The organism is Bacteroides hominis (assembly GCF_033042785.2).
In the GTDB taxonomy this organism is placed as follows: domain Bacteria; phylum Bacteroidota; class Bacteroidia; order Bacteroidales; family Bacteroidaceae; genus Bacteroides; species Bacteroides hominis.
The window spans coordinates 2,705,984-2,821,326 of sequence record NZ_CP178829.1 but is presented as its reverse complement, the minus strand read 5'-3'; the positions used below and the strand labels follow the sequence as shown (position 1 = coordinate 2,821,326).

At 42.8% G+C, this 115,343-nt stretch carries 103 protein-coding genes and 1 pseudogene (1 of these 104 cut by a window edge); 30 read left to right on the top strand and 74 right to left on the bottom strand.

What is annotated here, in order from left to right; translation table 11 throughout:
* Positions 1-1,338: the 5' portion of a sulfatase family protein gene (locus R3O62_RS11845; RefSeq protein WP_032540016.1), read on the bottom strand. It extends 231 nt beyond the left edge of the window; the window shows 1,338 of its 1,569 coding nt (coding positions 1-1,338); its start codon is at positions 1,336-1,338; its stop codon lies beyond the left edge, outside the window.
* 43 nt (positions 1,339-1,381) lie between these two features.
* The gene (gene mutY / locus R3O62_RS11840; RefSeq protein ID WP_032540017.1) at positions 1,382-2,428 is read right to left on the bottom strand and encodes an A/G-specific adenine glycosylase; all 1,047 of its coding nucleotides are present in this window, start codon (positions 2,426-2,428) and stop codon (positions 1,382-1,384) included.
* A 204-nt stretch (positions 2,429-2,632) separates the two neighbouring features.
* On the opposite strand from mutY, the gene R3O62_RS11835 reads away from it, so the two are divergent.
* Both R3O62_RS11835 and R3O62_RS11830 read left to right on the top strand, forming a co-directional pair.
* On the top strand, positions 2,633-2,908 hold the full coding sequence (locus tag R3O62_RS11835; RefSeq protein WP_005776335.1) for an HU family DNA-binding protein: 276 nt from the start codon (positions 2,633-2,635) through the stop codon (positions 2,906-2,908).
* Positions 2,909-3,187: 279 nt separating this feature from the next.
* Positions 3,188-4,762, top strand: a complete 1,575-nt coding sequence (locus R3O62_RS11830) for an Rne/Rng family ribonuclease (protein WP_032531836.1) — start codon at positions 3,188-3,190, stop codon at positions 4,760-4,762.
* A gap of 47 nt (positions 4,763-4,809) precedes the next feature.
* Here R3O62_RS11830 and R3O62_RS11825 read toward each other — a convergent pair whose 3' ends face one another.
* From R3O62_RS11825 to upfY, 23 genes are all read right to left on the bottom strand, one after another.
* The gene (locus tag R3O62_RS11825; RefSeq protein WP_317472646.1) at positions 4,810-5,145 is read right to left on the bottom strand and encodes a HipA domain-containing protein; all 336 of its coding nucleotides are present in this window, start codon (positions 5,143-5,145) and stop codon (positions 4,810-4,812) included.
* Between the two features lies 1 nt (position 5,146).
* Positions 5,147-5,473: a HipA N-terminal domain-containing protein gene (locus tag R3O62_RS11820; protein ID WP_317472647.1), complete on the bottom strand. Its 327-nt coding sequence runs from the start codon at positions 5,471-5,473 to the stop codon at positions 5,147-5,149.
* Positions 5,470-5,685 (bottom strand): helix-turn-helix transcriptional regulator, encoded by a 216-nt coding sequence (locus R3O62_RS11815; RefSeq protein WP_032536343.1) that lies wholly within the window; start codon positions 5,683-5,685, stop codon positions 5,470-5,472. The genes R3O62_RS11820 and R3O62_RS11815 overlap by 4 nt, the downstream gene beginning before the upstream one ends.
* A gap of 184 nt (positions 5,686-5,869) precedes the next feature.
* Positions 5,870-6,457 carry an N-acetylmuramidase family protein gene (locus R3O62_RS11810; RefSeq protein ID WP_032536344.1) on the bottom strand — a complete coding sequence of 196 codons (588 nt, stop codon included), beginning with the start codon at positions 6,455-6,457 and terminating at the stop codon, positions 5,870-5,872.
* Between the two features lie 2 nt (positions 6,458-6,459).
* The gene (locus R3O62_RS11805; protein WP_317472648.1) at positions 6,460-7,410 is read right to left on the bottom strand and encodes a glycosyltransferase family 4 protein; all 951 of its coding nucleotides are present in this window, start codon (positions 7,408-7,410) and stop codon (positions 6,460-6,462) included.
* A gap of 115 nt (positions 7,411-7,525) precedes the next feature.
* A complete protein-coding gene (locus tag R3O62_RS11800) occupies positions 7,526-8,422 on the bottom strand; it encodes an NAD-dependent epimerase/dehydratase family protein (RefSeq protein ID WP_032575302.1) in 897 nt (298 codons plus the stop codon).
* A gap of 11 nt (positions 8,423-8,433) precedes the next feature.
* On the bottom strand, positions 8,434-9,252 hold the full coding sequence (locus R3O62_RS11795; protein ID WP_317472649.1) for a glycosyltransferase family 2 protein: 819 nt from the start codon (positions 9,250-9,252) through the stop codon (positions 8,434-8,436).
* Positions 9,240-10,019 carry a glycosyltransferase family 2 protein gene (locus tag R3O62_RS11790; protein ID WP_317472650.1) on the bottom strand — a complete coding sequence of 260 codons (780 nt, stop codon included), beginning with the start codon at positions 10,017-10,019 and terminating at the stop codon, positions 9,240-9,242. The genes R3O62_RS11795 and R3O62_RS11790 overlap by 13 nt, the downstream gene beginning before the upstream one ends.
* 7 nt (positions 10,020-10,026) lie before the next feature.
* A complete protein-coding gene (locus R3O62_RS11785; protein ID WP_250704231.1) occupies positions 10,027-11,163 on the bottom strand; it encodes an O-antigen polymerase in 1,137 nt (378 codons plus the stop codon).
* Positions 11,163-11,960 carry a glycosyltransferase family 2 protein gene (locus R3O62_RS11780; protein ID WP_250704230.1) on the bottom strand — a complete coding sequence of 266 codons (798 nt, stop codon included), beginning with the start codon at positions 11,958-11,960 and terminating at the stop codon, positions 11,163-11,165. The genes R3O62_RS11785 and R3O62_RS11780 overlap by 1 nt, the downstream gene beginning before the upstream one ends.
* Positions 11,961-11,962: 2 nt before the next feature.
* The gene (locus tag R3O62_RS11775; RefSeq protein WP_250704229.1) at positions 11,963-13,102 is read right to left on the bottom strand and encodes a glycosyltransferase family 4 protein; all 1,140 of its coding nucleotides are present in this window, start codon (positions 13,100-13,102) and stop codon (positions 11,963-11,965) included.
* A gap of 5 nt (positions 13,103-13,107) precedes the next feature.
* Positions 13,108-14,238, bottom strand: a complete 1,131-nt coding sequence (locus tag R3O62_RS11770; RefSeq protein WP_250704228.1) for a glycosyltransferase family 4 protein — start codon at positions 14,236-14,238, stop codon at positions 13,108-13,110.
* A complete protein-coding gene (locus R3O62_RS11765; RefSeq protein WP_317472653.1) occupies positions 14,235-15,173 on the bottom strand; it encodes a nucleotide-diphospho-sugar transferase in 939 nt (312 codons plus the stop codon). Before R3O62_RS11765 ends, R3O62_RS11770 begins: the two co-directional genes overlap by 4 nt.
* Complete coding sequence (locus tag R3O62_RS11760) at positions 15,170-16,096, bottom strand: glycosyltransferase family 8 protein (protein WP_250704226.1); 927 nt, start codon at positions 16,094-16,096, stop codon at positions 15,170-15,172. The genes R3O62_RS11765 and R3O62_RS11760 overlap by 4 nt, the downstream gene beginning before the upstream one ends.
* A 5-nt stretch (positions 16,097-16,101) precedes the next feature.
* The gene (locus R3O62_RS11755) at positions 16,102-16,632 is read right to left on the bottom strand and encodes an acyltransferase (RefSeq protein WP_413958291.1); all 531 of its coding nucleotides are present in this window, start codon (positions 16,630-16,632) and stop codon (positions 16,102-16,104) included.
* Between the two features lie 49 nt (positions 16,633-16,681).
* Positions 16,682-18,109 carry a lipopolysaccharide biosynthesis protein gene (locus R3O62_RS11750; protein WP_250704224.1) on the bottom strand — a complete coding sequence of 476 codons (1,428 nt, stop codon included), beginning with the start codon at positions 18,107-18,109 and terminating at the stop codon, positions 16,682-16,684.
* Entirely contained in the window at positions 18,102-19,043 is a 942-nt protein-coding gene (locus tag R3O62_RS11745; protein WP_250704223.1) for a UDP-glucuronic acid decarboxylase family protein, read from the bottom strand. The genes R3O62_RS11750 and R3O62_RS11745 overlap by 8 nt, the downstream gene beginning before the upstream one ends.
* Positions 19,044-19,052: 9 nt before the next feature.
* Positions 19,053-20,369 (bottom strand): UDP-glucose dehydrogenase family protein, encoded by a 1,317-nt coding sequence (locus R3O62_RS11740; RefSeq protein WP_010992562.1) that lies wholly within the window; start codon positions 20,367-20,369, stop codon positions 19,053-19,055.
* A gap of 19 nt (positions 20,370-20,388) precedes the next feature.
* Positions 20,389-20,778 carry a hypothetical protein gene (locus R3O62_RS11735; protein WP_008659260.1) on the bottom strand — a complete coding sequence of 130 codons (390 nt, stop codon included), beginning with the start codon at positions 20,776-20,778 and terminating at the stop codon, positions 20,389-20,391.
* Between the two features lie 20 nt (positions 20,779-20,798).
* Positions 20,799-21,374: a dTDP-4-dehydrorhamnose 3,5-epimerase gene (rfbC, locus tag R3O62_RS11730; RefSeq protein WP_250704222.1), complete on the bottom strand. Its 576-nt coding sequence runs from the start codon at positions 21,372-21,374 to the stop codon at positions 20,799-20,801.
* The gene (rfbA, locus tag R3O62_RS11725) at positions 21,374-22,264 is read right to left on the bottom strand and encodes a glucose-1-phosphate thymidylyltransferase RfbA (protein WP_250704221.1); all 891 of its coding nucleotides are present in this window, start codon (positions 22,262-22,264) and stop codon (positions 21,374-21,376) included. The genes rfbC and rfbA overlap by 1 nt, the downstream gene beginning before the upstream one ends.
* A 34-nt stretch (positions 22,265-22,298) precedes the next feature.
* Complete coding sequence (locus R3O62_RS11720; protein ID WP_317472658.1) at positions 22,299-22,781, bottom strand: UpxZ family transcription anti-terminator antagonist; 483 nt, start codon at positions 22,779-22,781, stop codon at positions 22,299-22,301.
* A gap of 11 nt (positions 22,782-22,792) precedes the next feature.
* Positions 22,793-23,353, bottom strand: coding sequence for a capsular polysaccharide transcription antiterminator UpfY (gene upfY, locus R3O62_RS11715; protein ID WP_317472745.1), 561 nt, complete (start codon positions 23,351-23,353; stop codon positions 22,793-22,795).
* Positions 23,354-24,438: 1,085 nt separating this feature from the next.
* Between upfY and R3O62_RS11710 the strand changes: the two genes are divergently transcribed.
* Together R3O62_RS11710 and R3O62_RS11705 are read left to right on the top strand one after the other, a co-directional pair.
* Positions 24,439-24,786, top strand: a complete 348-nt coding sequence (locus tag R3O62_RS11710; RefSeq protein ID WP_317472659.1) for an SH3 beta-barrel fold-containing protein — start codon at positions 24,439-24,441, stop codon at positions 24,784-24,786.
* 150 nt (positions 24,787-24,936) lie between these two features.
* Positions 24,937-25,809, top strand: a complete 873-nt coding sequence (locus tag R3O62_RS11705; protein WP_317472661.1) for a DUF4373 domain-containing protein — start codon at positions 24,937-24,939, stop codon at positions 25,807-25,809.
* Positions 25,810-26,275: 466 nt separating this feature from the next.
* Here the strand turns inward: R3O62_RS11705 and R3O62_RS11700 are convergent, their stop codons facing one another.
* On the bottom strand, positions 26,276-27,082 hold the full coding sequence (locus R3O62_RS11700; protein ID WP_010992548.1) for a tyrosine-type recombinase/integrase: 807 nt from the start codon (positions 27,080-27,082) through the stop codon (positions 26,276-26,278).
* Between the two features lie 58 nt (positions 27,083-27,140).
* On the opposite strand from R3O62_RS11700, the gene R3O62_RS11695 reads away from it, so the two are divergent.
* Positions 27,141-28,022, top strand: a complete 882-nt coding sequence (locus tag R3O62_RS11695; RefSeq protein ID WP_413958290.1) for a restriction endonuclease subunit S — start codon at positions 27,141-27,143, stop codon at positions 28,020-28,022.
* Between the two features lie 1,006 nt (positions 28,023-29,028).
* On the opposite strand, the gene R3O62_RS11690 is transcribed toward R3O62_RS11695, so the two are convergent.
* From R3O62_RS11690 to hsdR, 5 genes are read right to left on the bottom strand one after another with little or no spacing between them, the layout of a single operon-like run.
* Positions 29,029-30,159 (bottom strand): restriction endonuclease subunit S, encoded by a 1,131-nt coding sequence (locus R3O62_RS11690; protein WP_413958289.1) that lies wholly within the window; start codon positions 30,157-30,159, stop codon positions 29,029-29,031.
* 26 nt (positions 30,160-30,185) lie between these two features.
* Positions 30,186-30,632, bottom strand: coding sequence for a Fic family protein (locus R3O62_RS11685; RefSeq protein WP_010992489.1), 447 nt, complete (start codon positions 30,630-30,632; stop codon positions 30,186-30,188).
* Positions 30,625-31,641: a hypothetical protein gene (locus tag R3O62_RS11680; protein ID WP_010992488.1), complete on the bottom strand. Its 1,017-nt coding sequence runs from the start codon at positions 31,639-31,641 to the stop codon at positions 30,625-30,627. The genes R3O62_RS11685 and R3O62_RS11680 overlap by 8 nt, the downstream gene beginning before the upstream one ends.
* A gap of 15 nt (positions 31,642-31,656) precedes the next feature.
* Positions 31,657-33,177, bottom strand: coding sequence for an HsdM family class I SAM-dependent methyltransferase (locus R3O62_RS11675; protein ID WP_010992487.1), 1,521 nt, complete (start codon positions 33,175-33,177; stop codon positions 31,657-31,659).
* A gap of 2 nt (positions 33,178-33,179) precedes the next feature.
* Positions 33,180-35,495, bottom strand: a complete 2,316-nt coding sequence (gene hsdR, locus R3O62_RS11670) for an EcoAI/FtnUII family type I restriction enzme subunit R (RefSeq protein ID WP_032529889.1) — start codon at positions 35,493-35,495, stop codon at positions 33,180-33,182.
* Positions 35,496-35,996: 501 nt separating this feature from the next.
* Here hsdR and R3O62_RS11665 point away from each other — a divergent pair.
* Positions 35,997-36,330: pseudogene (locus tag R3O62_RS11665) on the top strand (AAA family ATPase); the annotation flags it as partial.
* A gap of 517 nt (positions 36,331-36,847) precedes the next feature.
* Here the strand turns inward: R3O62_RS11665 and R3O62_RS11660 are convergent.
* Positions 36,848-37,837, bottom strand: coding sequence for a lysylphosphatidylglycerol synthase transmembrane domain-containing protein (locus R3O62_RS11660; protein WP_317472665.1), 990 nt, complete (start codon positions 37,835-37,837; stop codon positions 36,848-36,850).
* 131 nt (positions 37,838-37,968) lie between these two features.
* On the opposite strand from R3O62_RS11660, the gene aspT reads away from it, so the two are divergent.
* Entirely contained in the window at positions 37,969-39,666 is a 1,698-nt protein-coding gene (gene aspT, locus R3O62_RS11655; protein ID WP_005776290.1) for an aspartate-alanine antiporter, read from the top strand.
* Positions 39,667-39,707: 41 nt separating this feature from the next.
* Entirely contained in the window at positions 39,708-41,351 is a 1,644-nt protein-coding gene (aspD, locus tag R3O62_RS11650; protein ID WP_005809417.1) for an aspartate 4-decarboxylase, read from the top strand.
* On the opposite strand, the gene R3O62_RS11645 is transcribed toward aspD, so the two are convergent.
* From R3O62_RS11645 to R3O62_RS11600, 10 genes are all read right to left on the bottom strand, one after another.
* Complete coding sequence (locus R3O62_RS11645) at positions 41,340-42,632, bottom strand: sensor histidine kinase (protein WP_032529886.1); 1,293 nt, start codon at positions 42,630-42,632, stop codon at positions 41,340-41,342. The genes aspD and R3O62_RS11645 overlap by 12 nt on opposite strands.
* Before the next feature lie 43 nt (positions 42,633-42,675).
* The gene (locus R3O62_RS11640; protein WP_005776286.1) at positions 42,676-44,025 is read right to left on the bottom strand and encodes a sigma-54-dependent transcriptional regulator; all 1,350 of its coding nucleotides are present in this window, start codon (positions 44,023-44,025) and stop codon (positions 42,676-42,678) included.
* Positions 44,026-44,077: 52 nt separating this feature from the next.
* A complete protein-coding gene (locus R3O62_RS11635) occupies positions 44,078-45,550 on the bottom strand; it encodes a TolC family protein (protein ID WP_005809422.1) in 1,473 nt (490 codons plus the stop codon).
* 280 nt (positions 45,551-45,830) lie between these two features.
* Entirely contained in the window at positions 45,831-48,443 is a 2,613-nt protein-coding gene (locus R3O62_RS11630) for an ATP-binding protein (protein ID WP_317472666.1), read from the bottom strand.
* A 96-nt stretch (positions 48,444-48,539) separates the two neighbouring features.
* The gene (locus R3O62_RS11625; RefSeq protein WP_269110164.1) at positions 48,540-49,784 is read right to left on the bottom strand and encodes an FtsX-like permease family protein; all 1,245 of its coding nucleotides are present in this window, start codon (positions 49,782-49,784) and stop codon (positions 48,540-48,542) included.
* A gap of 14 nt (positions 49,785-49,798) precedes the next feature.
* Positions 49,799-51,097 carry an ABC transporter permease gene (locus tag R3O62_RS11620; RefSeq protein ID WP_269110163.1) on the bottom strand — a complete coding sequence of 433 codons (1,299 nt, stop codon included), beginning with the start codon at positions 51,095-51,097 and terminating at the stop codon, positions 49,799-49,801.
* Between the two features lie 10 nt (positions 51,098-51,107).
* Complete coding sequence (locus R3O62_RS11615) at positions 51,108-51,752, bottom strand: GIN domain-containing protein (RefSeq protein ID WP_032536877.1); 645 nt, start codon at positions 51,750-51,752, stop codon at positions 51,108-51,110.
* A 39-nt stretch (positions 51,753-51,791) separates the two neighbouring features.
* Complete coding sequence (locus tag R3O62_RS11610; protein WP_005776280.1) at positions 51,792-52,457, bottom strand: ABC transporter ATP-binding protein; 666 nt, start codon at positions 52,455-52,457, stop codon at positions 51,792-51,794.
* A 186-nt stretch (positions 52,458-52,643) separates the two neighbouring features.
* Complete coding sequence (locus R3O62_RS11605; RefSeq protein WP_005776276.1) at positions 52,644-53,309, bottom strand: ABC transporter ATP-binding protein; 666 nt, start codon at positions 53,307-53,309, stop codon at positions 52,644-52,646.
* Between the two features lie 162 nt (positions 53,310-53,471).
* Positions 53,472-54,737 (bottom strand): cupin domain-containing carboxymuconolactone decarboxylase family protein, encoded by a 1,266-nt coding sequence (locus R3O62_RS11600; RefSeq protein ID WP_005819154.1) that lies wholly within the window; start codon positions 54,735-54,737, stop codon positions 53,472-53,474.
* A 180-nt stretch (positions 54,738-54,917) separates the two neighbouring features.
* Between R3O62_RS11600 and R3O62_RS11595 the strand changes: the two genes are divergently transcribed.
* Both R3O62_RS11595 and R3O62_RS11590 read left to right on the top strand, forming a co-directional pair.
* Complete coding sequence (locus R3O62_RS11595; RefSeq protein WP_005809437.1) at positions 54,918-55,817, top strand: helix-turn-helix domain-containing protein; 900 nt, start codon at positions 54,918-54,920, stop codon at positions 55,815-55,817.
* Positions 55,814-56,725: a helix-turn-helix domain-containing protein gene (locus R3O62_RS11590; RefSeq protein ID WP_005809439.1), complete on the top strand. Its 912-nt coding sequence runs from the start codon at positions 55,814-55,816 to the stop codon at positions 56,723-56,725. The genes R3O62_RS11595 and R3O62_RS11590 overlap by 4 nt, the downstream gene beginning before the upstream one ends.
* 167 nt (positions 56,726-56,892) lie before the next feature.
* Here the strand turns inward: R3O62_RS11590 and R3O62_RS11585 are convergent, their stop codons facing one another.
* The 10 genes from R3O62_RS11585 to R3O62_RS11540 all read right to left on the bottom strand — a co-directional run bounded on the left by R3O62_RS11585 (position 56,893) and on the right by R3O62_RS11540 (position 69,880).
* Complete coding sequence (locus tag R3O62_RS11585) at positions 56,893-58,164, bottom strand: ABC transporter permease (protein ID WP_182423882.1); 1,272 nt, start codon at positions 58,162-58,164, stop codon at positions 56,893-56,895.
* 5 nt (positions 58,165-58,169) lie between these two features.
* Positions 58,170-59,477, bottom strand: a complete 1,308-nt coding sequence (locus R3O62_RS11580) for an ABC transporter permease (protein WP_005809443.1) — start codon at positions 59,475-59,477, stop codon at positions 58,170-58,172.
* A 22-nt stretch (positions 59,478-59,499) separates the two neighbouring features.
* Positions 59,500-60,789, bottom strand: coding sequence for an ABC transporter permease (locus tag R3O62_RS11575; RefSeq protein WP_317472667.1), 1,290 nt, complete (start codon positions 60,787-60,789; stop codon positions 59,500-59,502).
* 3 nt (positions 60,790-60,792) lie between these two features.
* Positions 60,793-62,100 carry an ABC transporter permease gene (locus tag R3O62_RS11570; RefSeq protein WP_005809446.1) on the bottom strand — a complete coding sequence of 436 codons (1,308 nt, stop codon included), beginning with the start codon at positions 62,098-62,100 and terminating at the stop codon, positions 60,793-60,795.
* Between the two features lie 18 nt (positions 62,101-62,118).
* Positions 62,119-63,426 (bottom strand): ABC transporter permease, encoded by a 1,308-nt coding sequence (locus R3O62_RS11565; RefSeq protein ID WP_005809448.1) that lies wholly within the window; start codon positions 63,424-63,426, stop codon positions 62,119-62,121.
* A gap of 6 nt (positions 63,427-63,432) precedes the next feature.
* Positions 63,433-64,737: an ABC transporter permease gene (locus R3O62_RS11560; protein WP_022012343.1), complete on the bottom strand. Its 1,305-nt coding sequence runs from the start codon at positions 64,735-64,737 to the stop codon at positions 63,433-63,435.
* A 21-nt stretch (positions 64,738-64,758) separates the two neighbouring features.
* Positions 64,759-66,027: an ABC transporter permease gene (locus R3O62_RS11555; protein WP_005776265.1), complete on the bottom strand. Its 1,269-nt coding sequence runs from the start codon at positions 66,025-66,027 to the stop codon at positions 64,759-64,761.
* Positions 66,028-66,048: 21 nt separating this feature from the next.
* Positions 66,049-67,314, bottom strand: a complete 1,266-nt coding sequence (locus tag R3O62_RS11550) for an ABC transporter permease (RefSeq protein ID WP_005819143.1) — start codon at positions 67,312-67,314, stop codon at positions 66,049-66,051.
* 120 nt (positions 67,315-67,434) lie between these two features.
* Positions 67,435-68,682, bottom strand: a complete 1,248-nt coding sequence (locus tag R3O62_RS11545) for an efflux RND transporter periplasmic adaptor subunit (protein ID WP_005776262.1) — start codon at positions 68,680-68,682, stop codon at positions 67,435-67,437.
* Positions 68,683-68,980: 298 nt separating this feature from the next.
* Positions 68,981-69,880 (bottom strand): glucosaminidase domain-containing protein, encoded by a 900-nt coding sequence (locus R3O62_RS11540; protein ID WP_005776261.1) that lies wholly within the window; start codon positions 69,878-69,880, stop codon positions 68,981-68,983.
* A 116-nt stretch (positions 69,881-69,996) separates the two neighbouring features.
* On the opposite strand from R3O62_RS11540, the gene cdd reads away from it, so the two are divergent.
* The 6 genes from cdd to nudC all read left to right on the top strand — a co-directional run bounded on the left by cdd (position 69,997) and on the right by nudC (position 76,122).
* Complete coding sequence (gene cdd, locus R3O62_RS11535) at positions 69,997-70,479, top strand: cytidine deaminase (protein ID WP_005809459.1); 483 nt, start codon at positions 69,997-69,999, stop codon at positions 70,477-70,479.
* 2 nt (positions 70,480-70,481) lie between these two features.
* Entirely contained in the window at positions 70,482-71,321 is an 840-nt protein-coding gene (locus R3O62_RS11530; RefSeq protein WP_005776259.1) for an AraC family transcriptional regulator, read from the top strand.
* A gap of 87 nt (positions 71,322-71,408) precedes the next feature.
* A complete protein-coding gene (locus R3O62_RS11525; RefSeq protein WP_005809464.1) occupies positions 71,409-72,011 on the top strand; it encodes a DUF417 family protein in 603 nt (200 codons plus the stop codon).
* A gap of 59 nt (positions 72,012-72,070) precedes the next feature.
* Positions 72,071-73,447, top strand: a complete 1,377-nt coding sequence (locus R3O62_RS11520; protein ID WP_005776257.1) for an FAD-dependent oxidoreductase — start codon at positions 72,071-72,073, stop codon at positions 73,445-73,447.
* Positions 73,448-73,721: 274 nt separating this feature from the next.
* Positions 73,722-75,311 (top strand): ABC-F family ATP-binding cassette domain-containing protein, encoded by a 1,590-nt coding sequence (locus tag R3O62_RS11515; protein WP_227560103.1) that lies wholly within the window; start codon positions 73,722-73,724, stop codon positions 75,309-75,311.
* Between the two features lie 31 nt (positions 75,312-75,342).
* Positions 75,343-76,122 carry an NAD(+) diphosphatase gene (gene nudC, locus R3O62_RS11510; protein ID WP_122330306.1) on the top strand — a complete coding sequence of 260 codons (780 nt, stop codon included), beginning with the start codon at positions 75,343-75,345 and terminating at the stop codon, positions 76,120-76,122.
* A 127-nt stretch (positions 76,123-76,249) separates the two neighbouring features.
* On the opposite strand, the gene R3O62_RS11505 is transcribed toward nudC, so the two are convergent.
* A complete protein-coding gene (locus R3O62_RS11505) occupies positions 76,250-77,146 on the bottom strand; it encodes a histidine decarboxylase, pyruvoyl type (protein WP_317472671.1) in 897 nt (298 codons plus the stop codon).
* Between the two features lie 508 nt (positions 77,147-77,654).
* On the opposite strand from R3O62_RS11505, the gene R3O62_RS11500 reads away from it, so the two are divergent.
* The 4 genes from R3O62_RS11500 to R3O62_RS11485 all read left to right on the top strand — a co-directional run bounded on the left by R3O62_RS11500 (position 77,655) and on the right by R3O62_RS11485 (position 83,021).
* Positions 77,655-78,596, top strand: a complete 942-nt coding sequence (locus tag R3O62_RS11500) for a tyrosine-type recombinase/integrase (protein ID WP_032536886.1) — start codon at positions 77,655-77,657, stop codon at positions 78,594-78,596.
* Positions 78,597-79,032: 436 nt separating this feature from the next.
* A complete protein-coding gene (locus tag R3O62_RS11495) occupies positions 79,033-81,432 on the top strand; it encodes a hypothetical protein (RefSeq protein WP_193683895.1) in 2,400 nt (799 codons plus the stop codon).
* Positions 81,433-81,454: 22 nt separating this feature from the next.
* On the top strand, positions 81,455-82,354 hold the full coding sequence (locus tag R3O62_RS11490; RefSeq protein ID WP_188521173.1) for a BT1926 family outer membrane beta-barrel protein: 900 nt from the start codon (positions 81,455-81,457) through the stop codon (positions 82,352-82,354).
* 88 nt (positions 82,355-82,442) lie between these two features.
* The gene (locus tag R3O62_RS11485; protein ID WP_032536892.1) at positions 82,443-83,021 is read left to right on the top strand and encodes a DUF4369 domain-containing protein; all 579 of its coding nucleotides are present in this window, start codon (positions 82,443-82,445) and stop codon (positions 83,019-83,021) included.
* Positions 83,022-83,351: 330 nt separating this feature from the next.
* On the opposite strand, the gene R3O62_RS11480 is transcribed toward R3O62_RS11485, so the two are convergent.
* The 3 genes from R3O62_RS11480 to R3O62_RS11470 form a co-directional block, all read right to left on the bottom strand.
* The gene (locus tag R3O62_RS11480; protein ID WP_317472675.1) at positions 83,352-85,097 is read right to left on the bottom strand and encodes a phospho-sugar mutase; all 1,746 of its coding nucleotides are present in this window, start codon (positions 85,095-85,097) and stop codon (positions 83,352-83,354) included.
* A 106-nt stretch (positions 85,098-85,203) separates the two neighbouring features.
* Entirely contained in the window at positions 85,204-86,841 is a 1,638-nt protein-coding gene (locus R3O62_RS11475; RefSeq protein WP_032530190.1) for a C69 family dipeptidase, read from the bottom strand.
* 70 nt (positions 86,842-86,911) lie between these two features.
* Positions 86,912-88,564 (bottom strand): M23 family metallopeptidase, encoded by a 1,653-nt coding sequence (locus R3O62_RS11470; RefSeq protein ID WP_032530189.1) that lies wholly within the window; start codon positions 88,562-88,564, stop codon positions 86,912-86,914.
* A 751-nt stretch (positions 88,565-89,315) separates the two neighbouring features.
* On the opposite strand from R3O62_RS11470, the gene ald reads away from it, so the two are divergent.
* Positions 89,316-90,425, top strand: coding sequence for an alanine dehydrogenase (gene ald, locus R3O62_RS11465; RefSeq protein ID WP_317472676.1), 1,110 nt, complete (start codon positions 89,316-89,318; stop codon positions 90,423-90,425).
* A gap of 96 nt (positions 90,426-90,521) precedes the next feature.
* Here ald and R3O62_RS11460 read toward each other — a convergent pair whose 3' ends face one another.
* The 7 genes from R3O62_RS11460 to R3O62_RS11430 all read right to left on the bottom strand — a co-directional run bounded on the left by R3O62_RS11460 (position 90,522) and on the right by R3O62_RS11430 (position 95,924).
* Positions 90,522-91,466 (bottom strand): NAD(P)H-dependent flavin oxidoreductase, encoded by a 945-nt coding sequence (locus tag R3O62_RS11460; RefSeq protein WP_032530194.1) that lies wholly within the window; start codon positions 91,464-91,466, stop codon positions 90,522-90,524.
* 58 nt (positions 91,467-91,524) lie between these two features.
* A complete protein-coding gene (locus R3O62_RS11455; RefSeq protein WP_005776237.1) occupies positions 91,525-92,229 on the bottom strand; it encodes a DUF4858 domain-containing protein in 705 nt (234 codons plus the stop codon).
* A gap of 151 nt (positions 92,230-92,380) precedes the next feature.
* On the bottom strand, positions 92,381-92,893 hold the full coding sequence (locus tag R3O62_RS11450; protein WP_005819122.1) for a DUF4943 family protein: 513 nt from the start codon (positions 92,891-92,893) through the stop codon (positions 92,381-92,383).
* A gap of 36 nt (positions 92,894-92,929) precedes the next feature.
* Positions 92,930-93,970 (bottom strand): outer membrane beta-barrel protein, encoded by a 1,041-nt coding sequence (locus R3O62_RS11445; RefSeq protein WP_220391211.1) that lies wholly within the window; start codon positions 93,968-93,970, stop codon positions 92,930-92,932.
* On the bottom strand, positions 93,954-94,505 hold the full coding sequence (locus R3O62_RS11440) for an RNA polymerase sigma factor (protein WP_005809497.1): 552 nt from the start codon (positions 94,503-94,505) through the stop codon (positions 93,954-93,956). The genes R3O62_RS11445 and R3O62_RS11440 overlap by 17 nt, the downstream gene beginning before the upstream one ends.
* A 194-nt stretch (positions 94,506-94,699) precedes the next feature.
* Positions 94,700-95,539 (bottom strand): carboxylating nicotinate-nucleotide diphosphorylase, encoded by an 840-nt coding sequence (gene nadC, locus R3O62_RS11435; protein ID WP_005809499.1) that lies wholly within the window; start codon positions 95,537-95,539, stop codon positions 94,700-94,702.
* On the bottom strand, positions 95,532-95,924 hold the full coding sequence (locus R3O62_RS11430; RefSeq protein ID WP_005776230.1) for a DUF4783 domain-containing protein: 393 nt from the start codon (positions 95,922-95,924) through the stop codon (positions 95,532-95,534). Before R3O62_RS11430 ends, nadC begins: the two co-directional genes overlap by 8 nt.
* Positions 95,925-96,020: 96 nt before the next feature.
* Here R3O62_RS11430 and rlmH point away from each other — a divergent pair, with 96 nt between their 5' ends.
* The gene (gene rlmH, locus R3O62_RS11425) at positions 96,021-96,494 is read left to right on the top strand and encodes a 23S rRNA (pseudouridine(1915)-N(3))-methyltransferase RlmH (RefSeq protein ID WP_005776229.1); all 474 of its coding nucleotides are present in this window, start codon (positions 96,021-96,023) and stop codon (positions 96,492-96,494) included.
* Positions 96,495-96,503: 9 nt separating this feature from the next.
* Here rlmH and queF read toward each other — a convergent pair whose 3' ends face one another.
* The 4 genes from queF to R3O62_RS11405 all read right to left on the bottom strand — a co-directional run bounded on the left by queF (position 96,504) and on the right by R3O62_RS11405 (position 99,138).
* A complete protein-coding gene (queF, locus tag R3O62_RS11420) occupies positions 96,504-96,959 on the bottom strand; it encodes a preQ(1) synthase (protein WP_317472677.1) in 456 nt (151 codons plus the stop codon).
* Positions 96,960-96,973: 14 nt separating this feature from the next.
* Entirely contained in the window at positions 96,974-97,633 is a 660-nt protein-coding gene (gene queC, locus R3O62_RS11415) for a 7-cyano-7-deazaguanine synthase QueC (protein WP_317472746.1), read from the bottom strand.
* A 40-nt stretch (positions 97,634-97,673) separates the two neighbouring features.
* Positions 97,674-98,354 (bottom strand): queuosine precursor transporter, encoded by a 681-nt coding sequence (locus tag R3O62_RS11410; RefSeq protein WP_005776226.1) that lies wholly within the window; start codon positions 98,352-98,354, stop codon positions 97,674-97,676.
* A gap of 280 nt (positions 98,355-98,634) precedes the next feature.
* The gene (locus R3O62_RS11405) at positions 98,635-99,138 is read right to left on the bottom strand and encodes an RNA polymerase sigma factor (RefSeq protein ID WP_005809512.1); all 504 of its coding nucleotides are present in this window, start codon (positions 99,136-99,138) and stop codon (positions 98,635-98,637) included.
* Between the two features lie 163 nt (positions 99,139-99,301).
* Here R3O62_RS11405 and R3O62_RS11400 point away from each other — a divergent pair, with 163 nt between their 5' ends.
* Complete coding sequence (locus R3O62_RS11400; RefSeq protein ID WP_317472678.1) at positions 99,302-100,591, top strand: DcaP family trimeric outer membrane transporter; 1,290 nt, start codon at positions 99,302-99,304, stop codon at positions 100,589-100,591.
* Between the two features lie 88 nt (positions 100,592-100,679).
* Here the strand turns inward: R3O62_RS11400 and R3O62_RS11395 are convergent, their stop codons facing one another.
* Positions 100,680-101,831, bottom strand: coding sequence for a 6-bladed beta-propeller (locus tag R3O62_RS11395; RefSeq protein WP_032539824.1), 1,152 nt, complete (start codon positions 101,829-101,831; stop codon positions 100,680-100,682).
* A 125-nt stretch (positions 101,832-101,956) separates the two neighbouring features.
* A complete protein-coding gene (locus R3O62_RS11390; RefSeq protein WP_022011298.1) occupies positions 101,957-103,462 on the bottom strand; it encodes an OmpP1/FadL family transporter in 1,506 nt (501 codons plus the stop codon).
* Between the two features lie 222 nt (positions 103,463-103,684).
* On the opposite strand from R3O62_RS11390, the gene R3O62_RS11385 reads away from it, so the two are divergent.
* Positions 103,685-104,695, top strand: a complete 1,011-nt coding sequence (locus R3O62_RS11385) for a 2-hydroxyacid dehydrogenase (RefSeq protein WP_005776126.1) — start codon at positions 103,685-103,687, stop codon at positions 104,693-104,695.
* A gap of 167 nt (positions 104,696-104,862) precedes the next feature.
* Here the strand turns inward: R3O62_RS11385 and R3O62_RS11380 are convergent, their stop codons facing one another.
* Together R3O62_RS11380 and R3O62_RS11375 are read right to left on the bottom strand one after the other, a co-directional pair.
* Complete coding sequence (locus R3O62_RS11380; RefSeq protein ID WP_005809524.1) at positions 104,863-105,405, bottom strand: protease inhibitor I42 family protein; 543 nt, start codon at positions 105,403-105,405, stop codon at positions 104,863-104,865.
* A 240-nt stretch (positions 105,406-105,645) separates the two neighbouring features.
* Positions 105,646-107,457 (bottom strand): helix-turn-helix domain-containing protein, encoded by a 1,812-nt coding sequence (locus R3O62_RS11375; protein WP_250705171.1) that lies wholly within the window; start codon positions 107,455-107,457, stop codon positions 105,646-105,648.
* A 250-nt stretch (positions 107,458-107,707) separates the two neighbouring features.
* Between R3O62_RS11375 and R3O62_RS11370 the strand changes: the two genes are divergently transcribed.
* From R3O62_RS11370 to R3O62_RS11350, 5 genes are all read left to right on the top strand, one after another.
* Positions 107,708-108,412 carry a pirin family protein gene (locus R3O62_RS11370; RefSeq protein ID WP_032530180.1) on the top strand — a complete coding sequence of 235 codons (705 nt, stop codon included), beginning with the start codon at positions 107,708-107,710 and terminating at the stop codon, positions 108,410-108,412.
* A 17-nt stretch (positions 108,413-108,429) separates the two neighbouring features.
* On the top strand, positions 108,430-109,137 hold the full coding sequence (gene pdxH, locus R3O62_RS11365) for a pyridoxamine 5'-phosphate oxidase (RefSeq protein WP_122143564.1): 708 nt from the start codon (positions 108,430-108,432) through the stop codon (positions 109,135-109,137).
* A gap of 71 nt (positions 109,138-109,208) precedes the next feature.
* On the top strand, positions 109,209-109,934 hold the full coding sequence (locus R3O62_RS11360; RefSeq protein ID WP_005776118.1) for an MBL fold metallo-hydrolase: 726 nt from the start codon (positions 109,209-109,211) through the stop codon (positions 109,932-109,934).
* A gap of 19 nt (positions 109,935-109,953) precedes the next feature.
* A complete protein-coding gene (locus tag R3O62_RS11355) occupies positions 109,954-111,033 on the top strand; it encodes a DUF4468 domain-containing protein (RefSeq protein WP_005776117.1) in 1,080 nt (359 codons plus the stop codon).
* Positions 111,034-111,176: 143 nt separating this feature from the next.
* Positions 111,177-111,557 carry a VOC family protein gene (locus tag R3O62_RS11350; RefSeq protein ID WP_005776116.1) on the top strand — a complete coding sequence of 127 codons (381 nt, stop codon included), beginning with the start codon at positions 111,177-111,179 and terminating at the stop codon, positions 111,555-111,557.
* Positions 111,558-111,642: 85 nt separating this feature from the next.
* Here R3O62_RS11350 and R3O62_RS11345 read toward each other — a convergent pair whose 3' ends face one another.
* Positions 111,643-111,831, bottom strand: a complete 189-nt coding sequence (locus R3O62_RS11345) for a hypothetical protein (RefSeq protein ID WP_005776115.1) — start codon at positions 111,829-111,831, stop codon at positions 111,643-111,645.
* A 97-nt stretch (positions 111,832-111,928) separates the two neighbouring features.
* Between R3O62_RS11345 and R3O62_RS11340 the strand changes: the two genes are divergently transcribed.
* The gene (locus R3O62_RS11340) at positions 111,929-112,663 is read left to right on the top strand and encodes a class I SAM-dependent methyltransferase (RefSeq protein WP_032535974.1); all 735 of its coding nucleotides are present in this window, start codon (positions 111,929-111,931) and stop codon (positions 112,661-112,663) included.
* Positions 112,664-112,707: 44 nt separating this feature from the next.
* Here the strand turns inward: R3O62_RS11340 and R3O62_RS11335 are convergent, their stop codons facing one another.
* Positions 112,708-114,573, bottom strand: coding sequence for an SLC13 family permease (locus tag R3O62_RS11335; RefSeq protein ID WP_269110152.1), 1,866 nt, complete (start codon positions 114,571-114,573; stop codon positions 112,708-112,710).
* Between the two features lie 60 nt (positions 114,574-114,633).
* Complete coding sequence (locus tag R3O62_RS11330; RefSeq protein WP_223127558.1) at positions 114,634-115,230, bottom strand: TlpA family protein disulfide reductase; 597 nt, start codon at positions 115,228-115,230, stop codon at positions 114,634-114,636.
* Between the last annotated feature and the right edge of the window lie 113 nt (positions 115,231-115,343).

The following is a 115,343-nucleotide window of genomic DNA, read 5'->3' as shown; positions in this document are numbered from 1 at the left end:
GTTAGAAGCCTGTTCAATCACCCAGGGACGGTCAGTAGAATCTGTTCCGATCCAGTTGCCCAAGCGGTTGAAGCTATCTGGAGCAGCCCCTTTAGGCAGACGCGCATTTACGAGAGAAGCCAGAGAAGCCAACCAGTCGATTTGTGAAACCAATACATCCGACACCTGCGGCTGTCCGATTTGTTTAGGCCAGCGAACAATTGCCGGTATCCGGGTTCCTCCTTCGAAAGCGCTATATTTATTACCACGAAGCGGGCCGGCAGGACTATGACCGTTTAGCAGCTCTTCGGCACGATCCTGATACCCATCGTCTACAACAGGACCATTGTCACTGGAAAGAATAATCAACGTATTCTCAGAAAGACCGAGTTTGTCAAGTGTTTCCAGGATTTGTCCGACACTCCAGTCAAACTGAACAATGGCGTCCCCCCGGAGTCCCATAGGATTCTTACCACGGAAACGTTCGTGAGGGAAACGGGGAACATGTACATCATTGGTAGCAAAATACATAAAGAAAGGCTCATCTTTATGATCACGAATAAAATCGATAGCATGGCTGGTGATGGAGTCAGCTATGTTTTCATCTTTCCACAGAGCTTTACCTCCCCCTTTCATATAGCCAATACGGCCAATACCATTGACGATAGCCATATCATGACCATGACTGTGCTTCTGGTTATACAACAATTCGGGATGATCTTTTCCCAGAGGTTCACCTTCGAAAGGTTTCCGGTAACTAACCTCGATAGGAGCACTCGGATCGTAATTCGCAACCTTTCCGTTCTCAATAAAGACACAAGGTACACGGTCGGCAGTAGCAGCCATGATATAAGAATAATCAAATCCCAGATCGCCCAATGCAGCCGGAAGAGGGGCATTCCAATCCTGTTCGCCGGCTTTGTCTCCCAATCCCAGATGCCATTTTCCAATGGCAGCGGTAGCATATCCGGCATTCTTAAACATATCCGCCATGGTATAATCTTCCGGACGAATAATCATTCCGGCATTTCCCGCGGCAACATCAGTACCGGGACGACGCCAGGCATATTCGCCTGTGAGCATAGAGTAACGTGAGGGAGTACTGGTAGCGGCTGTAGCATGTGCATTGGTGAAGCGGATACCTTCGGAAGCCAAGCGGTTCACATTGGGGGTCTGTACATTTTTGGCACCATAGCATTCAAGGTCGCCATAGCCCAAATCGTCGGCATAAATAAACACAACATTGGGCAATTGCCGTTCGTTTACCTTTTGTTTACTCTTGCCTCCTTTTTGTCCGTTTGCAGCCATTATACAGGCTACCGGAGAAAGACAGGCCAATAATAAATAGGATCGTCTCATAATTTTAGATATTTAATTAGTTTAACACAGTGATAATTTTCAATTAGTTAATGTATTTCTCGATAAAGGCATGTACCAACCTCGACACCGCATACTGCTCCAATTCATCGGCTTTTATTTTCTGATAAGAAGTAAAAGACTGACTGTTCTCCGGAAGATCAACCATATAGAAATTGGCATAAATCACCCGGTGTGAAAGTACATGTTTCACATCCCTGCAAACCAAACGGACTATAGGGGTCTCTCCCTCCGCAAACATGGCTCTGAATTCAGACAGCGCCGGAAATTCCTCTTCCGAGACAGCTTCGGGAGTTTCAATCAGAGGAAACTCAAACAGATTTTTCCAGATGTCATTGCCCGTTCTTTTATTAATCAAAGTATACGCACCCATACGTACATATATATAATTGAAGTAGCGATTGGTCGTTTTCGTTTTGTGCTGTTTTACCGGAAGTTGTGCCACCATTCCCCCGGCTAATGCCGAGCAGCCGCTTGCCAACGGACAAAACATGCAGTTAGGAGACTGAGGCGAACATTGGATAGCTCCAAAATCCATGATAGCCTGATTGTAAAGAGCAGGATTCTTTTTATCCAGCAGTTCATCGGCTACGGCAGCAAAAAGCTTTTTCCCTTCAGTAGAATCTATCGGAGTATCGATGCCCAGATAGCGGGAAAGTACCCGGTACACATTCCCATCGACTACCGCATAAGGCATGTTATAGGCAAAAGAACAGATGGCAGCGGCAGTATAGTCACCTACCCCCTTCAAAGCCCTCACTTCCGGATAGGTTTTAGGAAACACCCCGTTCATACTTTTAGCGGCTGCATGCAAATTGCGTGCACGGGAGTAATAGCCCAGCCCCTGCCAATACTTCATCACTTCGTCTTCATCCGCTTGGGCCAATGTGGCAACATCCGGAAACCGTTTCATAAACCGCATGAAGTAGTCATACCCCTGCACGACACGGGTCTGTTGCAGAATGATCTCCGAAATCCATATCACATAAGGATCCGCGGACTCCCTCCATGGAAGTTCCCTTTTATATTCCTGATACCACTTTTCTATTGTATTGCTGAAGTTAGGATTCATATATTTAGCCAGATTCTACTTTTTGTTAACTTTATCCTTGCACAAAAGTAGTTCTTTTCATCTAATTACGAACTAAGAAAGCTTAATGAAGCGACTTTTTTAGAAAATTGTTCGGGATATATTTTTTTGGGAGACTAAAAAGCTATATATTTGCAGTCCAAAAAATTAGAAAGAACATAGTAATAATATTTTTTTTAAGGAAAAATGACTAAAGCAGATATTGTAAACGAAATTGCAAAGAACACTGGTGTTGACAAAGTAACAGTACTTACAACAGTTGAGGCATTTATGGATGCAGTGAAAGATTCTTTGTCTAAGGACGAGAATGTTTACCTCCGTGGATTTGGTAGCTTCGTCGTAAAGAAAAGAGCTCAAAAAACCGCTCGTAATATTTCTAAGAATACGACTATCATCATTCCGGAACACAACATTCCGGCGTTCAAACCAGCTAAGACATTCACCCTTTCGGTAAAGAAATAATAAACAAGAGTATTAACCCATAAAATTTTGAAGCTATGCCAAGCGGAAAGAAGAAAAAAAGACATAAAATGTCTACGCACAAGCGTAAAAAAAGACTAAGAAAGAACAGACATAAAAGCAAAAAGTAATTTTTAGTCTGAATCTGGACAGAAATAAAGAACAAACTTGTGAAGCAAATGTCTTTCGAGTTTGTTCTTTGTTTAAATGCCCGACTGAATGAACAAACGCATAAAGTTATTCGTTCATTTTTTTATAAAATTAAATAATTAGGAAACAGACGTGACAAGCGAATTAGTAGTAGACGTACAGCCCAAAGAAGTCTCCATCGCCTTACTTGAGGACAAGAGTTTGGTGGAACTTCAAAGCGAAGGAAGAAATATCTCCTTTTCGGTGGGCAATATGTATTTGGGCCGCGTCAAGAAATTGATGCCCGGACTGAATGCTTGCTTCGTGGATGTCGGTTACGAGAAAGATGCTTTCCTTCATTATTTAGACCTGGGTCCTCAATTTAACTCACTCGAAAAGTACGTAAAGCAGACTTTAAGCGACAAAAAAAAGCTTAATCCCATTTCGAAAGCAACCCTGCTTCCCGACCTGGACAAGGATGGCACAGTAGCCAATACATTAAAGGTAGGACAAGAAGTAGTGGTGCAAATTGTAAAAGAGCCTATCTCAACCAAGGGACCGCGCCTGACTTCCGAAATCTCGTTTGCAGGAAGATATCTGGTGCTGATTCCTTTCAACGACAAGGTCTCTGTCTCTCAAAAAATTAAATCGAGCGAAGAACGTGCACGCCTGAAACAACTGCTGATGAGCATCAAGCCGAAAAACTTCGGAGTGATTGTACGCACAGTGGCAGAAGGCAAACGTGTTGCCGAACTCGATGGAGAGCTTAAAGTATTGCTGAAGCACTGGGAAGAAAGTATCACCAAAGTACAAAAGGCCACAAAGTTTCCGACACTTATCTACGAGGAAACAAGCCGTGCCGTAGCTTTGCTGCGTGATCTCTTCAATCCTTCTTTCGAGAACATCCATGTGAACAACGAAGCGGTGTTCAACGAAATCAAGGATTATGTGACGCTGATTGCTCCCGAACGGGCAGGCATCGTCAAGTTGTATAAAGGTCAACTTCCCATTTATGACAATTTCGGTATCACCAAACAGATTAAATCGTCTTTTGGTAAAACAGTATCCTACAAGAGTGGTGCCTACTTGATTATTGAGCACACTGAGGCGCTTCACGTAGTAGACGTGAACAGCGGAAACCGCACCAAGAATGCCAACGGGCAGGAAGGTAACGCACTCGAAGTAAACCTGGGGGCTGCCGACGAACTGGCACGCCAACTGAGGCTAAGGGATATGGGTGGTATCATTGTGGTAGATTTCATTGACATGAATGAAGCCGAAAACCGTCAGAAGCTTTACGAACGTATGTGTGCCAACATGCAAAAAGACAGGGCGCGTCACAACATTCTGCCCTTAAGCAAATTCGGACTGATGCAAATTACGCGTCAACGGGTTCGCCCGGCCATGGACGTGAACACTACAGAAACCTGTCCGACTTGCTTTGGTAAAGGCACCATCAAATCGTCCATCCTCTTTACGGACACACTGGAGAGTAAAATTGATTATCTGGTCAATAAACTGAAGATAAAGAAATTCTCGCTACACATCCACCCGTATGTGGCTGCTTATTTGAATCAGGGACTTATGTCGCTGAAACGCAAATGGCAGATGAAATACGGATTTGGTATTAAAATTATTCCGAGTCAGAAACTCGCTTTTCTTGAATACGTATTCTACGATTCACATGGAGAAGAGATCGATATGAAGGAAGAATTTGAGATTAAATAAAAAGAAAGGCGGCTTGAGAAAAAGTCGCCTTTCTTTTTATTGAGCTATCACTTAATCCTTTTCCAATTTTCATGTATAAGCTCCTTATACCTTTCTTTGGTTGTTTCTTGTATAAAAGAAACATCTATAAACTCTTCCCATTTAGACTGAAGGTGATCAAACTTATTAAAAACATTTTCAATAATCTTATCTTCCAAGCCGGTCGAGTTCATTGCAACAACAAAGTCCGACTTCTTTATTTTCTTCTTCTTCCCATTAAGAGTTAATGCCAATTCCTCAGAATCGGCAGGAAGGACTAACTTCGTTGACAGTAAGTCATAAGCGGGTGCCAGAACATAACTAATAGGTTTCGTACCATATAAAGAAAAGTTCTTCAAATGCATATCAGAATTCCCCGTAATCCAAGAGAAGAGTACTATCTCCTATGCAATCCTTACAACAAGCCAGCAGCAAAGCCATTCTATCCCGACTACTTATCTTCCAACTTTGTTCCGCAATATCAAGCAACCATCCTTCAGGAATTAATCCATCAAAAAAAGGAAACAGCACAGAGCTTGTATAAGGGACATGAGTTATCGGAAGCGTCAGACTAACAGGTCGTCGGTTCCCCTTTGAAATATATTCGTCTGTATAAGTGAAAGAAAAGCCATTTTCATCTTCAATCAAAATGCCGGCTAACTGATTGCTAACATAAATTTCAGCCTTTTTCATAACTCTTCTTTTCTAATTGACACTACTCCTACCTGACTACCAAATAAGCTAAGTACCTGATTTACTTTATCCAGCCGGAGAGATTCTTTTCCCTGCTCCAGCTCCCGTACAAAACGCAACCCGACACCTGCCTTCTCTGATAAATCCACTTGCGTAAGCCCTGTTTCCCTACGCATCCGCTTCACATACTCTGCTATTGTTTGATTTCCCATATTATACCCGTTTGGGTACAAATATAATAAAAGACTCCCACTTTTATACCATATCGGGTATAAAAGTGGGAGCAAAGCAGGAATCTATACCCGTTAGGGTATATTTTCACTCATTCTATCTGATTACATCTATGACTTTCCTGATATTTTCATTAGAACCTGCTTTCTCCTATCTATTACATTTCTATTCCTTCGTAAACTTCCGATAAGCCTCTTCCAGTTTTTTATCGTACTGATCTTGGGCATATCCGGGGCCATTATACCTCCTGGCAAACCCGGCCCAGTCTTTCTGCTCCAGACAGGACTGTAGCTTAGCAAATTTCACAAACCTCGCAAAAGCTTCCAGTTGCTTATCTTTTCCGACACACATATCTTTCACCATTTCCTCCACACTGCCATACCCGCACATCGCATAGTTAAAGCCCATCACTTGGAACATTCCCCATGAAGTGGAAGCGTCAGCAGCTTCTTTATGTATTTCCCGGGCCTTTTCCAGACGTTCATACTCTCTTATCCCGCCATAATAATGCCCCTTCTCCCATTTAGGATAAAGAATATTTTCATTGCCCGCAATATGCCTCTCCGGATTAAGTCCCCGCTTCTTGAGTTCACGCCAAAAGATGTGACCTTCGAATAAGATCACCGGTCGTCCCGGAGCCACAAAGCCCCCACGCCCACCGGTCTCAACTGCCTGTATGGCTTTTACCACTGCCACTTCAACGCCAAGCAGATCCGCCACACGCTGAAAATCATTCTCTATTAAGTTTCCCATGATTAATTAGATTTATGCAAATAAAAAAATCTCTTCATAAACAGGAGGTACAGCAGGCTCAACACCAATATGCTCCCTGATAAATACCCATATCTATATTCCCGCAATGCCAAATACCCTGCCACAACTACAGCTTGTACCAACATATAGGTCAGTGACACTACCACGTGTGGTATCTTCAGTTCATTAGCCATTATCTGATACAAATGTTTCCGGTGAGGCAAACCAATATTTTCATGCAACATCAATCGATGGACAATAGTCAGCACACTATCTACTCCATATACTGCCAGAAGCACAATCCAACTAAAATCTTCCGTATCGATTATCAGCTTACCGATTAAAAACAGAATAATAAAAGCAATACTGACCGACCCCACATCACCGGCAAAGCATTTTGCCCTCTTACGGAAATTAAAGAAATTAAAAACCAGCACCGCACACAGCATGGTATAAATCAAACCCGGTTCAACGAACGAAACAACCCAATGATTGATAAACGCCAAAGATCCAAGTACAACCAGCGAATATCCCCCCGTGATGCCATTAATTCCATCCATAAAATTATAGGCATTGATAATCCCTGTACATGCGATCAAAGCCACAACTACAGTCCACCAAGGAAGAGTAAACAACTCCCACTGATAGAACATCAAGCCCATCGCCGTAAAATGAAAAACAAGACGAAGTCCTTGTGATATGGAGCGGATATCATCTACAAAGCTGATCACCGTCACCAGAGTGAGAGCCAACATAAACCAAGGGTACTCAAACTGATTTGTCAGAAAATAAGCCAATGCACCCAAGTAGAAGATAATTCCTCCACCCCGCAGTGTAATCCGGGTATGCGAACTCCGTTCATTCGGTTTGTCGATAATATTATATTTATCGGCAATATGAAAATAAAAAAGTTCTGCCAGAAATAGCAGAACTAAGATTATCAGATAGTACATAAACTATTCGTTCTTTTTAATGAAATAAAACAAGAATTGAAGTCCTAAAAAGGCGAAAAAAATCCCTATTAGAATTCCTATAATCCAAAGAAAAATTTCCATTTAGAGCACCTCCTTATTCTATCCGAAAATTTTTCAGAACATTCATAGGCTTCCATCCAAGCTCCCGCATTGCCTTTTCATTACTAAAAGTCAAAGAGTGCGTGATCTTACGAAGTTTTAAACTGTTTATTGGAGCCTTTTCCCCGAAACAATCACCAAAAACGGCCATACTCTTAGCAAACCAATAAGGAATAGACAAAGGTAACTTCTTATTCAATTGTTTGCATATCACCATCTCCAGTTCACGAAAACTCGGCTGGTAACTGTCACAAACATTATATATCCCTCCCTTTTCAATCAATAGAGGAACAAGATTAGCTATATCCTGAACCATCAAAACGCTCTTTTGAGCTTTTCCTCCGGCAATACTCAAATACTTACCACTCTTAATCCCATGGATCATTGCTCCCAGATTTCCCGGAGGATTAGGACCGGCAATTAAAGAAGGACGAAGTATACTTAATTTCACATTATGCATGGCACACCATTCTTCCAGATATTTCTCCGCCTTGATCTTACTCAGAGCATAAGGAGTTGTTCCATTCAAAGGATATTCTTCCGTGATATTCTCACCCGAATCACAACCATAAACAGCAACAGTACTAATAAAAATGAATGACTTCGGAATGCCACTTTGTTCCAAAGCAGTACACAAATTCTTAGTCCCTTGAAGGTTCACATCAAAAAAAAGTCGTTTCTCTGCCTCCGTCTTAGGCAGAGAGTGTGCTTTTCCTGCAACATGCAATATAACATCATATTTTCCGGCCAACTTAGGAATCTCTGCTGCTAAATTCACTATATAATCATCCTGAGAAGTTAGTCCTATAGTTTCTACTGAATACTTTTTCTTCAATAATGGAAGTACATTATACCCCAAGAAGCCAGAAGCACCTGTAAAAAGAAGATTCATTCTATCTATCATTACTTTCTAATATATTGTTGCTTCACTGTTATATTTATTATACTTCTTTCTTTATCAAAGAACCAGCCCCATTTATTTAAATAATAAATGGCAGCTTTTACATGTATCCACAATAAACGTAAACTTTTATGAGATCCTTTCTCAAAATGATGAGTTATAGTTATTTGGGGATAATACATCGTTTTGTATTTCCGATAAATACGCCTATTCAAATCTGTATCTTCTCCATACATAAAAATACCTTCATCAAACACGCCAATTTCTTCTATCACAGACTTCCGAAGAAACATAAAACAGCCTGATAAATAAGGAATATTCATTTCTCTATCATAATCCGCAAACTTCATTTCAAAATTATAGTCAATTCTGTTTTTGATGCTTTTAATAGGAAGAAACATACGAACTATCCAATCTTTTGGCGTAGGAAGAAGCTTACATAAATATTGCAATTCCCCATTAGGATAAATAATCTTAGGCATTACATTTCCCACATCCGGCTTACCCTCCATGTAATCATATAATTTCTCCAAAGTCCCTTCCTCAAATGATATATCCGGGTTTAGTATTAAATGATATTTTCCCATTTTCTCAAGATCTCTCAATATAACATTGTGTCCGGCTCCAAAACCATTATTCGAATTCATAAAAATATACTCTACCCGAGGATCATGGGAAATATCTTTTAAATAATTTGTGGGAGAGTTATCAATAATATATAACCGTACTTCTATCTTTGTATTCAAAAAGCTATTGATAGCTTTCAACAAAATAGAAGCAGGATTCTTATATGTAACAATAGTAGCAGTTATTTCATACATCTCATTCCAAGTTTTAACAGGTGTTTTGCAATAGAAAAAAGAATAAAGAGAGGCAGACAAGGGAAAAGCCACCAACGAAGCTTACAAGCATGGAAGTACAATTTCATTTCTCCTTTCCTCATAGCCCACTGATTACCACTTAGTCCCCCTTTGGATAGTTGCGGTCTCCCCAAGGATGTCAGTGGTAAATCAATATAATATATATTCATTTTATTTGCTATCCTAAGACAGAGGTCATGATCCTCAGTATATCTCATAGTTTCATTAAATCTCTCTCCAATACATTGGCAAACAACCAAACAAGAAGTGTTAAAATAGTTACGAATTAAGAAATGTCTAAATTTCAAAATTCTACAGTTTGGCATAAAACCGTTTTTTTCTGACAAACCCTTTTCAGTGTATTTATGAGCAATACAGAAAATATCCTTGCAATCATGTTTCAATTCTTTCAAAACTTCTAATTTGGAAGGATGCCACACATCATCAGCATCCAAAAAAGCAATAAAATCCCCGGTTGCTTTGTCCCATCCTAAATTTCGAGCAACAGATACCCCACTATTCTTTGGTAAAGAATATATTTTCACGATATTATTCCCCTGATAATTTTCAATTAAGACATCTAACGTGTTATCTTTACTACAATCATTTACAATAATAATTTCCCATGGCAAAATAGTTTGCTTCAAACAAGAATCAACTGCTCTTATCACTGTGTTACTCCCATTATATACGGGAATAACTACAGAAAATTTCAAAATATCCGACATTGATAAATTAACGTTCTATACGTTTTAATGAAAAGTTAGTTCCTAAATAATAGTGAAGAAATAGTTGAAATAGAAAAACAAGATTAATATTGAAATCTACAAAAACAGACAAAATGAGATTATGTGTAAGAACAACGGTCATAAACATCCATTTAGCATTACTCTCCTTTCTAAATTTCAGATAAACATAAAAGACAAAACACCCATAAAGAAAATAAAACACTAACGCTCCTAAATAGCCAAAAGCACTAAGATACTGAGGGTGCATAGTCATCACATTCAAATTATCATTGACTAAATCCGTAGCAACTCCCATATTGTCAGGCAACAGTTTTTCTCGTATAAAAGATGGGAACAAATTGCCTAAAGCAATCAATGGTGAAAAATTATAATCAGGATATAAATACAAATTATGATTTAAGTTATTCAAAGGACTAGTTATATAGACATACACCCATATAAAACCACTGGGTAAAAAGGATGGGTAATCATCTGAAATACCGGCAATGTTTTCCATTGCATCTTCTCCAGAACGTAAATCCCCTAATAATCCGAATAACACTATGACAATGACACCAATAGTTACATATCGAAATATTTTATTAATTTTAATCTCATTGCAATACAAATAAATAAGTCCCATTTGTAATATCATGCTCATCAGCACCTGCCTTGTTAACAATAAAATAGGCCAGCATAAACATAAAAAATAAAATATCAAATATTTTTTCTTTTTACATACCACATATTTGTAAAAAAAGACATTTGATATTGTTATGATTATAGCATTGAGCAATCCATGCAAACTGGGAATTCCCCATTCCGTATAAAAGGAATCAATTCCGGTAAAAGCCAGTATAGGTAATGAACGAAAAATAAGAATCTCAACAAAAGAAAACAGTATCCAGCATTTCAATAGTTTTTCCACTTTAGTATCCACATTTTTGGATAGTATTAAAGACTGCTCTCTTCTTTTTTTTAAATAAAAAGATAAAAAAAACGGCAAAGAAAAAACAGTAATAGATAAAAGTATAAAAACAGTCGTTTCTTGTTTCAGATTTTCCAAAACTAATACATAGTGGCGGCTATAAAGCCATAAAACCATTAACCAAACAGAAGAAAAGAAAAACGCTGGATTCTTCATTAAAAATTAGATTCCATTTTCGTTTTCATGCGTGACATTTTATCAAACAGTTCAACTGGGAGTGCACTGATTAGCAATTTCTTAACAAAATATTTAACTACCTGATAAATATTACAAAAAGGTGACAACAATAAATCTACAAAAGTGCCCTTCCGATAAGAAATGAGTAATTTTTCCAGGCTAGTTTTAATAACATCATGACTAACTCCACCCAACAAAACCTTTGCTATTACTATATTAGCATGAATATACTGTCCTCTCTTTATGAAATCAAATATAATATCATGATCTGCTGTCAGTTTATAACGCATATCAAAATCAGGATGCAATTTTCTACGTATGAATACCGTCTGATGACAAACTGAATTCAAATTTATATTAATGTCTGAGACCCTTTGTTTAAAAATAAAATCCCGCTTACCTGAGAATAAATTTACATCCCCATATATAAGTTCAGTTTTTTCATCTTCCATGTAAATAGCTATTTCAGAAAGGATATGATTATTATAGAAAGAATCTCCGCTATTCATAAAAATGATCCAATCCCCCTTGGCAACCAACAGTGCCTTATTCATAGCATCAAATATTCCTTTATCAGACTCACTGGCCCAATATGAAATAGCATTTGCATATCTTTTGATTACTTCAACAGTTCCATCGGTACTCCCACCGTCAATAACAATATATTCAAAATCAGTAAAGTCTTGTTCAATAACGCTTAATATTGTTTTTTCAATAAAATCTACAGTATTATAGGACACTGTCACTATAGATATTAAATGATTCCTACTTTCCATAATTATTCATATAATGAGTATATATGTTGTAATTGTTTTGCAGACTTTTCCCATGAAAAGAAAGACAAGCGTTCTTTAGCTTTTTTTGTCAACTCCATTTGCTCTCCCTCTGGCATATTCAATAAATGATAAAGTACATTTCGTAAACTCCCATCACTTTGTTCAAAATATATTGCCCCATTGTTTGCTATTTCGGGGAAACAACTTGCATTACTAAGAATAACTGGACATCCTGCATTAAAAGCCTCTAATATCGGTATTCCAAACCCTTCATATAATGAAGGATAAATAAAAGCAATAGCACCTTTATATAAATAATACAATTCTTTATCTGAAGCATAATGATGAAATATTTGAGAGGCAATATCTAACTTCGAAAATGTATTAATTTCATCCTTTGAAAAAGGTTTTCCTGTACAAATAAGATTTATATCCCGATATTTTCTTAACACATCCGATATTTCGTTTATGAAATAATTAAAATTTTTATATGGTGATTTTCTATCTCCCACAAATAGAAAGTAATCAGAAGGAATTTTATCATACTTACAATTTAAAGAAGCATATAAAGAATTCGCATGATAAACAACAGATATTTTAGCTTCAGGAACTTTCAAAATATTTATAATATCCTGCTTTGTATGTTCAGAAACAGCTATAATATGTGATGCTAATGAAGCTAATTTTTTCTTTTTCTCCACTTGCCATTTATCAGTCCCAAATAATTCAGGAATCATATCATGAATAGTCAAAATCCAAGGATGTTTTCCTATATGTTTAAGAAAATAGTCATCATAAAAGGTGGGGTGAAACACATCATAATCATTCAATTGTAATAATTCTATCGCATATTTCTTATTAATATTTACAGATGTCGGAATTTTTAAGTTATTTTCTAATATCATACCTATACGATCTTTCCCACGAAAAGAAAATGATGGTAAAAATTTGGTTACAGACAAGCAGTCATATTCCATATTTTCAACTATTTCTTTTTCTTTTAAATATATATTATTGGATTGCTTAACTGCAACCTTACAATCAAGACCTTTCGACAGAAATGGTATCATTTCAGCAAAACACCTGGAAACGCCACCATGAGTTTGTATTAAAAATGCTTGGTAATCATATAAAATTTTCATATATTCTATTTATCGTAAAAACAGTTTTCTATGTAATTATAAACTTTCTGAGCTTGCTGTATATAATTATATCGTGTTTTAAAAGTTTGGGAAATTTTGTTCAATTCCATTTCTTTCGGATAATTCTGTAAAACATCCAATATTTTGTTTTTTAAGCTATTAGAATCACATGATGGCTCATAATAATTTAATAAGTCCATTGTTGTTTCAGGTAAAGCCGTTTCTTTCGTTGTTATAACTGGCACCCCATATATTGCTGCTTCAATAGGAGTATATCCAAATCCTTCATGCATAGATGCAGAAACATACAAATCTGCATGTTTATACAAAAAGACAAGATCATCATTTGAAACTTCGGGCAGATGCAAAATTCGATCTTCAATATTATTTTTATAAATAAGAGGCATTATTATTTTTGACCAATATTCTGTTTCTCTACCCACAATCACGAGTTTATGTGGGATAAGATCAATCAAAGCAATAAAAGCCTCCACAATTGTTAATACATTTTTATATGGCCATAGTGTACTAATAGACAATATATATTGAAAATCTAGTTTCAATGTAGACTTAGCAATAGAAATATTATAATCAATTCCATTATAAATCGTTTCCAGTTTGTCAAAGGGTAGTTTAGGATATTCTGTCAAAAGATCATTTCTTACAAAATTTGAAATTGTTATAATCTTAGTTGAGTTCTTCAGTAAAAATGGAGTAAAAGTTTTAAAATAAAATTTCTTTAATCCATGGAAAACCCGTCCCCCTTGTAAGTCATGAATTGTTTGTACCTTTTTAATTTTTAACTTTCTACTATATAAAGGATTACTCCAAGGAGCAAAAACAATGTCACATTTTGAAATATTAATAGTTTTAGCCCATAATGAAATATTAAGAAGTAATTTGTATTTAAATAAAATACGTAATAGCCTATTTCTATGATAACCATAAGACTTTAGTACAATATATTCATATTCTGCAAATTCAGAGTGAATATACGATTCCAAATCTTTATTTATCAATAACAAAATATTATCATTTAGGCAAAGTTTACTCCAACCTTTCAATAGTCTAAAAGCATAGATTCCAACCCCAATATACGGATTGTCGATAGGAGATAAATCAACTAATAATCTCATAAACCAAATACAAATTTAACTTTCTGAAAAAAAGATCTAATCCAATACAACAAATGCCATCGAATATATCTGTAATGAGATACACCTATTTGATTTAAAGCAAATTCAAGCATATCTCCTTCCTTATTAAGTTTCACTTTATCAGGATGTTTTAATGGTAAAATGGAACATCCTTTATACTCCTCAATCATTTTATTTCCATCCAAAGTATGAGTTGCTTCATTACCGATACCTATATTCTGAATCAAATTTATATTGGGGATTATACACAATGATCTATTAACCATCAGTGCAAAAGTTAATTGATAATCCCATGTATCAATCATTTTTCTTTTCATCTGAGCAAACAATAATTTTCGATGGTTTACAATACGGATATCTTGATAGTAATAATTTAATGAAGCATAGAAATCTCTTTTCTTAATGGTCTTTAAGTTATAATCATATAACTTCCACACTCTACTCCAAGAAGCCCAACCCCAAACTTGATTAACTGATGAAAAATAGTAAGAATCTTCACTCGCCCTCTCACCATAAAGATGATTTCTTCCCGATATAAACCGTACTTGTTCTATATTCCGATAACGCTCTAATAGCTCCTCACAATAAGGAAAGAAATCAGGATGAGGCAATACATCGTCTTCTAATATAATACCTTCTTCTTCTTGTTCAAAAAACCAAGTAATAGCTTGGCTAACGGCTTTCCCACAACCTAAATTTTCATTACGGAACAATGTTTTAACTTCACAATTCCAATCAATTTGTTTTATTATTGAACGAGTTTCTTCACATTTTTCATTTTCACCTACCCTATCCTTACGAGGACCATCTGCAGCTACATATAGGCGAGGAGGACGAGCTTGCCGAATTGTTTCAAATACACGAATAGTAGTATCTGGACGATTAAAAACTAAGAAAAGCACAGCAGTTTTCATGATAACTCACGATATTTTAATTCTTTTTTGCCAAGTACAATCCCCCTATTCCACAAAAATAAACAAAAACGACTTTTGAGATTCGTATTAAACGGATATATTGGGAATTTACCATTCCATGGTGTTCTTTTCAAATACTCAAAAAAGAAAAATTTTAAAGGATGGTCGCATGTCTTGAGCCAAGGCTTTTCAGGAGATGAGAAATGAAGGATAGTAGGATCACACAATACGCTTTCTATTTCCAACAAATATTCTTCTCGTACTGCTAATTCCTTTGTATAAAATGCATCTAACATATTATATTTAAAAGGCAATATTTTAGTCGTTTGAATCAAAACACTGTTCAAAGCATCTTGATCCCAAAACATTAAACGCTCAGGATATTGCTCTATAAACATTAACAACTTATTAGAGATTTGAAATTCACGCCAATATGCCAAGTTTACTAACAGAACACCTGCATTGAAATATCCTTGTAGACTATCATATTTCAAACGATTATAAGTTCGAATATCATCTGTGCCTCCATCATACACCGCTCCCAATGAATAATTCAAGATATCTGTATCCCACAATGATTTTATACTTTTGCAAACAAGTAAATCACAATCCAAATACAACACTTTATTTAAATTCTTAGGCAAAATATCCGGCATCAGAATCCTAAAATAAGTGGCTAAGCTAACATGATCCCCTTCACGTACAGGGCATTTACTCAAAAGATGCTCATCTACATTATAAAATATTATTTTTTGTCTATACTTATCCACTATTTTTTTTAACACTTCCCGATTGGAGGCTGATAAGTCAGTTGTCAATATATGAAATAAAATTACTTCATTTACATTATTCACACAAACAGAAGTTATGGTTACTCCGCATTGAGCGACATAACCATCATCTATACAATGCACTATATCCATAATCACTAAATCCTATATTTAATTATATGTGCAGGATTTCCCGCAACTACTGCATATTCCGGAACATTTTTAGTTACTATACTTCCCGCCCCAATTACTGCACCTCTCCCAATAATTACTCCTGGAAGTATTACTGAATTAGCACCAATCCACACATCATCCCCAATACTCACACCATTTTTATCTATCGTCCATGGTTGCAAAGCAATTAGCTTATCTTTCTCTATAAGATGACCCGATGCAATAATTGACACATGTTGAGATATCAATACATTATTACCAATGCTAATCTTTCCTCCCCCAGCTCTCAAATTATTCCATTCCCCAATATAAGTATCTCGACCTATGAATAAGGCTGCTTTTCCTAATTTCCCTAACGGGTCATCCACCACCATCAGCGTTGTATATGCACCAACATAGCTTCTCCTACCTATGGATAAATTCTTCCAAGAATTTATTGAAAAATATGCTCTACAATCAATATATACTTCAGGATAGGCACAACGAGCAAGAATGATAACATTTATCCCCTTCAACCAAGATAATAAATATGAATATAAAAGTAGAAATTTCCTCACAATATACTTACAAAAATTTACTCTTAATAAAATTCAATTCCTCTATGTTAAAAAAAAGAGACAAGCTAAAGTAGCTGATACTCCCTATTATTACTCCGATCAACAATGAAAGAAAAGAAGAACTAATTATCAAAGTTGTAATATAAATAATACCCCCCATAACTAAACCACAAAAGAAAATGGGATATATCTTCTTTATAATATCAATACCAGAAATACCAATGGATTTGCTTAAAAAGAATTGTATAATCATCAAATCTAATATATTATACAAAATAATGCCACTACATAACACATATAATCCATAAGGAAGAGTCATTATCAAAATCACTATTCCTAGCGTTTTCTTTACAGCTTCAGCCTTCAATATATAATTAGAATCTCCTTTTGCATATATTGCTTGCACAGAAATACACTGTAATGGATAAAAAAGATTTGCAAAACACAAAATAGGCAACAAATAGGCCACTATAATCCATTTATCAGTCAACAATAAGGATACAAGAGGTTTCGCTAATGCAGCAAGCCCTATGATACAGGGGCAAATTATAAAAAATGCACTCCGCAAGCTCTTTAAAAAAAGAGATTTCATTCGCTCCTCCTCATTTTGTGCTTCACATAGCATTGGGTAAAAGACTCTTTGCACTATACTTGTTAAATTTATCGATAAGAAATTCGAAAAAGAAAGAGAACGAGCATAATAGCCTAAAGCAATAGAAGAAAAGACTTTCCCTATAACTAAGCTATACATATTAGTATATGCAGTATTTAACATTTCCGCTAACAATATTTTACTACTAAAACCAAACAACTTGCAAAGTGAATATTTAGAAAATAACAACTGAAGTTTCCATGGAGAAAAAAGCCATAGAAACATTGTATTAAAGAAGTTGTTTAATAAAACTTGTATGACCAAAGCCCATACACCATATTTATTCCAAGCTAAAAAAATTCCTACAATACCACTTATTACAACTGCTATAAACGATGCTTTAGCTTGCACCTTAAAATTTAATTGAATTGTTAGTTTAGCCCGCTGAACTATAGAAAACGCAGAAATAACAATACTTAAACTTATCCATTTTGTCAGCAATTCTAATATGGGCTCTTGGTAAAATTCAGCTATAAAAGGAGAAGCAAAAAATAACAATAAATACACTGCAAATGAAACGACTATATTGAAATAGAAGACCGTCGAAAAATCGGCTTCTGTTCGTTCTTTTTTCTGAATCAATGCACTCGAAAAACCACTATCTATAAAAGTCTGCGCTACAGCAAGAAATATCCCCAGCATAGCTATCAATCCATATTCGGAAGGAGAAACCAAACGGGCAATAATAATGCCAAGAATAAACTGTACTCCTTGAACAGAGAAGCGTTCTACAGCACTCCACACCACACCTTTCACAGCTTGATGTCTTAAAGACTCACTCATCTATTTTCTGCTCGAAATATGCAATCGTTTTTCTCAGTCCTTCTTCAAGCTTTATTTGAGGTTCCCATCCTTTCAGCTTTTCTTTCGCCAAGCTTATATCCGGCTTGCGCTGTTTGGGATCATCACTTGGCAACGGATGAAAAACTATTTTAGATTTTGAATTTGTTAACTCTATTACTTTTTGAGCTAATTCAAGCATCGTAAATTCACCCGGGTTACCCATATTGACAGGACCGATAAAACTATCGTCCGTAGCCATCATCCGGGTCATTGCTTCAATCAAATCGTCTACATATTGAAAACTACGTGTCTGGCTACCATCACCATAAATTGTTATATCTTCTCCTTTTAATGCCTGCACTATGAAGTTGGAAACAACACGACCGTCATTCGGGTTCATACGAGGACCATACGTATTAAATATGCGAATAATCTTTATGCGCACCCCATTCTGACGATGATAGTCCATAAACAAGGTTTCGGAAGCACGTTTACCCTCATCATAGCAAGAACGAATGCCAATAGGATTCACATTTCCCCAATAAGCCTCCACCTGAGGATGAATGGCAGGATCGCCATAGACTTCACTTGTAGAAGCTTGAAGAATCTTAGCCCTCGTACGTTTAGCCAATCCTAACATATTCATGGCACCATAAATAGAAGTCTTCATGGTCTTAATCGGGTTATATTGATAGTGGGGAGGAGAAGCCGGACAAGCCAAATTATAAATTTCATCCACTTCCGCATAATAAGGAGTAGTCACGTCATGGCGGACTAACTCAAAATTATGATTATCCAGAAGATGACGAATATTGTCTTTACTCCCTGTAAAATAATTATCTAAACAGATAACATCATTACCCTCATTGAGCAAACGCTCACAAAGATGGGAACCTATGAATCCGGCACCACCCGTTACTAAAATTCGTTTCATCAAAGTTTTTTATTTTTGTCCGATACGAGAATATGTAAAACCTAACTCTTTCAACTCTTCACCATCATAAATGTTACGACCATCCACTACAACAAAATTCTTCATCGCTTTACGGATGATTGCCCAACTTGGCATGCGGAACTGTTTCCACTCCGTCATCAAGGCAATGGCATCAGCATCTATCACAGCCTCATACATGTCTTTGCAATAAATTACCTGCTTGCCGATACGGCGTTCCGTTTCTTCCATTGCAACCGGATCAAAAACTTTCACGATAGCACCAGCCTGCAACAGTTTTTCAATAACAACCAACGCCGGGGCCTCACGCATATCATCAGTTTCAGGCTTAAACGACAATCCCCACATAGCAACAGTTTTGTCCTGCAGGTTTCCTCCAAAAGCATTCAGCAATTTATCAAAGACAATGCTTTTTTGCTTTTCATTCACTGCCTCAACCGCTTCAATCACCTGCATATGGTAACCATTCTGAATACCGGTATGAACCAATGCTTTTACGTCTTTCGGAAAGCAAGATCCCCCATAGCCGCATCCGGCATAGAGGAAACGACTTCCAATACGGGAATCCGCCCCCATGCCCTTGCGAACATTGTCAACATTAGCGCCAACACGTTCACAAAGGTTAGCTATATCATTCATGAAACTGATACGTGTGGCAAGCATAGCATTGGCAGCATATTTTGTCATTTCAGCAGAAGCAACATCCATCATCAGGATAGGATAACCGTTCAAGGTAAACGGACGGTAAAGTCTCTCCATTATTTTTTTTGCCTTTGCACTTTCAACACCGACTACTACCCGATCGGGCGCCATAAAATCTTTAATGGCAGCTCCTTCTTTCAAAAATTCGGGATTGGATGCCACGTCAAATTCGATGTTCACACCCCGCCTGTCAAGCTCCTCCTGAATAACCCCACGAACTTTCTTTGCCGTACCTACAGGAACAGTACTCTTTGTAACCAAAACAATATGTTTTGTTATATTGCGCCCTACTGTACGGGCCACTTCCAAAACATACTTCAAATCGGCACTGCCATCTTCATCCGGCGGAGTACCTACCGCACTGAAAATAATTTCCACTTCATCCAGGCAAGTAGTTAAATCGGTGGTAAAATGGAGCCGTCCGGCTTTGACATTGCGCTCCACCAATTCATCCAACCCCGGTTCATAGATAGGCATAACACCATCCTGAAGTTTCTGGATTTTTTTTTCATCTACATCCACGCAAGTAACATTGATACCCATTTCGGAAAAGCAAGTTCCTGATACAAGCCCAACATAGCCTGTACCTACTATTGCAATATTCATAAGCTATAATAAATAATGATTATTCGGTTATTTTAAAAAGTTTGCGAAGGCTGTATTGTAATGCTTCATTCACCAAATAAACAGCTTCACATTTCATATTGGTTGCACCTTCATCTGAAACAACAGCCGTATACATAGGATAAGAATTACCTTTACTCTGATTGTTCTGCCAATGAAAAGCACGAATATTTAACGGATTATCCCACAGTTCCTCCGGTACATTCTGCAACTTTAGACGCGAAACAGGATAAATATGATCCAATTCCCATCCAAAGAGGCTATTGCGATTATTAAAATCAGCATAGGCAATCCAAGCTCCACAGGCATCTTTACGAATGCGAGCAGGATTATACTCTTCCACAATCTGAGCAGACTGCCAAGCTATGTCTTTTAACTCATTTAAAAACATATTAATTGTCAATGTCCGCCTTAGAGCATATCTTGTTTATCATAATAATCAAATAACCAGGCGGCATCTTTTAAGGCTGAATGGCAAGAATCCTTCTCTGACAAAATGACTTCCTCCATTGGTATTTTCCAATCAATACCTAAATCAGGATCGTTCCAAGCAATAGCTCCTTCACACTGAGGAGCATAAAAATTATCGCATTTATATTGAAAAACCACTTCTTCACTTAAAACAGAAAAGCCATGAGCAAAGCCACGGGGAATAAAAAGCTGACGATGATTATCCTCTGTCAATTCAACCGAAATATGTTTTCCAAATGTGGGAGAGCCTTTGCGGATATCGACAGCTACATCAAGAACAGCGCCTTTCACAACCCGGACCAACTTACTTTGTGCAAAAGGTGGTTTCTGAAAATGCAGACCACGAATCACTCCATAACTTGACTGAGACTCATTATCCTGAACAAACATCGTTTTACAAACTTTCTCTATAAACACATTTTGATTAAAAGATTCAAAGAAATAACCGCGTTCATCACAAAACAAACGAGGTTCAATAATCACAACACCCTTTATATCAGTTTCTATTATATTCATTATTGGTCTGCAGCTAATTCATCAATTACTTTCAAAAGGTACTGCCCATATTGGTTTTTCAACATAGGCTGAGCCAATTTCTTCATTTTATCAGAATTAATCCACCCTTGACGAAGTGCAATGCCTTCCAGACATGCTATTTTCAACCCTTGACGTTTCTCAATCACTTCGATAAAGGTACTTGCTTCACTCAAAGAGTCGTGCGTACCTGTATCCAGCCAAGCAAAACCACGTCCTAAAATCTGCACTTTCAATTGTTCTTTTTTCAGAAAATACTGATTCACAGTTGTAATTTCCAACTCACCACGGGCAGAAGGTTTTATGTTCTTAGCAACTTCCACAACCTTATTAGGATAAAAATAAAGTCCAACAACGGCATAATTGCTTTTAGGTACTTTCGGCTTTTCTTCAATGGAAAGACAATTACCTCTTTTATCAAACTCCGCAACACCATAACGCTCCGGATCATTAACCCAATAACCAAACACTGTTGCTTTTTGCTTTTCATCAGCAACACGGACTGCCTCTTTTAACATAGCCGAAAAGCCATTGCCATAAAAAATATTATCACCCAAAACCAAACATACTGAATCACCACCGATAAACTTCTCGCCAATAATAAATGCCTGTGCCAAGCCGCCGGGAGAAGGTTGTTCGGCGTACTCAAAACGTACTCCAAAGTCAGAACCGTCACCCAGCAAACGTTGAAAGCCGGGTAAGTCATAAGGAGTGGAAATAATCAATATTTCACGAATCCCCGCCAACATGAGTACAGAGATAGGATAATAGATCATCGGCTTATCAAATATCGGAAGCAACTGCTTACTGACACCTTTGGTGATCGGATATAAGCGAGTGCCCGAACCACCGGCCAAGACAATACCTTTCATCAATATACTTATTAAAATTAAAACTATACCGAAATCATTCCACCTCACTCCAAGGATACGGATTCTCTTGCACATCCTTCAGGCGTTCTACCACCTCACGCTCCTCTTCCGACAACTTTCTGTCCTGCCACGTATCGATGATAGCTTGAGCTTCCCGGGCCAATTCCTCGTCGAAAACCTCTCCGTAACAATAAACCAGCAGTTGTACTTTCAACAGGGAGGCAGGAAGATGTTCCAATACATCCCAGCAACGATCCAGAATATGCTGAATGCGTTCCTCCTTGTCACCGTTATTATAGAGAGTCGCATTATATCCCATCAGAAGCGACAGGCACAACCGGGCCTCTTCTTCATGACTATTGCCATGCTTGTCGTACAAAGCATTAGCCTGAGAAAAAACATCACGATTCAGACGGGTGAATTGATCACTGTAGATCGGCCGGCCGTCCATGCCTAAGTAGCAAAGTTCATGGGCAGAAGCATAAAGGGCGGAGATTTCGGATTCTAAATAGTTCATATCTTTTTATGTTATTTTTCGATGACAGGTTCGACCAATGAAGGATGGACAAAAGTGGTGGCGACAGCCATGACTCCTTCAATGGTAACTACGACACGACGGTCATTGCGGACACGGACAAACTCACCCTCCACCCCCTCGAAAAGCCCCCCGGTGATACGCACACGGGTACCCTTGCGGATGTTCAACTCAGAAGGTTCGAAATAAAGCAGGGATTCATCATAATTCGAAGAGACCGCCATGAAATTACGCATTTGAGAATCAGGAACGATGATGGGACGATGGTATTCACGGTCCATAATGTAACGGATAGGAAGCGTGGTGCCCTTGCTCTCTTTGATGGCATCGATACAACTACGCGAGGAACGGACAAAAACCAGATTATGAACTGCGGGAACAAGCTTACGAACCCGACGCTCGTTTTTAATGGTATATTCGTAGTGCATGGGGATGAAATTCTCGATCCCCTCCGAATTGAGGTACTCCTGCAAGGCCAGTTCACGCCCGTAAGTGATACGCAAGGCATACCAGTGCAAAGCGGAAGAAGACAGGAGGGATTGAGAACGCTCCATCGAAGATTCGATAGATGCGGATGTTGTCATGTCGTTCACGTCAGGATGTTCTTTGGGGACACCGGAGTAGCGAAGCATACCTCCCGGTCAAGTTATGTAATGCGGATTTTAATGAAAAATTCAGTGCATCCATGTTATTTAATGACCCTCCACTATCACAGAAGGAGAGGCAGAAAATAGTTATTTATTATAATAGCCTTTAAACGAGGGTATTGAAAACAAAAAGTGTTTCAATAGACGTTCGTTTAAAAACACATGATTTTTGTATATAAATCAGAAGAGAACAGAAAACAAAATCAGACAGATAATAAACTGTTTTTTGTTAATTCATAAATACCTGTGGTTTAAGATATTGGGATAACAATCAAAAGAGAAAAATCATTTTTTTTATTAAACATTTTGTAGTTCTAAAAATACCCCCTATCTTTGCGTTCAATTAAACGAACGTCTATTGAAACACTCACTTTTTCAATTAATATCATACTATATACCAAATAGTTATCTAATCAGAAGCGTTCATTTTCTCTTTAATTCCATCTTTACTTGCCTACCGATAGATTCCTTTCTACCTTTGCAACAAATTAACAACATTTAATTATTAACAAAATAAAAGAAATTATGGACAAAGAAAAAGGATTATTTCAGATTGTGGACAAAAGTGTAAAAAAACGCTATTAGCAAAGCACAACAATCTAATACAGAAATAGTTAAAGAAACAAGAGGCAGAAAGAAAGGAATACCGATACGTGGAATAATTTCGCATAAAGGAGAACTTATCAAAGCGTTGATAGAATCCTACATAGAAGATGCGAACATACAAAATATAAATACATGTCAGGCTTCACTCGCACGCTACATCAATGAAAAAAGACTAATCGGAAATATTAAAAACGGAGTATTTAAACCATTATCCATCAGTTCAATATTAGTCTATATCAGCAGCATTTGGGAAGAAGTGGAAAAGAATAGACAGCACAAACCCGCCATCCACAAAAATACGCACAATGAATTATGATAATCCGTCTTACATGAAACGCCCCCTATCTTCGTGGCGATAACATTTTATCAACTTAAAAAATATACGTATGAAACGGAAAAAAAGACCGGCATCACAAAGTGAAGCCATGAAACTGAGATGGAAGAGACGGATTGTCTTTGAGAAAGGATATACCGAACAATGTGCCGAATGGATGGCGGAGCGCCTGGAAGCGTTGACCGACCACCTGCAATACGGGCATGCAGTTATTGCTTATCAGAAGCAGAACGGAGATTTCAAGCTGGTGAAAGCGACACTGATCTACTATGAAGCGGAATTCCACAAGAAGTATGATCCCACAAAAATAGAAGGTGCAGTAGTCTACTGGAATGTGGACGAACAGCGATGGACGACATTCCAGGTGGAGAACTTCATGGAGTGGAGACCGATCGTATAGGGCGCCACCACAGATTACACGGATTTTCACAGATGAATGATTTCTATTTTGAGGAATCAAGTGAAAACGTCTTTGGGAATCCGGGTAATTTGTGGTGAATGTATTAATGTATTATTGAAAGTACAAACAACTAATCTAAAAAAAACAAATATGGCAACAATATATGACGGGATCAACTATTTCCCGGTGGGCGTAAACTTCATGGAAGAGAACGCAATGGAAGTGATAGAAGCTAAATACGGAATAAAGGGCCCGGCAATCGTACTGAAACTGCTGTGTAAAATATACAAGGAGGGATACTTCATCCGTTGGGATGAAGAGCAGTGCCTGATCTTTGCCAACAAGGCAGGAAGGGAGGTACAGGTCGCTGAGGTGCAGGGGATCATTGAGATCCTCTTCATCAAAGGAATACTGGACGAAAACAGTTATCAGGAAAACGGAATACTGACTTCGGAAAGTATACAAAAGGTATGGCTGGAAGCTACGAAGCGAAGGAAGAGAGAACTGTCGGAGCTCCCCTACCTGATGGTGAGACCGGAAAAGGAAAACGGCAAACCGGACAATGCATCCGCACAACAGGAAATAGAACAACCCAAGCCGCTTAAAGAAGGGAAAGCATCTGCCGGCACAGGAAATGTAGTACATGATGTAGCCGTTAACGCAAAAAATGCATGCAATTCCGGACAAAGTAAAGTAAAGAAAAGTAGAGCAAAGGAAAATAAAGAATTACCCCCCTCAGCTCCCCCCGAGGGGAAGGAGGAAGAAAGGAAGGAGGATTCTGCTTCTCTCCCGATACCGGGATACGCTTTCAATACGATGACGCACAATTATCCGGGACTGACGGATACGCTCCAAAGATTGGGAATTAACGAGGTAAGTGAAGTAAACGCCATTCTCAGGCTGTCGGACTATGGCAGAAAGGGAACGACGGTGTGGCGGCTGATTGCCAACACTTGCTGGAGTGACATAGGGGCAAAAGGAAGGTATCTGATAGCGGCACTAAATAAGGCAAAAAGAAGATAGCAGGGAGTATGAGTCCCCGATTTGTAGTTGACAAAAAAGCAAGTATACAGGCTTTTACCCAAGAAGGGATTCGATGAAACAAAGAAGTAAAGAGTGTGCTTAACAAACTAAAACACAGTGCTTTTAAAGCATAAGATTTCTCTCGTCCAAAGCTTTGTTTTAACACTATGTTAAAGCTTGTTCTTTAAATGCAAATAGCAAGTGTTTTAAATACAAAAGGCTTGTTATTTGCACACAAGAATAAAATAACGGAGAAATGGCGTTAACAATGTTAATTGTTACGATATTATTCTCAGAGCAACACGCTACATAAATCCAGTCTTTTCATTTGCATGTATCATAACCCTCAACTTAAAAACCCAACATTGCAGCGGGAGGAATATTCAATACCCCGACAAAGCAAACGGGCTATTTTTAGAGTCAGTAGATTAGTTGATACCAAATCGCCTAATCTACTGATTTCAATTTACCAAGTGATAACCTTGTCAATGATAGCCTGTTGTTCGGAACTGCTCCTTCGCAGATAGATACGGGTGGTTTCTATACTTTCATGTCCCATCAGGTCAGCAAGCAGAGAAATATCGTTGAACTTCTCCAAAAAGTTTTTGGCAAACCGATGCCTGAACGAGTGGGGATAAATGACTTTTTCATTCATACCGTACTTGTTAGCATAGTTTTTAAGTTGTTGCGATATACCACGAGTAGTGATTCTTTCGCCATATCTATTCAGAAAGAGATAACCGGAGGTTCGTTTGTGCTCTTCCAACCAAACAATGGTTTCTTCTTTAAGTAACTTAGGGATATAAATTCGTCTAATTTTACCTCCTTTCGCATAAATATCGTAGTAGCCTAAATAAATGTGCTCTACTTTTAGCTGGATAAGTTCACTTACTCTCGCTCCAGTAGCAGCTAAGAAGCGGACAACGAAATACCACGTCAGGTTATCTTCCTTTTTCAACTTTTTCTTTAGAAAGATATAATCCGCATTGGTGATTACATTTTCCAAGTAAGAACGCTGTTGCACCTTAACGGATTTAAGGCGAAGTTTCTGCTTACCCATATATTCAAGGTACTTGTTGATTGCCTGAATCCTGAGATTAACAGTCTTGGGCTTGTAAGTCTCAATTAGATACGTTTTATAAATCAAGAGGTTGCGTTTGTTCAATTCTTTATGCCTCTTGTTGTACTCCTTTACGGCATACAGATATGCTGCAACCGTATTTTTCGCCATATTCGCTTGGACGAGTAGCGTTTCAAATGTTTCTTCTGTCATATAGTAATTATATTTAGAGGGAACGACATTGTTCCATTAATAACTTACTATAAATTCATTGAATTCCTATTATGAGAAGATTATTGCTACAGGTGAGGTTAAGTGCATTGATGAGGAGATTCCGTTTGAGATTCCGAATGGATGGGAATGGGAACGGGTGGGTAATATTTTTTTTGTTACGAAGCTGGCTGGATTTGAGTACACAAAGTTTTTTACTAAAGAAGCCATATCTGCATTTAACCCCATTCCAATAGTGCGTGCTCAAAATGTTCGTATGGGATTTTTTGAGGAAAATAAGAATGAAGCTATTTCTGAAATGTTATCAAATCAGTTAAAAAGAAGTGCTTTGAACAAAAAATGTTTGTTAATGACATTTATTGGTGCAGGTGTAGGTGATACTTGCATTTTTCCTGCTGAAAGAAAAAATCACTTAGCTCCAAATGTTGCAAAAATAGAACCACTTGATGATAGCATTTTTTTAGATTATGCAGTTTTTGCGCTAATGAGTCCTTGCGGTCAAAGAGGAGTAAATGCAATCAAGAAATCCACAGCTCAACCAAGCCTATCAATGGAGACTATTAGAAAATTGTTGATACCTATTCCACCTTTCAAGGAACAAAAATGTATCTCGTTAAAGTTGTCTGAAGTATTACCATTGGTAGAAAAGTATTCAAAAGTACAAAAAGTACAAAATCAAATAAATGACGAAATCAATATATTGTTGTCTAAATCTATTCTTCAAGAAGCTATCAGAGGTAAATTAGTACCGCAAATTGCAGAGGAAGGAACTGCTGACAAACTGCTTGCCGAGATTCACAAAGAGAAAGAACGTCTCGTAAAAGAGGGCAAACTAAAGAAGGCAATCTTGACCGATTCCGTTATCTATAAAGGTGACGATAACAAATATTATGAGAGGGTAGGCGGCAAATCTGATATTTGATATATCACGATGAGATTCCTTTTGAAATTCCAGAATCGTGGAGTATGGTGTAGACTTTGCAAGTGTTATTCAACTCATATTGTCTGGTAGGGATTTGAGTCCTGACAGGCCTCTAATTCAGAAGAAAATGGAATCTTCCATACATAACAGGTGCTAGTAACTTCTCTAATGGCAATTTGATTAATCAATAGATGGACTGAATCACCTATGACAGTATGTCATTTTAATGATTCTGACTAGATAAGTGCTTGGTGAGCAAAGGTGACTGTTGGTGAAATGGCTTTTAATAGAATCGGTAGCTATATGGCACATATGCTCGCCAAATAATGGTATTCAACTGGCATTGTTGGTGACTATGGCTTATATTAGATGGTTCTCTTTATTGCCAATGTATCATGCATATAAGTATAAAGGCAAGCTAAGAGTATGATTCTTGGCATCTCAAGGGATACATTCAAAGCCTTGCATAAAACATTATTACCTCTTCCACCCAAACTTGAGCAGAAGAGGATTAATTCATAAAATAGTGCGTTTATTTCAGATGAACTGAAATAGAGCACTAATTTTTGAAGTAATCCGAATTTGTTCAATTATAGGAGGTAGAGGCACCAACATATTATGCAGGGTTTTGGATGAAAGCCCTTGATATGCCAATGCATCTTACCTGCTATATAACCATTATACTTATATGCCTGAAATATGTAGTAATAGAAGAGAGCTATCTAGCTGATTGTATAAGCGTAGTTTATGAATAATGGTTTTGAATACACATTGGCGTATCATAAGGCCATATGAGCAGCTCGACCGATGTCTATCACCTGTCACATCACCAACAGGTCACCATTGCTCACCGAGCACTTTTCTATTTCAGAATCTTTGAAATGACATCTGTCTTAGGTGATTCAGTCCATCTATTGATTAATAAATTGCCCCCAATAGAAGATTACTAGAAGTTGTTATATATGGAAGCATGCTACCTTCTTCTGAATTATAGGCATGTTAGGAGTCAAATCTTTACCTGTAATATGATTGAATAACAAATGCCAAGCCTGCACCATACCCAAGAATCTGGAATCTCAAAGAGGATTTCATCGTCAATACAAATATCTTTGCCGCCTATCCTCTCATAATATTTGTTATCATCACCTTTGAAGATAATGGAATCAGTGAGCGCAGATTTCTTTAGCTTACTTTCTTTTACAAGGCATTCTTTCTCCTTGTGAATTTCGGCAAGCAACTCTTCGGCAGTTCCTTCTTCTGCTATTTGGGGCACAAGTTTGCCCTGAATAGCATCCTGAAGAATACTCTTTTTAAGAATCGAATATATGTTATTATTAAGTTCTCTCAAACACGTTTCTTGTTTTTGATACTGTTTAACCTTTGTGTCGAGTATCGTCATTCTATCAACAATTCTATTCTGTTCACAAAGTGGAGGCAGTGGAATTAGCAAGTTGTTCATTGCCATTAAAGATACATTTTTTATGGTGGTTCCAGTTGCTGCTTTAAGTGTATACTCCATAAAGAATGGCGATTGAAGTAATATATAGACGTATTCCTTTAGATCCTCTACTATTAAATTGAAATAACAAGCACTCTTTCCAAGCATAATGGGTTCATCATTATAAAAACCGATATTACCTAAAGTTCCATTTATAGAGACGAGTACTGTATGCTTATTCAGATTTTTCTTGTATTTGAGATATTCTTCCCTACTTACTTTTTTTGTATCTGGTTTTATAACTATTTTCTTATCTTGAAGATTATTACCATTAACAAAGTAGTATTCGCCATTTGGGTCATATTCAGGTGTTCCATGAATACCGTCTCCTAATAACGAAGTAATCTGACGTAATCTACACCATTCCCATCCATTCGGAATCTCAAACGGAATCTCCTCATCAATGCACTTAACCTCACCTGTAGCAATAATCTTCTCATAATAGGAATTATCGTCACCACGGTAAATGATTGATTCGTTCTTATCTTTCTTGATTTTTTTCTCCTTAACCAGCTTAGCTTTCTCTTCTCTAATATGTTCCAAAAGCACCGATGCCGGTTCGTCATTAGGGTCCTGCTGTACAAGTTTTCCCTGTATCGCCCATTGGAGTATGCTGTTCTTTAATTGCTTTCCGTTCATTGTTCGTAATCCTCTTCTTGTATTCCTTATTCACCCTTGCTCATGGCATTGGCTATATCTATTTTTAATTCCTCGTCATAGTCTTTACTCATCATAAAGCTATTAACGATGCGTAGCAGCAAATCTTGGTCAATATTGGATGCTGCCACATGATAAATGATAGACTCCAATGTACGCATACAAATGCAAGCTTGCCAGTAGTAGTTATTCTTATGTAAGAAATATGCACCCAAAGTCAGTGCAATACGCTTATTCCCATCGTTGAAGAAGTGCCCCGAACAGAATCTATACATCAGATAGGTTAGCTTGTCGGCAAAGGTTGGATAGTATAAATCATTCTGCACAAAATCAAGCGCAGCACGTATACCACCTTCATCACGCACTCCTTCAAAGCCACCATCGCTGGCATCAATCATTTTGCCATAAATGTTTAAGGCTTCATCGTAGTCTATGTAAATAATCTCCTTACTCATCTTCCGCCTGCTTTAAGCGTTTAAGCACATCCTTGTTGTCAGCTAAGATATGATCAAAATCAATAGACTGATCACCAATGAACCGTTCAAACTCTTCGGGTGTGACAGCTTGCAGGTATTCCGCTATATTGCCGTGATATGCTTCTCGAAAACTGAAATCTCTTGATGTCATTTTTGTTCTGGCATCATTCAGATAAGGCTTTTGCATGGGATGCTCGGCAAGCTCTTCTACAATATGCTCAACTTCATATATGGTAAGCATTCTACCGCCATTCTCCTTAAAGCGTTCACTGATGGCTGCACCCACGCCATTCTCGAATGAAGAGATAACCAATAGTACCTCTGCATATAAAGTGTGCCGGACATTGTCTTTTAAATCGAGCTTCAATATCTCCCTGTATTCCTTTGCATTTTCTTTAAAAACAGCTTTGTAGATAAAATCTGTAATCTGAGAATACTTGTATGTGGGGTGTCCATCCACATATTGATTGATGGCGGAAGTGAGGTTTTTACGATAATTCTCTTCTGTTATTGCAGCAGGAAGATAGTTTATATCCCTACGGTTAATGTATTTTGTTCCACCACCCGTTTTTTCATTGATAGTGACAATTACAAAATCCAAAATAAGGCTGCGGACTTTCTTGGCTTGCTCACTTTCTGTAAGCAGCATACCCATATTTAAGAATGAGCGGAAATTAAATAATCCGAGCTGAGTCGTTTTGCTCCCGACATTTATGACGGGAGCAAATTGTAATTTCAACTCTTTCAAATGTTTACCCTTACATAAAACATAACCATTAGCCGATAATTCATCTGAATATTTTTCTAAATAACGTTCTATTGTCCGCTCTTCTACTTCATAAAAATCTGCAACCATTTTTTTTGTAAAGCGGTATTCCCCCTCAAAGAGTATTCCTTCAATATCAAGATGCTTCTGCACTTTACTAACCGCAAAACGGTTGTTAAGCACATTCTGTCTTTCAATATTTGAAATTGTTAAATCTTTCATATCACTCTACAATTATCAGTTACAAGATTTTATATCTATGCCGAGAATCTTTTGAATCTCAGAAAGTGTTTTGTCTATTTCATAGTCAAGTGCGGCACGTTTCTCAAAATATTGTTTGAGCAATTCTGCCGGAGGCAATATCTCTTCTTCTTCCTTCGGAAATTTGCATTGGTCAAAATTGCAATTCAAATCAAGCAACTGTTGAGCAGTAAACACACGGCTCTTTTCTCCTGTTTCACTACTGACAATCTCTTTCCTGTCATTCCACCATTCCTGAATGGGCAGAGTGTGCTCAACCTTCATCGGCTTGTTTTTTGAGAAGTGCTTGTACCCCTCCGGCATATCAAGACGATAGAACCATGTTTCTTTGGTCTTGAATCCTTCTTCACAACCCTCTGCTTCTTCATTGTTAAAGAAGAGGATATTGGTAGCAATAGATGTATATGGAGAGAATATAGAACCCGGCAAACGAATGATGGTATGCAAATTGAACTTGCGTAGAAGATTCTCTTTAAGCGCAAGTTTTGCTCCGTCCGTACCAAACAAAAAACCGTCAGGAATAATCACACCACATCTGCCACCTGCTTTAAGACGGTACATGATAAGTGCGATAAACAAATCAGCAGTTTCACTTGAACGGTAGCGCAATGGAAAGTTGTTCTTTACGCTATCTTCCGTACTGCCTCCGTATGGAGGATTCATACCGATAACATCAACCTTATCGGTTTCCTTGAAATCCGTTACGTTTGTTCCAAGCGAATCACAGTTAGCTATGTTTGGTGCCTCAATATCGTGAAGCAGCAAGTTTGTGATGCTCAAAAGATAGGGTAACGGCTTCCATTCTTGACCAACAACTGCATTTTGCAGTTTTTCTCCATCTTCGGCTGAACGTACACTCTTTCCCATATAATTGAGGGCAGAGGTAAGGAAGCCCCCTGTACCACTGGTAAAGTCACCAAAGGTCTCACCCAACTTCGGGTCAAGCATCATTACAATAAAATCAGTCAAAGCACGTGGAGTATAGAACTCACCTGCGTTCCCTGCCGATTGCAGGTCTTTCAATATCCCTTCGTAAATATCTCCGAATGTGTGACGGTCGTCAGCATCATCAAATTCAATCTCATTTACAATATTGACTACTTGACGCAAAAGCGTTCCATTCTTCATATACTGGTTCAAATCGGCAAATGTTTCCTGGACAATACTCTTAGCTCGTGGTGTATTGGCATCTACGGGAAGATTTTTCAATGCAGGAAATAGCTTTTCATTGACGAAGGAAAGTAGAGCTTCACCTGTTAATGCTTCGCCGTCTTTCTCATCTACCGCCCAATTACGCCAACGCAAATCTTTGGGAATAATAGATTGATATGTTTTACTCTCTCTGGATGCTTTGTATTCCCATGTTTCTTCTTGAGTGTCGTAAACTTTCAAGAAGATCATCCAAGTCATTTGCTCAATTCTCTGTGCGTCACCATTGATACCTGCATCCTGACGCATGATATTCCGGATTCGCTTTATAATGTTATTTACTGCCATTTTTATGCCAATTTATATATCTGATACTCTAATTCTCTGATAGCTTGCTCATAACCGGCAATGCCACCAAATAGTTTTATAATTTTAGTTGGTTTTCCTATGCTATTGAATGGAGGTATCTCCAAGATGTTTGCTTTTTCAAAGTCGAGAATACCATTCTCTGCATATTTTTCAAGAAGAGCCTCCAACACTTCACGTGCTTTACCTTCATATTTTCCGAAGTAGTTACACTTCTTCACATTATTTGCTCTCTCTTTCCTTGTTAATGGAGGCTGGTCAAACGCAACGTGACATATCACATCGAATATGTCGGCATCCTTTAATGCCGGATTTGCTTCACGGACAGCGTCTATCAGGATGGCATACTCCTTTAATTCATCCATTATAGCTTGCTTGCGTTCAGCTTCTGTCCACGTCTGTATGAAATCATTCAGACTTTGGTAATGACGCAATAATTGCGTTCTTGCGAATGATTGAATACTTTCTGTTCTCATCGTCTTGCCATCTTCGCCTAACACAGATACTATCTCATGGGCAATACGGATATCCTTTCCATTGATAATATATTTTTCATGAGGCTCGGAAACTACGGTTGATGGACCATCAATTATTTTATATGGTTTGGGCTTTTTACCACCTCCCTTAGGAGGTTCAGGATCACCATCGAATGTAGGGTCTTTGAATTTTGCAGTAGCATTGCGGAAATCAAGGATTTCCAAATGCCACTTTCCCTTATCTTTTCTGAGTCGTGTACCACGCCCTATAATTTGCTTAAATTCAGTCATAGACCCAATTTCTTTGTCTATGACGATTAAGCCACAGGTTTTACAGTCCACACCAGTAGAAAGAAGTTCGGAGGTGGTTACAATCACTGGATAAGGCTCATCCACACTAATAAAGTTATCCAATTGTTTCTTACCCTCCTTATCTTCACCGACAATGCGTGTTACATAGTAAGGTGATTTCTTGCACAAATCACTATTCATATTGATAAGCAAAGTTCGCATTTCTGCTGCTTCCTCAATATCAGAACAGAATACAATCGTTTTTGTCATACGACCGATGTCATGCAGCATTTTGGTAATTCTGTTTGCTACAACCTTGCGTCTTAACTTAATAGCAAGGTCACGCCCTATATTTTGTCTTTGATATAATTTCTGCTCAATCTCCTTACCTAACAAATCTATCTCACCCTCTTCAGGAATCCAGCCTTGCAGGTCAACGTTGATAAAGTCAGCAGTAACCCTATACGGAGCCAAAAAGCCATCGTTGATACCTTGAAGTAGCGAGTAGGTATACACAGGTTCACCGAAATAATCAAGGTTATTCGCCCCTTCATCGGCTTTAGGAGTGGCTGTCATACCTATTTGAGTAGCCGTATTGAAATATTCCAAAACTTTGCGCCATGCTGAATCGTCCTTGGCACTTCCTCGGTGACACTCATCAACTATAATCAAGTCAAAGAAGTTTGGCCGAACTTCCAAGAAGGGGTCGGGCCTACCTTCTTTTCCAACCAACTGATGATACAGAGCCATATACATCTCATACGATGAATCAATTTTTTCTTCACCCTCTCCAACTGAAGTTATCTTAGTCATAAACTTCTTGAATGGCTTGAAATCCTGAGTCATAGTTTGGTCTATAAGGATATTGCGATCTGCAAGATAAAGGATTTTCTTCTTTGCTCCACTCTTATGGAGCCTATGGATTATCTGGAATGCCGTAAAAGTCTTACCCGTACCGGTAGCCATTACCACAAGTACACGTTGTTGCCCTTTTGCTATGGCTTCAACAGTGCGGTCAACGGCTATACGTTGGTAATATCTTGGCTCATGACTATGGGCATCATAGTAGAATGGGGTCTCTATAATATTAAGTTCATCAGGAGTATAGTTTTTGGATGCAAGATAACGGTTGTACAGCTCCTCTTCTGTCGGGAAGTCTTCTAACTTAATCTCAGTTTCTTTACCTGTGATAAAGTCATGTTCCAAGAAAGCATCACCATTACTGGAGTATGCAAATTTCAAGTCAAGGATTAAAGCATAATCCATAGCTTGCTGCATACCACTTCCAACAGTGTGCTTGTTGTCTTTTGCTTCAACCACTGCGATAGGTTTACCGTTGTGGTACAATAGATAATCAGCCTTTTTACCCTCTGCTACTGAGTGCTGGTTGCCAACAACAAGTACTCGACCGTCCGTAAAATAGTATTCTTCACGCATATTTACGCTTACTGCCCACCCTTTTTGTTGAAGTGCAGGAGTAATTAACAGAGTGCGTATCTCTTGTTCTTTAAGTTCTTTCTTGTTTACCTCCATGACAATAAGTTGTTTATGATTTGTTACTGCTGACAATCAAATCTTTTACATCAATATTAAGTTAAGGGCATTGCCTATGTCGTTGAGTGTCTTAATATCCGGTTGAACTGAATTACTACACCATTTACTCACAATGCAGTTGGATTTCCTAATTTGTCCTGCAAGCCATTTTCCTATTTTCTGTTGTTCTGCAAGTACTACTTTCAGTCTATTCAAATTAGCTATAGGGTAAAATGTTTTAATCAGAGAGCAAATTTATATAATTTATCTGATAGTGAAGCAACTTCCGATAATAATAAATTATTAGGAAGTAAAAATCTGGCTTAATTCCGGCTAAAACATGAGATTTTACAGATAGAAGAAGAAAAATTATGGATACAAAATAATTTTTCAAGGGTGGTTTTACAGAAGGACTACCCATTTTTTACACTTACTGTAATATTACTTATGTCAAAATTGATAATTCCAGATAACATATCTGACATACTTATAGTATCATTGTTAAAATTAACTAATTATTCCGATTAAGTTATCTTTGAAGGATTGGCAAGCCACCTTATTCACAGAGACTAGACTGTAATGGATGGTGAACTACATATCGACACGTTCCCCAACTTAACTCCGGTCTGAGCAAAAGAGAGAACTAACAGAGAAACAGCCGAACTTCTTGCACGAAAAAGAACGGTGTTATAAAACAGAAGCCCACTCTTTCTTCACGACCTTCTATAATCTGAACTGGAATGCAAATGGTAAAATATCGGCGGAAGAAGTAGCCAACAGAGTAAATAGCACCCTTGAAAAGCATCTTGTAAATGAAGAAAAGTTCGGTGTAAACAATGTATTGCAAAAGAATTTTATAGTCGAACAAAAGCAAAAATAATAGACTTGGTTTGGTTATACCAGCACTTTCTTTAACAATAGAAGGCATGTCTATTATAAAATAGGGAATCTAAACGAACCGCTGAAAAGAGTATTAAAGTTCTCCATGACTATGTATAAAAGATTCGGACAAAGCCGATTATTGGCGCATTATTGTAAAAGCATAAACAAAGGAATAGTCCTATGATAATATTTATACCAACGTGAATCCGATATAGCCACTCAAAACAGTTTCCCCCTTTACAAACTCATATTCTCTAAGCTACATCCTAATAACTACGAGAGGCAAATTTCATTTTCTGAACTAATCATCAAATCATACTTCGATACTATTTGCCTAATGCCCTCTGATCTTTCATAGTCTGGAAATACTTCTATCTACATAAACTGTCATAGCTTACATTCATAGTTACAACAAAGAATATCTCTCTGTATATCAAAAAACTTATCAAAGGTACCCTTTCATCATTACTCTATTTCCGATTTCCTATCTTCATCAGCATCAGCCCGATAACAATCCAAACCATCTCCCGCACCCGCGTAATCAGAGCGGCAAATACCCCATATGCTCCGGACAAAGACAAACCGGCTACCGCCAGGGCAAAGCCTCCTTCCCTGCCCCCTAATTGCATGGGAAGAAAGAAAAGCAGATTGGCCAGTAGAGAAGAGAAAGCAACGATCAGGATACAACCGACAAAACTGACATCCGTAGTCAATACATTCAGAATCAGCCAGACTTCGAGACACCCCACTATGCGAGCGGTATACTCTAAACTCAATGCCAAATAAAAGGTACTTTTTCGCTGTTGATGAAGCAGAGCTATCTGACTGTCTATAGTCTCCAGTTTTTCTTTATGAAGTTCCGCGAAGCGGACTGCACGCTTCTTCAAAAAAGGGATATGACTACCCAGACGTACGCATGCCACAGCCATACCGTTCCGGTAGCCTTTGATAAAAAGAGTGACAAGTAAGAGGCAGAAGAGTGTGATCAACCCCAAGACAATGCCCATCCCCCAACCGACCGGATAAAAAAAGACATAAATCAATACCGAGCTGAGCCAGAAACAGAAATGCGAAAAGATATGCATCATCACATACAGGATGACCGAAGATGTGGCACGCTCCACTCCAACATAGGGGGTAAGCTCCATAATCCGGTAGGGCTCCCCTCCCATCAGTCCCACGGGAGTGACATAATTCAACGCAAAACCGGAAACCGTGAATTTATAGAGCCGGGCGAACGACAATGAATTCACCGAACCACTGCTACGAAGGATGATATACCACGAAAGGGTATTAATCAGATAGATGAAAAGCCAAAGGACCAGAACCAGCGGCAGATAAAATCCGGCACGCCGCAGGTTGTCCAGCAGTTCATCATAAGACACATCGAAAGTGAACAGCATGATGATGACGGCCAGGATGCCAAAGGCCAAAAAGAAATTACGAAATTTACTCTTCAAAACAATATACAATTTAACGCATCAAAGATAACGTTAATAATTTATACAATGATATAAGAATAGCCCGTTTAACAAAACACTTTCTTGCACAAGCTGTTTTTAATGAGAATTTAAACCTAAACAAATTAACTATGGATTGGATTATTCATCAACTTAGGGTTCACCCCGAGCTTGCCATCTTTTTGACCCTTTTCGTAGGGTTTTGGATTGGCAAAATAAAAATCGGAAAGTTCAGCCTGGGTGTCGTTACAAGCGTATTGCTGGTAGGTGTCCTTGTGGGGCAATTGAACATTACGGTCGACGGCCCCATTAAATCTGTTTTCTTTTTACTCTTTTTATTCGCTATCGGCTATAAAGTCGGTCCGCAGTTTTTTCGGGGACTGAAAAAGGACGGACTCCCCCAAATGGGATTTGCTGCCATCATGTGTGTATTCTGTCTGATTATTCCCTGGATATTGGCTAAAATTATGGGTTACAATGTAGGGGAAGCAGCCGGATTACTGGCCGGTTCACAGACGATATCGGCTGTCATAGGCGTGGCAGGAGATACGATCAATGAACTAAACATATCTCCTGAAACAAAAGAGGCTTATAATAATATTATCCCGGTATCGTATGCCGTAACTTACATCTTCGGCACGGCGGGTTCGGCATGGGTATTGGGCTCTCTCGGCCCCAAGTTATTGGGCGGACTCGATAAAGTAAAAGCCGCCTGTAAAGAATTGGAGGCTAAAATGGGGAATAGCGAAGCGGATCAACCCGGCTTTATGCCCGCTGCACGTCCGGTGACTTTCCGGGCTTATAAAGTAGATAATGAGTGGTTTGGTGACGGAAAACGGGTATCAGATCTTGAAAGCTATTTCCAGGAGAATGACAAGCACCTGTTTGTCGAACGTGTCAGACAAGCCGGAGTTATCGTAAAAGAAATCACCCCGACCCTGATTCTCAGGAAAGGGGATGAGGTGGTATTGAGTGGTCGCCGTGAATATGTTATCGGCGAGGAAGATTGGATCGGTCCCGAGGTACTGGATCCTCAGTTATTGGACTTTCCGGCTGAAGTATTGCCCGTCATGGTAACCCGAAAAACCTTTGCCGGAGAAAAAATAAGTTCAATACGTTCACAGAAATTCATGCACGGTGTCAGCATACGCCGTATCAAAAGGGCGGGTATCGATATACCGGTACTGCCACAAACCATTGTGGATGCAGGTGATATTGTCGAATTGGTAGGGACCAAACACGAAGTGGATGAAGCTGCCAAGAAAATGGGGTACGCCGATCGTCCAACCAACCAGACAGATATGATTTTCGTTGGTCTGGGTATTCTGATCGGAGGACTGATAGGTGCCCTGAGTATCCACATGGGTGGTGTCCCCATCAGTCTCAGCACCAGTGGAGGCGCATTGATCGGAGGATTGTTCTTTGGCTGGCTACGGAGCAAACATCCGACTTTCGGACGTATTCCCGAACCTGCTCTCTGGATACTGGACAACGTAGGTCTAAACATGTTTATTGCTGTCGTGGGCATCGCTGCAGGTCCCAGTTTCGTACAGGGATTCAAAGAAGTGGGGCTAAGCCTGTTCATTGTAGGTGCACTGGCTACTTCCATTCCTCTGATAGTAGGCATACTTATGGGAAAGTATCTCTTCAAATTCCACCCGGCACTGATATTGGGATGCACAGCAGGTGCACGTACTACTACCGCCGCATTAGGTGCCATCCAGGAAGCTGTTGAAAGCGAGACTCCCGCTTTGGGATATACAGTGACGTATGCTGTGGGAAATACTCTCCTGATTATCTGGGGAGTCGTAATTGTGTTACTCATGTAAAATAGATTTTGATATTAACTAAACATAACCCTGACATAATAATGAAAAGTAATGAAAACAACGGAGCAGTAACTAAAAGTTTTGCTAAAAAGATGGAGAGTATCAGTCCTTTCGAACTGAAAAACAGACTGATTGAAATGGCTGATGAGAGCATCAAAAAGATAGCTCATACCATGCTGAATGCCGGACGTGGAAACCCGAACTGGATTGCCACCACTCCACGTGAAGCTTTCTTCCTTTTAGGTAAATTCGGACTGGAAGAATGTCGGCACGTGATGTACTTGCCGGAAGGAATTGCTGGTATCCCGCAAAAAGACGGGATTGCCGCCCGCTTTGAGACTTTTCTCAAAACCAATCATAGCCAGCCGGGTGCGGAACTATTAAAAGGAACCTATCAATACATGTTACTGGAACATGCCGCCGACCCGGACACTCTTGTCCACGAATGGGCAGAAGGGGTAATAGGTGACCAATATCCGGTACCGGACCGCATCCTCCAGTTTACCGAGATGATTGTACAAGACTATCTGGCACAGGAAATGTGCGACAGTCGTCCGCCAAAGGGCAAATACGATTTGTTCGCAACCGAAGGCGGTACGGCAGCCATGTGCTACGTTTTCGACTCTCTGCAAGAAAACTTCCTGCTCAATAAAGGAGATGGAATCGCCTTGATGGTACCTGTCTTCACCCCCTATATTGAAATCCCTCAATTGAGACGCTATGAATTTAACGTTACGGAAATATCTGCGGACCAGATGACAGCAGACGGGCTGCACACCTGGCAATACAAAGACGAAGATATAGACCGCCTGAAAAACCCGCAGATCAAAGCACTCTTCATTACCAATCCCAGTAACCCACCCAGTTATACACTGAGTCCTGAAACTGCCGCACGGATTGTAGATATCGTGAAGAAAGACAATCCGAACCTGATGATTATCACAGACGATGTATACGGTACATTCAGTCCGCATTTCCGCTCGCTGATGGCCGAACTGCCGCAAAATACTTTGTGCGTCTATTCCTTCTCCAAATATTTCGGGGCTACCGGATGGCGCGATGCCGTAATCGCTCTGCACGAAGAGAATATTTTTGACCGGATGATAGCCCACTTACCGGAAGAACAAAAGGCAATCCTCAATAAGCGTTACTCCAGTCTGACCCTTGCCCCCGAAAGATTAAAATTCATCGACCGCATGGTAGCCGACAGCCGCCAAGTGGCGCTCAATCATACAGCCGGATTGTCTCTGCCGCAACAGACGCAGATGAGCCTCTTCGCTTCCTTTGCCATACTGGATAAAGAGAACCGGTATAAAAACAAGATGCAGGAGATCATCCGGAGACGCCTGAAAGCTCTGTGGGATAATACCGGATTCTCACTGGTGGACGATCCGCTGCGTGTAGGATATTATAGTGAGATAGATATGCTGGTGTGGGCTAAGATATTCTACGGAGAAGAGTTTGTAGACTACCTCAAGAAAACGTACAGCCCATTGGATGTTGTTTTCCGCCTCGCCAACGAAACCTCATTGGTATTGCTGAACGGTGGCGGTTTTGCCGGACCGGAATGGAGCGTACGTGTATCACTTGCCAACCTGAATGAAAAGGATTATGTCAAAATAGGCCAGGGAATCAAACGGATACTGGATGAATATGCCCAGAGATGGCAGGAATCACGGAAATAAAATCCTGAATCTTGTCAGTCCGTCAGCGTATGTACGCAATGAAAACGTACAGCCATGACGGCTTAAAACTTCACGGATAAAGACCAGGCCGATACCTTGTCCGTTGGGTTTGGTAGAAAAGAAGGGACTGAAGAGCTTTGCTTCAGTCTCTTTTGTTATGCCGGGCCCATTGTCCACCACTTCGATAGCAGCAGGTGATGAGGTGCGGATGGTAATCTGACCGTCTTTCCCGATACTTTCAGCCGCATTTTTAATAATATTCACCAATACCTGCTCAAACAGGGAGGCGTCCAGTTTCACATCCTCCAATGATTCATCACATATCAGTTGTAACCGGATATTCCGGTCATTGCACATCCCCTCCATAAAGCGTTTGCAACTGAATGCAAGGTCATTCAGGTTGATCGGAGTAAGACGGGGATCGGGAATCTTCACCACGTCGGCAAAACGGGTAATGAAACGGCTCATAGAAAAACAACGTTCCGTACAGACACGCATCACATCACAAATATCTTCCATACCATCCGACTCAGACAATGCCTGTTCGACTGTATCCAGTGTAGAAGTAATCCCTGCCGTTGTATTATTCACTTCGTGCGCGATCATACGGATCACTTTCTCGTATGCCTTTTTCTCCGCTTTCATCACTTCGTCTGTCAATCCTTCCATCAGATAAAAAGGATGCTGGAAGCCGCGGTCCACAAACGAAGAATGAGTACATTTATAGATATTTGAATCATTCAGTCGCACGGTGCTGGTTTCTCCCTTCGGAATGGCAGCCAGTTCTATGGCAAGCGGCGAATCGATCTCGGACAGTTTCCTGCCTTCGGCTTCTTCCGGACGGACTCCCATCATCTTCATCGCCATCGGGTTTAGTTGGGATACCTCTTCATCCAGTGTCATAATGACAACACCCATAGGTGAAGCGTTAATCATCAGATCAAGAAAATGATTCTGTTCACGCAACCGGAGACGCTCGTTTTTTAGTTGATCCATCATACGGTTGAACACATTCACTACCCGATCGGCTTCCTGTTGACCGACGTGGCTCAGGCGGCTGCTGAAATCCTGTTCTCTCAAAAGTTCCATACCACTGCCAATCGTATTCATTGGTTTCACTATCTTCCGGTAAAACAAAATCAGATATAAAACGAGGAACAGCATCAACCCTTCTGCGATATAGAGATATTTCGCCACAATGGTTTCGGATACATAGAACAGAAAGCCCATGATGGAAAACAACAGAAAGATAAGTATGAAGAAAAATCCTTTTACCGGCATGTGATTGATGATTAACGATTAAAAAGTAATGATAAGCGACGAGTCACTTATCACTGATATCATATTTCTCCAAACGACGGTACAATGCCGCACGGCTGATACCTAACGCTGTAGCCACCTGGCTCAGGTTCCCTTTATAACGCTCCAATGCCTGAAGAATTGTCTGTCTTTCGATTTCATCGAGTGTCATTCCCGCAAACGAAGAGGCAGTTGACGTACTTTCATCATGTCGCTGGTACTGACTCTCGAAATCGGTTGCATCCAACACTTCCTTGCCACTGACCAGAATCGTACGCTCCACCAGATTTTTCAACTCACGGATATTGCCCGGAAAAGGCAAACGACTCAGGAAGTTCAATGCATCCGACGAAAACTCCGTACGGGGTAGGTTGTTGATCTCAGCCTGACGATCGGCAAAGTGTCTGGCGAGTAACGGTATATCCTCTCTGCGCTCTCTCAACGCAGGAAGTTTTATGGTTATCAGGTTAATGCGATAGAACAGATCTTCACGGAAAGTGTGTTCGCTTACCATCTTGGCCAAGTCGGCATTGGTAGCCGAAACAACCCGTATATCCGTCTTACGCGGACGGCTGTCACCCAGTACTTCAAAAGTCTGATCCTGCAATACCCGCAACAGTTTCACCTGGCATGAGGGATCGAGATCGCCGATTTCATCCAGAAAAATAGTTCCTTTATTCGCCATCTCAAAACGCCCCATACGATCGGAAGTGGCATCTGTGAAGGCTCCTTTTTTATGACCGAACATCTCACTTTCAAACAAACTCTGGGATATTCCTCCAAGATTGACTTTCACAAAAGGCTGACGGGCACGCTGACTATTGATGTGGATAGCCTCGGCTATCAGTTCTTTACCGGTTCCGCTCTCACCGGTGATCAATACCGAAGCATTGGTTCGTGCAATACGAGCCACCGTATTCAACACTTCTGTCAATCCACGGCTCTTGCCAATAATATGGCTCCGGTTCAATGAACCGCTTTGCTCCTGAAGCGTATCCTTCGGAGTTGCAGTAAGCTCCAAAGCAGTCTCTATGCGTTGCAGCAATGCGGCATTATTCCAGGGTTTGGTGATAAAATCGAATGCACCGGCCTGCATTCCCTGCACGGCAAGTTGGATACTACCCCATGCAGTCATCAGAATTACAGGAACATCCGGACGAAATATCTTGACCTGCTTAAGAAGGGTCAATCCCTCTTCTCCGGAAGTGGAAAGTGTAAAATTCATATCCATCAAAATCAGAGAAGGAGCTTCCGAACGGACTACTTCCATCGCCTCACGCGGACCGGGTACAGTTACCACTTGGTAACCGGCACGTTTCAGCATGAAACTCAACGAGGAACGAACTCCACTATCATCATCTATAATTAAAAGCATAAGTGTTATTTTTTTGATTTGCAAAACTACTCTTTTTGGGGTTAAAACCAAACTAATTCTTCACAACATCATCAAAATCGGCTTCCAGTGGTGTATTATTCTGGAAGTCCCACAGCGTCAGACTGCGGAGCTGGTAAAAATAATACCAGTACCAGTAGAGTTCATTGATATGTTTCTGCCGGGCATCATCTTTCGAATTCTGGGCATCATTCAGGTCGAGTGTATTGATTTTACCTATCAGGAAAGTCTCGATACTGGTTTTATAACGCTGCTGTGCAATCTTATCCGCTTCATTGGCAATAGAAAGTTGCTGTGCCTGATTATTAAAATTCTCTACAAGCAGGAAGATGTCCTGATCAAAGTCAATTTGTTCTTTACGTATTTTGGATAAGGTAACTTCCCGGTTACTCTTGGCTACACGCACTTTTCCACGACGCTTTCCCCAATCAAGAATCGGAATCTTCACACCGACCTCTACCACCTGGTTATCGAGTAATTTTTGATAAGAAGCAGAGAAATCCTTATTCAGTCCGGTATATCCCACGTTTGCGAAAAGATCGATACTACGAAGATTGCCACGTGCGGTAGCCACTTCGTAATCAGCTTCCAACTGCCGGCGACGTATGTTATGAGCGAAAGAATTGCGCTCCAATGCTTTATTCAGCACTTTGTTGTATTCCATTTTAAGATCGGGTGCTGATTCCGGTATTACCGGCTCCAATACCTGATCATCTCCTATTGCCAGGAAAGAGCGCAGCCGGAACATATTTGCATTCAGATTGCTCTGTGCATCGGTAACGGCAGCCCGAGCTTTCAATGCAGCCAGTTTCAATTGCAAAAGCTCATTTTCGGAAATTTGCCCCATCTTTCGTTTCGCTCCGGCCACCTCGTACAAGCGATCTGCATTTATCTGATTCTGGCGGGCGGTTCCCAGAGTTTCTTTAGCCAGCAGAAGATTAAAGAAGTAAGTGATCGCGTTCATGGTTACAGTCTCTGTAGCAGTGATAAAGGCTGCTTTTGCCTCTTCATAACGAACCGGCTCAATGCGGCGATTCCATTTCAGGTCATTCACTCCAAAGATAGGTTGAGTCAATTGTAAAGCGATAGGCACGGACATAAACTGCCGGTTTCCACCACTCCCCAGCTGTTTCACAAAGTCGAGTGAAGAAGACAGGGCTATCTTACCACCCGTAAACCAGATATTCTGATCAATGGAAAGCGTACCGTTCAGCCCTAACTTATTACTGCGGACAAAGGAGTAAGAGCCGTCTTCATTCTGATAACTGTTATATTGTTTTCCATAGCTTGGCAAAGTTCCGCTGAAATTTACTTCCGGCAACAAATCGGCACGGAACGTACGGTATTCCCAATAAGCTGTCTTCAACTCATTGAGAGCAACGGCTGCATCTACAGACTGTGTACGCGCCAATGCAATGGCTTCATTCAAGGTAATCTCCCGTGTTTCCTGTGCACTCAATGCCAACGAACAGAAGGCAAAAGCAGAGAGTAGAAAAGATCGTTTCATATAGAATTTGTTTATTTACCGGCAGAAAAGCAAACCCTGTGCCAAATATTGAGTGTTGCAGCGATCACTCCAGCTCGCCATATAACATAAACATTCATTTGAAAGAGTTCAGTGTATGATAATCCTCACTCCACTTCCCTCCTGGTCACTCTTCTCCTGTTCGTCATCCACCACTCCTTTTGTTCATCCTTCACCGTTTATCGTTCACCGTCTAAAATCAATCCTCCTTCTTCTGTCCGAAAATGAACAGTTTGTCCGCAGACGGACGCCCCCGGTGTACTTATTCACAAGTATCCGGTAAACGAACTGTGAAACGGGTTCCCTTTCCCTCCTTCGAAGTAACCGTGATGACTCCATTCAAACGTCCGATGATGGTTTGACAAATACTCAGTCCCAACCCAGCTCCCTGGGTAAAACTGTCGACTTTATAGAAACGTTCGAAGATATGCTTCAACCCATCTTCCGAAATACCTTTTCCGGTATCTTCTACAAAAATAGAAGTATATCCCGGCTCTTCCTCCGTATAACCGAATGTGATCGACCCTTGTGTTGTAAACTTGGCAGCATTGTTTATCAGGTTATTCACCACTTGTTGCAAGCGGACATTATCCGTCACCAGATATTTTTTACTATTCTCCGGCAACTTCAATACCAACCGGACTCCGGAAGGCATGTTCAACTGTTGTGAATCGTATACATTCTTCATCAATAACGGAAGATTGTGCCCGGCAAACTGGAAATCCATCGTACCGGACTCTATACGGGACAAATCAAGAATATCATTAATAAGTGCCAGTAACAGGCCACAGTTTTTATTGATTGTCTCAATAAACAACTTTACCTCCTCTTCGGTAAATCCACTGGTATCACTCAACAAATCGGAGAAGCCCACGATGGCATTCAGCGGTGTACGTATTTCGTGACTCATATTAGCAAGGAATGCCGATTTAAGCTTATCTGCCTGAAGTGCTTTATCGCGGGCTGCGGTCAATTGCTCTTCGGTAGTCTTATAGCGCTGTATACTCTGACATACGCCCAGAATGCTGTAAGGTGTGTCTGTCGTAAGTCCTGCAAGCACCGAAGTACGATATTCCCACCATTCGTATCTGCCGTCACCGCTAAGCTGGCGGAAACTCATACGGGTACTCTGGCTCAGACCTGCCAATGCACGGTTAAAGAGTTCGAACGCCAACTCCTGATCGTCCGGATGAACCATCCGGTCCATCTCATTCCGTGAAATGGTGGTCTTGTTCTCTGCAAACCCGAAGCGTACCAGAAAGCCCGCAGGAAAAGTAAATAAACCGGTACGGATATTATACTGCCAGGGATAGATGGAGCTTTCGTCCACCGCCATACTAAAGAAACGTTTTTGCATCTCTTCATCCGATATATTACGGGCCGAAAGGGCCATTCCGGTGATTTTACCATGTGCCCGGATAGGAACGATCTCACCCGAAACAGGAAAATAGCTGCCACTGTGGACTTCCTGCATAAACGAATTTTCGGGAATGACCACACTGCCCTCTTCAGTTACCACCCGCTCGAGCATGGAACGGAGAATCTCTTTACCATTATTGTAAATCTTGAAGATACTGCCTGCCGGTAATCCTTCATAAGGACGCGCGGCTTCATCCTTAGGCAAATGCAGCATTTTCAGTAAAGAACGATTCGTAAAATGAATACGGAGATCGGTATCGTACGTGATCACACCGTCACGGATAGAATGGAATACATTATCGAATTCATCACGTTGGGCAACCAATCGGTTTTGTATCAGTAAACGGGTCTGGGCATGGATGCGCCGACGGGATTCGCGGCGGTTGATGCGATACAGCCACACTATCAAAAACACCAGTAAAGCTAATATCGAGCTATACAGTAAGATATAGAGCAAACGATATTTCTCTCCGTATGGTTCGTTGATAATGGTTCCTCCAATAGCCTGCACCTGCTTGGGATTTACCTTGAAAAACACCAGCTGCTTGAAATCATACATAAAATTCAAGGGAGATTCAATAATCCCCACTTCCGAAGGAGTCTTCCCACGTAACACATCGGAAGCTGTCCGCCCCACCTCACGTGCAGAAGTATATGAATCGGCATCATAAGCCCCGAAGGCGCCATTAGTCAATGCAAGATTTTCACACGAAAAGAAAGGAGCTTTTGAATTACGTCCGATGAATGACATAAAAGGCGACCATTTAGGGGCAATAATCAGTGTCCTGTGCGTATTGCGCGGATAACATGTGGAAGCTATGATTTTGTTGGTTGTATCCGTTTGCGAATTATAGAAAGTTACCGTATATTCCGGATGCTCTTTCACAAAGCCATTCCATTCGTTCATAAAGTCGTCTCTTCCTTTAGAACTCAGAAGGCTGTTGTCAGAGATACAGACTACTTCCGTCCAACTCGGGAAAAGGCGGTTCGCCTGCCTCAACAGCTCCCCGAAATCCGGATTTGCCGTATATCCACACACATTGGGTAACGAATCGATCAGACTGCCTTCCGGATATTTTATATTAAAAAAGACAACAGGCAACTGTAAAGGCAATGAATCCCCGCAAGTCAACAAAGTATGGAAAGCCTCGTCACTGACAGTAACAATCAAATCCGTTCCCCGTTCGCGGGCTCGTTCGCAGAAACGCCGCATAATAAGTTTCTCTGACTGATAAGTCCAGAAATTGGCATCCAGAAATTCTGTTGTCACATTCACTTTCAGTCCGGATTCGCTGAATCCTTCTTTCAATCCCTTGGCCAAATCGCCATGCCAAGGTGTTTCGGAAGCATACGACTGAATGAAAAGAACATTATAAATGCGTTCCGCAGCAGTGGATATTTCTGTGAGAAATAAAAAGATAGATATAAGAAATATAGTATACGATCGTCTGTTCATAGTAAAAAAACTGCGTTGTATCAGGATTATGGACGCAAATATACGTTATAATCTTGAAAACAACGCAGATAGATTACGATTTATTGCAATAAGCTTTTATTCCTCACGCAATGCTTCTGCCGGCTGGATTTTCATGGACTGACGGGCCGGGAACCAAATGCCGGCCAATATCATCAATGCCATCAACAGCAGAGTAATACATTCGCACAATACAAAACGCCCGACAGTGAACGTGGAGAATTGCCACGAAGGTGTCAGTTCGCTTTTGGCAATATAACAGTCAATGCCCAGTGCCAACGGAGTGACCAGAAGCAGCATGAACCAGCCTTCACTGAGCAAACGGAAAAAGACACTCTTCTTGCTGCCGCCTACCGCCATCATTAAAGCCATCTCTCCTTTACGCTGCTGCGTCCGGAACCAGAAAGTGCCCAACAATCCCAGGAAAATATTAAGCAGCAAAAAGCTCATCCCCACCAAATAGTTTCGTAAAGTATTCATATCGTCTAACTGGAAAGTACGACGAATATTCTGGAATGAATTTACTTTCGATAAAAAGACATTCCCCACTCTGTATTGGGATGGTGCGTCTTTCATTAACCGTTCAGCGAATCCGGCAGGTTCACCATCACTGGTACGCAGACAGATTTCATTGCCATATGCCAATTGATCCTCCCGCAATAATATTACTACCGACCGGCTATAGCAAGCGGCCGAAAAATCATCGTAACGAATCACTTCAAGTGCGGCAGACAACTTTGTACCCCGGGCTGTATCCTGATCCAAACAAAATTCTTTGCCAATATAATCTTTTAAGTCTATATGATAACGGGATTCAAAAAGATTACGCGATGCCATAAAAGCACCCTCTTTCAGCAAAGCTCCCAATTGTTCCGGTGTTTCTCCGTTAGCTCCCCGATAACGGAATACACGGAAAAAGTCAGGGGTCACCCACCGCCGGATATTATACTTCCTTTCCATAGTATCCAGACGTACTTCCATACCACTGTTACTGCCATTGTAAGGAAAAGAATTTTGTGACATACTGACTGCCTCTACTCCGGGACGACGACGCAAACGATCTAATAACTCACGTATATCGGCATTATTTTCCTCTTCCGTACGGCCGGCTATATAATCGGGGCTTTTTTCCGTGAGATAATTAAATTCAACCCTGTAAGTATTCTCTATATCAAAACCACGAGGCTCAAAATAAGTATAAAGAGTGACAAACATATAGTCGACCACATACCAAAGCACAATACTTACTAACAGTAACTCTACGAACAACCACGCATTCGAACGCCGTTCATTAACTATTTGTTTTAATAATTTTTTATTCATCGTTCATGTAGTGTTTAAGTGAGTTTTCCGCTAAGAGCATTTATGATTGACATCCGGGATGCCCGCCAAGCCGGCCACCCGCTGCTGAGCAAGTTTAGCAGCAGACAAAAGAGCAGAGCATAAATAAACGTAGAGAGTTTGAAAAGCATCTTCCACTCAATGACCGGAGCCGTATTGAGATACATCAGCCGTGAATCGGCAAAAAGTGTACCGCCCCACACATAGGAAATCAGCAAACAGAACAATAATCCTACAACACCCGCCATTAAAGTCAACACCAAATTCTCGGCAACAATCTGTCCCATCACCCCTCCGCGGGTAGCACCGAACGAACGGCGCACGCCAATCTCCGCCACACGCTGTCGCAGACGGCTGTGAGTCATCGAACTCAGGTTAATGGCAGGAACCAACAACAAAATAAGGAAAATGATCACTTGTTGGCGAAAATAACCCGCCATATCCGGTTGCTCATTTGCCCACTTATGCTGTGACATGGTCAACTGGTCATCCGGCTGACCCCGGTAAAAAACAAAATAATCTCCCAATCCGGCATTATACGCCAAACGACGTCGTTCACACTCTGCCCGAATCGCATCAAAATCAAAAGAACTACGAGCCAAAATCACAACCCGCATCGCTCCCATGATACCATCATTCCATACATTATCCCCTCCTGTGATGTTAGTTGACAGATATGGGACCCATATCTGTGCATAGGCCGTCGAAGCCATTGAAGAGACATCTTTCACAACTCCACTCACCCGGTAAGGGGCATCGTTCACAAAAATCTCTTTCCCGGCCACATTTGTAGCAGTACCGAAAAGAAGCCGGGCCACACTTTCTGTTATAACAGCCACGGGCAAACCCGATTTAGCTTCAGCATCCGAGTAAGGCTTGCCATCGATAAACGAGAAGTCGAATATACGCCAGAAAGCCCCGTCTGTCTCAAGTGCATCCACTCCTGTACGCACTCCCCGAGACAAAGAGACCTGCATCGTCTCGGGGATGCTATATATACTAATTTCTTCAGGAGTTTTTAATCCTTCGAAACATCCCTTCGCCGTTTTTATTCCCATCGGACCGTTACTTGATCCGTCGTCACTCCAGGTTTTGTTGCCTACACTCATCCATTTGACGTGCAACAAGCGGTTCCGGTTACTTTCGGGGGCAAAAGGAACCGTCTTTATCTGTTGTTGCATCACCACTACCATAATCAGGCAAATGGTCAGTGCAGTGCCCAGCACACTTATCGTAGTCAACAATGGTTGTTGCTTAAGTTGCGACAGGGCCTGCTTGAAATATTGTTTAATCATTGTGTTCTTTTTATTCTCCTACTTTCAATCCGCGTGTATTAACCCCTCCGACTCCACCTTTAGAAATATCAGCTTTACGGGCTTTACCTTTCAGGGTCATGCTTCCTACACCGTCGGCACGAGCTGTCAGTTCATCACAATCCACCCGGATATTGACACTGCCTACACCATCCAACCGTACTTTGAGAGTTTCACAAACCAAATCACTAATTTCAGCACCGCCTACTCCCGAAAGAGTTATCTTCAATTGATCCAACCGAAGTGCGGTCCGGCAATTGAAGCTGCCTACTCCCTGCAATTTTACACTCTTCAGATCAGGAGCGGCAATATACAGTTTAACATTTTTGGAATTGCTGTTATTCTCTTTATATCCAATCATCAAAGTCTCTTTTTCCACTTTCGTTGTAGTTTCGGATACATATCTCTGCGGGCCCTCTATCCGAACAGAACAACGATCGGACTGCGTAAAAATGATATCTCCGACTGCATCCAGACGGATAGAAGAAAAACCGGGAACTTTACGGTTATCAACAATGATTCCCTTACTTCCGGTAGTTTTACCACATTGGCAATCATCACTGCATTGAGCCTGTATCATATTGAAAGTTGCCCCCATTGTGAGAGCTAAAGCCACTAACATTACTCTTATTTTCATCGTTTCCTAATTTTGAGATGAATGACTGTATTATGATTATTATTGTACTTGTCGTCCGTCAAAGAACCGAATGGTGCGTGAAGTCTGTTTGGCCTGCTCCTCGTTATGGGTCACCATCACAATGGTACGTCCGTCTTCTTTATTTAACCGGTGAAGCAACTCCATTACCTCAGCCCCCATCTTGGAGTCCAGATTTCCGGTAGGTTCATCAGCAAGGATAATCTCTGGATTGCCGATAATGGCACGGGCAATGGCAACGCGCTGACACTGACCACCGGAAAGTTGAGTGGGGAAATGCCGCATACGGTGAGTCAAACCGACTTTCTCAAGCACCTCCTGAGCCAGTTTCCGACGTTCGGAAGAGCCCATACGGCGATACAGTAACGGAAGCTCCACATTATCCAGTACATTCAGGGAATTAATCAGGTGAAACGACTGGAATACGAATCCAAGTGTCTTATTACGGAAAGCTGCCAGTTCCTTATCTTTCATGCCTTCAGTGTGTGTACCGTTTATCTCTATGGTTCCGGTAGTAGGTGCATCCAGCAACCCCATAATATTCAGCAAAGTCGATTTACCACAACCGGAAGGTCCCATTATGCTCAGGAACTCACCACGGTCTACTGTCAGGTTCACATTTTCAAGAGCCACTGTTTCGATTTCGTTCGTACGGTAGATTTTCGAGAGAGAAGTCAATGTAATCATAAACTTATGGTTTTAAATTATTTCTTTTTATTAAGATCATGTTCAAATGACATGCCAAAGAATTAATACACTTATAAACAACCACTTAATATTTGGGCAGAGTGTCCGATAATGAACACTCTGCCCACAAATGAACTCTCTTTCTTATCAAAAATGAACGTTTATTCCTCGTGTAATGCTTCTGAATTATTGCACTTGCCGTCCGTCAAAGAACCGAATGGTGCGTGAAGTCTGTTTGGCCTGCTCCTCGTTATGGGTCACCATCACAATGGTACGTCCGTCTTCTTTATTTAACCGGTGAAGCAACTCCATTACCTCAGCCCCCATCTTGGAGTCCAAGTTACCGGTAGGCTCATCAGCAAGGATAATCTCCGGATTACCGATAATAGCACGGGCAATGGCTACGCGCTGGCACTGACCACCGGAAAGCTGTGTGGGGAAATGCCGCATACGGTGAGTCAAACCGACTTTCTCAAGCACCTCCTGAGCCTGTTTCCGACGTTCGGAAGAGCCTATACGACGATATAATAAGGGAAGCTCTACATTGTCCAATACATTAAGAGAATTGATCAGATGGAATGACTGGAACACAAAACCAAGCGTTTTATTACGGAAGGCAGCCAGTTCTTTATCCTTCATCCCTTCCGTGTGTGTGCCGTTTATTTCGATTGTTCCGGTTGTAGGCGCATCCAGCAACCCCATAATATTTAATAGAGTCGATTTGCCACAACCGGAAGGTCCCATTATGCTAAGAAATTCACCGCGATCCACTTTCAGGTTCACATTCTCGAGAGCTACTGTCTCAATCTCGTTTGTACGATAGATTTTTGAGAGAGAAGTTAATGTAATCATAACTTTAATTTATTTAGATGATTCGTTTTGTTCCATTTTGGCTTATATGAACAAGACATGTCAAATGGTATGCCAAAAGAATAACATCCTCATAAATTGCACATTAAACTAACAGAAGGATGTCCGATAATGAACATACTGCCCGTTAACGAACTGCCTGATTTACTTATCCTCCGGAACAATCTCATTTAAGCAAGCCAATGCATTGAGTGTACGCGGATAACCAATGTAGGGCAACAATTGAGTAATGACAGTCAGCAACACAGATTTATCATTGCCAACATTTATATTGCCTTGAATATGGCCTTTGACCTGCGCCTCACAGCCACCAAGTGACACAAGGATGGCAAAAGTTAACATTTCACGCGTTTTTACATCCAGAACCGGACGCGTTTGATAATCACCGAAACAGTTGGCGGAAAGATATTCCTGAAAATGCAATTGTCCTTGGGGTGCGGTTTCATACATTTTGTCTATTCGTTCGCCAAAAATGGATTTCTGCAAAGCAAGTCCCTTCTCCATACGGTTTTCGGAAGTTATCACCGCCTGTGGCTCCAAAGGCAACTTCACTCCTTTTGACGACAAGAATCCATTGGCTATAGAAATCAATTCCGCAACCTTTGCCATACCCACATAAGGAACGGCATGATAAAGCACTTCTTTTATTTCAAGCGGGGTAACTCCGTTGACAAAAGCGGCCTGGAGTGTTTTTTGATACTCTCCCGCAGTGCTCATGGCAATGGTGGAAGCCATTGTAACCAAAATCCGCATACGAGTATCCAAATCACCATATTGCTGTGTTTCGCCAAAAGCAAAATTAGTGAATATTTCCTCCAGTTCGGGATCGGTCTGTGCAAGGTTGTTTCCGAGGTTGATAAACCTCGTCGTGCCATTGCGGGAAACACTCGTTGCAGCTATCCCTTGGGGGGAAGTTGCCTCAGCGTATGCCTGATCATCTACAGGTTCCAACCAAGTATTTTGGTTGGTTTCAGGATTACATTCGATGGCCAGATGCGAAAACCAACTGTCAGGGGCGGCTCCATGCCAATGCACTACATCCGGAGCTATCTCCACTACATCTCCGGGCAGTAACAGACGGGCATTTTTCCCTTTTTCCTGATAATACCCTCTTCCTCCGACAGCTATCAGGATTTGTCCGCCCGTATGGCTGTGCCAATTGTTACGGCATCCGGGCTCGAAAGTCACATTGCTGACAGGACAATTCAATTCATCATTCTGTGTCAAGCGTGCCAGATAGGACTGCCCTATAAAAAACTTCGCATATTGCACGTTTGCATCTCCTATGGGAAACACACTCGGATTTTGTAGAACTTCTTCTTTTTTCATATTCTGTGCATTTAAAGAATTTGTGGTATAGCACAGCAACGTTATCATTGCCGATGCCCATATAAAATGTTTCATTTTCATAAGATTATAAATTTATGATGCAAATTTAGGCACCTTTCCGTTCTCATCGTATACCCGGATTACGGATGTAATTACCTCAATTACGGATATTCTTACCCCTATTCCGGTTTTATTCCTCCAACCCATACTACATATGATGAAAATCCCTACATTTGTCACAGATAAATAACAATATGCCCTATGGAAGAAGTAATTAAGCTCAATTCGGTAGACCAGTATAACCAGATGTACGGTCTCGAAACATTGCACCCTTTGGTGACAGTAGTCGACTTGTCGAAAGCCACGTTGTTCCCCACACACTTCACCCTCAACTACGGACTGTACGCTTTGTTTCTGAAACAAACAAAGTGCGGCGATCTACGCTACGGACGGCAGATGTATGACTATCAGGAAGGCACAGTAACAAGTTTTGCCCCCGGACAGGTAGTAGAGGTAAAGGTGACTGACGGGATACGTCCGAAGTCACACGGTATATTATTTCATCCCGACCTGATACGCGGCACATCTCTGGGACAGGAAATCAAACAGTATTCATTCTTTTCATACGCTTCAAATGAAGCCCTTCATCTTTCGGACGAAGAGAAAAAGATCTTTCAGGATTGCCTGGATAAAGTCCAGTTGGAATTATCACGTCCGATAGACAAGCACAGCAAACGCCTGATTTCGAGAAATATCGAATTATTATTGGACTATTGCATGCGTTTCTATGAACGGCAGTTCGTCACACGTTCAAAAGTGAACAAGGACGTACTGGTGAAGTTCGAAGAACTATTGGATCTCTACTTCCAAAGTGAGCAGTCGCAAACCGAAGGATTACCCACAGTGAAATATTTTGCAGATAAGGTAAACTTGTCTTCCAACTATTTCGGCGACCTGGTTAAAAAGGAGACGGGTAAGACTGCTCAGGAATACATCCAGGGTAAAATAATAAATGTAGCCAAAGAAAAGATATTGGCTTCAGAAAAAACAGTCAGTGAGATTGCATATGAACTGGGATTCCAATACCCACAACATTTCACACGCATATTTAAAAAGAATGTTGGCTGTACCCCGACAGAATACAGGATAATTCAAGTATGATGGCCTCTTCCGGTAAAGAAACATTAGATATCAAAACGGTGCATCAATGCAACCGCTGCCTGGGATGCAAGACGCTGCATCCACAGGCAAGCATTATCCGTCTGGACCATACGAATGTGGAACAGCACAGCATTAAATTCGATTTTTACACAATACTGTTGATGGAGAACGACATAGAGGATTGCTGTTGTTGCGGACGCAAAGCTTATGACTATTCCAATGCGACAATGGTTTTCCTCCCTCCGGAACAAACCTTCGACATCCACAAAAACAGAGTACTCCCACAGCAGGGATGGTTACTGGCTTTCCATCCCGATCTGCTTTATGGTACCACACTTGAAAAAAACATTCAAGAATATACTTTCTTTTTCTACCGGAAAGAAGAGGCTTTACATCTGTCCCAACGCGAAAAGGATAAGATTATAGAATGCCTACGGGAAATGGACGAGGAATTACATCACCCGATAGACCGCCATAGCCAAACACTGATTTCACGATACATCGAACTATTGTTGGATTATTGTACCCGGTTCTACGAACGGCAGTTTATCACCAGGGAGAATAAGAATAAAGTGCTGCTCGACAAAACAGACCGTTTATTGGATGATTATATTTATTCCGGTAAGCTAAAGTGGGAAGGTCCGCCTACCTCCGCATATTGTGCTGAAAATTTAAAGCTATCCGTTGCCTATTTTGAAGATTTACTCACGTTTGAAACCGGTAAAACCTTACTGGAGTTCTTTCAGTTAAAAAGAATGGAAACCGCAAAGAGAATGCTACTTGATAAAGAGAATACAATCAAAGCAATAGCCGGTCAACTGGGATTTTCTAACACGCAGTTATTCTGCTTGTTTTTCAAGAAAATCACGGGAGTAACGCCCAACGAATACAGATATTCGCAGAACTGATATTTAAAAAAGTTATATACCGTCCAAAGTTTTTTGAAAATCATGTAAATGTGTCAAAACTCACCACAGAGAACACAGAGGAAAATTTAAGTCACTGCTGATCAATATAAATAATCTGTGTTACTTCATGTCTCCTCTGTGGTGGAGGTATTTGCCGACCAATCCGGTTACTCGTCCCGCAAAGCATCCGCAGGATTCATCCGTGCTGCTTTTGAAACCGGAATATAAGTTGCCACAAACGAAACTCCCAGAATCAGAACATACGAAATAACCGATACAATAAGGAAGTGCAACACCGGACGATTCTGTATATAATCCGGGTTCGGATTATCCGGCGGGAAAGCAAAGCCATTCAGATATACTATTTGAAGTTGTACCAATGCTCCTACTACAAATGCGATAGTCACCATCCACCAAGCTTCAAAAAGAAACTGCCGGATCAACCGGTGACGGTTAGACCCCATTGCCATATAGAGCCCTATTTCCTCCCGGCGGGCATTGCAACGCAGCCAAAAGGTACCCCCCATCCCCAAAAAGACACACAACAGAAAAAATAAAGCGAGAATGGTCTGCAACCGGATAGTCCCCGTAGTTCCCATATAATACTCAAAATTTTTACTTTCCGTCCTGAAATCCGTAAGCGATGCCAGATAATAGTTCCCGATCTGCATTCGGGGACGCATTTCACGTTTAAATGTCTCGGTGAAAACAGGTGAAGCGAGTCCATCACGCACCCGGAAACAAATCCGCACTCTGCCCGGAAGATGTTTCAATTCAGAAGTAGTCTTGAATATCAGAGGACCGGGTTGGTTATTACTTCTTATCTGTACGGGGGCGATTATAGCGGTCAACGGAAACTTACGGGTCGTATCTCCCCAATGCACCCATTTATTTTGCGGATATTTCTCGCCGAACAACTTCTCTGCGAGATCAGGAGTCAGGTAGATCCCCTGTTCTCCTTCCGCAAGTACCGGAGGAATTTGCCCTGTCCGTGCATCGTGTATACGAAAAACTCCAAAATAGTCGGTTCCGGAAAGGAAGGTCATCTGCTGTGAATATGCAAGAATCGTATCATTGAAAACCTGTCCTCCGTTCCAGCCCCCGCTTTGCGGATAAGAATTAAAAAGGCTGACAGTCACATTAGAAACACCCGGATAACGGCGTACCTGATCTACGATGCGCATAAAGTCAAGACGTTTCAACGAATCGGAAGCCATCTCCGGTTTATATTTGGTATGGTTAGTTGAATATTCACCTATACTGAGCAGGTAAGTATCGGTAAGATCATAATGATCGGGCAATGCCTTATCGGATAATAATACGTACACAGGGTCGACTACTCCCCATAAAAAATAAGTCACAACCACCAGTTCTCCCAGAATCCATCCATTGGCAGCACGCTGGTTCCACAACTGGCGGAGTATCATCATCAGGTTCATATCTTTTATCTTTTTTCGTTAAGCGAATATACAATATCTTTCTTCAAAGCATGTAAAGCCGGAATCAGAGCCGACAATACATTCAGCACCAAACTGACCATGAAGGTAATACCTATCACCACCGGATTCAGCAACATACCGGGAGTCAAGAAGCTATCGACTCCCTCGGGCATCACATCTACCGAGAAAGACAACAGGTCCGGAAGCCAGTTCCGGCCACAATAGACAATCAGATACGAAAGTAACAAACCGAACAGACCTCCGATGCCAGTAAGAAACAGATTTTCCCAAAATACCTGCAACAGAAGCGAAGTTTTGGAAGCACCGAAAGCCTTACGTATGCCCAATTCGGAAAGCTGGCGCTTCATACGTGAAGCAATCATTCCTGCCAGATTCAGTGCCGGAACAAATAATAAAGCTAACAGGATAGTGCCATACACTCGTAACAGCTCTCCCCAGTCGGGTGCCGAATTAGAATATTCATAAAAAATACTTTTCCAGTAAGATACCGGTTGCCCATGTAAATCGACACTGTATTTTTTCTGAGAATAATTATATTTGCGGAACACGTCACGTACCTCTGTAATTACCTTATCTTTAGCATCGACAGAAGGAGCCAACATATAGACATTCAGATCACCTACCAACTCATAGCCACCCTTATTATCCTTTATAATATCGGAATCAACCGTCAGTGGTAACCAAATATCCGCATACGTAGCAGGGGTAATGAAGGAAACATCTTTTACAACTCCACATACTCTATATTCATCGGAATCAAGAACAAAAGTACGACCTACCGGTGGAGTCTCTCCAAAAAGCTGGCGAGCCATTGTACGCGAAATGACAGCTTTTCGTAATCCGGAATCAAAATCGGCCTGACTAAACGGCTTGCCGTCTACAAAGGCAAATTGAAACACCTTCCAGAACCCGGCATCTACCAGCTTCACCTGTACCTCTTTCAAATCTCCGTCACCAGGCAATTCAAGTAATGATGTACTGCGCCCATCCATAGATGCCCCTACAGCCTCGGTACTCTTCAGCGGATAATAAAAACGCTTCACTGCCTGAAAGGATACGTGAGAACTGAACCAATTCTCCTGGTTTTTCTGCTCTACAACAGTCATTCCTTTACTGACCAGGATACGGTTCCGGTTCTCTTCGGGATAGACCGGAGCCATCTTGATGTAACAGATGATCACCAGGCTCATGGTCATGGCAATCCCCAGTCCTGTACCGAGTATGTACACACTACTGAATAAAGGATTCTGTTTCAGGAGTTGCCAGGCCTGTTTGAAGTATAATACCATCATAGCAATTTATTTTATTTATTGGTTATTCGTCCCGCAAAGCATCCACCGGATTGATGCGGCTGAGTTTGTGTGCCGGCATCCAGATTCCGATAGAAACAACAATCAACAGCAAAAGGTATACAATCAGGGAAACAGCCGCAAAATGCAGACCGAAATGGTTAATCCAATAAACAGGCATCGTCTCTTCCGAACCGGTACAGGTAGTATAGAGACCATCCTTCAACGCATATTGCAAATAGAGCAAGCAGCCTATCAACGTCCCCAATGTGGTCAGCACCCAACCTTCGTATAAAAGCAGGCGGGTGATATGTGAAGGATTACCGCCGAAAGAAAGCATGATGCCTACCTCTTCACGGCGCGAACGGGTCTGCATCCAGAAAGTTCCGGCCACTCCCAAACAAAGGTTCACTAAAAAGAATATACCTAAAGCCAGGTTCAGGCGATACTGGTTAGTGATACCTTCAGAAAACTCGTGTTGATCCTGAATGCTGCTGAAGGACCGTACAGACTTCACATAATAGTTGCCTACCGTCAGTCCTTTATCCATCCACTCACGGAAGTGATGCAGAAAAGCCTTCTCCGACAGATTGTCGTCTATACGAAAAGCGATTAACGGAAGATAATAGTACATATAATCAGGAAACTCTTCAAACACGCATAACTCTATGGGCATGGGTTGCATATAGCTCCGGTAACGAAGAGGGGCGATCACTCCTCCCACCCGATAGTCTTCATCATCTCCATTTTCCCCCAAACGACGTCCGTAAAGCGGTTTTCCATCCTTCAGCCGATACGCTACGTCCGCAGTCAATACCGATTCGGTCCAACGGAAGTCACGGTTATCCAATTGTACGGCCGTCATACCTTCGGCTCCCTCCATCCCCATGGTCCGGAAATAATCGGTGTGGGGCATGAAAGTAAGACGGAGAGTGCGGACTGGAATGGTATCGAACATCGTATTACCGTTACTCGTGGAATTCGATGAAGGATATTGGCCATTCAAGATGAAAGTAGTATACTTTACTCCTTCATAATGTTTCAACTTGTCGAGCAACCGCTCAAAATTGGCTTTACGCGCCAATGTATCATTCTCTTCGATATGGAATTGCTCCGATTCGGCAGGGAACGATGCCAACTGAAGCAAGAAAAGATGATCGGGACGATAGCCCTCCGGCAGATTCCGATCGTGTGTCAACACTACCAACGGATCGACAATCACCCACGTGACGATCGATACCAATATCAATTCGGCCAACAGCCATCCGTTTTTCCGACGACGGGCCCAGAGGTTCTTTATTATAAGTCGTATCATGATTTATTTCTTAGTGTTAAGTGAGTCAATAATATCGTTGTGCAACGAGCGCCATGTGGGCCACCAGGCAGAGAGCAGGTTCAGTATCAAACAAAAAGCAAACGTTACGCAAAACATTAAAGGACTGAACAGCATTTGCGGATTGATAGCCACATCGACTCCGTCGGACACAACTGTCGGATATTTGTCGAACAGGCTAAATACCCAATTACGCCCTAACACAAGCAGCCCCCATGAAACAATAAGTCCCATCAGCCCGCCGATGCAAGTAAGAAGCAGATTTTCCCATAACACTTGATTCAATAATTGTTTCCGATTGGCCCCGAACGCTTTTCGTATCCCCATTTCCGCCAGACGATCGTCCATGCGACTGGATATCATCCCACTCAAATTAATAGCAGGCACTAACAACAAAGCCAAAAGAGCTCCTCCATACAGTTTAATGACCGACATCCAATCAATCTCGTTCGTATTGCCCTCTCTGAACCAAGTCTGCCAATACGGATCCGGCTGATGAAAAATATCAACTGTATATTCTTTCTGGGAAATATTGTATTTATGCACCATTTCATTGACCTCCGCATACAGTTTCGGCATATCTTCTTTCTGGCGAACCTTAAAATAAACGATATAGGTACCGACTTTATGACTGCCATCATTGTTACTGTCATATCCTGGCAAGCAAGAATAGGGCATATAGATTTGCCCGTAAGATGCCGGCAACAGATAACTGCCCTCACGTACCACTCCGACGACTTTAGACTCTTTGAAATCCAGTTTAAACGTTTGCCCAACCACATCGGTCCTGCCGAAAATGCGGCGGGCCATCCGGTCAGAAAGTACTACATTACGGATTCCACTGGCTAAATCCGCTTCCGAAAAAGGCTTCCCGTTCAAAAATTCAAACTCAAATAACCGAAAAAAATTAGGATCGGTATACTTTACCAAAGCCGGTATCTGCTCACCTTCCCCGGCCGGTTGTATATAAGCCCCCTCCCGGTTCAGAAAGTGTTCGTTTACAGCGGTAACCAGCTCCGCTGATTTCAGTGGGTAGAACCACTCTTTCAGCATTTCATAAGAACAGAGATATGAATTTCCGCCTCCTTTCACATGCATGGCACTCACCCCTTTCATCCGCATCGTCACCGAACGGTTCACTTCCGGATAAATAGGAGCTATTTTAATATAATACACAATGGCAATAATCATCGTCATGGCAATGGCAAGCCCCGTACCCAGTACATACAGACTGCTGAACAACTTGTTCTGACGGATCAACATCCACGATTGTTTTAAATAAAGTTTTATCATAGTATGTAATTTTAATAGTTATTCATCACGCAAAGCATCTACCGGATTGATGCGGCTAATCTTCCGGGCAGGTATCCAAATGCCGACTGAAACGACAATCAGCAACAAGATGTACACCATCAGGGAAGTTGCCAGGAAGTGCCAACCGAAATGATTGATCCAATAAGCAGGCGAAGCCACTTCGGGTGACCATGATCCCCAATTTGTGGAGTATAGTCCTTCTTTCAAGGCATATTGCAAATAAACAAGGCATCCCAACAGCGTTCCGATTGTTGTCAGTACCCATCCTTCACCCAGCAGCATCCGAACAATGTTTTGCGGCCGGGCTCCGAATGAAAGCATAATGCCGACTTCCTCTCGCCGTGTACGGGTTTGCAGCCAGAACGTTCCGGCCACCCCCAGACAGAGATTGATCAGAAAGAACAAGCCCAAAGTTATATTTTTACGGTATGTATCGGTAGTACCGGCACTGAACTCCGACTGTTTACGCAAATCGGTATACGACTGCACCGAATTCACATATATATTTCCGGCTTTCAACTCCTTCCCCGTCCAAGGGATGAAGTGATGCAAAAACACCTCTTCGGAAAGACGATCCCCGATTCGGAAAACAATCTGGGGCAAATCCGAATAATACCGTTCGGGCATAACCGACAGGGGATTCAGACGGACCGGCTGAGGTTGCATATAGCTTCGATAGCGAAAAGGTTTTATCACACCCGCCACCCGATATTCGGCAGTGCTGTCGTTGTTCCATGTCGTCCGCCCGGTGAGAGGACTCTCCGGATGCAAAAAGAACTCCGACGTATTGGCTGTCAGCACATATTCATCTTTATCAAAGATACGTTCGTCCAGCTCTCCGGCCGTCATCCCCTCAGCTCCTTCAAACCCCATGGTCCGGAAGAAGTCCGAACGGTTCAGGAAAGAGATCTGCCATGCCGACATATAGGTAGAATCTCCCTTAAACGTCTGGGGAGAAGTGGTACTGCTACCGGAATAAGGCATTATACGATTGAAAAAAAACGTAGCAGACTCCACACCTTCATAATTCTTCACCTGTTGAAAAATGCGGCCCAGGTTTTCCCTGCGGGACAGGCTGTCGTCTTCTTCGGGACGAAACTTCCCGGATTTCTCCGGCAAAGTCGCCAGTTCAAGAACAAACAAATGATCGGAACGAAAGCCCTCAGGTAACGTACGGTCATGGGTAAGCACGACCAAAGGGTCCGCTATTTTCCAAGAGACAATACAAACCAATACAATCTCGGCCAATAGCCACAGGTTGCGACTGCGGCGCGCCCACAAGTTTTTCAGTATTAATTGATTCATGGCTATTTATATCTTTTCGTTGATGGAATATATGATGTTTTTACGCAGTGAATACCATGCGGGACAAAAAGCCGAAAGCAGGTTGAGCAATACACACGTACCGAACGCAAGGACAAACACAAACGGACTGAACAACATATCCGGACTTAGATTAACCTCCACTCCTTCGGGGATGGGTACCGGCCACGAATTGAACAAACCGAAAATCCAATTACGCCCCAACACCAGACCTCCCCATGACAACAGCAGACCGATAAAACCGCCTACACAGGTGAGCGCCAGATTCTCCCAAAGCACCTGTCCTAACAATACCGAACGATTGGCTCCGAAGGCTTTGCGTATCCCCATCTCGGAAAGACGTTGTTCCATCCGGCTGGAAATCATCCCGCCCAGGTTGATGGCCGGAACAAACAGGAAAGCAAGCAACAGCCAACCATGTATTTTGAATACGTTCGCCCAGTCAATCTCCGAATACCCCATTTGTTTAAGAGGATACTGCCAATAAGGAAGAGGCTGATTGTTCAAGTCTATTTCCAGATCGGGCTGAGAGTGGTTGAATTTATGAACCAACTCCTGTATTTCAGCACGTAGCTTCGGGGCATCATCCGCCCCAGGCAGTTTGATAAACACCTGATAAGGACCTACCATATTGGCCATTTTATCCCCCCGATCATAACCGGTTATACAAGTATAGGGCATATACACGTCGGCATAAGAGTCGCTGAGCATATAACTGCCGCTACGCACCACGCCCACTACCCGATAGTCTTCAAAATTCAGCGAGAACGTACGTCCCACCACTTCTGTGTCACCCAATATCCTGCGGGCACCACTCTCCGAAAGCACTACATTGTGGATTCCGCTTTCAAAATCGGCCTGTGAGAAAGCCTGTCCGCCCAGGAATTCAAACGGGAACACCCGGAAGAATGCAGGATCGGTCTGTTTCACCATTACGGGAATTACATTCCCACCATCTTCGGGCTGTACATAATTTCCCAATAACATACGTCCCAAAACGGCCGTCACTTCTTCCGCGTTTTTCAACGGATAGATCCATTCTTTCAGCATATGATAAGAACAGGAGGACTTGGTCATAGAATGTTGCTCGGTGTTTTTTACGGCTACCGACGTCAACACCATCGTCTGAGACCGGTTCGTTTCGGGATAGATAGGGGCGATCTTTACATAATACACAATGACAATAATCATTGTCATGGCAATGGCCAGCCCTGTGCCCAGCACATAGAGACTGCTGAACAGTTTATTCTGGCGGATCAACGCCCACGATTGTTTGAAATAGAGTTTTATCATGTCTGTTCGGTACTAAATTTATTATTCATAATGCAGCGCTTCCGCCGGCTGCAACTTCATGGCCCGACGGGCAGGCAACCACGTGCCCAACGCAATGATCAGCCCCATCAGCAACAGTACCCCACCAAAACCGACAGCAAAACGCCACCAGGAGAAAGGAAGATTGTACAAATCGGGAATTTCCATGTGTATCATATTGAACATGACAAACAGCACCAGCGGAGTTACGGTGGTCAGCAATAACCACCCCTCGGCAGTGAAGAACCATCCTACCCGCCTGCGTGTACTGCCCAGTGCCATCCGCAGACCGGTTTCACTACGCCGTTGCTCGATGCGTAGCCAAAAAGTTCCCGTAATGCCGAAAAGCACGTTCAGCAAGATGAAAACGGACAACAGAAGGTTAATACTGATTTTCCGCCATTCAGACCGCAATCGTTCACTGCGTTGTTGCTTCATATCCTTCATGCTGGCAACGTAGAGATTATTCTCCGTCAACTGGCTCTTCATCCGGTTTAGGAAAGTCCCCATCTGTTCCGGAGTCAAATCTTCTTTCATCCGCACGGTTATCTCCATATTAGCTACCCCGGAAGCATTCACCTGACGTTCCAGCTCTTTCGGTCTCATAGTAAAGAAAAGTTCGGGCTCCGGCTTCACAAACTCGGTCATACGAACCGGGACGGTCACTGCCGCAATGCGTATCTCCCGCATACTACTGCCGGGATAACATACTTTCTGTCCTACTGCCGACTCCTCACCGAAGAAATCTTTTTCCAGATCCGGAGTAATAAAATATTCCAACTGTTTTTTGTTCAATAATTCACTCAGAAGCTGCCCCTCGCGGCTCCGGATACGAAATACATCATAAAATTCGGGAGAAACGGTATATTGGTGATAGGATTGCTCTTTGAACTTACCGCTATCGGCCGTACAAGGCATGATCTGTGTCCATGAATTACCTCCGGAATAGGGTGAGGAATAGAAAGCAACACAAGCATTATCCACTTCCGGGGCACGACGCAGGCGTTCAAGGATCCGGGCCAATGCTTCGCCTTCGGTAGGAGCCTGAGTAGTGTCGCTGACATACTCGGCGGCATCTTCGGGATAAACATCAAACGAAAGCCGCCAGCAATTCGTGATATCATAGCCCAACGGACGGGAATAGGAATAGAACTGTACCACAAACATATCTACCAGATACCACAGCGCAACGAATACGACCAGAAGTTCCATCCATATCCAACCGTTAGAGCGGCGTTGGTTCCATATTATCTTAAATATTTGCTTTATCATAACGGGTCTTTGTTTTTAAAATTATTCCATATCATGCAACGCCTCTGTAATAGGCATCCGTGAGGCCCGCCAGGCGGGGATCGCGGCACTCAGCAAATTCAGTAACAGCGTGAAAAAGAAAGCTGCAACAAAAGTGAAGGGCTGTATCAGCATATCGTGTGTCAGAGCAATAGTTCCCGAAAAGAAAAACGACCTGCAAAGAGATAACAGGGCGTATGACAACACCAGTCCGATCAGCCCACCTATGCAGGAGATCAACAGGTTCTCGGTCATCACTTGCTCTACCAGCGAAAACGAACGAGCACCGAACGCTTTACGAACCCCAATCTCACTGCGACGTTTGCGAAACTGTGTCAGCGTTATACCTATTATATTCAAGGCAGGCAGGAGCAAAAGGAAAAGAACCGTCGCACCGGTAGTTTTAAACCATTCGCCCACTGTACCCCGATCGAAACCATTTGTACCCAGCACGGCCTGCCACTGGGTATAGGGAGAATACATATAGTCAAGTTTTGTGTTGGTAAGCGAAGCATTGAAAGCCGCCTGCAACTTCAGCATCTCTTTGCGGATCGGTTCGAAATCGGATGAAGAACGTGCCAGGATGCAGGAGGTAAACTCCCCCGTAGTTCCTTCGCAATAGTTAACATTTTCCTTTAATAAGGAGGAGTTGACCGTATAGGGCACCCATACATCTCCATAGGCGTTTTCGGCAGCTTGACTCACCTCTTTCACCACACCGCATATCTGATAATCGGCATAATTCATGCGTAAAGTCTGCCCTGTTGCTTCAACCGTACCAAATAACTTACGTGCCAGTTTATCAGAAATAACCGCTTGCCGTATACCCGATTCCCAATCGGCATGTGTAAAGGGGACACCGGAAAGAAAGGTGAAATCGAATACTTTCCAGAAGCCGTCATCGGTAAACTTAATCGTATATTTATCATAAAACTGCTGTCCGCGTATATTGACCGGAAGTTGTCTGTCGGTAAAAGCAGTCACTGCCTCGGGCGTCTGCAAAGGATAAAGACATTCGCGTACTACCTTGTGACTCATACCCCCATTATTGATGGGATTCCCGTCACTCCCGCACGCTTGCAGACTGTTTACAAAAAGGATGCGGTATCGGTTAGACTCCGGCGCATACGCAGAGAAATTTACTTGATAGACGAGGTAAACAAGCATCACTGCTGCCACCGACAAAGCGGTACCCGCTACAGAGATTCCATTTACGAAACGGTTCTCTTTCAGCAAATTATAAGATTGTTTGAGATAAATTGTTATCATAGTTTCACATCTTAAAAGGCACACAATCCACCTTTTAAACCAAAATTCCGTTGACTTAAAACCAACAAGCCTTTGGTTTAAACCCTAAGGTGCCTTGATTTAAAAAGTTTTTTCGGCGTATTATTTCACTTTGAGTTTGTTCTTATTTTTGTAGTTGGTCATGTCGCTGACCACCACCTTGTCTCCCGGATTGAGTCCGCTCACCACTTCTACAAACTCAAAGTTCGAATCGCCCAGCTGAACTTTCCGTTTTACGATTTCATCGTCCGAAGTCATCACGAACAGATCGTATTCGCCGCGGCCTACATAATAAGAGGCATTGGCTATACGCAACACATCTTCTTTCACGGCATTCATCACATATACATCGGTCTTGAGTCCCGAACGCAACCGCTTGTTATTATCTTCTTTCAGTTGCACGGAGAAAGAGATAACTCCGTTCTTTGAAAGCGGAGTGACACTGCTTACGGTCCCCTCGAGTTTCTCACTGCCCACTTTCACAATAGCCTTTCCGCCCGCTGCCACACGGTCGCCATAAGTATCGGCAATCTCGCCATCCACTTTAAAATGGCTCAGATCCGAAATGATAGCCACCTGCCCTCCCTGAGGAATCTGCGCACCGATCTGGTTGTTGATATAAGTAAGGATGGCTTTGCGCGGCGAACGTATCTGTGCATCGTCCAACGTACGCTTCATTTCGGCAAGTCCCTTACGGAACATGTTGAGGTCGAGTTCAAGCACTTTCAGGTCGGCGGCTGCTACCTGTTTCTCGTTGGCATATTGTTGTTTGAGTTGTTCCAATTCGAGGCGGGACGTATTGTAGCTCAATTCGGCCTGGCGTACCTTATCGGTCGTACCGGCTCCAAGACTGTCGAGGTATTGTTCGTTGCGAAGCTCCACCTTCATCCGCGCCAGTTTCATTTCCGACACTTTGATCTGCATGGCCATATCGCTCAATTTGGTCTGGCTGTTCACCTGCGCCTGATCGAGCTTATAACGTTTCATTTGCTCTTCATCCAGTAGTTTTTTATAGTCGGTTTCCGTACTTTGTAAGTCGAGTTTCAGGATGGGAGTACCTACATCTACACTGTCACCGCCCTTTCTATATACTTCCACGATGCGGGTGTTGATCGGTGAATTGATGATCTCTTCAAAAGCCGGAACCACTTTGCCCGAAGCACTGACACTGACCTCGATCGTCCCCTTGTCAACGGTAGACAACACGAGATCCTTCTTCTGTACTCCCGTACGCAACAACGAAATTAGTAGGCTAATGCCTACTATCCCGATAATACCGATGGCCGAAAAACGAATAATCTTTTTATTACGCTCTTTATTGCGCACCTCTTTTGGAATTTCTCTGTCCATATATAGTCAATTATAGATTTACAAATATTCTTTGTATTTCTATGATCAAACCTTATGCCAAAAAAGGAAAGTACTGTGTTTCAGCAGGAAGAAGAGAAACAGGGTGTCCGATAATGAACACCCTGTACAGTTTCGTAACAAAGCGTAACTGTGTTCTCTGCGGTGAAAAACACACGTTTGGGTGTAGCCATCCGGCAGAAAGGGTGTAGCCCTAATAGCAAAAGGGTGTAGCCATGCATAAAGTATGGCTACACCCTTTTGCTATTAATACATTTCTTATATACCGCAGCGGCAAAGTCTACCTCAGCCTCAACCTGTCTCCCACTTCGGGAACATAATCCCCGTCCTTACGGTTCATCTTATACAGGTTCTTCAACCGGATGGCATATTTCTGAGAAATGGTATGCATGGAGTCTCCGTCTTTGACGATATAAACCGTATAAGGTTTCGACGCTCTCTTTTTCTTCTCTTTCAGATAAATGATATCACCATCCATCAAGGTATAATCACGTTGCAAGTCGTTATACTTCACCAACTTCTTCCAACGGATATCGAACTCTTTACCCAACGACTTAAACGTATCTCCGTCACGGGCTACAATATAAGCGATACCGTTTGCTATGTAGACCTGATGCGGATTGAGTACCGTCGGTTCACTCTTTGACGAACTCCATCCTCCCTTACGGTCATATTTATAAAGGTCGTAGTCTTCAATAATCGTAATCAGACGGTTGGCATACGAAGGATCGGTGGCATATCCCGCCTTTTTCAACCCACGGGCCCAGCCTTTATAATCCGTTATCTTCAGTTTAAACAAGAAAGCATAGCGGGCACCGCGTTTCAGAAATGCCGAATGGTCCTCGTACGAATCACGGGGATTGCGATAAGCACGGAAGCATTCGTTACGGGCATCGTCGTCATGGCGTACGGTACGTCCATTCCAGCTACTACCGCATTTGATGCCGAAGTGGTTATTACTTTTACGCGCCAGCGTGCTCATACCGGCACCACTTTCAAGCAGCCCCTGCGCCAATGTGATACTGGCGGGTATCTTGTGCTCCTTCATTTGCTCTACAGCCAGGGCACTATACTTATTTATATAATCTACGTAACGGGAATTCCTGCGCTGCGCCTGGGCACCGACAGAAAAAGCAAGAACTGTAACTACGGCAATCAGCCTGAGAAGTTTGCTATTCATCTATTAATTTGTGTATGTTAGGTTATGCGGCACAAAAATCATAAAAATAATTGGGATTATCAATCTCTTTTCTAACTTTGTAACATGATTTGTAGAACTATAAACCACCTACCCACATGAAAGACCTGACTATTACCTCTGTAATTAAAGTATATGAATATGACGAACTCAATGACGCAGACCGTGCCTTATTGGATGATGCCATCGAGGCAACCCGGCGCAGCTATGCACCTTACTCGCACTTCTCGGTAGGAGCGGCAGCACTGCTGGCCAACGGAGTGATAGTGACAGGAACCAATCAGGAAAACGCAGCCTACCCGTCCGGACTTTGCGCCGAACGAACTACGTTGTTCTATGCCAATTCGCAGTATCCGGACCAGGCAGTGAAGACTCTTGCCATCGCCGCACGTACGGAAAAAGACTTTATCGACACTCCGATTCCTCCTTGCGGCGCCTGTCGCCAGGTGATTCTGGAAACGGAAAAAAGATACAAACAACCCATACGTATATTGCTTTACGGCAAAAAGTGTATTTACGAAATACAGAGTGTGGGACATTTATTACCCCTGTCATTTGACGCATCAGCCATGGAGGATTGATTATGATAAGAACTTACCAGACAAAACTGAAAGGTATGCTTGCATTGACCACAAGCTATCATACCGAAAAGAACTTGCAGAAAGAAAAGAGTTTGTATAAATTCATATGGGTACGCCAAGGAAGCATTACCCTGGAGATAGACCATCAGGAAGTGACACTGGCCGAAAACGAGGTGATCTCCCTCTCCAATCTCCAGCATCTGGAGTTCCTGTCCATCGATGGAGAGTATCTGACGGTGCTGTTCAACAGCAACTTCTATTGTATTTACGGCAATGACCATGAAGTGTCGTGCAGTGGATTTCTGTTCAACGGTTCTTCGCACGTGGTGAGATTTATGCTCAACGAATCGGAACGGCGGTCGATGGAAGATGTAGTGGGTTTGCTGGACCGCGAATTCACCGTATCGGACAATCTACAGGAAGAGATGCTCCGCATCCTGCTTAAACGTTTCATCATCCAGAGTACACGCATCGCCCGGCAAAGACTGAATATCACCCAGGAGAAGGAGTACAGCTTCGAGATTATCCGCCAATACTATAATCTGGTAGACGAACACTTCCGGACTAAAAAGCAAGTGCAGGATTATGCCGACATGCTGCATAAATCACCCAAAACACTCTCGAACATCTTTTCTTCCTGTAAACTGCCTTCGCCCCTGCGCGTCATCCATGAACGGGTGGAAGCAGAAGCCAAACGACTCCTATTATACAGTAACAAAAGTTCGAAAGAGATTGCTGATATTCTGGGATTTGAGGACCAGTCCTCTTTCAGCCGTTTCTTCAAAAACATGACCGGAGAAAGCCCTGTGCAATACCGAAATTCGGTAGAAGGGAAGAATTGACAATTCATCCGGCGATATTGCTATTTCCCGCCGATGGGAAAAACCGGATCTTTGCATCAGAAAGTTAAACCCATAAAAAGAAATAGCATGAAAGAGAAATTTATCACTCTGCTCACAGTAGCATCCGGTCTGAAAGGTTTCGGACTGAAATTTATCCGCGTAGCCATCCTCGTTGTTTTCGTTTGGATCGGCGGACTGAAGTATTTTCATTACGAAGCCGACGGCATTGTACCATTTGTAGCCAACAGTCCGTTTATGAGTTTCTTCTACGCCAAAGATGCCCCCGAATACAAGGAACACAAAAATCCGGAAGGTGCTTATGTTCCGGCCAACCGCGAATGGCACGAAGCGAACAGAACCTACACGTTCTCTTATGGACTGGGAGCTTTGATTATGTCCATCGGTATCCTGGTATTCTTAGGCATCTTCTTCCCCAAAGTGGCGCTTATCGGCGACACACTGGCCATCATCATGACACTCGGTACACTCTCCTTCCTGGTGACCACTCCCGAAGTCTGGGTTCCGAACCTGGGAAGCGGAGAATATGGCTTCCCGCTCCTATCCGGTGCCGGACGTCTGGTAATTAAAGATATCGTAATTCTGGCAAGTGCCGTTACCCTGCTTTCCGATTCATCGCAACGTGTACTGAACTCCCTCAAAAAAGCCGACTGGGAAAAACGGAACAAATAAGGGTTACGGAATGTTATAAACTGACATTAAAGATACATCCTTCTAAAAGTATAAGAATTATGAAACAATATGATGCCATTATTATCGGTTTCGGCAAGGGCGGCAAGACGCTGACCGCCGAATTAGCCAAACGCGGCTGGAAAGTCGCACTGATTGAACGCTCTGCCATGATGTATGGAGGTACTTGCCCCAATATAGCCTGTGTGCCTACCAAACGCCTTATCCACGAAGCTGAAAAGGTGAGTTGGCTCTACCCAACCAGTTACGAAAAGCAGGCCGAAGCTTATAAAGCCGCCATCGCACGGAAAAACGAAATGACAGCAGCTTCAAGGGCTAATATGTTCGACAAACTGAGCAGTCTCCCCAATGTAACCATTTACACCGGAATGGCATCGTTCGTTTCAAAAGATGTGGTGAAAGTAACCCTTCCCGACGAAGTGATCGAACTTCAGGGAAAAAAGATTTTCATTAATACCGGATCAACCAGCATTATACCGGCAATAGACGGGCTGAAAGACAGCAAACGGGTATATACCAGCACATCATTGATGGAACTGGATGTATTGCCCCGACATCTGATTATCGTGGGCGGAGGTTATATCGGACTGGAGTTTGCTTCCATGTATGCAAGCTTCGGAAGCAAAGTGACCGTGCTCGAAGGAGGTGACAAATTTATTGCCCGCGAAGACCGCGATATAGCAAACGCTGTAAAAGAGGCACTCGAAAAGAAAGGAATAGAAATCCGCCTCAACGCCCGTGCACAATCCATCCGCGATACAACGGACGGCGTAATCCTGACTTATACGGATACCGCCGGCGGTACATCTTCTGACATAGAAGGTGATGCCATCCTGGTAGCTACGGGACGCAAGCCAATGATTGAGGGACTGAATCTTCAGGCAGCCGGAGTAGAAGTGGATAGCCACGGGGCTATTGTTGTAAACGGTTATCTGCATACCACCTCCCCAAACATTTGGGCAATGGGTGATGTAAAAGGCGGGCTGCAGTTTACTTATATTTCACTGGACGATTACCGGATTATCCGGGACGACCTTTTCGGAAATAAAGAACGTACGGCCGACGACCGTAACCCGGTGGCATACTCGGTATTTATAGATCCGCCGCTTTCACATGTCGGGCTGACCGAAGAAGAAGCCATCAGACGGGGATATTCCTTCAAAGTATCACGTCTCCCGGCCTCAGCACTACCACGTGCACGTACTTTACAACAGACTGACGGTATACTGAAAGCCATCATCGACAGCCATTCGGGACGCATCATGGGCTGCACGCTGTTCTGTGCCGAATCTTCCGAAGTCATTAACATAGTAAACATGGCAATGAAGACCGGACAACATTATACCTTCCTTCGCGATTTCATCTTTACACATCCAAGCATGGGCGAAGGACTGAATGAATTGTTTTCAATAGATTAGTTTAACAAGAAGAGGGGAAAAGTTTCAGATTTTTCCCCTCTCTCTTTTGTAATTGCCGGAATATCTTCTATCTTTGCAGTCTAATTTCATATGTATACCCATGAGAATATCTAAGTAAGACAACACTTTCCGGTAAACATCACTTTTCACATATGCTTCTTTTCATGTATTGTTAAGCATCACGAATCCGTGTTGTTTAACCCCTATTGTGTTTGTCTCTCCCCTACCCGCTATCATCAACAGCAAGTATTTACTTTCAAACCAATAGACAAGTATGTGTATCCAAGTACAACAAATCACCTATATCCATCCCGATAAGGAAGTTCTTTTCCAAAATCTCAGTTTCTCTGTCAGCAAAGGACAGCAATTGGCTCTGATCGGCAATAATGGTTGTGGTAAGTCAACATTGCTGCAAATCATATCCGGACAACTGCAACCGTGTTCGGGAACCGTACTCCGTCCATTCGCTCTTTATTATGTGCCCCAGCACTTCGGACAATATGATAAAATGAGCATTGCCGAAGCCCTCGGGATAGACGGAAAACGAAAAGCCCTCCATGCCATTTTGGATGGAGATACTTCCATCGTCAACTTCAATATCCTCGATGACGACTGGAACATCGAAGAAAAAACCACAGCAGCTCTCAATGGATGGGGGCTCGGAACAATGTCTCTTGACCAGCCCATGCATACACTGAGTGGTGGAGAAAAGACACGCGTATTCCTGGCAGGCATCGAACTGCAGGAAACTTCCGTGATATTGATGGATGAACCTACCAATCACCTCGACAGCCAAGGACGCAACAAACTGTATGAATGGGTGAAGAAATGCCGTTCTACGCTGATTGTAGTCAGCCACGACCGCACTCTGCTCAATCTGCTTCCCGAAACCTGCGAACTGAGCCGTAGCGCACTTGTGTTTTACGGAGGGAACTATGAATTCTACAAACAGCAGAAAGAGCTTCTGCTAAGTGCTTTGCAACAACAACTGAATGAAAAGGAGAAAGAACTCCGGCAAGTACGGAAGCTTGCACGTGAGGTTGCCGAGCGGAAAGACAAGCAGAATGTACGGAGCGAAAAAGCGGCTCCTCAAAAAGGCATTTCCCGTATGGCCATCAATACCCTGAAAGACCGGGCAGAAAAAAGTACCACCAAACTGGCGGACATCCACCGGGACAAATCGGAAAAACTTGTCGCCGAACGAAGTCAGATACGCAACAGGTTGGGCGAAGTGTCACTGCTTAAAACCGATTTCAATGCTTCTGCTTTACATCCGGGAAAAATATTACTGACTGCCCGTGATATAAACTTCACTTATGAAGATTCGTTTTTATGGAAGGTTCCCCTAAGTTTCCAACTGAAAAGCGGCGACCGGATACGTATCGAAGGAGACAACGGGAGTGGTAAAACCACCCTATTGAAACTGGTCACCGGAGAACTATTGCCTGCTTCGGGTACACTGGAGCGCACCGGGTTCAGTTACGTCTATCTCAATCAGGAGTATTCCATCATTTCCGACGGGCTGACAGTGCTCCAGCAAGCAGAGTCATTCAACCTCCGGAACCTGCCGGAACACGAAATAAAGATCATATTGAATCGCTTTCTCTTCCCGGTGGCAAGTTGGGACAAACCTTGCAAACAGCTTAGTGGAGGTGAAAAAATGCGGCTCGCTTTCTGTTGCCTGATGATCAGCAATAACACTCCTGACCTCTTTATCCTGGATGAACCCACCAATAATCTGGACATACACAGCATCGAAATCATCACCGCCACCATCCGGAATTATACGGGTAGTGTACTGTTGGTATCACATGATGAATATTTTATAAAGGAGACCGGCATGAAAGAGAGTATCTTTTTATAATTTTGCACCGGTTAAAAAAGAATTATCCAAAATGACACATACAAAAAACAACCGATGGTTCATCTTCTACCAAGATCAGTTATTACTGGAAAAGACAAACAACGCTTTCTCCATCCCTTCAGGAGAAAGCGCCCCCATCGCCATACCGGAAGGAACAACCGTACACACCCTAACTACGCCCGATGGCATATCCGGCAAAAGTTTCTACATAGATTCTCCGATCACAGAAACACCGGAATATGTACAAATGGGGTTGCGCGCTTCTTATGATTACCTGCCGCTCGAACACTATCAAGCAGCAGGTAAAGCTCACGAAATCCTGTACTGGGACCGTAGCAACCGCTTTTGCCCCACATGTGGAACTCCACTGGTACAGAAAGAGCCTATTATGAAAAAGTGTCCGGATTGCGGTAAAGAAGTCTATCCCGCCATTTCAACGGCAATTCTGGTATTGGTACGCAAAGAAGATTCTTTGTTACTGGTACATGCCCGCAACTTTAAAGGTACATTCAATAGCTTGGTGGCCGGCTTCCTTGAAACCGGAGAAACCTTGGAGGAATGTGTGGAAAGGGAAGTTAAAGAAGAAACCGGACTGGATGTGAAGAACATTCAGTATTTTGGAAATCAGCCCTGGCCCTATCCGAGCGGACTCATGGTAGGTTTTATTGCCGATTATGCCGGGGGCAGCATTCGCTTGCAGGATGACGAACTCAGTTCCGGGAATTTCTATACAAAAAATAATCTGCCGGAACTTCCGCGGAAGCTAAGTCTGGCACGTAAGATGATTGACTGGTGGATAGCACAACAGTGAAAAAAAGACAAGCTACGAAAGGTACACCCACCACAAACGAACAACCAGGAACGGATAGAAAAGAAATCCGTTCTCAGCATCATAAACCTGTGTACCTATTCGTAGCCTGTGTTTTACAGTTAAACTTCTATTCAAAAATAGTCAGCTCTTCCAGCCCTAACTTCTCTTCCCAGTCACTGATGGTCATCTGGCAAAGATCAGCCGGTTTCATATCGACAGGGACAGCATTCTGGGCCAAATAGACAGCAGGAGTGCACGACAAAGCACAACCAACCTGATCGGGTTCTACAAACGTATATTTATAACCAATATAAATACGGTCGTAAATTACATCCTGATCCTGTCCGCAAAGTACAATGCTGTTGGTAGCTTTCCGGAGTATCCCTTCCAAAAAACCAATTGCTTCGCCTTCCGTTGTCGAATCATCCCCGTAAATTCCGGCGTCTTTCACAAACAGGCAGGCTCCTTTACTACGGTTTTTCAAAATAGCCAGTCCGATCACAGACCACACCCATGTGGGACCGCATGCTACAACCTTTCGGCTTCCTCCCGGCACATAAGCTCCGGGGAGTATGGGAAAACGACGCTCTTTGGCACGGCCGAACAAACGTTCGGTTGCCTCCAGCAACGGACGGATATTATAAACAGGAACGTCTACCCCTTCAGGCTGTGCCTGCATATAGATAGGCATCTCCTTTCTTTTGGCAATGTCATCGTGCATTGCCAGGTCAAATCCCCAGATAGCTCCATTTTGTCCACAAAATGAAGAAGCCTTCATCAAATTGACTTGTCCGAGATATGCGTCGTTTTTCTCACAGCGGTCCTTTGCTACAATCTTTTCAGTTATTGCATCAAGGTCTTTCACGTCGACTGTACCGACTGACAATTTCATTGTCGAAATATATCCTTCACCACTTGCAACTCCGGGATTCAAATATCCCATGCAAAATTCTTTACTTGGCCCTATAGCCTGACTAATCACATTAGAGGCATCATAACGGATGCCGGACACAAGATCTTTCATACGTTTTTAAGTTTAGATGTTGCAGTAAGAACAATATATTGCCAAGAATGATTAGCCTCTGCTCCATAAAGAAAGCAAAAGAAGACGAAGAAGACAAAATACTAAAAAATGTGAAGCTATCAATTTGGTAAGTTCAAACAGATATTCCAGCAATCTGCTTATCATTCAAAGAGTTCGTTTCAAGCAATTATCAAGTTTATATCAACTGTTTATCTTATAGATAGCATACTAACAGAATGTTTGTTTTAATGATGTGTTAAAGTTAATCATTTGGAACCAAACAATTAATTACGTAAACCAATAGTTAATGATTAATCAAAAGAAAATTAATATCTTGGGAAAAGAAAAACTAGGAACCCGGAGGGTGTATCGAAACTCACCACAGAGGATACAGAGTAACACTGAACAAATACCAAGTCACTGATTATCAACATTATTATTCTATAATAATCTGTATAATCTGCGGTGAAAAGAGTTTTGACACAGCTCCATCAAAACAAAATGTATTATGAAAGAACAAAATTTTATCCGATTTATGGATAGCATTATCAGCGAACAAAAAGCAGGTAATTTTCTCGGAACTGCCCATATTTATCAAGCCAGCCTGAATGCATTCGGAGCTTTCACAGGCAGCAAGAACATCCTGTTTCGTCAGATGACACCTGCATTACTAAAACGATTCGAACATTATCTCCGTCTGAGAGGAAATAGCTGGAATACCGTCTCCACCTATATGCGGGCCTTACGCGCTGTCTACAACCGGGCAGTGGACCGCCAACTGGCCCCCTACTCTCCCCGCTTGTTCAAACCTGTATATACTGGAACCCAAGCCGATGTGAAAAGATCTCTCAAAGCAGAAGAAATGGGGCTTTTACTGCAAATGAACCACACTGCACAGCATCCAGAAGCCATTTGCCGTGCCCACAAGATGTTTGTACTTATGTTCTTATTACGCGGACTTCCCTTTGTCGACTTGGCCTATCTGCAAAAGAGAGACTTAAAAGGAAATATCCTCACTTACCACCGGCACAAAACAGGACGCCAACTTACAGTAACCGTTCCTTCCGAAGCTATGGAGATTATTCTGGAATATATGGATACCGACCCTGACTCACCTTACTTGTTTCCTATTCTGAGCAAAAAGCAAAAAAGCCATATCAATTATCAAGAATACCAATATGCTTTACGTGCATTTAACTATCAGTTGATACAATTGGCGCATCTATTAGGAATTTCGAAAAACCTGAGTTCATACACCGCACGACACACCTGGGCTACCTTAGCTTACCATCTTGAAATTCACCCGGGCATCATCAGTGAAGCCATGGGACATTCGTCAATCAAAGTGACAGAAACCTACTTGAAACCATTCAACATTAAGAAATTAGATGAAACAAATGCTCATATTATATCATTTGCAAAAGAAGCATATACAGGACTAATACTTTGATTATCTGAACCATTACTTTATAGGTAACTCTTCTATAAATGCGCTACAAACATAAATCATTTTTCACAATAAAACAAATAAAATACGATTATTTATTAAAATAAGTCATTGAATCATCCCTTATAAAAGAAAAAGACGACTATAGTCTTTGGTGTACATTACATTAGTATCATGAATGCGCACAATTCGCTCATCCCGTTTTTAATCCCCAACGAGATGATCCATCTCCTATATGCTTTATGCTACATATAACCGGAATTTAATGTTAAAAACTCCTCTCAAAGACGCTTCTTATCGAAAAGCGGACTTCGATCCCGTTACCTATAAAGTAACGGTAGATAGAGGTATTACACAGATAGAGGAAAAGCCGCAATAGGCAAGAGAATACATTGATTTACTTACATAACATTTTTATTAACACTAAAAAAACAGAGGTATGAGAAAATGGACTTATCTCGTAGCTGCACTCTTAGTGGGAGGAGCAACTACAACGTTTACCGGATGTATCGATAATGATGAACCGGCAAGCATCACAGAACTTCGCGGAGCGAAAGCAGAATTGATTAAAGCAAAAGCAGCTGTACAAACTGCTGAAGCGGCTTACAAAGAGGCACAAATTGCTATCGTCAATGCCAAAGCCGCTTACCTGGAAGAAAAAGTAGCCCAGGAAAAGCTTAAAACAGAAGTTCAAGCAGCCAAAACAGAAGCGATGAAAGCCTATTGGCAACAAAAAGCCGAGAAAAGCGCAGAGTTATTCAAAGCTAAAATGCTTGAGCTACAAATTCAGACTGCACAAGCACAGGCCGCTTATGAAAAGGCAATGATCGATATCGAAGTGGCTTTACTTGGTTACAAAGATAATGCCTATGCTACCAAGTTGAACGAACTGCTATACACGCAAAGTTTTGCATATACTCCTAAAGAGATCACCTACGATGAAGAATCGGGGAAAATCAGTGTAGAAGATGGAGAAGAGACTACCGTAAAAGGCCTGATCGAACTCTCCGGTACATTAAGCGATGCTCAGGAAGAACTGGCTGACCTGATGAGACAGAAATCTTTATTAGAATTCAGCTATGATCCGGAAGCACTGATTGCCGGCGTTACCAACCAGATTGCCATTCAGAAAGGTGAAGTAAAAGGTATCGAAGAAAACCTGGCACAGCTGAAGGTTGTCGCAGAAATTCCATTGGATCAGTTTGAAGCCAAATACAAAGAACTTAATGATAAGAAAACGGATCTTGACAATAAAATCAATGCTATCGACTTATCGAAAGTAAGCGACGCCGATTATCAGGCAGCCGTACAACAGGTAGCTGAAGTGCAGAAAGCAAAAGAAGCAAAAGGTGAATTCACTTTCGATATTCCTGCTACCATCCAGGATGGATTTGCCGGAATGATTCTGGAAAAACAAACTTTGGACAACAATGACCTTGCCAATTCCTTTAGGCCAGCAATAAAGATAGATCCCGCAACCGGAAAATACTATTTTCCTGATGGGTTCCGCTTCTCTAAAACCATGCAGGAGAAAAGAAACATGTTAGAAGCTATCACTACTTTATTAACCGACAAAGTAAAGACCAGCGAAGAACAGGCACAGGCAAAACTGGCACAGGCACAAGCTAAAGTTGACTATGATGCGTTCCAAGCAGAGCTGACCAAGGTAGAGGGTACATGGACAAAAGCATCTGAAGCTTTTTATAAGGCAGTAGATGCAGGCAAGTATCTCAGTCAGGAGGGACACGACGCACGCAGCTTGATCATCGCAGATTATCAGACTTACCAGAAAGATTATGAAAGTGCCGCCGGAGATGCAGCTAAAGAAAAAGCTGCTTTAGACAAATTTATTGCTCAATACAAAACTTATCTCACCGCCAGAACCACTTTGGACGGACTAAAGCTGAAAGAAGAAACAGACATTACTAAAGATGCAGCCAAACTGGACGCATGGAAGGCACTTATCACTGAGAACAACGGAACAACAAGTTATGATGCCGTATTCGGTGTGGAGGATTTGTTTAAAGCTGAAGGTGGCCTCGCTGCCGATTTCGTCAAAGCAGCCAAAGCCGCCGGCTACAGTAACGAACGCCAAACTACAGCAGTTTACGCAGAATGGTTGGCGGCTTACAATAAAGCATTAGCCGAACACACCGGAGAAGGAGAGTTTACATTCGATCCTGACGGAATCGCCCTAACCCAGAACGGGCTGGCAGACAAAACATTTGGAGCAAAGAAGGAGTACGATGCTTTAACAGATGAAATCAACAATGTATCTGTATGGGCCGACCTGAACTCAAAATTAATGGCTATGGGTACCGACAATGATAAAGCAATCGCCGCAACAGATACAAAACTGGCAACAGCACAAATTACCCTGAACCAGATTACAGAGAAGTACGATGCGGAGAAAGCAAGTCTGGAAGTGCAGAAAGCCGGTTTGAATTGCATCTTAGGTACAATGAAAAAGGCTTTGCCTCAGACTGGTGATAATAATCAGCCATTGTCCACTTATGAGGATGCAATTAAATACCTGAAGAACGAAATAGCCAAAATCGAAGGTGCACCTTCTGAAGTTGACGACGAAAGTGGCAACATCACTGTAAAGAGCGGTACTCTGGCAAAGGCAAAAGCTGAACTGAATATGTACGATGCTTTGCTGAAAGCACTACAGGACGGTAGCTACGAACAAGAACAAGCAACAGCCATCAAACTTAAAGAAGCTCAAATCGATGCCAAAACTTTTGAAATCGAAGCATTGACGGTATTATTCAACAAGGCAAAAGAGATGAAAGATCAGCTTATCAAAACACTGACCGGAGACACTTCAGCCGAATAAATAAAAACTAAAGGAAAAAAGTATGATTAAAAAACTATGCATAATCCTTCTGACTGCATGTACTGTTGCGCCACTTATGGCGCAACAACGCAGCAGCAGTGACGATGCGTCGTTTGCCCCGGAAAAAGGTAACTGGCAGATATCCGTCGCATTAGGCAATTCACAGCAATTCGCCGATGGTATGGAATACTTGTTACCGAAATACTGGAACGGGACCGGAAACGCGCCGGGCATTGGCTTGGGCGATGATACAGGCAACAAGTCTGAAGATCCGGGCATGTATCTGAATCTGGGAAGTTGGAATAATAATAGCTTGGTCAACATCATCGGTTTGCAGGGAAAATATTTCCTGACCGATCGTTGGGACGTTAATCTGATGTTCAGCATGAACATTGGAGTCACCCCGAAAAAGGATTTCATTGAAGGCGACAATAGTGTGTCCGATATGCAAATCCCCGCTTCCAAATATGTAGAAGGACGGGTGAAAAACAACTGGATGGTAAACATTGGTTCAAACTATTATTTCAATACGAAAAACGAACGTATCAATCTTTATGTGGGTGGCCTTGTAGGCTGGCAAATGGGACGAATCGAAACGATGTCTCCCAACACGGGTGAAACTGTAAGCGACGGTGATGCAATAACTGACGATGACGATTTGAATGACGCAGAAACACTGCCTTTACAAGTATATATCCCTTCGACCAAAACCGGACAAATATTCGGATTACGTGCGGCAGCGGTAGCCGGCATCGAATACAGCCTGGGTAAAGGACTGGTTTTCGGATTTGAACTGCAACCGGTAGCCTATCGCTACGACATGATTCAGATTTGTCCGAAAGGGGTAGCCACTTACAAAGTGGGACATCATAACATAAACTTGTTTGCACAACCCAATTTGAAATTAGGATTTAGATTTTAAATAAGTCCAGATATTACGAAAAAATCACCCCGTCCTACCTTCGGGTATGTATGGGGTGATTTTTTACTTAACGAACATCACAACCAAGATGAAAAGAATAACAGCAGGAGGAATCATACTGGGAACCATCTTTCTGGCAGCATGCAACCATGCCCGACAGAACGGTAGCTATTATGTCAGCGGCATAGTAACCAACCCTCAAATGGAAGGCAGAACAATCTATTTGCAGGATGCTATCCACAGCACAACCCGATATGACAGTACACAAGTGATTGACTGTCGGTTTGCATTTGAGGGAAAAATCAATTCTCCCCAAGTCAGGGAACTATTTATTCAGGAAAATGACAGTGACCGCTTTCCTGTTACTCTCCCTATCGTTGTCGAAGCGGGAAAAATCAGCACGCAAATAGGAGACGTAGTCCAAGTGGAAGGGACCGCACTCAACACAGAGATGATGCAATTTCTTCTTGCCATCGATCAGTTCAGGGAACACGACTTCTCCGGAAAAAGTGTCCATGAAATAAAAGAAAGCTTTACCGGGCTATTGATGGAACAGATTATAAAACATGCCAGCAGTCCCATCGGAAAGTATATCTATGCGGCATACGGAAACAAGTTAAGCACAGGGCAAAGAGCTATCGCAAAAAAAAATCTGGGCATTAACTAAAAACCATACATCCGGGAAATACAGACGTGAGTTTCACCTAGTTCTCCGTCTGCCCGGATCTTTTAGTGTTGTGAGGGTGTGTCGAAACTCACCACAGAGGACACAGAGTAACATAGAGCAATTTTTAAGTTATTGATTATCAACATTCTTATTCTGTGATAATCTGTGTAATCTGTGGTAAAAAGAGTTTTGACACAGCCCCTTTAAAAGAATAATCCCAAAAGAAATGCCCCATCCAATTCAGGACAGGGCATTTCGATAATACTATAATACTATGGACACATTTATATTACCCAAAGTATCTGTTAAAAGAGTGCTTAAAGAAGTTCCTTAAATACCCAACGATTTCTTCACAGCCTCCACTTTTTCAGTAGCTTCTGCATCGGCAGTGGCAAAGCAGTTGCGGCATCCCATCTGGCCTTTCACTTCGATGTAGAATTTGATCTTCGGTTCCGTTCCTGACGGACGAACAGACACTTTACCACCATCTGCGGTGAAATATTGCAGCACATTCGATGGTTCCGGCATATCGATGTCACTTACATGACCTTCTGCATCTGTCTGCTTCAGAGTTTTATAGTCTTTTGACAGAATCACTTTCGAGCCACCCAACTCTTTCGGAGGATTAGCACGGAAGTTTTCCATCATGGCTTTAATCTCTTCGGCACCGCTCTTACCCGGTTTCACTACGTTTACAGTAAATTCTTTAGAGAATCCATATTCAACGTAAATGTCCATCAGCAACTGATACAGAGTCTTTCCATTGTCTTTAGCCCAAGCAGCCACTTCGGCAATCAGGCAGCAAGCAGAAACAGCATCTTTGTCACGAACAAAGTCTTCGGCCAGAAAACCGTAGCTCTCTTCACCACCACCGATGTATTTCTTCTTACCCTCACGTAAACGAATTTCACGGGCGATCCATTTAAAGCCGGTATAACAGTCGAGCATCTCAATTTGATTTTTGTCGGCAATCTTCTTGATCAGTTCGGTAGTAACAATGGTCTTCACACAGAATTCATTACCGGTCATCTTACCCAGTTTATTGTATTGAGTGATGATATAATACAGATACATCAGGCAAGTCTGGTTACCGTTGATCAATACCCATTCACCCTTATCGTCCTTGCAAGCGATACCTACACGATCGGCATCCGGATCGGAAGCCATTACAAGGTCGGCATCGATTTCTTTAGCCAGATTGAGAGCCATTGTCAGGGCATCCGCATTCTCCGGATTCGGCGAAACAACCGTCGGAAAGTTACCATCCTTAATCATCTGCTCGGGAACAGTGTATACATTTTCAAATCCCCACATCTTCAGTGCACGGGGAATCAGCATCATACCCGTACCATGAATCGGAGTGTAGACAATCTTCATATCTTTATGACGAGCAATAGCTTCAGGATCGATAGAAACGGTTTTCACCCTATCCAGGTATATTTTATCGACATCTTCCCCGATAATCTGAATCAGATCCGGATTACCCTGGAACTTAATGTCGGCAGCAGAGGCAATCTTGTTCACTTCGTCAATAATACCTTTATCGTGCGGAGCCAATACCTGTGCACCATCATCCCAGTAAGCTTTATAGCCGTTATATTCTTTCGGGTTGTGTGAAGCAGTCAGAATGATACCGCTCTGGCAACCAAGGTGACGGATGGCAAAAGACATCTCCGGAGTAGGACGCATCTCCTCGAACAGATATACTTTAATGCCATTGGCAGAGAAAATATCCGCAGAAATCTTAGCGAACAGAGAACTATTGTTACGGCAATCGTATCCTACCACAACAGAAATCTGTTTCAGATTCTTAAAGTTTGCGTTCAGATAGTTAGAAAGTCCCTGAGTTGCGGCTCCAACAGTATAAATATTCATACGGTTGGTACCTACTCCCATGATACCACGGAGTCCGCCCGTGCCAAATTCAAGGTCTTTGTAAAAGGCTTCAATCAATTCTGTCTTATCTTCGTTCTCCAACATGCGTTTCACTTCAGCCTGAGTTTCGGCATCATACGCCGGGGTCAGCCACTTCTCGGCTTTCTCAGTCACCTGTTTGATTAGTTCTTCATTCCCCATGGTTATATCTATTTTTAGAGATTAATAATTATTCTATTCAAAATACAAATGTAAAAGAATAAGTTTGAAATTCCTATCTTTTAGCGAGAAAACTCTCCGGAAGCGTTTATTCAGTCACTTTATAACGTTCGCCGGTTTGCTTCACATATTCCTCAAGGAATTCTTTTGAATAGCCCGGACGTACCACACCGGCGGGTTGGCCGATAGCGTTGCGCTCGAACTTACCGTCCTTCATCTTGCGGATGACACCGTCATTATACTTCACAATGATAAATTCTCCCAGACGTTTCCAGGTGTCGAAAGTGCTTTGCGCCGTCATGTTGGTATAATTGGTCAGAAGCGCCACAGCTGCTTCCGGATTTTTCTCGTACAGTTTAACGGCAGCAGACTCAATCCCCTCCTGCGCCTCGTTGAAGGTGGTTTCAAGTTCATTCTGTGTGGAACGTACATCACCGATCATCAAATCGTAACGGGGATATACCATATTAGCCACCCAGTTGAAAATCCAGAAAGCAGAATTCCATGAGAAAGTGATGTAATCGGCACCATCCACACGGGTATAGCATACCGGAACTTTGGTAGTACAGCAATATACGGGAGTGAAAACGGTCATGTTGGCATCATCCGTACCGAACCAGAGTACACCGCCTACTGCATCAGGCAGATTGGCACGCATCTGGGCCACAAAAACGAACCCACTCTGCTGTGTAGAAATAGGACGTTCGTTGAAGTATTCCTGATCGCCCACTTTAAAAGTCAGCGGAGAGAGGCGGTAAGGTGTTTTATAAGGTCCGGCACCAAAGTCATTGCTGATATCAAGAGCAGTTCCTTCATAATGGTCACGCATGGCATTCTTTACGTCCTGAACTGAAAGTTTGCGTTTCGGTTTCACGAACAAAGGCATCGGTTCGTTGGTCTTTCCCTGGATATAAGGCAGATAAGCCTCACCCTGATCGGTAAACATATTGAAATAGCTCCATACACGGGCCTCGCAAAAACGGCGGGCACCGAAATCAAGCGGCGCATAAGCATCGGCAAAACTGAAATCTTTATTCACTCCGTTGAAATATCCTTTTTCACGGGCAAAGGAAATGACATCGTTGGAGTACATACAGTTTGCCTTGTCATTCATATCAAACTGATGGATACGAGACTGGTTGGCATGTGCCGAGATGCAGTCATCGGGCACACGAACAGCTACCCAGACGGCTCCCCGTATGCCGGGCCCTTTCCCTATCATTTCCATAATCCATATTTCATTAGGATCGGCAATGGTAAATGACTCACCACTGCTATAATATCCATATTCCTGAACCAGCTCAGTCATCACCTTAATGGCTTCACGGGCAGTGCGCGAACGTTGCAGTCCTACGTAAATCAAACTTCCGTAATCGATAATGCCCAGTGTATCTACCAATTCAGGACGGCCGCCAAAGGTAGTTTCACCAATGGTTACCTGAAACTCGTTCATATTGCCGATCACATTATAAGTCTGACGCGCCTGCTCAATCTGTCCCAGATATTTTCCGGTATCCCATTCATGGATATCCATCATCGTACCCTTGGGATAGGTAGCTGCGGGATAATGATATAACTCGCCAAAGAGTCCGTACGAGTCAGCCGAATAGGAAACAATGGTCGAACCGTCGGTAGAAGCATTCTTACCGACAATTAAGTTAGTACAGGCGAAGGTTTCCGCCACTGCCGCAGTCAAGAGAGCGGCAAAGAGAAAGATTCTTTTCATATAATAAATTATTAATACAATATCTTATTCTGTTTTACCCGGATAATCTCCGGTTATTTGGTTTTGAAAGCTACCAGACGAAGGTTTCACGAACCGTTGTCTCGTTCCCGCAATCGTCCGTAGCGGTCATCTCTACCGTATGGCGTCCACCTTTCTTTACATATTCAGGATCGAGTTTACACTCCCAATACGATTTTGTCAGGTTAGGACGTCCGAACAGAGCGAATTTTCCATCAATCGTGCCACGATAAGACCGGATGCCGGTTTCTTTGTCCTTCAGCCGATAAACAATTTTCCCATTACGTCCCCAGACATTCTTGCCCACCGGAATAATTTCGGGAGGCACTGTATCTACTCCTACCGTATAAGTGCCCAATTCACGGATACGGGTTTTCATAAATCCACCCTCGTAAGTTCCTCCGGCACTATACATACCACCTTTGGGAGTAACACGAGCCACGTAATATTTCGTTGTATCGGCAACCGGCTGATGACGAAGCCCGATACGCAACTCACAGCCACCGTGCAACGGCACTTTCTCATCATTGAGCTGATAGGTGTAAGCAATTGCCCCGCTGTCGGAACGTACTTCATAATTGAGAGCCACATTGTCGTATAACATCCCCCGGGGGACGGTAAGGGTCAAACCGGGTTCTTGCAAAAAGTTCGTTTTGTCCCAGGCAAAGAAGTACTTCTCCCGATGTTCAGACGGCTTTATCGGCTGTTTTTTTCCACGCACCGTAAAGTGATAACGGGAAGTGTTGCCAAAAGCGTCTTTCAATTCATATTCGAACTTGTAATCCCGTTCTTCATTGATGGTCACCAATCCACGGTTATCATTCGAAGCCCGGAGCATACGCAGCGTATTGCCCGGATCAATAAATGATTTCATATATTGCCCGTAGGTCCAGGAGTTTATCATCCGGTTCTCATCCGGAGCAAAGCGATCGACCACACTGCGAAACACTTCCGTTCCATCTACCTTGAGCACAACGGTATGCACACCGTAACGATTGTGAACACCGTCCATGTAATCATAAGCCTTGATACCCGATCCGATCACTCCCCATGCCTCGATGGGACGCGTCCCATTGGGTTGGAAGGTTTGCCGCTCCGAACTGCCTTGCACGATTCCGGTTCCCGGCTGTGGAAACAACATAACGCCCTCAGCCCGGGGAGCAGTGGTATCTTTTATTTTTGATTTGAAAAAAGGCATCGGATCGACAGATTCACCGGTAGCGGTTTCCAGCAAGTCCAGATGCAGGTGCGGTCCGAATGAATAACCCGTATTACCGCTCCAGGCTATCTGTTGTCCCGCCTTTACCGGATATTCCCCCGGTTCGGGAACAATCTCTACTTCCCAATCTTCTTTTTCGTATTGAAGCTTCTTCACTCTTCGGGCAATGTCCGGCATAAATCCGCTCAAGTGCCGGTTAATAGTTGTATAACCGTTATTATATACCACATCGAGTACATGTCCCGAACCATTGGTGACACGAATACGTGAGATGTATCCGTCGGCCAGCGCGCGCACCGGTTTACCGACAACTCCCTGAGTCTTAAAGTCAAGACCGCCATGAAAATGATTGGCACGAATTTCTCCGAAATTACCGCTCAGAGTCAGTGTAAAGTCAAATGGAGGAACAAAAGCAGCCTGCTTCACATCTTGTGAATGTCCCTGAATGCTGCAGGCAAGCATCAGAGCAACTATATACTGTTTCATGTAGTTTGCTTAAAAATGGAATCTTTGCAAAAATACATTATTCCTGCCATATCAGAAAACAGAAAGATGGATTTTATTCCTGCCTGCCACGGCTCTTTCATACCGCGCCTTCCTCTCATACAAAAAATACGTTTCGATCTTCCATCTTCCACCTTTTAGAATGCATATCGTTGATTGTAAGATGTATAGATTGGTGGAAGATGCGGTTTTTATGCCATTTATCTTCCACCCCCATCTTCCATCTTCCACCCGCTGTTTTAGGGGGCATTTTAGTAGTAACTATTTGGAAAACAAATGGATATATCCAATTTATTATCCGTTCATCTCTCTAAAAGCATTTCATTTCCCTTACTCTCTTTAGTGCAAATGGTCGGATCTTTATCTCAGCCCGGGCATGCGGGCTCATCGGCCCGGGCATGCGGGCTCATCGGCCCAGGTATGCGGGCTCATCAGCCCGGGTATGCGGGCTGGGATAAAGAGTTGTATGACAATGGTTAATCTACTACACTTCTCCGGTAATAGCCAGCCGGATTCTTTCTTAAAAAAGAAACAACGAAGCACTGCTTCCGCATCGCTGTGTGCGAATGGAAGGTTTTGCGGGGGGGGGACAAGGGAGGAAGGCGGTTGTTAAATGAAAGAGCCGTGCCTGCACCTCTACTATCATTCTGCTGTAAAACATCCGTATAAGGATAACAACATAAGCAGAATTTTCTTACATTGTGCCATGTTTAACCCTTAATAGAGTAACGTTATGATTATCGGAGTACCTAAGGAGATTAAGAACAACGAGAACCGGGTGGGCATGACGCCCTCGGGAGTTGCCGAATTAGTGAAACGCGGACATACTGTATACATACAGCACACCGCAGGAGAGAACAGTAGTTTTCCGGACGAGGCATATATAGCCGCAGGAGCGCAGATCCTGCCCACTATGGAAGAGACGTATGCCGCAGCCCAGATGATAGTGAAAGTGAAAGAACCTATCGCACCGGAATACAAGCTGATCCGCAAGGGACAGTTGCTGTTCACTTACTTCCATTTTGCCTCCGATAAAGAACTGACTCTTGCCATGATAGAAAACGGCTCGGTTTGCCTTGCTTACGAAACGGTAGAAAAAGCTGACCATTCTTTACCCTTATTGATTCCTATGAGTGAGGTAGCCGGACGCATGGCTATACAGGAAGGCGCCCGTTTCCTGGAAAAGCCGCAAGGTGGAAAAGGTATTCTGCTGGGAGGTGTACCGGGTGTGAAGCCTGCCAAAGTATTAATTCTCGGCGGAGGCATCGTAGGCAGCAATGCAGCCCAGATGGCAGCCGGCCTGGGAGCAGATGTCACAATTGCGGATATCAACCTGGCCCGTCTTCGTTATTTGAGTGAAACACTGCCCAAAAATGTAAAAACCTTATATGCTTCGGAACTGAGGCTGAAGAAAGAGTTGCCGGACGTAGACCTTGTAATAGGCTCGGTCTTGATTCCGGGAGACAAGGCTCCGCACCTGATCACCCGCAGTATGCTGAAGATGCTGCAACCGGGTACAGTATTAGTGGATGTAGCTATCGACCAGGGAGGATGTTTCGAAACTTCGCACCCCACTACCCATAGTGAGCCGACGTATGTGGTTGATGGAATCGTACATTATGCCGTAGCCAATATTCCGGGAGCAGTGCCTTACACTTCTACATTGGCACTGACCAATGCCACTCTGCCTTATGTAACAGCACTGGCAGGAAAGGGGTGGAAACAGGCATGCAAAGAAGATCCGGCACTGGCTTTGGGATTGAATGTGGTAGAAGGGAAAGTGGTATATAAAGCAATAGCTGAGGTATTCGGGCTTAAATACGAGCAATTGAATTTAGAATAACAAGTAATACCACGGAGTAACACAGTTTCACGGAGCAGAATCATAAAAAGAAGAACTCCGTAAGACTCTGTGTTACCCTGTGGTGGAATGATCCGTTTATAACAAAAAAGAAGATACCTTGTCCGAAGCTCTGCGGTATCCCTCCAACAATTCTTTCATTACCTCGTCCACACTTTGCCTGCGGCGGAACAGAGCAGCCACCTGCCCTATCTCAAGCTCTCCTTCTTCCAGATCACCTTCGAAGATGCCTTTCTTGGCGCGTCCTCTGCCCAAAAGTTCACGGAGTTCTTCGGCAGAAGCTCCCCGCGCCTCAGCCACTTCCACCTTATCACGGAACGAATTGGTCACAAGACGGGTAGGCGCCAGTTTCTTCAGCAATAATTTGGTATCGCCTTCGTTCAACCGCAAACAATATTCCTTGAAAATATCACTTGCCGAACTTTCATCCGTCAAAGCAAAACGAGTACCTATCTGAACTCCTTCGGCCCCTAATGCCATCGTGGCAAAGATGGCCTCACCGGTACCAATCCCTCCGGCCGCAATCAAAGGTAAAGTAGTGGCTTCACGTACTGCAGGAATCAGACAAAGCGTCGTTGTCTCCTCCCGGCCATTATGCCCGCCGGCTTCAAAACCCTCAGCTACCACGGCATCGACTCCCGCCTCTTCGCATTTCATGGCAAACTTAGAAGAAGAAACGACATGTGCCACCGTGATGTCACGCTCTTTCAGCCAGCCGGTCCATGTCTTCGGGTTTCCGGCAGAGGTAAATACGATTTTAACCCCTTCTTCCACAATGATATTCATGATCTCCTCTATCTGGGGATACATCAAAGGAATATTTACCCCAAAAGGTCTATCTGTGGCTGCACGGCATTTACGAATATGTTCACGCAAAATATCGGGATACATCGAGCCGGAGCCTATCAACCCCAAACCACCCGCATTACTGACAGCCGAAGCAAGCCTCCAGCCACTACACCACACCATACCGCCCTGAATAATGGGATACTGAATACCGAAAAGAGAAGAAATTCTGTTCATAGTCATATCGTTTTTGAAAAAAGAAGGCAAGAATCCCCCTATTTATCTTTTAACAAATTCAATGTATAATCGGTTCAGGAAGCAACACCGTTGTCGAATCACCATACGCTTTCAGAACTTCCAGTGTACGCGCCCTCCGTTCACGTCCTTTTTTGTCCCAGAAATCTTTTGTGAAAATAGTCATCAGGTCAAGACCTCCGATAGTGCCTCCACTCACAGTTACTCCACTTTTGCCAAGCTTCATGGCAGAGGTATGCACCATGCTCTGCGTAGTCACCATCCTGCCATTGGCACGTTCGCCAAACAGATTATGCCGCAACCCACTGGAACGGATTTCCTCGTATGAACTGCGGATACCTTTATCGTATACATTTTTAGCCCAGTTGGAAGGAACGGTCTCATAAAACTCGACAAACGGATCTCCCCGCCACGTATCGGCATCCACCTGTATCTTTTTTTGGTAAATAGGGTCCCAGTTATATTTGGTATTGGCCGTATAAGGCCGGAGAGTCAACACAATTTTCTTTCTATCAAGCACTTGTGGAAGCGTCTCGTCCAATTTCAGACCGGGCTTCTCCTTCGACATTTTGGGAGCACCCGGCAAGCTGTTGAAATCAATCTGTTTCACAGCATCCATATTCAGCTTGATATCCTCTTGGCCGTTCAGGATGCGTTGCAGATTCAATGAATCCTTCGCAGTCCATTGGGCACGGGCTATCAGGACCATCGGACATAACCATATAAACAATATCAAACGCTTCATTCTTCTACACTTATTTAATAAGATGAAAGTACCTACTTCGCATGCTCCTGTCTTTGAATTCCTTTACGTGGCTGTTCATCGGGCATAAAGGATCACTGCCGCCCCTGAAGACAGCACCAGAAAGTCGATACGTTTCATCTGATTTAGTTTTTTACCACCAACGGTATCCACTCCCGCAAAGGGGCTCGTCAAAGCATGCGTCAATGGTCCATGCCGTACGAGGATACTGCCTGTTTTCCCACCAGCGACGATACCGGGCAGCAGCATCAAGTAACTCTTCATCGGTCAAGAAATAGATGCCCTCGTAGTTCTCGGCATTGGCTCTCACCATTTTGCAGCCAAACGACGCATAATGCCCTAACCGAATGGTTTCTACGATCCACAACATGCACTCGCCCAACCGGACCTTACCGCTATAGTAAGCAGATACCGGCGGAAGCGGAAAAGAAGCAACCTGAGTCAGGTCTTCCGCATAATTCAGCAATGCCGGAATATCCTTCTCCGTAAATTTAGGCACTTCTACAAAGCCCTTCGGGCTCTTGGTATTATAGTTCCCCGCTTTGAGTTGCCTTACGAAAAGGTCTACATCCGGGTTATTGTAATCTAATGTCTCTTCGCTGCAACTTACACAAGTAAGCAATGATAAAACAACCGTGAGCAGCATAAAAAATGTTTTTTTCATAACGTCCGTACTAAATGGTTAATAGGTCATGCGCAGACCGCAAATCAGGTTAAAATTCGTAGGCCGTGCCGAACGTACTGTTTCCAGCTTGGAGTCTGTCTTGAAATGGTGCGACACTCCCGGTTCGGCAAATAAAGCCAGTTTATCATTAATTTTATAGTTCACTCCCACTCCTGCGGTAAGGGCCAGTTGCACAGGCTCCTGTTTGAAGCTGTTATCGGGTGCTCCCGCTATGCACTTATCCGCAACTCCACCTACAGAAGCATATATATCCAACTTCGGCATTTCCGCAAGTGTCACGTTCAGTTTTACGGGAATTCCCAGATAATGCAAGTTCTGTCCGGCACGCAAACTGGAATATAATAAACCGGTTTCTACGGCTAAATGTTTATTTATTTTTTTCTCTACCGTCAGACCGACCGTAACAGGCATCTTATATTTACCATCTCCGGCAGGCAATGCGGTACCGACTGCCGCCTTTACAGCCCATGTCCGGGCTTTAGCGGTCATAGCCATATAATCGGAAGACGGGGATTCATCAGCAGAATTTGCCAAGGTCTGTCCATCTCCACTGGCCTGCCAATAGTTTTTATCCGGATGATTATTTTGTCCTCTGCGTGTAGTCGTTGCAGAGAAGCTGAATGACATGGAAACCGTAACCGAAACCGAATCATCATCTTCGTCCTGATATTGGGCCAGAGTACCGAAACGCTTAGGCGTCGGTTTACTCAAAACAGGCTCGGAATGTACGGGAGTGAAATCCTGTTTCACCACGTCACCATCCAGGTGAGTCGCATTTCCACTGACAACCGCTACCTGGGTAAAGGCTTCTTCTATCTCCTCTTTCGGAGAGAAGAACCAAAAAGCAGCCGATGAAGCAGCCAGTACCAGCAGTACGGAAGCGGCTGCCGCTACGCGGAAGAAAAACACCTTCCGACGATGGCAACGCACCATCACCTCAGAATTCAGTTCTTCCCAGAAACCATCCCGCACAGTCATCTCGGCGTTGCCGAGACGGGAACGGAACAGATCGGTTATTTCATCATTTTCTCTCTTCATGATTTCTATATTCTTTAATCCTTTTTGCCAATAAAAACTTTGCACGGTGCAACTGCGAAGTGGATGAATGCTCCTTGATACCCAACATTTCGGCTATCTCTTTGTGAGACTTTTCCTCAAACACGTAAAGGTTAAAAACCGTCCGGCAGCCATCGGGCAAGTCTGCGACAAACTTCATCAACTGTTCTTCGGATATCGGTCCTGCCTCCCCTCCTTCCGGAAGATCGGGAATATCAGGAAGCTGATCCTCGTGTATCACCAACTGACTGATCCGTTTTTGCCTTCGCAGGTAATCCAGTGCCTGAGTCACCATCACCCGGGTCACCCACGTTCCGAGCGAAGACTCACCACGAAACGAAAAGTTGGTGAATATTTTGATGAAACCGTCATGCAGTACATCGTGCGCCGCTTCCATATCGCCCGTATAGCGGAAACATACCGCCAACAATTGCCTCGAGTATAGGGTGTAAAGTTCCTTACGGGCCGAATCCTTTCCTGCCCGACAGCCCTTTATCAGTTCTATCTCGTTTTCCAATGTCAATTGTCTTTTTAAAATCGAACGTATGTCTGCGTCGTTTGTCTATTAGACGCAAGGATGCAACGAATGCTGCAAACAATAGTGCAAAAAGAAGTTAAAGAAACAATAAACGATGAATAGGCCTTTGCATCAATGCGTAGCCTGTTCATCGTTTATCGCTTAAGAACGTTTATCGCCGACCGTTCAAAATGTCAGCATGCCTTGAAACTCATATCGAGTCCCTTTACCGAATGGGTAAGGGCACCTACCGAAATAAAGTCTACACCACACTCGGCATAGTCACGGAGTGTATCGAACGTGATACCACCGGACGATTCGGTCTCATATTTTCCGCCGATCATCTCGACAGCTATCTTTGTATTTTCGGGAGTGAAGTTATCGAACATGATGCGGTCTACCCCACCGATATTCAACACCTGCTGAAGTTCGTCAAAATTGCGCACTTCGATTTCAATCTTGAGATCTTTTCCTTTTTCCTTGCAATATTCTTTAGCGCGGTTGATGGCCTTATCAATGCCACCGGCAAAGTCCACGTGATTATCTTTCAGAAGAATCATATCGAAAAGTCCGATACGGTGGTTGACACCCCCGCCAATCTTTACCGCCGCTTTCTCAAGCATACGGAGTCCCGGAGTAGTCTTACGGGTATCCAACACACGTGTTTTGGTGCCTTCCAGCTGCTTCACGTATTTGCGTGTCATAGTGGCAATGCCGCTCATACGCTGCATCACGTTCAGCATCAGACGTTCTGTCTGAAGCAGAGACTGAATTTTACCTTCCACAACCATTGCCACATCACCCGGCTTCACTTCGGCACCGTCGTTGATAAACACCTCAACCTTCATAGTCGGATCGAAACGGTGAAATATTTCTTTGGCAATTTCGATACCGGCCAATACACCGGCTTCTTTAATCAAAAGTTTCGATTTTCCCATTGCAGTGGCGGGAATACAGGAAAGTGTTGTGTGGTCGCCATCACCTATGTCTTCGGCAAAGGCCAGATCAATCAGTCTGTCTATTAACTCATTCATTGGTTTTATCTATTCTTATTTGATTTATAAAATATTTGTTCTGTACCCTGCGGAAAAAACAGTTCACCCGGAAATTGCCGTTAGCAGTGGTCAGGGTACCGATAATAAAACTCGACTCCTCTCGCTTACCTTCGTGATTTACATTAAAACCACTCACCTTGTTGCTATTAAAGAAAGAAGCAAGTGTCCCTTCAGCAGTCTGTTTGTCGACGCTTGTCGAGCGATTCTGAATTACCAGATCCACCTTCTCTCCCAAATACTTGTTCAGCTCTTGGGAGTTTCCTTTCTTAAACGCCACGACCACGCCCACCGGTATGTCCTGTGCGAAGAGCGAAGTTACAGCGAATACGAGTCCGGCCATCCATAAAAGTACCCGTTTTTTCATAATCACAAGTATTATCGATACGCAAAGGTAAGTATTTAATGCTAAAAACAACATTTTTTTCTTATTTTTGTGCAATAAACAAGAGTTTGCACTTGAATGAAAACAACCCTTATCGTCGTAGGACGGACTGTAGAGCAGCATTATATCACTGCAATTAACGATTACATAGAGCGTACTAAACACTTCATTTCTTTCGATATGGAGGTGATTCCCGAATTGAAAAACACGAAAAGCCTCACCCCGGAACAACAAAAGGAGAAGGAAGGCGAACTGATAGGCAAAGCCCTCCAACCGGGAGACGTGGTAGTGTTGCTGGACGAGCACGGAAAAGAGATGCGTTCGGTGGAATTTGCACGCTGGATGGAGAAGAAACTGGTAAACGTCAACAAACGCCTGGTATTCATCATAGGAGGACCTTACGGATTTTCACAAAAGGTATATGATGCGGCACACGAAAAGATATCCATGTCGAAAATGACTTTTTCGCACCAGATGATCCGCCTGATCTTTGTAGAACAGATGTATAGGGCCATGACCATACTGAACGGCGGGCCCTATCACCATGAATAGGGTTATCCCCTATTCATGATTCATCAACCGCCGGGCAGCCATCTCTTCATATTGCGTTCCGGGGCGACCATAGTTGGCATACGGATAAATCGAAATACCGCCGCGGGGTGTAAAGATACCGGTCACTTCAATATATTTGGGATCCATCAAACGGATCAGGTCTTTCATTATGATATTCACGCAATCTTCATGAAAAGCACCGTGATTGCGGAAGCTAAACAGATATAGCTTAAGGCTCTTGCTCTCCACCATCTTCACATCGGGCAGGTAACTGATACGTATTTCGGCAAAATCCGGTTGTCCCGTTATGGGGCACAAGCTGGTAAACTCCGGACAATTGAAACGTACCCAATAATCGTTCTCAGGATGCTTGTTATCGAAGGATTCCAATACTTCGGGAGCATAATCCTGCTTATATTCGGTCTTTCTTCCCAGTAAAGAAAGCTGGTCTTTCAGTTCAGTCATAATCTATTAATCATTTAACGGTTTCTTTTACTTAAATACTCTTCCAGCCCCTGTTTCCGCAATTTGCATGCCGGGCAGTGTCCGCACCCGTCGGCAGGAATCCCGTTGTAACAGGTCAGCGTCTCGTTCCGTACAAGATCGAATACGCCGAGTTCGTCCGCCAATGCCCAGGTTTCGGCTTTATCGATCCACATCAACGGTGTATGGATAACAAACTGTTCGTCCATCGCCAGATTCAGAGTGACATTCAACGACTTGATAAACGAGTCGCGGCAATCGGGATAACCACTATAATCGGTCTGCGAAACTCCGGTAACCAAGTGGAAAGCTCCCTGTTCACGGGCAAAGACAGCGGCAATACTCAGAAAAAACAGGTTACGTCCCGGAACAAAGGTGTTCGGGAACGAATCTTCCGGCTTGTCTTCGTCCATCGAGATGCTGGTATCCGTCAACGAATTGCTTCCAAGGCTCCCGATAAAAGAGGTGTCCATCACATGAAACTCCACTCCTGCCCTTTCGGCTATTCCCCGGGCCAGTTCTACCTCGTGTGCATGTTTCTGTCCGTACAGGAAACTAAGCGCATATACTTTGCTGAAATGTTTCTTCGCCCAGAAGAAACACGTTGTAGAGTCCTGTCCGCCACTGAACAGAACTACTGCTGAATCATTTTTCATCATTTATTTTCTTGAAAAAAGTGTTTTTAAGTTCTCCTTATTATATATCCTTTACCTTAAGTACATTATAGGAGATGTCGGTATCATAAACATCGCTCCCGTCAATTCTCTTAACGGCTTTCACGACACGGATGGTGATCGGAAGGATAATCACTTCGTAAAGGGACTTCAGCACAATCTGAGTGCCCATCATCACCAACAACTCGGGCCAGGCAATCAGTCCGCCGAATGCGATGGGAAAGAAGATCAGTGAATCGGCCGTTTCTCCCACTACCGTAGACCAGATGGCACGGGCAGAAAAATTACGTCCGCCACTGGCCACTTTCATTTTACTCATGACATAGGCATTGAGAAACGAACCGACCAGAAAGGCCAACAGACTGGCTACAACAATGCGGGGAGCCATGCCGAACACAAAATCAAAATGCTGTTCGCCTTCCCAGAAAGGTGCTGCGGGCAACGCCACGGCAATCAGCCCGAGGCCTACCACAAAGAAGTTCATGGCAAATCCGCTCCAAATAATCAGACGGGCCTTTTTAAATCCCCATACTTCGGCTATACAGTCATTGATAATATAGGATATGGGAAACACCAGCAATCCGGCAGTAACAGTGATACTGCCAACCTGAATCACTTTGGTTTCGAGAAGGTTTGCTGCAATCAGGCAGACGTTGAACAGAATGCCGAGCAACATGAAGGGTATAGATACTTTTTCTTTCATAATTCCTGTTTTTTACGTGGTGTTCTAGAATACACGACCGCTATTCACGGCATCATACGTTTACGGGCAGCAAAGGTAGCAATTCTTTTTTAATCGACAAAATAACAATATATGTAACGGGGCATTACATATATTGTTATCGCGATAACATATAATGTAATGCCCCGTCCGGGTACAACATAACAAACACTTAACACACTATTCTTTTTACTCTTGTCACAGAGTTGCAAAAGCCCATTCATACTTCCGGAAAATCCGGCATCGATCTTAATAAGCGCTCTTACGAGAAGTCTTTCAAATCCTGCTGTAATCTTTTGCGGATCAGGAACAGACGGCTCTTGATAGTCCCTACCGGCAAATCCATCTTCTCAGCTATCTCACGATACTTGAATCCGGCAACAAACATCAGGAAAGGCTTCTTCAACTCTTCGGGAACGGCATTAATCACCTTATAGAGTTCCTTCAGATCGTAAATTGTTTCAAAGCGGTTGCCGTCCTCACCTTCCGTCATGGTTTGCGCATAGAGATTATAGGTGGAATCGGTCATATCCACTTCACGTAACGACTTACGGTAATTATTGATAAAGATATTGCGCATGATGGTATACATCCATCCCTTGAAATTCTGGGTATGCACAAATTTTTCTTTGTTGTCCAATGCCTTCAACAGACAATCCTGTACCAGATCATTGGCCGACTCCCGGTCAGCAGTCAGTTTATAGGCAAAATGTTCCAGTTCGGGCTGCATAGCCACTATCTTATGGGTAATATTCATCTTTTCCATTGCTCTTCTTTCTTTCTGATTATCGAATATGCAAAGATTCGCATTTTAAACGGTCTGTCCTATAGCAATTCTTCCGCATAATTTGGCGATTTTTCCCTCGGCCCTTCAACCATTTCCCATTTAAGTTGTTCAATAGGGCAATTCACCTAAAACTTAACTTATAATGAAAACATTTTTTAGATCTGTAGCTATGCTACTCGGATTGGGACTCTTGCCTGTAGCGGCACATGCCCAGAAAAAAGTAATCATCGAAGATGAAGAACCGAACTCCGTGATGTTTGTATCGACCGACAAAGCCGGAGACGAGATTATCCGGATCATGAACGAGACGCATCTTCCGCGTTTCCAGGAACCGAAGGCTCCACGCTTCGTACTGACCGACCGGCAAGGAAAGTTCGCACTGGGTATCGGCGGATATGTACGGGCAACCGCCGAATATGACTTCGGGGGAATTGTGAAAGATGTAGACTTCTATCCGGCGCTGATTCCTAATAAAGGCTCTGCCGACCGTGCACGCAATCAGTTCCAGATGGATATCAGCACTTCGACTCTTTTCCTGAAACTGGTGGGACATACCAAACGTCTGGGTGACTTCGTGGTTTATACTGCTGCAAACTTCCGTGGAGACGGAAAGACTTTCGAGTTGCAGAATGCTTATGCTACCTTCCTCGGCTTTACTCTGGGATACAGCTATGGTAACTTTATGGACCTTGCCGCCCTGCCTCCTACCATCGACTTTGCAGGCCCTAACGGCTCGGCTTTCTATCGAACCACTCAATTGAGCTATATGTGTGACAAGCTGAAGAACTGGAAATTCGGCGTCGGTGTCGAAATGCCATCGGTAGACGGTACCACGAATCAGTATCTCACCATCAACACCCAGCGTATGCCCGACTTCACTGCCTCAGCACAGTATAACTGGAATGCCAACAGCCACCTGAAGTTAGCTGCCATCGTTCGCAGCATGACTTATTCAAGTTCCGTAGACAATAAGGCGCACTCAAAAGCCGGATACGGACTTCAAGCTTCGACTTCCTTCAACGTAACTCCGAAATGGCAAGTATACGGACAGGTGAATTACGGAAGGGGTATCGGACAATATCTGAACGACTTGAGCAACCTGAATGTGGATATTGTTCCTAACCCGGAAAAAGAAGGGCGCATGCAGACGCTCCCCATGTTGGGATGGTTCGCCGGATTGCAATACAACATCAGCAAAGATGTATTTGTATCGGGCACTTACAGTTTGTCACGCCTCTACTCGGAACACACGTATCCAAGCGATGTACCCGATATGTACCGGAAGGGCCAATATCTGGTGGCTAACCTGTTTTGGAACGTAACCAGCAACTTACAGGTAGGCGCCGAATATCTGAGAGGATGGCGTACGGACTTCAGTAGCAATACCCGTCATGCCAACCGCATGAACGCATTGGTACAATATTCGTTCTAACTTTTTATAAATCTCTCTGAACTCTAACGTAAAAAAAGTCCAAGGACGAACCCAGCCCCGTCTCTGTTATTACCCTACGGAGATGGGGCTAAAAATAAAATTTCACCACACAGGGATTATCATCTTCCACTCTTTTACTTAATGCCCGATATTCTCCCTCGGGAAGTATACTCTTATAATTTTCCAACTCCTCGGTCGGAACGATGCAAAGCATAAAGTCCTCAGTCACCACCTCCGGGCTGATCCGGATGCCCTCCCGTGTCTTCTCAAAATAAAAAACAACTCCATCCTTTTTGCGATAAAGAAGATTTGTAAGTTTCCTTTGGGGATAGGATGACATACTGAATAATTGCGCATAGTAGTATTTATCCGTCTGATATTGCTTGGTGAAATTAAAGGCTATCTTACCCGTTTTACGGTATTCCCTCAGCCGTTCTTCCTCTTCCTTGCGTGTATCCGGCCCTGAATTAAAATGATACTGCTCTATATTTATATTCTGTTCTCCCATATCCCAGCGATAAGCTACACGAAGGCTATCCCGTGTGATTTCGTAAACTTCTTCATAAAACGTAGGAGAAAAGTAGGCTTTACCCTGATAAGAATAAAATACATCCCAACAAGCCCAGTTCAGACAGAAGTGATCAGACCAGAACTCATTGATCAACTTCGCCGAATCGGGCTCCAACCGCATGACGCAAGCCCCGTCATCTTTGTTCAGTGCCGACCACGTCAACAGGTCACCGCCCGGAGTCAATCCTATCTTCTGGAAGTTTATCTTCTCCGGCAGTATCTTTTTATCTATAAACGAACCGTCCAGCCGATAGGTATACATCGAACCGAAAGGAGACAGCATATACACCAGTTTTCGTTGGTCATTAATGACTGCATCATAAATCTGTGAATATTCACCGGGACCTTGCCCTACTCTCCCGATAGAACGGAGATAGTTCCCTTTTTTATCAAAAGCCATCAACGTGATATGCCTGAAAGTAGGATAATCCTGAGTCAATATATAAGTAGTATCTCCGGAAACAAGCACTCTCAAAATTGTGGCCAGCAGGCAACTGTCCGAGGTTTCCAACGGAATCACTTCAACTTTAGAAAACAGTTCGGAAACGGAAACAGGAGTTTCTTTCAGCTCCACTTTCAGAATATCGGGCTCTTTCACGGGATTAGTCCGGCTGCAAGAAACGCATGCAAAGCTCAATGCAGCAAAGAAAAGAAAAAATGTGTCTCTCATATCTTTCGGGATTAGAACACAAAGATAATCTTAATATAGGAGGTTAAATGAAAAAGGACCGGATTATTTGAGTAATCCGATCCTTCTTGAGAGTTATATTAATAAAGATTAGTAGAAGCCTTGTATCAGAACTTATAGTCGAGACCGATACCGAATACTTTATTGGTACGAGTAAAGACATCCTTTCCGGAGATTCCTGTACCTCCATAATTAGGAGTCTCTTTGGTATATTTATCGTAATCAGTCCAGAAATAAGCAACGTTCAGTTTCAGGTTCTTCGCAATGTCGAATCCGGCACCAAAACCGTATGAATAAGAACTAACTGCAAAACTCATATCGCTCTGGTAATTATCACCTACACCATATTTGGTACGTTGCATACCGGCACTTACCTGGGCCCATTTACAAACATCCCATTCGATACCACCCAAATATTCGTTAGTACCTTGTTTGATGAAATGCTGTTTACCCATAGTCTGGCCGGTCACAGGATCTTTAGCATCGGCCATACGTGCACTGGTATCAAAGAAATGATGATAACCAACTGAAGCACGAAGTACCGGAAGAATTTCATAAGAAACACCTACTGTCAACAAAGCCGGAATATCGTGCGGAGTATTTACTCCATTCGCAAACAGCCCTGTATTATCTATACGAGTCTTGTTCTCTACATTCAGTTTGGTGTTGAACTCATATTTTACACCAATGTTCCACTTATTCATCTTAAAGTCCAAGCCCAAAATAGGAGTTACCCCCCAACCTGTCTGGTCGCAGTCCAACTCTTTATCAGCCGTCAATTCTGCAACACCGGTCGCTTTCTTTGCGATAGCATCATATTTTGCATAATTAACCATATCATTCGCTGCCAGATAAGCATCTGCAGCTGTTCTGGCTTGCTTGGCATAATCGCTGAAATATTTGTTCACATTTACCATTTCTCCTCCACCGATATTAGCTTCAATATTACGAATATGTCCTTCATATCCATTGCTTACGTAATTCATACGTACACCGGCAAATGCAGACAAGTAATCGGTGATTTTATAAGATGCTCCCAGTTGAAGACCAAAAATCATCTGCTTACCACGCATATAGCTGTCAACCGAGTATTTATTGGTACCTTCAAAGATATTAATCGGCAGAATGCCTCCGTCTACCATTTCTTTACCGGCAGCTACCATCATTCCGGGCACTACAGATACCAATGACTCGAATGAACCCAATCCCTCATTAAAGGTAGCCTTACCACCACCACCGGTTACTGCAAAATTCCCAGAGAATGCCCACTTATCCTTCTTATATACTGCAAATACACTAGGGATGAACGGAGCCGAAGCTTCACCTTTATATACTTTTGTAGCGTTTCCGCCAAAGCCTGCAAATGGAGCGAAAGTAGAAGTGATGGTTCTTGTCTGGAAAGCACTCTGTCCGTTGAGAGACAGATGAAAACCATCTTCCATGAAGGCGACACCTGCCGGATTGGAATATACTGCGTCAATTTGTGTAGAAGCATCACGAGCCAACATTCTCAAAAACAATACGTGCTGATTGGTATTTGTCAGGAGACCTCCCGCAAAAGTTGAAGTTGAAACGATTAGCAACCCGATGCTAATCAAGAATAATTTTCTCATCTAAATCTTTTTTAAGTTATTTCGGGCGCAAAGGTACAATAATATTGCACATGACGAATATTTCTGTGCATCTAATTACGTTTTCACCAACAAATTAATTGAAAACACAAACTGTTTCGATTGAAACGAACAAGAAAACATCATAAGAAAAGACACTCAGAAAGCCAAACATTACTCCATTGCTAAACGTTTTTATATTATAGAATATAAAATAAGAAAACTATGGCATATACAATCGCATTTTTTGGTACCAAACCCTACGATGAAGCTTCTTTCAACGAAAAAAACAAAGAATTCGGATTCGAACTCCGATTTTTCAAAGGTCACTTGAACCGGCACAACGTGCTGCTGACCCAAGGAGTGGATGCTGTCTGCATTTTCGTGAACGACACAGCTGATGCTGAAGTAATAAAAACAATGGCCGCCAACGGGGTGAAATTACTCGCTCTTCGCTGTGCCGGATATAATAATGTAGACTTAAAAGCCGCTGCCGAAAACGGAGTAACCGTTGTCCGCGTCCCGGCCTATTCACCGTATGCCGTAGCCGAATATACGGTTGCCCTGATGCTTTCACTCAACCGGAAGATTCCGAGAGCTTCGTGGCGTACACGGGATGGGAACTTCTCTCTGCATGGACTGTTAGGTTTCGATATGCACGGAAAAACAGCAGGTATCATCGGTACGGGAAAGATTGCAAAAATACTGATACACATCCTCAAAGGATTCGGCATGAACATATTGGCCTATGACCTATATCCGGATTATAACTTTGCACGGGAGAACCAGATAGTATATACGACGCTCGATGAATTATACCACAGCTCGGATATCATATCATTGCACTGCCCGCTCACTGAACAGACAAAGTATCTGATCAATGACTACTCGATCAGCAAAATGAAAGACGGAGTAATGATCATCAATACCGGACGGGGACAGCTGATTCATACCAATGCGCTAATCGAAGGATTAAAAAATAAAAAGATCGGTTCGGCCGGACTAGATGTTTATGAAGAAGAAAGCGAATACTTCTACGAAGATAAATCGGACCGTATCATCGACGACGATGTGCTGGCACGTTTGCTGTCATTCAATAACGTGATCGTAACTTCTCATCAAGCATTCTTTACCCGCGAGGCTCTGGCTAATATTGCAGCAACGACTTTGGAGAACATACGGGACTTCAAGAACCGGAAACCTTTAGTGAATGAAGTGAAACTGGGCAATGCTTAGAAAAGAGCAACACGAAAAAGTGATGTGTAACAAACAATAATGCCTGCCACTTCTTTCTCAAGAAACGGCAGGCTTAATCCAAGGGGGGGACCCGGATGAAATACATAATGTCCGGGATTACTATTTAGCATTCTCTATTTATGTGCCTTCGGTTCACCCTTTTTTCATCAGTATTCCACAATGCTCTCTAACAAAGGTTCCCCCTTCAGCGGAGCATAAATAGTTACTTTAGCAAAACCATACTTGGGCTCGCGGGTTACTGTTTTAGTCATACAGATGAAGCGGTAGTTATAGCCGCTTACCAGTTGTTTGGCAACCAGAAGTGGAGTGTAATCCACCCCTTTCAAAGTCATGCAGGTCTGGAACAATTCTTTATCCTGATCCGTTAACGGTTCAAATTCTCCCCAGCCTCCTGTTATTATATCCGCTTTCTCGGAAGTAACCACCGTATAAGGGAATACGTCTTCGTAAAGAACTCCCGTGACATCACGATAATAGGCAAACTGAATCTCTACCTGTCCCGGCTGCAAAAACTGGAAAGTAAAAGACTGTACAGACATTCCACCCAAGGTATCGGCATCTTCTGACAATTCCTCCACAAGGGCAACTCCACCAGTCAGGCGTACTAAAGCGTAACGATAACCAGTACCTGCATGTGAGGTACGTTTGATGGTGATTGTATCACCTACTTTGAATGCTTTCCTAATCATAACAATACGTGTTTTTTAAAAGATTAACTCTGTGAAATTTTCTAATAGCCTGATGCAGTGACCGGCCTTGCTGAGAATAATCTGCCGGGAGAAAACTCCCGGCAGATTTTGGGTACAGTACATCACCTAAACCAGATTCGTTGATGTGGTTCAAAGGTAAAGGGAAAGATTTACAGATCAAAATACTTGAAGTGGGTTATTCTCTCATTTTTTCACTCTTAGTCTCTCATTTTTTCACTTTCACTCAGTAATTTCCTTATTACTAACACGTTGTACTCCTACCTGAAAATCGGTAGGAGTCACCCCAAATTTACCGGAAAAGAGACGATAAAAAGATTGGGTAGACATTCCACACTCCTGGGCTATCGTGTCTACTGTATAATCGGGGTAATCTTTCAGCATCTTGGCAGCATACTCCAAACGAAGATTATTAATGTATTTTGAAAAACTCATTCCGGCATATTGCTTAAAAAGCGGCGCAAACTTATTCTTGGGAATGTAGATTGTCTTGATTAACTCCTCTCTCGAAAAGTCCGGCTGAAGATATAACTGCCGGTTAATGATTTCACGCTCCAGTTTGTCGAACAGCATTTTATCGTGTACCGCATTGTTATCTTCCGTCTCGGGCTCCGGATCGACAGGAACATCCGACTTTCCGGGCTCTTCTGCCTGCAATGCATTTCCATCTATATACGTCCGTACTTCCCGCTCTTTCTGTAACTGTTCTTTCAATATATGGTTCTCCTCTTTTTTCCGGTAGAGTTCTTCTTTGTGAACCAGCAAATCCTCGATGGTTCCTACCATTGCCTTATTCTTACGGCGTATGGTACGGTTATGTCGGATGGTTCTCCATAAAAGTACCCCTAACAGAAAAACAATACAGACCACAAATATCAGCAAGGCATTCCTCATCCGCATATCAGCGGCTTGCTGCTGAATAAACATATCCTTTTCATTCGTTTCATAAACCGCTGCCAGTTCCAATGCAGCACTTTTCTGCTCTCTGGCCTTAATGCTATCACGCAACACAGCCAGCTGTTCAAAATATCTTGCAGCAGTCCGGTAATCACCTTTATCCCGATAGGCACGCCCGAGGGACTTCTTAATGGTGACCATATAATAATTTACCGTATCTTTCCGCGTGACATATACCTTTTCACGAGCGGAATTCATGCGGATCACCTGATCATACATCTTCCGATCGAACAGATAAGGCATAATCAGGTAGTCATCGCGATCGTATTCCTTACTTACTGACAAAAATAGCCGGTAATAGCGGTCAGCCTCTTCCGACCGCCCCAACCGGAAAAGAACCACAGCGTAATGGGCGTACATTGCCTTTTTTTCCTTTCCGCTCAATCCCTCCATCGGTATCTCACTGCCGGTCTCTTCCGTCACAATCCTTTCTAATGCAGCCAGTGTTTTCAGGGCCTCTTCACTACGCCTGTCCGACTCCTGAAATATCAGCAAAGTATTGTAATTATAGCGCAGGTTATCGTACTTATATGGGTAATCTGTTTTTTCCATCATCGCTACCGCCTGCTCCATAAATTCATATCCCTTATCCTTATTACCCTGATAATAGAGCATCTTCCCCATATTAAACAGAGCAACGGACTGCATCGCTTTATCATCACACAGTTCAGCCCTCTTCAAAAGCAAATCCACATACTGTGCCTTTTTATTCTCATTGTGCAAACAGTCATAACACGAAATCATACGGTGCACCTGTTCCATATAGTTTTTATCACTATTGAGCACCGAGTCACTTTCCAAAGCACGCTTATAGAATTTCAACGCCCAGTAGTATTGCCCTACATTGAAATACAAATCGCCTTCCACCACATCCAAGCGGAACGGAGGAAGCGACTTCTGTTTCCTCAACTGCTCCATGATCTGCTGCGCTTTTTCAAAGTCGGAGAATGTATACTTATATACGTTGTCATCTGTAATCAAACTGTCTGGTAAAGAAAACGTTCCGGCGCAAACAGACACCGGAGATATAAAACAATGAAGCAGTACTAACAGAATAACATACAATAACTTTCTCATATCTTCTTACTATTGGCGGATTTTGGAAGCACAAAAATAAGATAATAATATTTTCAACAAAATTTTCTCCGGCTCATATTTACCGAACGCATTCAAATCTCTTCTGTTTACCGGATTTCAAGAGCCTGATTGTTTCTCTTCTGGAACCGCCTCCTTCCCCTTGTTCCTAATAAAAAAGTGAACGCTTCAAACCATTTATACTTCCCAATTGTTTGGCTTATAGAATACATTTTAAAAGAAAGGATACATTATGAAAAAGGTAGTTCACCGCTCGGATACCCGCGGACGATCTTTATATGACTGGCTTGACAGCCACCACAGTTTCAGCTTTGATGAATATTATAATCCCGAACGCATCCACTTCGGCGCTTTACGGGTGCTGAATGACGATCGTGTCGCACCGGGAGAAGGTTTTCAGACCCACCCACATAAGAACATGGAAATCGTCTCCATCCCCCTAAAGGGATTTCTGGCACACGGAGACAGTAAGAAGAACAGCCGTACCATCACTGTTGGCGATATTCAGGTGATGAGTGCCGGAACAGGCATCTATCATAGTGAAATGAACGGCAGCAAGTCGGAACCTGTGGAGTTTCTACAAATATGGATCATGCCCAAAGAGCGAAACACCCACCCACTCTATCAGGACTACGACATCCGGGGGTTGCTGAAGAAAAACGAACTGGCCCTAATTCTGTCACCGGATGGCAGTACACCAGCCAAACTGCTACAGGACACCTGGTTCTCGATGGGTGAAGCAGAAGCCGGTAAAACGCTTGAATACAAGATACATGGAACGGATACGGGAGTCTACGTTTTCCTCATCGAAGGAGAAATAAAAATAGACGATATCATCCTGACCCGCCGCGACGGATTGGGAATCTCTGAAACCAAAAGCTTTGAGATAGAAACCCTGAAAGACTCCAAGATATTACTGATAGAAGTACCGATGTAAATTTAAAGTAATTGCTTATGTCAACCGATCATACGTCCACACATCCTGATTCCCCTCTTCACGGAAGAGGGGCCGGGAGTGAGACTATCAACCTCGCTGCCATCCGGCAGGAGTACACCAAAGGCGGGCTGAAGGAAGGAGATCTTCCCGACAACCCGCTTTCTCTTTTCAACCGATGGCTGCACGAAGCTATCGATGCACAGGTAGAAGAACCTACAGCCATGCTGGTAGGTACCGTATCCCCCGAAGGGCGACCATCGACCCGTACCGTATTGCTGAAAGATTTGCATGACGGAAAATTTATCTTTTATACCAATTATGAAAGCCGTAAAGGCAGTCATCTGGCAAAGAATCCGTATATTTCTCTCTCTTTCGTCTGGCACGCGCTGGAAAGACAGGTACACATTGAAGGTATTTCCTCAAAAGTCCCTGCCGGTGAATCCGACGCCTACTTCCACCAACGCCCCTACAAAAGTCGCATCGGAGCACGCATCTCTCCTCAAAGCCGTCCGTTGAAGAGCCGGATGCAATTGATTCGCAGTTTCGTTGCAGAAGCTGCCCGATGGGTAGGCAGAGAAGTGGAACGTCCGGTACACTGGGGAGGCTATGCCGTCACCCCTGAACGAATCGAGTTCTGGCAGGGTAGAGCCAACCGACTGCACGACCGCTTTCTCTACACCCTCCAAGCGGACGGAAGCTGGCAGAAAGAGAGGCTTGCCCCTTGATATTTCCGGTTATTGTGCTTGCGCAACCAACAAATAATACGTAATATTGCATTCATAAAATACATCCGCTTATGATTCTGGATTATATATACCACAGCGGGTTTGCCATCGAAGCAGAAGGTGTAACCCTTATCATTGATTATTACAAGGACTCTTCGGAAACGGAACGAAATAAAGGTATCGTACACGACCGTCTGCTCCAACGACCCGGCAAGCTGTATGTACTTGCCTCACATTTTCATCCCGACCATTTTAACCGGGAAATACTGACCTGGAAAGAGCAACGTCCAGACATCATCTATATCTTCTCAAAAGATATCCTGAAGCATCATCGGGCACAAAGTGAAGATGCGATCTATATTAATAAAGGTGAGGAGTACGAAGATGATACACTGCGCATTCAGGCTTTCGGTTCTACGGACGTAGGCATCTCCTTCCTGATTCATCTGCAAGGGAAAAGCATCTTCCATGCCGGTGACCTCAACAATTGGCATTGGAGCGAAGAGTCTACCGAACAAGAGATACGCAAAGCCGAAGGCGACTTTCTGGCAGAAGTGAAATTTCTCCGGGAATCTGCTCCGGCCGTCGATCTGGTAATGTTCCCCGTCGACCGCCGAATGGGAAAAGATTATATGAAAGGTGCCCAACAATTCATCGAACGAATAAAAACTACTATATTTGTACCCATGCACTTCAGCGAAGACTACGAGGGAGGTAATGCTTTCCGGTCTATAGCCGAAGCCGGTGGATGCCGTTTCATCACCATCACTCACCGGGGCGAAAGCTTTGAGATATAACTAAATAAAACATACGATTATGAACAAACTGACACAATTTTTTCTCGTGTTATTTATGATTTGCCTGCCTGCAACCCTTTGGGCAGACAATGACAAAGATGATGATGACAGCAGATACCTTGCGGGCGCCGTGCCCGAAGTTGACGGACGGGTAGTTTTCAGCCGCGAATTCAGCATTCCCGGCATGTCACAAGACGAAATCTATGAACGGATGCTCAAGTGGCTTGACGGACGCATGGCCCAGAACAAAAACAATAGCCGCGTGGTATATAAAGACCAAGGTGTCATTGCCGCAACCGGCGAAGAATGGCTGGTATTCAGCTCTACCGCTCTTTCTTTGGACCGTACTTGGCTGACCTATCAAATCACCGTCAACTGCCAGCCGCAGAAGTGCACAATGGAAATAGAAAAAATCCGCTACACTTATCGTGAAAAAGAAAAATATACAGCCGAAGAATGGATCACCGATAAATTTGCTCTGAATAAAACCAAAACCAAACTGGTACGTGGTCTTGCCAAATGGCGCAGGAAGACGGTAGACTTTGCCGATAACCTTTTTGAAGAGGCAGCAAAAGCACTGAGCCAAAAACCTCAGGAAGCCGCAGCAGCAGAAGCCGCTCCGAAAAAGCCGGCAGTAGTGACCGCTCCGAAAGTTGTGGTAATCGGTGGTGAAAAAGAAACTGAAAAGGTAGAAAAAGCAGCTACGGTTACCCCCGCAATCCCTGTTACCCCTCCAAGCACAATGCCGGGCTATAAAGAGGTAGCTCCCGATCAAGTTCCTGCCAACGCCATCCAGATGGGTGCAGGCCGACTGGTGATCGCTATCGGCTCCGATCCTTTCAACATGACCATGATGACAGCTAACGCCGGAGGATCCATAGGAAAAATTTCCGGAAGCCCTGTTGTATTCAGTATCCTCTCGCCCGACCAGCCTTACGAGCAATTGGAGAAAGCAGAGACATATAGCATACGTTTCTATCCTACAGGACAAAGCGAGCCGTCTGTCATACTGGAATGTCAGAAGCTGCCTGCCCCGACACCAATGGAAGGACAGCCCAGAACTTATGCAGGTAAAATAACAAAAGCATTTATGAAATAAATCAGCCACCACAGATTACATGGATAAACACAGATTGAATTTTAATTAGATTATTAATATAAACAATCTGCTCTAATCAGTATAATCTGTGGTGCAACTTTATAAGTTCTATTTTAACCTAAAACAAAATAAACTTAGCAACAATGGAAATAAAAAGTAGATTTGACCACTTTAACATCAATGTGACTGATCTGGAACGCAGCATTGCTTTCTACGAAAAAGCACTGGGACTGAAAGAACATCACCGGAAAGAAGCCGCCGACGGTTCCTTTATCCTGGTATATCTCACAGATAGCACCACCGGATTCTTATTGGAACTCACTTGGCTGAGAGACCATACCGAAGCATATGAATTGGGAGAGAACGAAAGCCATCTCTGCTTCCGTGTAACGGGAGATTATGATGCCATACGCCAATATCACAAAGAAATGAACTGCGTATGCTTTGAGAATACTGCCATGGGACTGTATTTTATCAACGATCCGGATGATTACTGGATCGAAATATTGCCGGAGCGGTTCTAAAACGATAAACGACGCATGTTTCTAAACAATGAACGATAAACAGACTGCACATTAATATTGCAAACAGTTTATCGTTCATCGTTATTTACCGTTTATGTCTATTCGCCCTCTTTCGCCGGATTTCAGCTTTCATCTTGGCTGCTCCGGAACCATGGGTTCCCTTTATATAAGTTGTTTTTTTCGCTTTTGTTTTCACTTTATTTTCATCTTTTTTCGGGCCTTCTTTCTTTCCTTTAAAGACAATCCCACCCATAATTGCATCTTCTAAACTCATAATCTTTCCTTTCTTATTCTATATTTTCCGTGGACAAAGATACTCTTTTTCTGTGAATTCCCTATCTTTGCCCGCTGTAACAACTAAAAACCAATCAATGGATACATTCCTGCTCCCGGCAGAAAAAGACCCGATGGGTGCCGCCATAGCCGATTATTATCACAATCACAAGGCAGACAGACTGCGTGTATTTTCTTCTCAGTTCGATGAAGACGAAATACCCGTCAAACAACTTTTCCGCGAAGCCGGACAGATGCCCCTGCTCGAACGCACAGCTCTTCAAATGGCTACCGGAAGAATACTCGACGTAGGCGCCGGAAGTGGCTGCCACGCCCTTGCTCTTCAGAAAGCCGGCAAAGAAGTTTCTGCCATCGACATCTCTCCTCTGGCCGTCGAAGTAATGAAACAACGGGGAGTAAAAGATGCCCGCCAGATTAATCTGTTCGACGAACACTTTGCCGATACTTTTGATACCATACTGATGTTGATGAACGGTTCCGGTATCATCGGACGCTTGGAGAATATGCCTGTCTTCTTCCGTAAGATGAAACAAATACTCCGCCCGAATGGTTGCATCCTGATGGATTCAAGTGACCTCCGCTATCTGTTCGAAGATGAAGACGGAAGTTTCCTGATCGACCTGGCCGGAGATTATTATGGAGAAATCGACTTCCGCATGCAGTACAAAGACATTCAAGGTGATTCTTTCGACTGGCTGTATATCGACTTCCAGACCCTCAGTGCCTATGCTGCCGACAATGGCTTCAAGGCCGAAATGATAAAAGAGGGCAAACACTATGACTACCTGGCCAAACTGACTGTTGTCCCGTGACCGGGCAGGCATGAAAATTCCCGATAACCGGTCCTCCTAAAAGACTAAAACGGAAACAATAACGGCAACACGAACACCATCACCACGCCCATAGTGATCTGCAACGGAAGACCAACTTTTACATAATCCATAAATGTATAGCGTCCTGCCGGCATCACCAGTGCATTAGGCGGCGTGGAGAAAGGTGAAGCAAAACACATACTCGCCGCCACCGTCACGGCAAACAGAAACGGATAGGGACTCAGTCCCAACTGTACGGCAGAGTGAAGCGCAATAGGAGCAAGCAGCACCGCAGTAGCCGTATTGCTGATAAACATCGTCATCAGCGAAGTAGTGAAATAGATGCCTGCTAACAAAGCAAAAGGCCCGTAAGTACCCAGACCGTTCACCAATGATTGCGACACCACTTCCGAAGCCCCGGTTTTCTCCAATGCCAATGACATGGGCAACATTCCCGCTATCAATACAATACTCTCCCAGTTGATTGTTTTATAAGCTTCTTCCACATTGCGGAAACATCCGGTCAGCACCATCAGCAGAGCTGCGACAATTACTGCCGTCACAGGGGCCACCGGAATAAAGTCAAACATCATGGTTATAATCATCCCCAACATGATCAGTGCCGCTACCGGTGCTTTATGGTTCAAGGTCACTTTAGCTGCTTCAGCCAATGGTTGCCCCAGAACGACCCATTGCGACTGGTCTTCACCAAGCCTGGCAATGTTTGCCCAACTTCCCTGTACCAGCAAGACATCTCCCGAATGCATTTTTTCATCCTTCAGGTTCTTCAACAAGTAGTCACGCTTGCGCTGAATTCCCAATATATTAATACTGTAATTCTCCCTGAATCCGGAAGCTTTTACCGGTTTGTTTATCAAATTGGCAGTAGGCAGCAACAAGATTTCGGCAATGCCTATCTCCTGAAAATCGAAACCTTCATCCGTATTATGCAAATTACCTTCCGTCTTATGTGTATCCAATAAAGCCAGACGATTCTCACCGACAAAACGTTTCACGTTCTCAAACTCACCTAATACATAAAGAATATCTTCTGCTTCAATCAGGGTTCCCGCTTCTGCCATCTCCTGCTTTTTTGTCTTAAAAAAGTGTCGGGATGAAACCGATCGGCGACGCACTTCCAGAATTGTCACATGATACCTCTGCGGAATCCCTAACTCCTGTATTGTTTTACCGACAATTCCTGAAGATTCTTCGACCTCCACCCTATACAGGTTCTGTGATAACTGATATTCCCCCGCTAATTCCTGAAGCGACTTATTCTTATGCTTTCCCCGCGTTTCTTTATCTGTTTTCTTCGTCAGGAATATCTTGCTCAGCGGAATCAGCACAATCAGACCGACAGTAACACATACCAGTCCCACGGGAGTGAAGGTAAAGAAAGAGAGCCGTTCATATCCGGCTTCAATCAAGGCATTCTGTATCACAAGGTTAGGCGGAGTACCAATTAACGTCATCATACCACCCATACTGCTGGCAAAAGCAAGAGGCATCAGCAGACGGCTTACATTGATATTGGCACTCATGGCCATGCTGACCACAATAGGCAGCATCAACGCCACCGTTCCCGTATTGCTGACAAAAGCGCCGATAGCCGCTGTCACCAATATGATCAGTACAAAGAGTTTCAACTCGCTTGTTCCCGCAAACTTCAGGATACGGCTACTGATCATCTTTGCCAGCCCCGTTTGGAAAATAGCTCCGCCCACCACAAACAGACCGATCATCATGATAACAACAGAATTGGAAAAGCCCGAAAGCGCTTCCTCCGGAGTAAGGATATTGAAAAGTATTAATAATACCAGCGCACACAATGCCACTAAGTCAGACCGTACCTTTCCACTCATGAAAAAGGCAGCCGACAGTACGAGAATAATAATCGTTATAGCCATAAAATAAAAAGATGGGGTGATTCCATGTTAAAAACAAAAAATCACCCCTGCTTGTTCAACTTATTTCTTCAGCATTTCATCAATTTGATTTACCAGTGAAGTAAATTCCTCTTCGTTATACAAACGAGTCAACTTCACAATCTTGCCTTCCCGGTCTATCAGTACATTGCGGGTGATACCCGATTCACGCAATGCATATTTTGCAAATATATCCGCTCCCGGATCCAATCCCAACGGATAAGTCACCCCTACCGACTTACCAAATGCAATCACTTTGTCAAGAGGTTCATCACGATCAATACCGATCAAGGCAAACTCCGGATTGCTTTGATGTTTCAGCCAGATATCTTTCTCTATAAAAGGCATCTCTTTACGACATACTCCGCACCAACTGGCCGTGAATTGCAACATCACCACTTTGCCACGAAGTGCAGAAAGCTCTATCTGCTTTCCGTCTGTCAGAGTAATAGTAAAATCGGGGGCCATCTCTCCTACTTTCACAATATATCCTGTGCTGTCTGCCGCAACACTATCCGTTTTCACCACTACACTATCCGCAACAACGGTTGCTTTATCCGCTTTTCCCTGTCCGGAACATGCTGCCATACCCCAAAGAAGCAATGACAGACCACATACATAAAAAAAGTTCTTCTTCATACTTTTCTATAATTAATTGATTTGCAAAAGTAAACAAAGAATCCGATTTATCAAACACTATTTTTATGAAGCATTTTTTGCCAAAGTATTTGCAAATTTAAAAGTTTTTCCTA

Coding starts and splice junctions, on each gene's coding strand:
- R3O62_RS11490 (WP_188521173.1), top strand. CDS start 81,455: ATGATTAAAAAACTATGCATAATCCTTCTGACTGCATGTACTGTTGCG.
- R3O62_RS11575 (WP_317472667.1), bottom strand. CDS start 60,789: ATGATACGACTTATAATAAAGAACCTCTGGGCCCGTCGTCGGAAAAAC.
- R3O62_RS11835 (WP_005776335.1), top strand. CDS start 2,633: ATGACTAAAGCAGATATTGTAAACGAAATTGCAAAGAACACTGGTGTT.
- R3O62_RS11770 (WP_250704228.1), bottom strand. CDS start 14,238: ATGAGATTATTAGTTGATTTATCTCCTATCGACAATCCGTATATTGGG.
- nudC (WP_122330306.1), top strand. CDS start 75,343: ATGACACATACAAAAAACAACCGATGGTTCATCTTCTACCAAGATCAG.
- R3O62_RS11355 (WP_005776117.1), top strand. CDS start 109,954: ATGAACAAACTGACACAATTTTTTCTCGTGTTATTTATGATTTGCCTG.
- R3O62_RS11430 (WP_005776230.1), bottom strand. CDS start 95,924: ATGAAAAAACGGGTACTTTTATGGATGGCCGGACTCGTATTCGCTGTA.
- R3O62_RS11740 (WP_010992562.1), bottom strand. CDS start 20,369: ATGAATATTGCAATAGTAGGTACAGGCTATGTTGGGCTTGTATCAGGA.
- upfY (WP_317472745.1), bottom strand. CDS start 23,353: ATGGAGCGTTCTCAATCCCTCCTGTCTTCTTCCGCTTTGCACTGGTAT.
- R3O62_RS11380 (WP_005809524.1), bottom strand. CDS start 105,405: ATGATTAGGAAAGCATTCAAAGTAGGTGATACAATCACCATCAAACGT.
- R3O62_RS11690 (WP_413958289.1), bottom strand. CDS start 30,159: ATGAACGGAAAGCAATTAAAGAACAGCATACTCCAATGGGCGATACAG.
- ald (WP_317472676.1), top strand. CDS start 89,316: ATGATTATCGGAGTACCTAAGGAGATTAAGAACAACGAGAACCGGGTG.
- aspD (WP_005809417.1), top strand. CDS start 39,708: ATGAAAAGTAATGAAAACAACGGAGCAGTAACTAAAAGTTTTGCTAAA.
- R3O62_RS11410 (WP_005776226.1), bottom strand. CDS start 98,354: ATGAAAGAAAAAGTATCTATACCCTTCATGTTGCTCGGCATTCTGTTC.
- R3O62_RS11635 (WP_005809422.1), bottom strand. CDS start 45,550: ATGAAACGATCTTTTCTACTCTCTGCTTTTGCCTTCTGTTCGTTGGCA.
- R3O62_RS11675 (WP_010992487.1), bottom strand. CDS start 33,177: ATGGCAGTAAATAACATTATAAAGCGAATCCGGAATATCATGCGTCAG.
- R3O62_RS11620 (WP_269110163.1), bottom strand. CDS start 51,097: ATGATTAAACAATATTTCAAGCAGGCCCTGTCGCAACTTAAGCAACAA.
- R3O62_RS11525 (WP_005809464.1), top strand. CDS start 71,409: ATGAAAGAGAAATTTATCACTCTGCTCACAGTAGCATCCGGTCTGAAA.
- R3O62_RS11455 (WP_005776237.1), bottom strand. CDS start 92,229: ATGAAGCGTTTGATATTGTTTATATGGTTATGTCCGATGGTCCTGATA.
- R3O62_RS11485 (WP_032536892.1), top strand. CDS start 82,443: ATGAAAAGAATAACAGCAGGAGGAATCATACTGGGAACCATCTTTCTG.
- R3O62_RS11445 (WP_220391211.1), bottom strand. CDS start 93,970: ATGAAGAGAGAAAATGATGAAATAACCGATCTGTTCCGTTCCCGTCTC.
- R3O62_RS11555 (WP_005776265.1), bottom strand. CDS start 66,027: ATGATAAAGCAAATATTTAAGATAATATGGAACCAACGCCGCTCTAAC.
- R3O62_RS11645 (WP_032529886.1), bottom strand. CDS start 42,632: ATGCCGGTAAAAGGATTTTTCTTCATACTTATCTTTCTGTTGTTTTCC.
- R3O62_RS11785 (WP_250704231.1), bottom strand. CDS start 11,163: ATGAAGAATCCAGCGTTTTTCTTTTCTTCTGTTTGGTTAATGGTTTTA.
- R3O62_RS11375 (WP_250705171.1), bottom strand. CDS start 107,457: ATGAGAAAGTTATTGTATGTTATTCTGTTAGTACTGCTTCATTGTTTT.
- R3O62_RS11580 (WP_005809443.1), bottom strand. CDS start 59,477: ATGATGGTATTATACTTCAAACAGGCCTGGCAACTCCTGAAACAGAAT.
- R3O62_RS11560 (WP_022012343.1), bottom strand. CDS start 64,737: ATGATAAAACTCTATTTCAAACAATCGTGGGCGTTGATCCGCCAGAAT.
- mutY (WP_032540017.1), bottom strand. CDS start 2,428: ATGAATCCTAACTTCAGCAATACAATAGAAAAGTGGTATCAGGAATAT.
- R3O62_RS11540 (WP_005776261.1), bottom strand. CDS start 69,880: ATGAATAGCAAACTTCTCAGGCTGATTGCCGTAGTTACAGTTCTTGCT.
- R3O62_RS11810 (WP_032536344.1), bottom strand. CDS start 6,457: ATGGGAAACTTAATAGAGAATGATTTTCAGCGTGTGGCGGATCTGCTT.
- R3O62_RS11775 (WP_250704229.1), bottom strand. CDS start 13,102: ATGAAAATTTTATATGATTACCAAGCATTTTTAATACAAACTCATGGT.
- R3O62_RS11720 (WP_317472658.1), bottom strand. CDS start 22,781: ATGAACTATTTAGAATCCGAAATCTCCGCCCTTTATGCTTCTGCCCAT.
- R3O62_RS11335 (WP_269110152.1), bottom strand. CDS start 114,573: ATGGCTATAACGATTATTATTCTCGTACTGTCGGCTGCCTTTTTCATG.
- R3O62_RS11630 (WP_317472666.1), bottom strand. CDS start 48,443: ATGAACAGACGATCGTATACTATATTTCTTATATCTATCTTTTTATTT.
- R3O62_RS11545 (WP_005776262.1), bottom strand. CDS start 68,682: ATGGACAGAGAAATTCCAAAAGAGGTGCGCAATAAAGAGCGTAATAAA.
- R3O62_RS11710 (WP_317472659.1), top strand. CDS start 24,439: ATGAAACGGAAAAAAAGACCGGCATCACAAAGTGAAGCCATGAAACTG.
- R3O62_RS11685 (WP_010992489.1), bottom strand. CDS start 30,632: ATGAGTAAGGAGATTATTTACATAGACTACGATGAAGCCTTAAACATT.
- R3O62_RS11475 (WP_032530190.1), bottom strand. CDS start 86,841: ATGAAAAGAATCTTTCTCTTTGCCGCTCTCTTGACTGCGGCAGTGGCG.
- R3O62_RS11610 (WP_005776280.1), bottom strand. CDS start 52,457: ATGATTACATTGACTTCTCTCTCGAAAATCTACCGTACGAACGAAATC.
- R3O62_RS11605 (WP_005776276.1), bottom strand. CDS start 53,309: ATGATTACATTAACTTCTCTCTCAAAAATCTATCGTACAAACGAGATT.
- R3O62_RS11350 (WP_005776116.1), top strand. CDS start 111,177: ATGGAAATAAAAAGTAGATTTGACCACTTTAACATCAATGTGACTGAT.
- R3O62_RS11405 (WP_005809512.1), bottom strand. CDS start 99,138: ATGGAAAAGATGAATATTACCCATAAGATAGTGGCTATGCAGCCCGAA.
- R3O62_RS11395 (WP_032539824.1), bottom strand. CDS start 101,831: ATGAGAGACACATTTTTTCTTTTCTTTGCTGCATTGAGCTTTGCATGC.
- rfbA (WP_250704221.1), bottom strand. CDS start 22,264: ATGAAAGGTATTGTCTTGGCCGGTGGTTCGGGCACTCGCTTATATCCG.
- R3O62_RS11385 (WP_005776126.1), top strand. CDS start 103,685: ATGGCATATACAATCGCATTTTTTGGTACCAAACCCTACGATGAAGCT.
- R3O62_RS11330 (WP_223127558.1), bottom strand. CDS start 115,230: ATGAAGAAGAACTTTTTTTATGTATGTGGTCTGTCATTGCTTCTTTGG.
- R3O62_RS11550 (WP_005819143.1), bottom strand. CDS start 67,314: ATGATAACAATTTATCTCAAACAATCTTATAATTTGCTGAAAGAGAAC.
- R3O62_RS11345 (WP_005776115.1), bottom strand. CDS start 111,831: ATGAGTTTAGAAGATGCAATTATGGGTGGGATTGTCTTTAAAGGAAAG.
- R3O62_RS11500 (WP_032536886.1), top strand. CDS start 77,655: ATGAAAGAACAAAATTTTATCCGATTTATGGATAGCATTATCAGCGAA.
- R3O62_RS11495 (WP_193683895.1), top strand. CDS start 79,033: ATGAGAAAATGGACTTATCTCGTAGCTGCACTCTTAGTGGGAGGAGCA.
- nadC (WP_005809499.1), bottom strand. CDS start 95,539: ATGAATGAGTTAATAGACAGACTGATTGATCTGGCCTTTGCCGAAGAC.
- queF (WP_317472677.1), bottom strand. CDS start 96,959: ATGACTGAACTGAAAGACCAGCTTTCTTTACTGGGAAGAAAGACCGAA.
- R3O62_RS11765 (WP_317472653.1), bottom strand. CDS start 15,173: ATGAAAACTGCTGTGCTTTTCTTAGTTTTTAATCGTCCAGATACTACT.
- R3O62_RS11800 (WP_032575302.1), bottom strand. CDS start 8,422: ATGAATCTTCTTTTTACAGGTGCTTCTGGCTTCTTGGGGTATAATGTA.
- R3O62_RS11530 (WP_005776259.1), top strand. CDS start 70,482: ATGATAAGAACTTACCAGACAAAACTGAAAGGTATGCTTGCATTGACC.
- R3O62_RS11615 (WP_032536877.1), bottom strand. CDS start 51,752: ATGAAAATAAGAGTAATGTTAGTGGCTTTAGCTCTCACAATGGGGGCA.
- rlmH (WP_005776229.1), top strand. CDS start 96,021: ATGAAAACAACCCTTATCGTCGTAGGACGGACTGTAGAGCAGCATTAT.
- R3O62_RS11700 (WP_010992548.1), bottom strand. CDS start 27,082: ATGACAGAAGAAACATTTGAAACGCTACTCGTCCAAGCGAATATGGCG.
- R3O62_RS11450 (WP_005819122.1), bottom strand. CDS start 92,893: ATGCTGCTCACGGTTGTTTTATCATTGCTTACTTGTGTAAGTTGCAGC.
- R3O62_RS11820 (WP_317472647.1), bottom strand. CDS start 5,473: ATGAAAAAGGCTGAAATTTATGTTAGCAATCAGTTAGCCGGCATTTTG.
- R3O62_RS11505 (WP_317472671.1), bottom strand. CDS start 77,146: ATGAAAGATCTTGTGTCCGGCATCCGTTATGATGCCTCTAATGTGATT.
- R3O62_RS11790 (WP_317472650.1), bottom strand. CDS start 10,019: ATGTCGGATATTTTGAAATTTTCTGTAGTTATTCCCGTATATAATGGG.
- R3O62_RS11825 (WP_317472646.1), bottom strand. CDS start 5,145: ATGCATTTGAAGAACTTTTCTTTATATGGTACGAAACCTATTAGTTAT.
- R3O62_RS11570 (WP_005809446.1), bottom strand. CDS start 62,100: ATGATAAAACTTTATTTAAAACAATCGTGGATGTTGATCCGTCAGAAC.
- R3O62_RS11640 (WP_005776286.1), bottom strand. CDS start 44,025: ATGCTTTTAATTATAGATGATGATAGTGGAGTTCGTTCCTCGTTGAGT.
- R3O62_RS11400 (WP_317472678.1), top strand. CDS start 99,302: ATGAAAACATTTTTTAGATCTGTAGCTATGCTACTCGGATTGGGACTC.
- R3O62_RS11705 (WP_317472661.1), top strand. CDS start 24,937: ATGGCAACAATATATGACGGGATCAACTATTTCCCGGTGGGCGTAAAC.
- queC (WP_317472746.1), bottom strand. CDS start 97,633: ATGAAAAATGATTCAGCAGTAGTTCTGTTCAGTGGCGGACAGGACTCT.
- aspT (WP_005776290.1), top strand. CDS start 37,969: ATGGATTGGATTATTCATCAACTTAGGGTTCACCCCGAGCTTGCCATC.
- R3O62_RS11595 (WP_005809437.1), top strand. CDS start 54,918: ATGGAAGAAGTAATTAAGCTCAATTCGGTAGACCAGTATAACCAGATG.
- R3O62_RS11480 (WP_317472675.1), bottom strand. CDS start 85,097: ATGGGGAATGAAGAACTAATCAAACAGGTGACTGAGAAAGCCGAGAAG.
- R3O62_RS11760 (WP_250704226.1), bottom strand. CDS start 16,096: ATGGATATAGTGCATTGTATAGATGATGGTTATGTCGCTCAATGCGGA.
- R3O62_RS11815 (WP_032536343.1), bottom strand. CDS start 5,685: ATGGGAAATCAAACAATAGCAGAGTATGTGAAGCGGATGCGTAGGGAA.
- pdxH (WP_122143564.1), top strand. CDS start 108,430: ATGTCAACCGATCATACGTCCACACATCCTGATTCCCCTCTTCACGGA.
- R3O62_RS11590 (WP_005809439.1), top strand. CDS start 55,814: ATGATGGCCTCTTCCGGTAAAGAAACATTAGATATCAAAACGGTGCAT.
- R3O62_RS11680 (WP_010992488.1), bottom strand. CDS start 31,641: ATGAAAGATTTAACAATTTCAAATATTGAAAGACAGAATGTGCTTAAC.
- R3O62_RS11780 (WP_250704230.1), bottom strand. CDS start 11,960: ATGGAAAGTAGGAATCATTTAATATCTATAGTGACAGTGTCCTATAAT.
- R3O62_RS11470 (WP_032530189.1), bottom strand. CDS start 88,564: ATGAAACAGTATATAGTTGCTCTGATGCTTGCCTGCAGCATTCAGGGA.
- R3O62_RS11515 (WP_227560103.1), top strand. CDS start 73,722: ATGTGTATCCAAGTACAACAAATCACCTATATCCATCCCGATAAGGAA.
- R3O62_RS11340 (WP_032535974.1), top strand. CDS start 111,929: ATGGATACATTCCTGCTCCCGGCAGAAAAAGACCCGATGGGTGCCGCC.
- R3O62_RS11360 (WP_005776118.1), top strand. CDS start 109,209: ATGATTCTGGATTATATATACCACAGCGGGTTTGCCATCGAAGCAGAA.
- R3O62_RS11795 (WP_317472649.1), bottom strand. CDS start 9,252: ATGTATGAAATAACTGCTACTATTGTTACATATAAGAATCCTGCTTCT.
- R3O62_RS11565 (WP_005809448.1), bottom strand. CDS start 63,426: ATGAATCAATTAATACTGAAAAACTTGTGGGCGCGCCGCAGTCGCAAC.
- R3O62_RS11390 (WP_022011298.1), bottom strand. CDS start 103,462: ATGAGAAAATTATTCTTGATTAGCATCGGGTTGCTAATCGTTTCAACT.
- R3O62_RS11745 (WP_250704223.1), bottom strand. CDS start 19,043: ATGAAACGAATTTTAGTAACGGGTGGTGCCGGATTCATAGGTTCCCAT.
- cdd (WP_005809459.1), top strand. CDS start 69,997: ATGAAAGACCTGACTATTACCTCTGTAATTAAAGTATATGAATATGAC.
- R3O62_RS11460 (WP_032530194.1), bottom strand. CDS start 91,466: ATGAACAGAATTTCTTCTCTTTTCGGTATTCAGTATCCCATTATTCAG.
- rfbC (WP_250704222.1), bottom strand. CDS start 21,374: ATGAATATAATAGAAACTGATATAAAGGGTGTTGTGATTATTGAACCT.
- R3O62_RS11625 (WP_269110164.1), bottom strand. CDS start 49,784: ATGAATAAAAAATTATTAAAACAAATAGTTAATGAACGGCGTTCGAAT.
- R3O62_RS11750 (WP_250704224.1), bottom strand. CDS start 18,109: ATGAGTGAGTCTTTAAGACATCAAGCTGTGAAAGGTGTGGTGTGGAGT.
- R3O62_RS11370 (WP_032530180.1), top strand. CDS start 107,708: ATGAAAAAGGTAGTTCACCGCTCGGATACCCGCGGACGATCTTTATAT.
- R3O62_RS11735 (WP_008659260.1), bottom strand. CDS start 20,778: ATGTTTTTAAATGAGTTAAAAGACATAGCTTGGCAGTCTGCTCAGATT.
- R3O62_RS11805 (WP_317472648.1), bottom strand. CDS start 7,410: ATGTACTATCTGATAATCTTAGTTCTGCTATTTCTGGCAGAACTTTTT.
- hsdR (WP_032529889.1), bottom strand. CDS start 35,495: ATGGAGGTAAACAAGAAAGAACTTAAAGAACAAGAGATACGCACTCTG.
- R3O62_RS11585 (WP_182423882.1), bottom strand. CDS start 58,164: ATGAACCTGATGATGATACTCCGCCAGTTGTGGAACCAGCGTGCTGCC.
- R3O62_RS11520 (WP_005776257.1), top strand. CDS start 72,071: ATGAAACAATATGATGCCATTATTATCGGTTTCGGCAAGGGCGGCAAG.
- R3O62_RS11600 (WP_005819154.1), bottom strand. CDS start 54,737: ATGAAAATGAAACATTTTATATGGGCATCGGCAATGATAACGTTGCTG.